The sequence below is a fragment of the Azospirillum largimobile genome (assembly GCF_977007025.2).
This window is the reverse complement of sequence record NZ_CDRMUA020000005.1, coordinates 57,258-169,958: the sequence shown is the minus strand read 5'-3', so window position 1 is coordinate 169,958 and position 112,701 is coordinate 57,258. Positions and strand designations below refer to the sequence as shown.

The following is a 112,701-nucleotide window of genomic DNA, read 5'->3' as shown; positions in this document are numbered from 1 at the left end:
TGAAGAACACCGTCTTGGCCTTCTCCACATCCAGGATCGGCATGCCGTAGATCGGCGATGTCGGATCAGTCTTGGCCGCGGGGTTGGTCACGTCGTTGGCGCCGATGACGAAGGCCACGTCGGCGGTGCCGAAGTCGCGGTTGATGTCCTCCAGCTCGAACACCTCGTCATAGGGCACGTTGGCCTCGGCCAGCAACACGTTCATGTGACCGGGCATGCGGCCCGCCACCGGGTGGATGGCGTACTTCACGTCCACGCCTTCATGCTTCAGCACGTCGGCCATTTCACGCAGGGCATGCTGCGCCTGCGCCACCGCCATGCCGTAGCCGGGGACGATGATGACCGACTGGGCGTTCTTCATGATGTAGGCGGCGTCCTCGGCCGAACCGGCCTTGACCGAGCCCTGCGGACCCTTGGCGGGACCGCCGGCAGCGGCACTCTCGCCGCCGAAGCCGCCGAGGATGACGTTGAAGATCGAGCGGTTCATGCCCTTGCACATGATATAGGACAGGATCGCGCCCGAGGAGCCCACCAGCGCACCGGTGATGATCAGCAGGTTGTTCTGCAGGGTGAAGCCGATGCCGCAGGCCGCCCAGCCGGAATAGCTGTTCAGCATCGAGATGACCACCGGCATGTCGGCGCCGCCGATCGGCAGGATCAGCAGGAAGCCGAGAGCCAGCGCCACCAGCACGATCAGCCACATCGCGGCGGTCGAGTTCGACTGCACCAGCCAGATGATGAGGATGACGGTCAGCACGCCCAGCGCCGCGTTCAGCGGGTGCTGCATCGGGAAGACCAGCGGCTTGCCGGTGACGAGACCCTGCAGCTTGGCGAAGGCGACCAGCGAACCGGTGAAGGTGATGGCGCCGATGGCGGTGCCGAGCGCCATTTCGACCAGCGAGCCCTTGGCGATGGCGCCGGCCACGCCGATGCCGTAGGCCTCCGGCGAGTAGAAGGCGGCGAGCGCCACGAAGACGGCGGCGAGGCCGACCAGCGAGTGGAAGGCGGCGACCAGCTGCGGCAGCGCCGTCATCTCGATTTTCTTGGCCACCACATAGCCGATGGCGCCGCCGATGGCGATGCCGAGCACGATCATCCAGTAGGACTGGACGATGGGCGAGGCCAGCGTGGTCAGGATGGCGATGGTCATGCCGACCATGCCGTAGATGTTGCCCTGGCGCGAGGTCTCCGGGCTGGAGAGCCCGCGCAACGCCATGACGAAGCAGATGGAGGCGACGAGATAGAGAAGGGCCGACAAGGTTTCCATGGTCTTACTTGCCCTTCTTCTTGAACATGGAGAGCATGCGCTGGGTCACGAGGAAGCCGCCGAAGATGTTGACGGACGCCAGGATGACGGCGAGGAAGCCCAGGACTTTCGAGAAGCCGAAACCGGCCGGTCCGGCGGCGATCAGCGCGCCGACGATGATGACCGAGGACACGGCGTTGGTGACGGCCATCAGCGGCGAGTGCAGGGCCGGGGTGACGCGCCAGACGACGTAGTAGCCGACGAAGCAGGCCAGCACGAGCACCGTCAGGCCGGTGACGAAGAAGTCGCCATGGCCGCCGGCGGCCTCCACGGCGGGCTGCGCCGAGTGTGCGACCTGGGCAGCCAGCTGGTCGGCCTGCTGGCTCAGCGCCGCGAGGTTTGCCTTGAGCTCGGCAATACGGGCGGACAGTTGGGTCTGGTCCATTGCGGTAAGTCTCCTCAGGCGCCCGGTCAGCCGGCGAAGGCGGGGTGGACGACGGCGCCGTCGCGGGTCAGCGCGATGGCCTTGACGATCTCGTCGTCCCAGTTGACGGCCACGCCCGTCTCCTTGCCGTGCAGCGAGGTCAGCAGCGCCAGCAGGTTCTTGGCGTAGAGCAGCGAGGCAGACTCGGCGATGCGGCTGGCGTAGTTGGCATGGCCGACGATCTTCACGCCGTTGGCCGTGGTCACCACCTCGCCCAGCTTGGCGCCCTCGACGTTGCCGCCCTGCTCCACCGCCAGATCGATGATGACCGAGCCCGGCTTCATCGACGCCACATGCTCCGCCGTCACCAGGATCGGCGCCTTGCGGCCGGGGATCAGCGCGGTGGTGATGACGAGGTCCTGCTTCTTGATGTGCTCGGCGACGAGTGCGGCCTGCTGGCGCTTGTAGTCGTCGGACATCTCCTTGGCGTAGCCGCCGGCGGTCTCCGCTTGGCGGAACTCCTCGTTCTCGACGGCGACGAAGCTGCCGCCCAGAGACTGGACCTGCTCCTTCACCGCCGGGCGCACGTCGGTCGCCGAGACGATGGCGCCGAGGCGCTTGGCGGTGGCGATGGCCTGCAGGCCGGCGACGCCAACGCCCATGATGAAGGCGCGCGCTGGCGGAACGGTGCCGGCGGCGGTCATCATCATCGGGAAGGCGCGGCCGTATTCCGAGGCGGCATCGACGACGGCCTTGTAGCCGGCGAGGTTGGCCTGGGAGGATAGCACGTCCATGACCTGGGCGCGGGTGATGCGCGGCATGAACTCCATGGCGAAGGCGTTCACGCCGGCATCGGCGTAGGCCTTCACATGGTCGCGGCTGTTGTAGGGGTTGAGGATGGCGAACAGCAGCGTGCCCCGGCGCATCAGCGCCAGCTCGTCCACGTCCCCTTCGGCGGCGATCAGCGGCCGCTGGACCTTCAGCACGATGTCGGCATCGGCCAGCGCGGACGCGGCATCGGCGGCGATGGCGGCCCCCGCCGCCTCATAGGCCGCGTCGGGAAGGCTGGAACCGAGACCGGCCCCGCTCTCCACCACCACGTCCAGTCCCAAACCCTTCAATTTCTTCACCGTTTCCGGTGAGGCGGCCACGCGAAGTTCGCCCGCACGTCGCTCCTTTGGAATGGCGACTTTCATTTGATAAGACTCCCCTGCCTCAGATACGCCGATCCCGGCATCCCCCATGGGTCATCGGCCCAGACGACGGGCATACATGCCGCATCCGTGTGACTTTGTGAAGCCGAACCCCTCGATGGTAATACCAGCCTATACAGTGCATCGCAACAAAGGGAATGGCTGCGTGAGCCTATCGTACGATTGTTTCAGATAATAAGACAAACCAGCCACGGGCTGTTCAAATCCGCGCGGCGGCACCGGGTATACGAAGGAACCAGCGCGACGTGATGACGCAGGCGCAGTCCCGCCCCGTCCGGCCGGGGCACATCGTCGGCTTGCCAATCCCCCCGCCCGCCGATATTGTCCCGCCCCTGTTCCAGAACACCCCCATCGTTTGAGGTTTTGCCATGTCCGACGTCGGCGGCATCGCGGCTGATCGCCTGAAGTCCTTCGTCGAGCGCATCGAGCGTCTCGAAGAGGAAAAGCGCGGCCTGCAGGAAGACATCAAGGAAGTCTACGCCGAGGCGAAGGGCACCGGTTTCGACACCAAGATCATCCGTCAGATCATCCGCCTGCGGAAGATGGACAAGGCCGACCGCCAGGAGCAGGAAGCCATCCTGGAGCTGTACAAGGAAGCGCTGGGGATGGTGGAGTAACCACCTGGGAGATGACGCTGGGCTATCGCATTTGGAGTTCTTTGGAGGGGAAAGCCCCTCTCCCCTTGTGGGAGAGGGGTTGGGGTGAGGGGTAGCAAATCCAATGTTCCCAACGGCCTACGGCCTCCGCACCCCTCATCCCAACCCTTCTCCCACAAGGGGAGAAGGGCATCCGACACGCAAAGTCGTTGCTCGAATCCCCATATGCGATCGCCCTGGGAGGTGACGGCCGTCAGTTGCAGCCGGCCATCATCAGCCCCAGCGTCTTTTCGTCCGCCTCGTCCGGCAGAACCTCGCCGACGATGTGGCCGTCGAACATCACGACGATGCGGTCGGCCAGGGCGCGGATCTCATCCAGTTCCACCGAGACCAGCAGGATGGCCTTGCCCTGGTCGCGCAGGGCCACCAGCCGGCGGTGGATGAACTCGATGGCGCCGATATCGACGCCGCGGGTCGGCTGCCCGACCAGAAGCAGGTCGGGATTCCGTTCGATCTCGCGCGCCAGCACGATCTTCTGCTGGTTGCCGCCGGAGAAATTGGCCGCCGCCAGCGTGCCGTCGCGCGGCCTGGTGTCGTAATCCTCCATCTGGCGGGCGCAGTTGGCGGCGATGGAGTCGCGGTCCAGCAGCACCCGCCCGTTCCAGGCCGGATCGTCCTGGAACCCCAGGATCGAACACTCCTCCGCCGAAAACCCGGTGACGAGTCCGACCTTCTGCCGGTCCTCCGGCACATGGCCGACACCGAGCCCGCGCAGCGCGCGGGCGTTGAAGCGGTTCGCATGGCCGGCCAGTTCCTCCCCCCGCAGCCGGATCGAGCCGCCGGCGATGGGCCGCATGCCGGCCAGCGCCTCCAGCAGTTCGGACTGGCCGTTGCCGGACACCCCGGCAATGCCGACGATCTCGCCCGCCCGCACCGACAGGCCGACGCCCTTCACCCGCTCCACGCCCGACGGATCGCGCACCCGCAACCCCTCGACCCGCAGCACCTCCGCCCCCGGCTTGGCCGGCGCCTTGTCGACGCGCAGCAGAACCTTGCGGCCGACCATCAGCTCGGCCAACTGCTCCCGGCTGGTGTCGCGGGTGGCGACGTTGGCGACCACCTGCCCGCGCCGCATCACCGTGACGTTGTCGGTCAGCTCCATGATCTCGCGGAGCTTGTGGGTGATGATGATCACCGTCTTGCCCTGCTGGCGCAACGCCCGCAGGATGCGGAACAGATGGTCGGCCTCCTGCGGGGTCAGCACGCCGGTGGGCTCGTCCAGGATCAGGATGTCGGCGCCGCGGTAGAGCGCCTTCAGGATCTCCACCCGCTGCTGGGCACCGACCGGCAGGTCGCCGACCGGGCTGTCGAGATCGACCTCCAGCCCATAGTCGCGGGCCAGCCGCGTCAGCTCTGCCCTGGCGCGGGCGAGGCCGCCCGACAGGGTCACCCCGCCTTCCGCCCCCAACAGGACATTCTCCAGCACGCTGAAGGGGTCGACCAGCATGAAGTGCTGGTGGACCATGCCGATGCCGGCAGCCAGCGCGTCGCGCGGCGTCCGGATGGCGGCAGGATTGCCGTTCACCCGGATCTCCCCGCCATCGGCGCGCAGATAGCCGTAGACGATGCTCATGATCGTCGACTTCCCGGCGCCGTTCTCGCCGATCACCCCATGGATGGTTCCGGCCGGCACGGACAGCGACACGTCGCGGTTGGCATGGTTGGTGCCGAACCACTTGTTGATCGCCACCGTTTCCAGAGCGATGCCGGAGCGGGCGGGCGGCGGGCTTTCCTGCATCATCGGCTGGACCGGTCCCAGAGATCGTATCAGGGCTTGTAGGGCTTGACCGCCAGCGAGCCCGCGATGATCTGCTTCTCGGCCTCCTCCAGCTTGGCTTCCATCTCCGGCGTGATCAGCTTGCGGTTATGCTCGTCCAACGCATAGCCGACGCCGTCCTCCTTCAGGCCGACGACGCGGTGTCCGGCCTTCCAGCTGCCGTCCTTCGCCGACTTCATGCAGTCATGGACGACGACGTCGACCCGCTTGACCATGGAGGTCAGCACCTTGCCGGGATGGACGTGGTTCTGGTTGCTGTCGACGCCGATGGCGAGCTTGCCGGCATCCGACGCCGCCTGCATCACGCCGAGGCCGGTGGCGCCCGCCGCGGCGAAGACCACGTCGGCGCCGCGCGCGAACTGGCTCTTGGCCAGCTCGGCACCGCGGCCGGGATCGTTCCAGGCAGCCGGCGTGGTGCCGGTCATGTTGACGAACACCTCGTCGCTGGCCGCGACATGCTTCACGCCCTGCTCGTAGCCGGTCAGGAAGTTGCGGATCAGCGGGATGTCCATGCCGCCGATGAAGCCGACCTTGCCGGTCTTCGACGCCAGCGCCGCCGCCATGCCGACCAGGAAGGATCCCTCCTCCTCCTTGAAGGTCACGGACTGGACGTTGGGTGCCTCCAGCTTGTCGTCGATCAGGCAGAACTTGGTGTTGGGCGACTCCTTCGCCACCTTCTCCACCGCCGCGGTCTGCGAGAAGCCGACGGCGACGATCACCGAGGCGCCGCGGCGGACCAGCGTGCGCATGGCCTGTTCGCGCTGCCCCTCGTTCGTGATCTCGAACTCGCGATAGGCGGTGCCGGTCTCCCTTTTGAAGCGCTCGGCGCCGTTGTAGGCGGCCTCGTTGAAGGACTTGTCGAACTTGCCGCCCTGGTCGAACACCACGGCCGGCGTGAAGTCCTGCGCCAGCGCCTGGGGGCCGACCGCCGTGATCGCCGTCATCGCCAGCATGGCGGCAAGGATACGCGTCTTCATGTCCCACCCACTCCGGAAAGCCGAAACTTGACCCAAAGGATAACCCCGCCATCATTCCGCACAACAGGGAAAGCGGACGACAGGGTGCAGCAAATCGCGGCGCCCCCGGTTGACGACGGGAACGGGGGCGTTTATCACCCCCGCCGATAGTCGTTGCGTCGAACCGGTGGCGCATTGCCGCAGCCGGCCGGCCATGGGAACGGCCACAGGAATTGGCGACAGGAATTGGCGAAGAATTCGGGGGCGACGCTCGGTGGATGAAGTCTGGGTGCTTTTGCAGGGAATCGTTCTCGGATTCGCCATCGCCGCACCCGTGGGGCCGATCGGTCTTCTGTGCATCCGCCGCACCCTGCAGCACGGCCCCCTGATGGGCTTCTTCACCGGATTCGGCGCCGCGGTGGCCGACACCATCTATGGCGCCATCGCCGCCTTCGGCGTGTCGGCGGCACTCAGCTTCCTGCGCGGGCACGAGACGGCCTTCCAGCTGATCGGCGGCATCTTCCTGCTGGTGGTGGCGATCCGCACCTTCCGCCAGCAGCCCGACGCGGAAGAGCGGGAGGCGGCCTCCGCCCCCGACACCAAATCCTGGTTCACCGGCTTCATGACCGGGCTGTCGCTGACCCTGACCAACCCGGCGACCATCATGGCCTTCATCGCCATCTTCGCCGGGTTCGGGTTGGGCGGCACGCTGGACCGGCTGGAGGCCTCGACCCTGGTGCTGGGCGTCTTCATCGGATCGTCGCTTTGGTGGATGACGCTGTCGATGGGCGTCGCCGCCGTCCGCCACCGCATCTCCGACCGCGGGCTGACCATGCTGAACCACTGCACCGGCGTGGCGCTCGGCGTTTTCGGCCTGTGGGCGCTGGGCATGGCCGCGACCGGCATCGTCGGCATGGCCTGGGCCTGATATTTGGGGGCCTGACCGTCAGCAGCCTGCGGTCGGCGTGGCGGAAGGGGCGTCCGGCGCCGCGGTTCCCTTGCGCAGCAGATGCAGGTGCTTGGTCAGCCGCCACAGATAGAGCCCGACCAGCACCACCAGCAGCCCGACGGTGAAATAGCCGATCAGCCGATGCGCGAAGGGCCAGGTGGACAGCATGTAGCCGGTCCAGGCCAGCAGCGCCGTCCAAAGGATCGAGCCGATCCCCGAGGCCAGCGAATAGTTCAGGATCGACATCCTGCATGCCCCGGCCGGGATCGAGATCAGGGTCCGCACCCCCGGCACCGGCTGCGAGAACAGCACGGCGATACCGCCGTGCTTGGCAAACCAGTCGGTGCTCTGCCGCACCTTCTTCGGGTTGATGGTCAGCCAGGGACCGTATTTCTTCAGGAAGGCCTCAAGCCGGTCGCGGCCCATCAGCCGGCTGGGCAGGAACCACACCAACTGCCCGGCCAGCGAGCCGAGCCCGCCGGCGATGGCGACCCCGACCAGCGTGAACTCTCCGGTCGCCGCCCCGATCCCGGCCAGCGGGATCACCGACTCGGCCGGCAGCGGCGGGAAGATCCGCGCGAGCGCCACCAGCAGGAAGATCCCGATATAGTGGAGGTGGTGCATGGTGTGCACCAGCCAGTCCGTCAATCCGCCATCCATTCCGTTCCGTCCTCCCCCACCGGTCGATATGACCCGCACCAGGAAAACGGCCGGCTGGGTCAGACGGTTCCCGCCCCCCTTACGCCGCCGTCGCCATCCCACCGCCGGAGCCGCTGTTTTCCTGATGGCAGCGCCGCAGCCGGAAGGCGGTCACCAGCGCCAGCATCCCGAACGCGATCAAATAGGCCGCCACACCCCAGGCGAGCGCCAGCAGACCCAGCGCCGGCAGCACCCACATGCTGAGGCCGAACAGGATCGACAGCACGCCGGCCACGCCCCAGGCCCATTTGCCGTGGGTGCGGTCCATGCGCCAGGCGCTCATCACCTCGGCGAAGCCGGTGATGACCGACCAGGCGGCGATCAGGAAGACCAGGGCGAACAGGCTGGCGGCCGGCCACAGCGCGGCGACGATGCCGGCGACCAGGCTGACGACGCCCTCCAGGATGAAGGGCAGCGAGCGTTCATGGTGGCGGGAGGCGCGGATGCCGGCCAGGATGGCGAAGACGCCGTCCAGCAGCAGATAGGCGGCGAAGGTCAGCGCCAGGGTCGCCACCGTCACGCCGGGCATCATCAACGCCAATATCCCAAGCAGGACGGCCGCCGCCCCGCGCAGCGCCAGCGCCCACCAGTTGCGCGCCAGCAGCATGTTCATGCTGTGCAGGCGGCTTGCGGGCTCAAGCGTCGCCCGCCGTGCCGGATCGTAGGACATGAAACGCCTCCTGCTGCCCGTCTTGCGAAATGACAACAGGAGGCGAAGGGTTTTGTTGCCGCGCTCGGCGGGGACGATATCGGCCCGCTCAGTTGCCGCGGCCGAAGTCCGATCCGCGCGCCGGCTCCTTGAAATAGAACATCTCGCGGTCGAAGGTGACATCGGTGCGCGGGTTCAGCAGGGCGACCTCGGTGGTCATGCCCTGGGCGTCCAGCACGCGCCACTTGCGCAGCTGGAAGGGGCGGTCCTCGAACACCAGGGTCAGGGTGCCCTTGCCGGGGTCCTTGGTCTCCAGCAGGCTGACCTCGATCACGCCGGGGGCCTGGAACACCTCGGTGACGGTCACGTCGCCCGACAGGCGGATGTTCTTGCGCAGGATGAAGTCGGCCAGCGTCGATCCGATCGGGGCGCTCGACTGCTGGCGCATCTCGCCGTCCCAATAGAAGACGAAGCTGCCGTCGGCGACGATGAAATCCTTCAGCGGCCGGTCGTACTCCAGCCGCATCCGTCCGGGCCGCCACAGATAGAAGGTGCCGGTCGCCTGCCGCCCGTTGGGCGCCACCTGCAGGAACTTCGACTGCAGGGTGGTGATGTCGTTCAGATACTCCTCCACCTTGGCGACGATGGCCTGGTCCTGCGCCGACAGCGACACGGGCGAGGCCGGCGCGGCGACGGCGGCGGACGGAGCGAGCACGGCCGGCAGCGGAGCCAGAAGGGCGGCGGACAGGAGAGCGCCAGGAAACAGAGAGCGGAAGAGGCGGCGAAGCACGATCTTCATCCTTGGTCGTAGTGGCCCGTATTGCTTGGCCGGGCAGTGTGGCGGACATAAGGCGTCCGCCCCTGGCTGCCAAGGATTACCGGTGCCGGCAGAGTGGCTGCTTCAAAGTGGCTGCTTCAAAGTGGCTGCTTCAAAGCGGCTGGCCCCGGATCATCCGGGGCAGGTCGCCGACCACGCCCATGGCGTGCTTCATGAAGAAGCGCTTGACCGGCGGCAGGCGGTTGATCGCCGCCATGCCCAGGTTGCGCGCCAGCTTCAACGGCGGGATGCTGTTGGAGAACAGGTGGACCAGCCCGTCGCACACCGCCGCCAGAAGCACGGTGTCGAAGCGGCGCCAGCGCTGGAAGCGGGCCAGCACCTCCGGCCCGCCGACGTCGAGGCCGAGGCGATAGGCGTCGACCACCACCTCAGCCAATGCCGCGACGTCGCGCATGCCCAGGTTCAGCCCCTGCCCGGCGATGGGGTGGATGGCGTGCGCCGCCTCCCCCACCAGGGCCAGCCGGTCGGCGACGAAGCGGTCGGCCAGCAGCACCGACAGCGGCCAGGCCTCGCGCTTGGTCAGCAGCGTGATCTCGCCCAGGTAACCGCCGGACCGCCGTTGCAGTTCGTCGATGAACTGGTCGTCGGGCAGAGCGAGGTAGGTGTCGACCAGCGAGGTCTTCTCGCTCCACACGATGGAACAGCGGTTGTCCGTCATCGGCAGGACGGCGAAGGGGCCGTTGGGCAGGAAATGCTCGACCGCGACGCCCTTGTTCGGCTCGGTGTGGCGGATGGTGCAGATGATGGCGCTCTGGTCGTAGGACCAGCGCCGCACCCTGATCCCGGCGCTCTCGCGCGCCAGCGACCGACGCCCGTCGGCGCCGACCAGCAGCCGGCCGCGCACCGTCCGCCCGTCGGCCAGCGTGACGGAAACACCGGACCGCGTGCGCTCCACCGCCGTCGCCTTGGCCGGCGCCAGATGGACCAGCCCCGGCAGCTCGGCCGCGCGGGTGAACAAGGCGCGGCGGATGTCCTTGTTGTCCAGGATCCAGCCGAAGGGCTGGTGCTTGCCCTCCATCGCCAGTTCGGTGTGGTCGTAATGGATGAACAGGGGCGAGAACTGGTCGGCGATGCGGATGTCCAGCATCGGACCGGCCTGATCGGCCATGTGGCGCCAGACCCCCGCCGCCTCCAGCACCATCTTCGAGGCATAGGAGATGGCGGTGGTGCGGATGTCGAAATCCCCGCCGCCCTTGCGTTCCGGGCTGTCCTGGTCGATGCAGACCACCGGCACGCCGGCGCTGGCCAGCGCCGCCGCCATGGTCAGCCCGGCCAGACCGCCGCCCAGCACCACGACCTCGGTGGTGATGTCGCCGCCGACACCTCCCTGGGGGGGGACGGTCGCGTTGCCCGATTCGGTGCCCGGTACGGCCATGATGCTCGCTGCCCTCTCGCCTTCTTGTGCCTGCGCTGCGGCCGGCCGGCCGGGCTTGAACCTTGCCGGCGCCACGCGCGGTGAAACAATTGTCGCACGGGGGCGTCCTGTCCAGTCTCCTGTCCCCGGCCGGCGGTCGCCATGCACCGGACAGATTGACGCTGAGCAATTTTTGAGCAGATGCCGCCCTTTTGAGCGCCCAATCAACAGGCATATTCCCATTGTTGCGGCGCATTTCAACCGGCACGATTCTTGTAATCGTTGCTTTTTGCGGTCGACGCGAACAGGCTTGGGCCATATCAGCGGAAGGACGGGACGGCTGTCGGGCCGGACTGGAACCGCAACTGGCGGCCACAGCCTTTATCCGCGGCCGGAACAACGCTTTAAGGGGAAGCCACATGAAACTGGTTATGGCCATCATCAAGCCGTTCAAGCTCGACGAAGTGCGCGAGGCGCTGACGTCGCTCGGGATCCAGGGCCTGACCGTCAGCGAGGTCAAGGGCTTCGGCCGCCAGAAGGGCCAGACGGAAATCTACCGCGGCGCCGAATATTCCGTGAGCTTCCTGCCCAAGGTGAAGGTCGAGGTCGCGGTGTCCGACGACCAGTACGAGCAGGTGGTCGAGGCGATCCAGAAGGCCGCCAACACCGGCCGCATCGGCGACGGCAAGATCTTCGTGCTGGAGATCGCCCAGGCCGTGCGCATCCGCACCGGCGAGACCAACTCCGAGGCGCTGTAAGGCTCCGGCCCCAAGCTGCCGGCCCCAAAGCTGCTGGCAATGACGGGCGCGCGTCTGCGCGCCTGTCCGCTTTCTCAGCCGGCAAAATTCTCAGCCGGAAAACGCATCCGCCGCCAGCCTCCGGACATAGTCCAGCTGGTCCGCCGGCCAGTCCGCCGTCAACGCGTCGAACCGCGTGCGGTCCGCGGCATAGAGCGCCCGAACCGCCTCCTCATAGCCCGGCCGGTCGCCGGCCAGTTCCAGCATGACGCGATAGGCGGCCTCCTGCGCACGGCGCACGCGGTCCTTCGCCTCGTTCCCCTTGCACGCCTCGTCCACCAGCTTGCGCAGCGCCACCGACGCCCCGCCCGGCTGGGCGTTCAGCCATTCCCAATGACGCGGCAGCAGCGTCACCTCCCGCGCGACTACCCCCAGCTTCGGCCGGCCCGGCCCCCTCGGCGGGGGAGCAAGACGCCACGCGACCTCCTCATCGCTTCCCCGCAGATCGAGGTCGACCGCCTTTCCGGTGGCATCGTCGAACACCAGCACCGGCGGTCCGTCCGGTTCCGCGTCCAATACCGCCCGCAACGCCCGTGCGACGCTCAGCGCATCTCCGGCGGAAAGGCGTCGCTCGCCCCGGAAGGCGGTGCAGAGGGTCTCGGCGGTGACGGACATGGATGGACTCCGGTTGTGAGAACGGTGTTTTACCCGGATGGAATATGGGAGTCACTATTATCCGGGTATAATGCTGGCACAGGAAAGGGAATGACTCCCCTGTGACCGTTCGGCCACCTGCCGCGCTCAGCCGCAATCAAGGGCTTTGGGCGCTTGTGCCCCCCGTGCCCCGCCGATAGGATCGGTCGCTCGTAAGGCGTGGCCGTCGCCCCTGGCCGGGGTGCGGCACCCGGGGTGGGAAGAGGGTTCCGGTCGTCATGGTCTCTGCCGATTTCAGCGTGAACAGCGGTGCCGTCTTCACCGAGGCGATCGGCAACGATCGGCTCGACCTGCTGACCGACTATCCCTTCACCCGGCTGGCCAACCTGCTGGCGCCGATCACCCCGCGCGCCAATGTCGCCCCCATCCTGCTGACGGTGGGCGAGCCGCAGCACACCCCGCCCGCCATCATCGAAGAGACGCTGCGCGCCAACGCCGCCGGCTGGAACAAGTATCCGCCGGTCGGCGGCACGCCGGAATTCCGCGCCGCCGCCGGCGACTGGCTGAACCGCCGCTACGATCTGCCGGCCGGGCTGCTGCATGCCGACAGCTCGATCCTGCCGCTGTCCGGCACGCGCGAGGCGCTGTTCATGCTGGCCCTGCTGGCGGTGCCGACTCGCAAGGCCGGGCGCCAGCCGGCGGTCCTGATGCCGAACCCGTTCTACGCTCCTTACGAAGGGGCGGCGGTGATGGCGGGGGCGGAGCCGGTGTTCCTGTCGGCCACGCGCGAGACCGGCTTCCTGCCCGACCTCGACGCGCTGACTCCGGAGTTGCTGGAACGCACCGCCCTCTTCTATCTCTGCACCCCCGCCAACCCGCAGGGCGCCGCGGCCTCGCCGGCCTATCTGGCCAAGGCCATCGGGCTGGCGCGGCAATACGGTTTCGTGCTGGCGGTCGACGAGTGCTATGCCGAGATCTGGCTGGACGCGCCGCCGGTCGGCGCCCTCCAGGTCGCAACCGCCCTGCCGCACGAGGACGGGAAGCCCTGGGCCAACCTGCTGGTCTTCCATTCCCTCTCCAAGCGGTCGAGCGCCGCCGGCCTGCGCTCCGGCTTCGTCGCCGGCGACCCGGCGCTGATCGGGCGCTTCTCCCGCCTGCGCAGCTACGGCTGTGCCGGCATGCCGCTGCCGATCCTGGCCGCCAGCACCGCGCTGTGGCGCGACGAGGCGCATGTCGAGGAGAATCGCGCCGCCTACCGCGCCAAGTTCGCGGCGGCGGAGGCGGAGCTTGGCGGGCGCTACGGCTATCACCGGCCGGCCGGCGGCTTCTTCCTGTGGCTGGAGGTCGGCGACGGCGAGGAGGCGGCCAAGCGGCTGTGGGCGGAGGGCGCCGTCCGCGTGCTGCCCGGCGCCTATCTGTCGCGCAGCAACCCCGGCGAGCCGAACCCCGGCGAGGCCTTCATCCGCGTGGCCCTGGTGCAGGACACCGACACCGTCGCCCAGGCCTGCGCCGCCATCGTCCGCATTCTCGGCTGACCGGTTCCGGCCAGTCCCTGCTCCGACCAGCCCGTCTTTTCGGTTTCTACAGCACGAGGTTTCCGCCCCATGGCCCGACCCGCCGGCCCCACCTCCGCGCGCCCCCGGCCCAGCCTGGGACGGACCGCCCCCAGCCCGCGCAAGGGGTCGCCCCGCGACGGCGGCAAGGAGTTGGGCGCCAAGGATCCGGGGAAGGACCGCCTGCGTGCCGGCCGCAGCCGGCAGGAAAAGCCGCCCTTCTTCTCCCCGGCCATGCGCGCCTTCGTCGTCGCCCGCGCGCGCGAGGCGATGGGCTTCGTGCTGGGGCTGTTCGGGCTGCTGCTGATGGTGCTGCTGGGCAGCTACGACCCGCGCGACGCTTCGCTGAACTCGGTTCCCGCCACGGCGGGGGACACCCACAACCTGTTCGGCCCCCCCGGCGCCTATGTCGCCGACCTTCTGATCCAGTCGCTGGGCTGGGCCGCCTTCGTCATCGCGCTGGTGCCGATGTTCTGGGGCTGGCGGCTCGGCGCCCAGCGCAAGCTGGGGAACCCGCTGTTCCGCACCGTGCTGGCCCTGTGGGGGGTGATCCTGGTGTCGATGGCGCTGGCCGGCCTGACCCACGCCTCCAGCGATCCGCTCGCCCCGCTGCCCGGTGGCAGCATCGGCCAGATCCTGCTGCGCGGCGTCGGCAACCTGTTCGGGGCCGAGCCGATGGTGGCGACCGTCGCCGCGGTCGGCGGCGGGCTGGTGCTGTTCCTGGCGGCCGGCCTGACGATCGGCGAATGGATCGCCAGCTTCCGCGCGCTTGGCCGCGGCACGGTGAACGGCGTTCATCTGATCCGCCACGGCGCCCGCAACAGCGTCGACGCGCTGCGCCGCCATGGCCGCAACGCGGCGCAGGCCGCGGTGCAGACCGCCTCTATCGCCGTGGACGACGCCTTGCGCGGCGATGAGGCTTCCAAGCGCAAAGGCCCCCGCTTCGACGATGCCGTGCGCGTCGATCCGCTTCCCCCCGCCGGCCTGGACGCCGGGCCGGTGCCGCTGCCGGCCACGCCGTCCGCCGCCGACAAGCCGCTGCGCCCGGTCCCCATCGTCACCCCACCGAAAACCACCGCGCCGGAGAGCAGGGGCGACAAGGCCGGCACCTTCCAGCACCGCCTGCCGCTGGGCGAGGAAGACGGGCCGCCGGGCTACGAGCTGCCGCCGCTCGACCTGCTGCAGGTGCCGCCCACCGGCATCCGCGGCGAACAGCTGGACGAGGCGGCGCTTCAGCGCAACGCCGGCCAGTTGGAAGGCGTGCTGGGCGATTTCGGCGTGCGCGGCGAGATCCAGAAGGTCCATCCTGGCCCGGTCGTCACCCTGTACGAGCTGGAACCGGCTCCCGGCACCAAATCGTCCCGCGTCATCGGCCTTGCCGACGACATCGCCCGTTCCATGAGCGCCGTGTCGGTGCGTGTCGCCGTGGTGCCCGGCCGCAACGTCATCGGCGTCGAGCTGCCGAACGCCAAGCGCGAGACCGTGCTGCTGCGCGAGTTGATGGCGGCGGAAGGCTTCGACAAGCATGGCGGCAAGCTGGCGCTGGCGCTCGGCAAGGACATCGGCGGCCAGCCGGTGGTCGCCGACCTCGCCCGCTTCCCCCACCTGCTGGTCGCCGGCACCACCGGCTCGGGCAAGTCGGTGGCGATCAACACGATGATCCTGTCGCTGCTCTACCGGCTGCCGCCGGAGCGTTGCCGCTTCATCATGATCGACCCCAAGATGCTGGAGCTGTCGGTCTATGAGGGCATCCCCCATCTGCTGACGCCCGTCGTCACCGACCCCAAGAAGGCGGTGGTCGCCCTGAAATGGACGGTGCGGGAGATGGAGGACCGCTACCGCAACATGTCCAAGCTGGGCGTGCGCAACATCGAGGGCTACAACGCCCGCCTGCGCGAGGCGCGCGAGGGCGGCGAGTCGCTGACCCGCCGCGTCCAGACCGGCTTCGACCCCGACACCGGCAAGCCGCTGTTCGAGGAACAGCCGCTCGACCTCACCGAACTGCCCTACATCGTGGTCATCGTCGACGAAATGGCCGACCTGATGCTGGTCGCCGGCAAGGACATCGAGGCGGCAATCCAGCGTCTGGCCCAGATGGCGCGCGCTGCCGGCATCCATCTCATCATGGCGACGCAGCGCCCGTCGGTGGACGTCATCACCGGCACCATCAAGGCCAATTTCCCGACCCGCATCAGCTTCCAGGTCACCAGCAAGATCGACAGCCGCACCATCCTGGGCGAACAGGGCGCCGAACAGCTGCTGGGCCAGGGCGACATGCTCTACATGGCCGGCGGCGGTCGCATCACCCGCGTCCACGGCCCCTTCGTCTCCGACCACGAGGTCGAGCAGATCGTCAGGTTCCTCAAGGCGCAGGGCGAGCCGAATTATGTCGACGCCATCCTGGAGGACGAGGAGGGCGAGGAGTCCTTCGATGACGGCAGCCTGCCCGGCACCGGCGGCGGGTCGGGCGACGACCTCTACGACAAGGCGGTGGCGGTGGTCTGCCGCGAGCGCAAGGCGTCGACCAGCTTCATCCAGCGCCAGCTGCGCATCGGCTACAACTCCGCCGCCCGCCTGATCGAGCGGATGGAGACCGAAGGGGTGGTCAGCAAGCCCAACCACTCCGGCAAACGCGAAGTGCTGGCGCGCAACATCGACGAATGAGTGTTTTTGGGCACCCCGTTGACAGCGGGCGGGTGCAACACCAATATCGGGGGTAGGCAGGCCGAGGACTGGTACTCCCCGGCCCGCCCGCCCGATCTTAGTGCATCAGAAGGTCAAGCAGCCGCTTGACGATCTCCAGCACCAGGATCAGGAGAGTGAGGAAGCGTTCCATCCTCAAGCCCTCCGTTCGTGCGGCGGCGATGGCGGCCCTTCCGCCATCGCGTCCGCCCGCGGACTATGGCGCAGGCGGGCACGTCCGCAAACGGGAAACTCACGCAGTCGTATTCTTTCCCCGATTGCGGTCAGCGCCGCAACGGCACCAGCGATCCCAGCAGGAACAGGGCGGCGGCGGCGACAACCACGCTTGGGCCACCCGGCAAATCCCAGTTCAGCGACGCCAGCAGTCCGGCGACCACCGCCAGGACGCCCAGGACCGATGCCAGCGCCGCCATGCCTTCCGGCGTGCGGGCGAAGCGGCGGGCGGCGGCTGCCGGGATGATCAGCAGCGAGGTGATCAGCAAGATGCCGACGATCTTCATGGCGATGGCGATCACCAGCGCGATCAGCAGCATGAAGGCCAACCGCAGTGCGTCGACCGGCATGCCCTCCACCCGCGCCAGATCCTCGTCCACCGTCACCGCCAGCAGCCGGCGCCACAGCAGCGCCAGCCCGGTCAGCGCCACCGCGCCGCCGCCATAGATCGCCATCAGGTCGCCGTCGGTCACCGACAGGATGTCGCCGAACAGATAGGCCATCAGGTCGACGCGCAGCGTCTCCAGGAAGGCCAAAGCCACCAGCCCCAGCGACAGCGAGCCATGCGACAGGATGCCCAGAAGCGTGTCCGCCGCAAGGTTGCGCCGCCGCTGCAAGGCCACCAGCGCCAGCGCCAGCGCCACGCAAACCGCCATCACGCCGACCATCGGGTTGACGCCCAGCAGGAAGCCCAGCGTCACGCCCAGCAGAGCCGAATGGGCCAGCGTGTCGCCGAAATAGGCCATGCGCCGCCACACCACGAAGGATCCCAGCGGCCCCGCCAGCAGGGCGATGCCGCCGCCGGCGATCAGGGCGCGGATCACGAAATCATCCATGGCAGCAGCCCCCGTCATGATCGGGCACGACCTTGCCGTCCTCGGCATGGGCGTGGTCGTGATGATGGACATAGACGGCGAGGTCGCCGGCATGGCCGCCGAACAGCGCATGATATTCCGGATGCCGGCTGACATCCTCCGGCCGTCCGGAACAGCAGACATGGCCGTTCAGGCACACCACCCGGTCGGTGCGCGCCATCACCGTGTGCAGGTCGTGGCTGACCAGCAGCACGCCGCAGCCGCGCCGCTGCCGCACCTGGGCGATGCGGTGGAACAGCTCCGCCTGCCCATGGACGTCCACCGCCTGGTCCGGCTCGTCCAGTACCAGCAGGTCCGGGTCGCCCAACAGGGCGCGGGCCAGCAGGACCCGCTGCATCTCGCCGCCGGAAATGGTCTGCACCGCCGAGTCGGCCAGCCGCGCCACCCCGGCCTCCTCCAGCGCCGCTTCCACCCGGTCGGCGGTCACCGGCCGCCAGAGCTTCAGGAACCGGCGCACGGTCAGCGGCAGCGTCTGATCCACCGACAGCTTCTGCGGCATGTAGCCGATGCGCAGGTTCGGGCGCCGCAGCACCCGTCCGCCGTCGGGCGCCACCAGCCCCAGCACGGCGCGCACCAACGTCGTCTTGCCGGCGCCGTTGGGGCCGATCAGCGTCACCACCTCCCCCGGCTGGACGGCGACGTTGACGCGGTCCAGTACGGTGCGGCGGCCGAAGCGGACGGTCAGATCCTCGGTCCAGGCGAGCGGGCCGGCGAAGAGCGCGGAGGTATCGCGGCTTGGGTGGGGTGTTGACATGTTATGTTATAACGTGACACCAAAGTGAACGTCGCTTCCCTATGCGCTGAAACCAGCAGCCTGTCCAGCAAGTCGAGAGGATCCCTCCCATGCGCCGATTCGCGCTGTTCACCACCCTGACCGCAGCCCTGACCGCAGCCGCCGCGTTGCCGGCCCATGCCGAGGTGCCGAAGGTGGTGGTGTCGATCAAGCCGATCCACTCCCTGGTCGCGTCGGTCATGCACGGGGTGGGCGAGCCGACGCTGCTGGTGCGCGGCGGCGCATCGCCGCACAGCTACACGATGAAGCCGTCCGACGCGAAGGCGCTGTCGGCCGCCGATCTGGTGGTCTGGGTCGGACCGGAGCTTGAGAGCTTCCTGGAAAAGCCGCTGAAGGCCAATGCGCCCAAGGCGACGCGGCTGACGCTGATGGACCTGAAGGGCCTGACCCTGCTGGAAACCCGCGAGGGCGGTGCCTGGGAGGCGCATGATCATGGCCACAAGGGAGGTCATGATCATAAACACGACCATAAGGGCCACGATCATGCCGAAGAGCACGAGGAACTGAACAGCCACATCTGGCTCGATCCCGCCAATGCCCGCGCCATCGTGACCGCTACGGCGGAGGCGCTTGCAACCAAGGACCCCGCCGGCGCCGAGACCTATCGCACCAACGCCGACCGCACGCTGCAGCAGCTCGACGCGCTGGACGCGGAGCTGAAGGCCGCGCTGGCGCCGATGAAGGACAAGCCCTTCGTCGTCTTCCATGACGCCTACCAGTATTTCGAGGCACGCTACGACCTGTCGGCGGTCGGCTCCATCACCGTCAGCCCGGACCGCCGCCCGTCCGCCAAGCGGCTGTCGGCGATCCGCGCCAAGATCGGCGGGCTGGGTGCGGCCTGCGTCTTCGCCGAACCGCAGTTCGAACCCGCGCTGGTCCAGACGGTGGTGGAGGGCACCAAGGCCAGGACCGGCGTGCTCGACCCCGAAGGTGCCGAATTGCCGGAGGGCGAGGCGCTCTACCCCACCCTGCTGCGCAACCTCGCCGCATCGCTGCGCGGTTGCCTTGGCGCTTAAGCCCAGGCCGGGCCTGTGCTAAACCGCTGAGAGGGCGGAAAAGTCCGACCGGAACGCTGAACAGGGGATGGGCGTCATGAAGATCGGTGTCGTCGGGTGCGCGGGGCGCATGGGGCAGATGCTGGTGCGCGAGATCGCGGCGACCGCGGGCTGCACGCTGGCCGGCGGAACCGAGCGGGTGGGCGGCCCGGCGCTGGGCAAGGACCTGGGCGTGCTGGCCGGGCTCGACCCGCTGGGCGTGACCGCCATCGACGACCCGGTCACCCTGTTCGCGGAGGCCGATGCGGTGATCGACTTCACCAGCCCGGAGTCGACGGAGCGTCACGCCGCCCTGGCCGCCCAGTCCGAAACCGTGCTGGTCGTCGGCACCACGGGCCTGAACCCGTCGCAGCAGGCGGCCATCGCCACCGCGGCCACCCACACGGCGATCATCCAGTCGCCGAACATGTCGCTGGGCGTCAACCTGCTGCTGGCGCTGGTGGAGCAGGTCGCCCACACGCTGGACGACGACTTCGACATCGACATCCTGGAGATGCACCACCGCCGCAAGGTGGACGCGCCGTCGGGCACCGCGCTGGGCCTCGGCCATGCCGCGGCGGCCGGGCGCGGGGTCAAGCTGGAGGATGTCTGGCAGAAGGTCCGCGACGGCCACACCGGCGCCCGTCCGCGCGGCGAGATCGGCTTCGCCACGCTGCGCGGCGGCGACGTGATCGGCGACCACACCGTGATCTTCGCCAGCGAGGGTGAGCGGATCGAGCTGACCCACAAGGCCTCCGGCCGCCAAATCTACGCCAGGGGCGCCGTCCGCGCCGCCCTGTGGGCGCAGGACAAGACGCCGGGCCTCTACAACATGCGGAACGTGCTGGGTCTCTGACCCTCCGCAGGGGGGCGGCTACACCCCCGCCCCTTCCCGCGTCAGCACCGCCAGGAAGGCGTCGACGACGCGCGGGTCGAAATGGCGGCCCGATTCGGCACGCAGCAGATCCAGCACCTCGGCGATGTCCCACGCCTTCTTGTAGGGGCGGCGGTGCAGCAACGCATCGAAGACGTCGGCGACGGCGACGATGCGGCCGGAGAGCGGAATGGCGTCGCCCGCCAGCCCATGCGGATAGCCGCTGCCGTCGAATTTCTCGTGGTGGCTCTCGGCGATCTCCGCCCCCATCGACAGGTAGCCGCGCCGGTCGCCGCCGCAGGCGTCGCGCAGGATGCTGCCGCCGATGGAGGCGTGGTCGCGCATGACGGCCATCTCCGCCTCGTCCAGCCGGCCGGGCTTGCGCAGGATGGCATCCGGGATGCCGACCTTGCCCACGTCGTGCAGCACGCTGGCCAGCCCGATGGTGTCGCAGAACCAGTCGTCCAGCTCTTGCGGAAAGTCGCCGCGGGCGTGCAGTTCGCGCGCGATCGCCGTGGCCCAGCGGCCCAGCCGCTTCACATGGTCGCCGGTGACCTCGTCCTTGTACTCCGCCAGCTTGCCGAGCGCATGGACGGTGGCGACCTGCGCCTCGTTCAGCCGCTCGTAGAGCCGCAGATTGTCCAACCCGACCGCCGCCTTGGTGCAAAGCAGTTCCAGCAGCGGCCGGTCGCCCTCCGCAAACGGCCCGCCGAGCAGGCAGAGAGCCAGCGGCGCCGAATCACGGCCGCGCAGGACGGCCACGCCGTGCCGCGCGCCCCATCGCACCTGCCCATCGCCCGGTGCGGCGGCCAGCGCGGCGGCGATGTCGGCCACGGCCTCCGCCGGCGGATCGGCCGGCAACCCGGCTTCGGCGAGGATCGTCACGCCTCCGTCCTCCCCGGCCCCGCACAGCAGGGCGGTGGTGGCGTTAGTCACCAGGGCGGACGCCCGTCCCACCAAACCGGCCAGGAACTGGGACCGCGACCTCAGGCCGGCCAGATGGACGGCCGCCTCCATCACCCGCTCCAATCCCTGCCGGCCGCGTTCGATGGCGGCGATATGCTGGTAGGAGCGCAGGGCCGCGACGGTGGCGGTGTAGAGCTTCTGCGCCGTCAGCTCGCTCTTGGCCTTGTAGTCGTTGATGTCATAGGCCGCGATCACCTGCCGCTCCGGCGCCTGCCCCGGCTGGCCGGTGCGCAGGATGATGCGGATTTGCCGGTTGCCCATCTCCTCGCGGATGTGGCGGACCAGCTTCAGCCCGGCATCGTCGGTCTCCATCACCACGTCCAGCAGGATGGCGGCAATCCCCGGATTCTCGGCCAGCAGCGACCGCGCCTGCCGCGCGGTGTAGGCGGACAGGAAGCGGACCGGCCGCTCCTCGAACGTCATTTCGCCGAGGACGACGCGGGTGATGGCATGGACCTCGTGGTCGTCGTCGACGATCAGGATCTGCCAGGGCGGGTTCTGCCGAACGCCGGCCGCATCGACGGTCTCGGCGGCGAACTCCAACACATCCCCGGCGGACTCCCGCCGGGCCTCTTCCGCCATTTCGCCCCTGTTGCAGCCGTCGGCCATCACCGCCCCCGCGGATCGATTCGCTTCCGCCGGCTCCTTGAAAGTTACCGGCGCGTGCATCCCCCTGGTTGTCGACAATTTTCAGTGAAGTTATCTTGCTTTGTCAATAAATCGCCGGGTGCGTGCGTGTGTCGCGCGTCGCATTTCCCCGGGCCGCGAGCGCGTCAGGCGGTCCGCTTCCAGGCGACGGTCAGCAGCCCGGCCCCCATCAGCAGCGACCCTCCGACCCGGTTGACCGTGCGCTGCACCGACGGCGTCCGCACCGCGCGCCGTGCCGCCGAGGCCAGCAGGGCGTAACCGGCGGCGTTCAGCGTCGCCAGCACCAGGAAGGTCGCCTCCATCACCACCATCTGCTCGGCCAGCGGCCGGCCGGGATCGAGGAACTGCGGCAGGAAGGCGACGAAAAAGACGATGCTCTTAGGATTCAGCGCGGTGACGGCATAGGTGTGCAGCATCATGCGCCAGGGGCGGACGGCCGAGTCGTCGGCCACCGTTTCGGCACCCCGGACCGGGGCCCGCCACAGCTTGATGCCCAGATAGACCAGATAGGCGGCGCCGGCCCATTTCAGCAGCGTGAACAGCGCCGCCGAGGTCGACAGCAGCACCCCCAGCCCCAGCATCGAGGCGGTCATCGCGGTGAAGTCGCCCAGCGCCACCCCCGCCACGGTCGCCATGGCCGACTTGCGCCCGTGGCCCAGCGCGTAGGAAACGACGATCAGCACCGTCGGACCGGGGATCATCAACATGACGGCGGATGCGGCGGCGAAGGCGAGCCAAAGGTCGGGGGACATCGAACGGGTCTCCGGTCAAGGCCAGGAATCCGTCCATCAATCCACAGTGCTACGGCCCGCGCAATGGGTCTCTGCGATCTCAGATCCGCCGCAGCGGACGCCTTGCACTCCACACCCCGGCCAGGAAGGGCAGCGCCAGCAGGACCTGCAAGGCCGCCCAGCCCAGCGCTTCCCAGTTTGGCAGGGTCCAATCGACCTCGTGCAGCGCCTCCATGAAGGGAAGCTGGCCGTAGATCAGCGATTCGAGCGGGACGAAGCCCTCGGCCACCACGGTCAGCAGGGCGCCCAGCAGCAGACCGAAGCCCAGCAGCGACTCCACCGGCATGCGGCGGACGGCGCCGAACAGGCCGCGCGGCTCGCCATCATCCACGGGGACCGCCGGGCGGAACAGGCTGGCGATGCCAAGCGCATCGCGCGTTTCCGTCCCCACCGGGCGGCGGGCGGCGCGGATCAGCCCCAATGCCGGCAGCGCCACCGCCGGGATCAGCAGATAGGGGTTGGGGAAGTCGCGATACCGGCCGTCATAGATGATGAGCAGCGACCAGACCAGCGCCGCGACGCCCAGCGCCACCGCGCTCCACCGCCCCACCCGCTCGGTGCGGGTCAAGGCCGGACGGGCGTGGCGCAGGCCGACCAGCGGCTCGCGCGCCAGACCGCCGCTTGCCAGCGCGCGGTGGGCGGTCAGCAGCACCGCCAGCACCAGGGCGGCGGCCAGCGCCAGCATGCCAACGGCCAAAGTGGTGTCCTGCCAGTAATGCTTGCCATGCGCCGCCACGAAGCCGGCGCGGACATAGAGGGTGGACAGCGCCTGGGCCAGCAGGATCAGCACCACCCAGCCGGTGCCCGGCACATGGCGGCGCAGCAGGGCCAGCCCGCCCAGCAGCACCAGCGCCAACCCGCTGGAGATCGCGAACAGACGCGGCCAGGCGACATTGCCGACCACCGGCCCGGCCAGCGAGAATTTCGGCGTGCGGTCGGCGTTGTAGAGGCCCCAATGGCCGCCGACGGTGCCCTCCAGCTTCGCCTTCCATTCCTGGTCGAAGGCCTCGATCACGTTGTAGTCGAAGCCCTCCTGCTCGGCCATGCGGACGAAGGCGTTGACGAATTTCGCCTTGTTGACCAGCCCCGGCACGGCGGCGCCGCGCGAGCGGCCTTCCGTTGGCCAGCCGGTCTCGCCGACCAGGATCGGCTTGCCGGGGAAGCGCTGGGCGATGGTGCGGTAGCTGTGGCGGATGCGCTCGGTCGCACCCTCCACACCGGCCGGCACGTCTTCCCAGTAGGGCAGCAGGTGGATGGTCAGGTAATCGACATGGTCCGCGATCTGCGGGTATTTCAGCCACCATTCCCAGACATCGGCATAGGACACCGGCTGCTTCACCGCCGCCTTGACCCGGTCGATGTAGCCGGTGACCTGCTCCGGCGTCAGTTCGCGCCGCAGCAGCACCTCGTTGCCGACGATGACGCGGGTGATGACGTCGGGATAGCGGTTGGCGAGGTCGATCAGCGAGGCGATCTCCGCCTCGTTCTTCTCGATCTTGGAGGACAGCCATGCCCCCATGGTGACCTGGATCCCGTGCCTGCGCGCCATCTCCGGCACCACCTGGAGCCCTTCCAGCGAGGTGTAGGTGCGGATGCCGGCCACCTGCGGCGCCAATGCCGCGAGGTCTTCCTCGATCTGGGCATTGGTCGGGAAGACCTGGGTCAGGGGGCTTTGGCCGTCGCGGAAGGGGGCGAAGGACACGCTGCGCAGCTTGCCCCCCGGCGGCGGATCGAGCGGCACCGGGCGGTTCGGCAGGGACCAGACGGCGAGATTCGCGAGGCCGGCGACGAGGATCGCGGCGAGGATGAGGATCAGGCGCATGGGCGGGATGTCTACACCAAAGGCTTGACGGTTTGAACGGGGACCGTCGCACCAACAGGCCGGACGGTGATTTTATTCACGGATGCGGACAGAAAATGGGCGCGCCCCCCAAAAGGAGGCGCGCCCAGTCGGTCAAGGATTGAGTGACGTGCCTTCGTCACGAATTGGTAAACGGACGGGAGGGGGAGTTTATTCCGCCGGGTGGTGTGATTTTGTGGGGACGTCAGACCCCCACCTATCCTCCCCCGCTGGGCGGGGGAGGGACTGCCGCCGCCTTTTCGAACAAGCGCTTAATCCCCTCCCCCGCCCAGCGGGGGAGGGTTAGGGTGGGGGACTAACGCGGCATAAAAGGCCCTTAATCTCACCGCTCGACGAACGCCTTCTCGATCACGAACCCGCCCGGCTCGCCGTTGGTGCCCATGACGAAGCCGCGCTTTTCCATCATCGCGGTGGTCTCGGCCAGCATCGCCGGGCTGCCGCAGATCATCACGCGGTCCTTCTCGGCGTCCAGTTCCGGCAGGCCAAGGTCGCTGTACAGCTTGCCGGTCTCCATCAGCGTGGTCAGGCGGCCCTGGTTGCGGAAGGGCTCGCGCGTCACGGTGGGGTAATACAGCAGCTTTTCCTTCACCTGCTCGCCGAAGAACTCGTTTTCCGGCAGGCTGTGGTGGATCAGGTCGTCATAGGCCAGCTCCGCCACGGTGCGGGTGCCGTGGGTCAGGATCACCCGGTCGAACTTCTCGTACATCTCCGGGTCCTTGATGATGCTGAGGAATGGCGCCAGGCCGGTGCCGGTGCTCAGCAGATACAGGTTCCGCCCGGGAAGCAGGTTGTCGGTGATCAGCGTGCCGGTCGCCTTGCGGTTCACCAGCAGCGTGTCGCCTTCCTTCAGGTGCTGCAGGCGCGAGGTCAGCGGGCCGTCCTGCACCTTGATGCTGAAGAACTCCAGCGTCTCCTCGTAATGCGCGCTGACGAGGCTGTAGGCGCGCAGCAGGGGCCGGCCTTCGACCTCCAGCCCGATCATGGTGAACTGCCCCGGCAGGAAGCGGAAGGACGGATCGCGCGTGGTGGTGAAGCTGAACAGCGTGTCGGTCCAGTGGTGAACGGTCAGCACGCGCTCTTTGATCAGATTGCTCATGGGGGCGTTCCAAAACCTGTCGAGGCAAAGCTCGGTTGGCGGTGTTCAAGCCGCACTGTTCAAACCATCATCCGGGACGCTGCATCAGGTGGCCGGTGCGCGATGACGCAAGCGGAGCTGCCGCGACGCAACGGCCGAAACCTATCAACAAACCCGGTCGAAGGCCACGGATTTATACCAGTCAAATGACGGGCTTTCCGGCAAACAACACAAACTGCGCCGTACAACATTGATCCCGGTCAATCGCCGTTTCATTCGGCACCCTATTCGGCGCTGGGCGGAGCGAACAGGTAGGGCGACAGGCCGCGCAGGTTCTCGTCCACGATAAGCCGATGATTCAGCGGCGGAAACGCCCGCTGCGAACAGTCCAAGCGCGGACAGAGCCGGCAGTTCACGCCGATCGGCGTCGCAGCACTGGTGTTGGACAGGTCGAACCCGTCCGCATAGGTGACCTGAGCCGCATGCTGGACATCGCAACCGAGAGCGACGGCGAATTGCTGCGGCGGGCTGCGGTGGCCGCCGCCGGCCTTCACCACCGTGCGCGCGATCGAGAAATAGGCGGTGCCGTCCGGCATCTCCGCCATCTGGCTGTGGATCTTGCCCGGCGTGCGGAAGGCGTCGTAGACGATCCAGCGCGGGCAGCCGCCGCCGAAGCGGGCGAAATGAAATCCGGCGCCGGAAAAGCGCTTGGACACGTTGCCGGCGCTGTCCACCCGCATGAAGAAGAAGGGCACGCCCTTGGCCCCCGAGCGGTGCAGGGTGGTCAGGCGATGGCAGACCTGCTCGAACGACGCGTCGAAGCGCCGCCGCAGGATCTCGATGTCGTAGCGGACCTGGGTCGCCGCCTCGTGGAAGCGGGCGTAGGGCATCAGCACCGCCGCGGCGAAATAGTTGGCCAGCCCGATGCGGGCCAGACGCCGCGCCTCGTCGCCCGACAGGTTGGCGGCGTCGACGATGCCGTTCAGCAGGTCGCGGTGGCGCAGCAGGGCGATCTGGCAGGCCAGTTGGAAGGTGCGGCCCGACGGCGCCAGCATTTCCGACAGCAGGATGCGCCGGCTGTGGCGGTCGAAACGGCGCACGGCATAGCCCATCACCTCCGACGGCAGCAGGCGGACGCGCACGCTGTGCTGGGTGTTCAGCCAGTCGACCAGCCCGCGATAGAGGTCGCCGCGTTCCAGCTTGCCGTCCTGCCACAGGCTTTCGGCCGCCGCCTCCAGGTCGGGGAAATGGTTGGAATGGGTCTGGAACAGGTCGCGCACCTCGTCCTGCGGGAAGCCGGCGCTCTGCACCAGATGCAGCTTCTCGCGGTCGGCTACCCGCTCCGCCAGCGCCTGCAGGTCGTCGCGCGCGCCGCGGAAGCCGCGATAGAGCGCCACCACCGCCTGCCCCAGCGTCGGCGCCACCGCCGCCAGTTCGCGGAAATCCTGGTTCTTGATGTCGGAGCCGTCGAACAGCGGATCGGCGAACACCTCGCGCAAGCCCGCCACCAGCCGGCTTTCCTCGTCCTCGGCGAAAGCCTGCAGATCGACGCCGAACTGGTGGCCCAGCTTCAGCAGCAGCGGCACCGTGACGGGGCGCTGGTTGTGCTCGATCAGGTTCAGATAGCTGGGGGAGATGCCCAGCTGCTCCGCCATCTGGGCCTGGGTCAGGCCGTGGTCGCGGCGCAGGCGGCGGACCTTCGGACCCAGCATCGCCTTCTTTTCCATGGTCGCCACGACAGGTCCTCCGGCTTTCTCTGACTTTACAAGATTTACGGATTTACAGGATTGTGAAAACGGCAGTTTACAAACGGACCTTTTTACAAACAAGGGCTTATTGCAACGCACTCGGGGGCGGTTTAACTCTTGATCCACGGCCGCGCTGTAAAGCGCAAGCGGCCCCGAAGACGGCAAGGTGCAGTCGATTACGGCGGGAGGAAACGCCGCTGCACATCAGCCGCAGGGACCGACAGAAGGCCCGCCCCGAGACCCCAGTTCCGCCCCGATCGACCGGGCGCACCGGACAACAAGGAACCTGACCCATGTCGCTCGATGAAAAGACCAAGGCCGCCATCCACGCCGCCCGTTACGAGGGCATCCGCCGCGACTACACCATGGACGACGTCAAGCGTCTGAGCGGCTCGGTCAAGATCGAGTACACGCTGGCCGAGCTGGGCGCGCGGCGCATGTGGGAACTGCTGAACACCGAGCCCTACATCAACACGCTGGGCGCGCTGACCGGCAACCAGGCGATGCAGGCGGTCAAGGCCGGCCTGAAGGCCATCTACCTGTCGGGCTGGCAGGTTGCCGGCGACGCCAACACGGCCGGCCAGATGTACCCGGACCAGAGCCTGTATCCGGTCAACTCGGTCCCGGCGGTGGTCGAGCGCATCAACAACGCCTTCAAGCGCGCCGACGAGATCCAGACCTCCGAGGGCAAGGGCGACACCTACTGGTTCGCGCCGATCATCGCGGACGCCGAGGCCGGCTTCGGCGGCCCGCTGAACGCCTTCGAGCTGATGAAGTCGATGATCAAGGCCGGTGCCGCCGGCGTGCACTGGGAAGACCAGCTGGCGTCGGAAAAGAAGTGCGGCCATCTCGGCGGCAAGGTTCTGATCCCGACGCAGCAGCACATCCGCACGCTGAACGCCGCCCGTCTGGCCGCCGACGTCTGCGGCACCTCGACCCTGGTGATCGCCCGCACCGACGCGGAGTCGGCGCAGCTCATCACCTCGGACATCGACGAGCGTGACCATCCCTTCATCGACTTCGACAGCGGCCGCACCACCGAAGGCTTCTTCCGCCTGAAGAAGGGCATGGGCGTCGATCACTGCATCGCCCGCGGCCTGTCCTACGCGCCGTATTCGGACCTGATGTGGTGGGAGACCTCCAAGCCGAACCTGGACGAGGCGCGCCGCTTCGCCGAGGCCGTGCACAAGCAGTTCCCGGGCAAGATGCTGGCCTACAACTGCTCGCCGTCCTTCAACTGGAAGGCCAACCTGGACGACGCCACCATCGCCAAGTACCAGCGCGAGCTGGGCGCCATGGGCTACAAGTTCCAGTTCGTCACGCTGGCCGGCTTCCACAGCCTGAACTACTCGGCCTTCACGCTCGCCAAGGGTTACGCCGAGCGCGGCATGGCCGCCTACTCCGAACTGCAGCAGGCCGAGTTCGCGGCCGAGAAGGACGGCTACACCGCCACCAAGCACCAGCGGGAAGTCGGCACCGGCTACTTCGACGCGGTCGCCACGGCGATCTCCGGCGGCACCTCCTCGACCACCGCGTACAAGGACTCCACCGAGGCTGACCAGTTCCATTGATCGCAGGTTCCGATCATCGGGATTGGTCCGTGATCCGGTGTGCGAGCCGGATCTTTTCGAACGGCTGATGCTTTGACTTGCCGACGGCCGGGGGCCTTCCCCCCGGCCGCTTTTTTGTGCCCGAACGGTTTTGAAGCCGTTCATTCGGGATAAGCCGTCGGCGAAGCCACGCCCCTATGGTATGGCAGACCTGCGCCGCATCAACCGGTGGTACGGCCCGGTTGGGCCGAAAGTCTTGAACGGGGCTGGAAAATACCGCCAAATCCCTTGGCGGAGCGCGGAACAGCAGGCCGGCAGCCTTGGGTGCGGCGCGGAATCCGTTGTTGACTTGGCACCGTATCGGGACCAATTAAGTCCGCATGCTGAAAACAAACCGATCCGGGACGTAAAGGTCCCACACGCCGGCACCCCGATCTCGGGCCACCGGCGGGCGGAACTGGCCGCCGCGCATCCCCTTGCGCGGCGATGACCGTTTCCCGACCGCCCCCCTGCTCCGGCAGGGCCCCGGCGGGTTCTCCCCTGGTCGACATGCCATCGGAGATGTCCGGCGTTCTTTGGTGAAACGATGAAAGGACAAGACAGTATGGATCAATCGCTCGCAGGAAAGTCCATCGCCATCCTCGTCTCCAACGGCTTTGAAGAAGCGGAGATGACCGAGCCGCAACGCGCCCTGATCAAGACCGGCGCGACGCTGCGTACCATCTCCACCGAGACGGGTCTGGTCAACGGCTGGCACGGCAAGTCCTGGGGCCATTACTTCCCGGTGGACAAGCATCTGAGCGAGGCGCTGGGCGCCGACTTCGACATGCTGCTGCTGCCGGGTGGTGAGCGCAGCGTGGCGAAGCTGCAGCAGTCGGCCCACACCCGCCGCATCGTCGGCCATTTCCTGGATGCCGGCAAGCCGATCGCCGCCATCGACCAGGGCATCCAGCTGCTCGCCATTCCCGGCAAGCTGCGCGGCCGTCTGCTGGCCGCCCCGGAAGCCTACCGCGCCGACCTGACCGCCGCCGGCGGCCGGATCAGCGACGAGGCTCTGGTCGTCGACGACATCACGGTCTCGGCGCTTGGCCAGGACCAGCTGAACGAGTTCGTCGAAGCGGTGGTGAAGCTGTTCACCGAGTTGGGTTCCGTTCGCAAGGCCGCCTGACCTCCATCCTCAGCCGGTCCCGAAACGGCCGCCGCACCAACCGGGTGCGGCGGCCGTTTCGTTTTGGCACCCTGAGCATCAGCGCCGTGATCATTTGCGTTCGCCTGCAATCTCCGACCAATTCGCTCACCTTCCGCGTTGATAATTTTAAACGTTCGGATTAGTAAGGTTGAGGGTCGAATAATTCCATCGGTTGAGGGTTTCTCTTGCCGATGCCTTGGCGGGGATGCAGGCAAAATGGCTAAAATTCGTGCATTCGGGCGCCTCACCATCCGCGCCAAGATCATCGTCGCCGTGCTGGGCACCGTGGTGATGGCTGGTGCCTTCGGCCTGTTCACGCTCAGCCGGCTGGAAATCCTAAACAATGCTGCGGAAACCATGCGCAGCCGCTCGCTGCCGGCGACCCAGTTGGCCGGTCAACTGACCTCCGCCGCGCAGAGTCATCGCATCGCCGAAGCCGCCTATGCGCTCGCCACCAACGAGATGCAGGTGAACCAGGCGGAAAAGGGCTGGGCCGACGCGGTGGCCGAGGTCACGGCCCGCCGGCAGGACGCCGGCACCCGCTTCACCGCCGGCGAAGGGGCGGCGCGGCTGGCAGCGTTCGACGAGGCCTGGACCGCCTATGCCGCCGCCGCCGACCGGGTGCGGGGCCAGGCCCGCGACGGCAACGCCCAATCCGCCGTCAGCGTCTTCAAGCGGCCCAGCGCCGTCGCCTTCGCCCGCGTGCAGGAGGCATTGGACGCGCTGGTCGACGGCACGATGGCCGATGCCGGTGCCGTCGCCGACCAGGGAGCGGAGGTCTACAACAACGCCCACGGCATGGTTCTGGGCGGGGTGACGCTCTGCACCCTGCTGGCGCTGGGCTTCGGCGTCGTGCTGGTGCGCGGCATCTCCCGCCCGATCCTCGACGTGGCGAGTTCGCTGGAACGGCTGGCCGCCCGCGACTTCTCCGCCAGTTTCGAGGATGGCCGCCACGACGAGATCGGCCGCATGGCGACCGCAGCCCGCGTCTTCCGCGACACCATGCTCGAAACCGAACGCCTCCAGCAGGAGCAGGAGCGGCTGAAGACCGTGGCCGCCGAGGAACGCCGCCGCGAACTGCGCACTCTCGCCGACGGCTTCGAGGCGACGGTGAAGCGGCTGGTCGAAGCGCTGTCGGCCTCCACCGCCGAAATGGCCGCCGCCTCCACCGCGATGGCGCAAGGTGCGGCCGAGACCGCGCGCCATTCCGACGCCGTGTCATCCGCCGCCGGCCGCGCCTCGGCCAATGTCGACAGCGTCGCCGCCGCCACCGCCGAGCTGTCGGCCAGCTTCGCCGGCATCGCCAGTCTGGTCGCCGATTCCGCCGGCATCGCCGCCGACGCCACCCGCGACGCCGAACGCAGCACCGCCGTGATGGGCAGCCTCGCCGAAGCGGCGGAGGAGATCGGCAAGGTCGTGGACATGATTTCCGGTATCGCCGGCCAGACCAACCTGCTGGCGCTGAACGCCACCATCGAAGCGGCCCGCGCCGGGGAGGCCGGCAAGGGCTTCGCCGTCGTCGCCAGCGAGGTCAAGCAGCTCGCCGGCCAGACCGCCAAGGCCACCGCCGAGATCCAGGCGCGCATCGCCGAGATCCAGACCGCGTCCGGCACCGCGGTCGACACCATCGGCGCCGTCACCCGCACCATCGCCCGCATCAACGAGATCGCCGCCGAGGTCGCCGCCGCGGTGGAGCAGCAGTCCGCCGCCGTTGGCGAGATCGCCGCCAACATCCAGGATGCCGCCGACGGCACCCGCACCGTCTCCGACAACATCGCCGCCGTCACCGCCGCCGCCGCATCCGCCGAACAGGCGAGCGGCGTGATGGTGCGCTCGGTGGATACGGTCACCGGCGATGCCGGACGGATGCGGCAGGAGGTGGACGGGTTCCTGGGGGCGCTGCGGGCGTCGTAAGAGTTAGACCCCCACCTATCCTCCCCCGCTGGGCGGGGGAGGGACTGCCGCCGCCTTTCCAAACAAGCACTTGTCCCCTCCCCTGCCCAGCGGGGGAGGGTCAGGGTGGGGGCAATCGAAGCCGACCCTCCATCCCCAAACTACGCCTGCTTGGCGTCGATGATCCCCCGACGCACCGCCCGCGTCTTCGTGAAGTGGTCCTGCAACTGCTCGCCCTCGCCCCAGCGGATGGAGCGCTGCAGCGCCGTCAAATCTTCCGTAAACCGCTGCAGGATCTCCAGAACCGCCTCGCGGTTGTTCAGGAAGATGTCGCGCCACATCACCGGATCGCTGGCGGCGATGCGGGTGAAGTCGCGGAAGCCGCCGGCGGAGAACTTGATGACCTCGGACTTGGTGTCCTCCTCCAGGTCGGACGCGGTGCCGACGATGGTGTAGGCGATCAAGTGCGGCAGGTGCGAGGTGATGGCCAGAACGCGGTCGTGGTGGCTGGCCTCCATGATCTCCACGGTGGAGCCGACGCGGCGCCACATCTCCGTCACCCGCGCCAGCGCATGGCGGTCGGCGCCGGTCGCCGGGGTCAGGATGCACCAGCGGCCCTGGAACAGCGTGGCGAAGCCGGCCTCGGGGCCGGAATGCTCGGTGCCCGCCACCGGATGGCCCGGGATCAGGTGGACGCCGTCGGGCAGATGCGGCCCGATGTCGCGCAGCGTCGCCTGCTTGACCGAACCCACGTCGGTGACGATGGTCCCGCGTTTAAGCAGCGGCCCGATGGCCTCGCCCACCGTGGCGAAGCTGCCGACCGGGGTCGCCAGAACCACCAGTTCCGCACCGGCCAGCGCCGCCGCCAGATCGGTGGTGGCCTCCGCCACGATGCCCAGTTCCAGCGCCTTGGCGCAGGCCTCCGGATTGCGGTCGGCGCAGACGACCTGCCGCGCGATCCCATACTCCGCCAGCGCCCGCGCCAGGGAGGAGCCGATCAGACCGATGCCGACGATGGCGACGCGGTCGAACAGGGGGGCGGTGTCGGTGGTGACCATGACGCGGGGTGTCCCGAAAGCGGATTGGAAGGCGGATTGAACGGGCGAGAAACCGTCCCGTTTAAACCACCTCGCATCCGTCGGACCAAGCGTTTCTTTGCGGCACGGCCGCTCAACCGTCGTTGCGCGTCATCTCCGCCCGCAGCGCTTCGGCCAGCCGCTGGAAGGTCTCCTTCCGGCCGGAGGTGCGGCGCCAGGCCAGCGCGATGCGGCGGCCGGGGCGGTCGCCGGCCAGCGGGCGCACCGCCAGATCCAGCCCGCGCAGGATGCCCGAATCGACAGCCATCTGCGGCAGCAGCGTCACCCCCAGCCCGTTCGCCACCATCTGCACCAGCGTGTGCAGGCTGGTGCCCTGGAAGGCGGTGTTGTGCGGCGTGCTGTCCAGCGCGCAGGCGGCCATGGCGTGGTCGCGCAGGCAGTGCCCGTCCTCCAGCAGCAGCAGATCCTCCGACGGAACCGCCACGGGCTGCGCCGGGTCGCTGCCGCTCAGCCGGTGGCCGGTGGGGCAGACGAAGGAGAAACGGTCCTCCGCGATGTCCTCCGTCTCCAGATCGCCCATCGGATAGGGCAAGGCCAGCAGGGCCGCGTCGAGCTTGCCGGCATTCAGCTGGCCGAGCAGGCGGGCCGTCTGATCCTCGCGCAGGTACAGGCGCAGGCGCGGGAAGGTTTCGCGCAGGGCCGGCATCACGCGGGGGATCAGGAAGGGGCCGATGGTCGGGATCACCCCCAGATGCAGGGCGCCCGACATCGGGTCGGCGGCGGACCGGGTGATGTCCACCAACTCCTCCGCCCCCTTCAGCAGTTGGCGGGCCCGTTCGGCGATCTCGCGGCCGAGCGGGGTCGGCAGAACCGAACGGCGCGTGCGCTCCACCAGCGTGGCGCCCAGCAGGTCTTCCAATTCCTGCAGGCCGGCGCTGAGCGTCGATTGGCTGACGAGGCAGGCCTCCGCCGCCTGCCCGAAATGGCAGCGGTCGACGACGGCGACGAGATAGCGGAGCTGGCGCAGGGTGGGGAGCGGCTTCATGCCGGGATATGTAATCGGATTTATCGATCAGTTCAATTGGTATTTTCTACTTCTCTTGATCACAGATTTCCCGTATTCCTCCTCGGGTCAACGGGACAACGGAACGACGCCTCGCCCCCGCCACCTGAAACAGCCCCCTTGTTCGACCCGGTGCGCCGCACTAAGTCGGGCATGTCACGGCCACCGGCCGGGGATCGAGGCGACAATCATTCATCGCACCCCATCGGAGAACACTAATGTCCTTGATCAACAGCGAGATTAAGCCCTTCAAGGCGACCGCGTACAAGAACGGCAAGTTCATCGACGTGACCGACGCCGACCTGAAGGGCAAGTGGTCGGTCGTGTTCTTCTATCCGGCCGACTTCACCTTCGTCTGCCCGACGGAGCTGGAAGATCTGGCCGACAACTACGCCGAATTCCAGAAGCTGGGCGTCGAGATCTACAGCGTCTCGACCGACACCCACTTCTGCCACAAGGCCTGGCACGACACCTCGCCGGCCATCGGCAAGATCGGCTACACCATGATCGGTGACCCGACGCTGGCCATCAGCCGCAACTTCGAGGTCCTGATCGAGGAAGTCGGCCTGGCCGACCGCGGCACCTTCGTCGTCGACCCGGACGGCAAGATCCAGATCGTCGAGATCACCGCTGGCGGCGTCGGCCGCGACGCCAAGGAGCTGCTGCGCAAGATCAAGGCCGTGCAGTACGTCGCCGCCCACCCGGGCGAGGTCTGCCCGGCCAAGTGGCAGGAAGGCGAGAAGACCCTCGCCCCGTCGCTCGACCTCGTCGGCAAGATCTAAGGGTCCTTCGGGAACCTTAAGGATCGGGGGCCGGTTCCGGCCGGCCCCCACACCGCCGCCACGGCGGGTGTTGATTGCAGTACCCTTGGACGGGCCGACAAGGCCGCAAGGCGGTTTCCACGGGCCGGCTGCCATAGCCCTCCCGTGACGGGTTTCGTCGTCGGTTTCCCCATCCCCGCGAAGGCGGGCACCCAGACGCCGCGCTTTTTGTCGCAGTCCTTTCAAAGTCTGGATCCCCGCCTGCGCGGGGAGGACGATGACGTTTCGAACTCTTCACTGTTTCAAAACCGGACCACTCGCCGGAACCGATACCGCCTGCCCGACTCGATCTCCCGATTCGGGCCTCCTTATTCTCCGCCCGGAACGCCGCCATAAAACGCAGGCGATCCGCCCCGGACACGAGACGTTGGGAAAGAGAGCCATGCTGGACGCCAATCTGAAGACGCAGTTGAAGGCCTATCTGGAGCGCATCACCCATCCGATCACGCTGGTCGCGTCGCTGGACGGCGGGGCGAAGTCGCAGGAGATGCTGGGCCTGCTGGAAGACATCGCCTCGCTGTCCGGCAAGATTACGCTGGACCGCAACGGCGCCGACGCCCGCCGCCCCTCCTTCGCGATCAACCGCGACGGCACCGACATCGGCGTCACCTTCGCCGGCCTTCCGATGGGCCACGAGTTCAACTCGCTGGTGCTGGCGCTGCTGCAGGTCGGCGGCCACCCGTCGAAGGAGTCCGAGGAGCTGCTGGAGCAGATCCGCAACCTCGACGGCGATTTCCGCTTCGAGACCTACTTCTCGCTGTCCTGCCAGAACTGCCCGGACGTGGTCCAGGCCCTGAACCTGATGAGCGCGCTGAACCCGCGGATCAAGCATGTCGCCATCGACGGCGCGCTGTTCCAGCAGGAGGTCGAGCAGCGTCGGGTGATGGCTGTCCCCACCGTCTTCCTGAACGGCGAGCCGTTCGCCCAGGGCCGCATGGACGTGGCGCAGATCGTCGCCAAGCTCGACACCGGCGCCGTCGCCCGCGCCGCCGAGAAGATCAAGGCCAAGGCTCCCTTCGAGGTGCTGGTGATCGGCGGCGGCCCGGCCGGCGCCGCGGCCGCCATCTACGCCGCCCGCAAGGGCATCCGCACCGGCGTGGCGGCCGAGCGGTTCGGCGGTCAGGTGCTCGACACCATGGCGATCGAGAACTTCATCTCCGTCTCCCACACCGAGGGGCCGAAGCTGGCCGCGGCGCTGGAGCAGCACGTCAAGGACTATGAGGTCGACGTGATGAACCTGCAGACCGCCACCGCCCTGGTGCCGGCCACGCAGGAAGGCGGCCTGATCGAGGTGAAGCTGGCCAGCGGCGCCTCGCTGAAGTCCCGCACGGTGGTGCTGTCGACCGGCGCCCGCTGGCGCTCGATGAATGTCCCGGGCGAGGCGGAATACCGCAATAAGGGTGTGGCCTATTGCCCGCACTGCGACGGCCCGCTGTTCAAGGGCAAGCGCGTGGCGGTGATCGGCGGCGGCAACTCCGGCGTCGAGGCGGCCATCGACCTCGCCGGCATCGTGTCGCACGTCACGCTGATCGAGTTCGACAGCCAGTTGCGCGCCGATGCGGTGCTGCAGCGCAAGCTGCACAGCCTGCCCAACGTCACCGTCATCGTCTCGGCCCAGACCACCGAGGTGCATGGCGACGGCAACAAGGTCGTCGGCCTGTCCTACAAGGACCGCAACAGCGGCGACCTGAAGCGGGTGGATCTGGAAGGCATCTTCGTGCAGATCGGCCTGGTGCCCAACACCGAATGGCTGAAGGGCACGCTGGCGCTGACCCCGCGCGGCGAGATCGAGGTGGACAACCGCGGCCAGACCTCGCTGCCCGGCGTGTTCGCCGCTGGCGACGTGACGACGGTTCCGTTCAAGCAGATCGTCATCGCCATGGGCGAAGGTGCCAAGGCCGCGCTGGCCGCCTTCGACCACCTGATCCGCACGGTGCCGGCCGAGGAAGCCGTGCGGGAGACCGTCGCGGCGGAGTGAGGAAACTCCCCTCTCTCCCCCGGGGAGAGGGTCAGGGTGAGGGGGCAGCACAGGCGCCAGCCTGTGCCAGGGGATTGCCAAGGGGCAGTATGCCCCTTGGCGGCGCGCAAAGCGCGCCGGCCCCCTCACCCTCCCCACCGCGTTGCGGCGGGTCCCCTCCCTCTCCCCGGGGGAGAGAGGGCGATTGCTCACCCCTTCTTCACCGCCGCCTTCTCCTTGTCCACCACGTCCAAAATCCGCTGCAGCGCCTCGGTGCTCAGGGCCGAGTCCATCGTCAGCCCATCCCCGAACTTCCGCAGCGCGCCGATGGCGCGGCGGCGGGCGATGAAGTCGTCGTCGCCCGGCTCGAACGGCTCGACCACCGGACCCTTGTAGTAGCCGCCGCGGAAGCCCCACTGGCGGCGCCCGTCGGCGCGCCATTCGCTGCCGTCGGACAGCACCATGCAGCGCCCCCCTTCGGTATAGCGCTCCACCGTTGCGGTGGATTGCGGAATGGACTGGCCGCTGCGGATCGTCACGCGGTCGCCGACGCGGAAGCTGGCGGCAGTGAACATGTTGTCTCCCCAAATGGCGCTCGCCCTCTCAACCGGGCCGGAGCACCGCAAAAATTCCGAAGGCGCTGTTTTCCACCAGTTGCCCCGGCAAATCCAGTCCTACAGCGCGAAACTCGCCACCACAGGCGCATGGTAGCTGACGGGCGACGGCTCGTCGGCATGATCGACCTCGTCGGTCAGATCCTCGTTGTGGATGGCGACCTCCTGCAGCCGTTCGGTCAGCCGGGGCGAGGTCATCAGATGGTCCAGCAGCACCGGCGTGCCGGCATGCAGGACGGTGTAGCGCCGCTCGTCCGGGATCGCCTGCTCCAGCGGCTCCAGCACGCGGTTCGCCAGCTCCGGGTTGCCGGTGAAGTCGGGGGCGGCGCGGATGATGCGGACGGCGGTCTGCTCCAGCTCGGCGTTGCAGTCGCCGGCCACCACGATCAGCGCGTCGGGATCGGCGTCGAACAGCCGGTCGACCGCCATGCGCGTTTCCAGCGCCTGCCCCGTCCGCTTGATCGAGGCGAGGTAAAAGCCCTCCGCCCAGCCGGACGCCGTCTTCCATGTCTGGGCATCGGCCTTCTGCCCCGGCACCGGGGCGGCGATTGGGGCGCGCAGATGCAGGTCGAAGACATGCAGGATGCGGCCGTCCGGCAACTCCACCTCGGCATGCAGCACCGGCCGGTCCCACCCGACCTCGATCTCCGTGTCCGCCACCGGGTCGGCGGTGGCGAGGCGCACGCGGGCCGGCGGCACAAGATGGTGGCGCAGCAGCCGCGTCGCCCTGATCGGCCAGCGGCTGACGATCACCGGGTTGTGGCGGTCGGCCGGCGACTCGGCGTCGCCCGCGGTGACGTGGTAATCGGCATAGCGCGTGCCCTCCAGAAGGCGGGTGAGCGCACGCAAGGTCCGCGGCTCGCTCTTCACCGGGTGCTGGGCATCGACCTCCTGCAGGCAGAGGATGTCGGCCTCCAGCCGCTCCAGCTGCGGGCGGAGCGTGGCGATCCGCGCCTCGAAGGGCGGCTCGTCGGCATCGTCGTCCAGGTTTTCCAGGTTGAAGGTGGCGATCCGGAACAGCGTGTCGGCCATGAAGGACTCCGCGGAGGAACAGCGGGTATCGACGGCGCGCCCGTGGACGAGAGCTGTGGACGGGAGCGCCGCCGGTCGAGCTTATCAGAACAGCTCGACGTCGCCTTCGATCCGCGTCTTGCGTAGATGTTCCATGTAGGACGACTCGTTGCGGGCGATGTCGTGCAGAGTCTCGTCGCCGATCAGCCGGCGCTGGCTACGCCCGCTGGTGGGGAAGAAGCGCACGCCGCGTGGGCTGGCGCCACCGACATCCCAGCTGACGGTGGGAATGCCTTCCGTCGCCAGATACTCCATCACGAATTCGACGTTGCGCTGGCCGATGTTGGCGGTGCGCAGCGTGGTCAGGTTCACGTTGGCGCCGCCGAACACCTTGGCGCGCAGCCGGTCGCGCCGGCCGGTGACGGCCAGCAGACGGTTGATCAGCTGTTCCATCGCCGTGGCGCCGTAGCGGGACGACAGCGACAGCGCGTCAGTGCCGGCATCGGGCAGCAGGAAATGGTTCATGCCGCCGATCTCCGCCACCGGATCGTACAGGCAGGCGGCGACGCAGGAGCCCAGCGTGGTGGTGATGACGACGTTCGGATCGTCGGTGACGACGCAGCCGCCAACGACGATGTTGACGACCTCCGCCCCCAGCCGCCGGTCGTGGTAACGGTTGGCGGCGACGTCCTGCCGTTCCAGCCTGCGGCGCAGGGCGCTGCGCGCGGTAGAGGTGCTGGAACTGGCTGTCATCATCGGGGCTGGCACTCCCGCTGCCGAATGGGGACGGATATGGTTCGGATGGATGGGCATTCAATCCGCCTGCGGACCAGTTTGTATCGGATCGACTTTGCCTTGCATTTTAACGGACGCGTCATAGTCCGACGTATGACCTATGTCAGTCAATAGGTTAAAACCCACCGCTCCAATAGCCCGCTCTGCAACGCACGGGCGTCCGCGGCCCAGGCACGAGCGTCGGGCGGGATGGCGGTCACCCGGCGGTCCAGCGCGGCGTCCATGGCCGCCCGGCGTCGGGCATCGGCGATGAACAGAACGAAGCCCAGCCGCTGGCCGCTTGTTGCCGTCAGCAGCCCGGCCAACCCCTTGACATAGGCCAGGGTCCCGGATTTGGCCCGGACGCCGGGCGGCAGCGACTTGCCGTCCTCCTCCCCCGGCAGCAGGTCCCACAGCGCCGGCCCGCCGGCCCGCAGCAGCCCCGCCATCTGCCGTGGCGTGGCGCGCGACCCGGTGCCCAGCCCCGAATGGTTGGCCAGCCGCAACCCGCCCCACCCGGCGCCGTCCAGCGGTTGCCGCGCCAGCAGCCCCTGCAGCAGCGCCGCGGAACGCCCGAGCGTCGCGACGGCCGGATCCAGCCGGCGCGCGGCGGCCAGCCCGATCACCTCCGCCGACAGGTTGTTGGAATGGCGCAGAAGGCCGCGGACCAGTTCCGCCAGCGGCAGGCTGTCCAGGGTCGCGATCGGGATCGTCCCGGCCGGTGCCGGCCCCGGCAGGGGCGGCGGCAGGGCGATGCCGGCATCGGCGGCCAACCGGCGGAACAGCGTGGCGGCGGCCAGCCCCGGCCGGGCCACCGGCACCCAGGCCGCCCCGGCCTCCCCCGCTGCCGGCGGCGTCATGCGCCAGCGGTCCGCCCCGTCCGGCAGCAGCGGAAAGCGGCCGCCCGCCGCCATCGGCAACACGGTGACGCTGTCCAGCGGCAGCCGTCCGGCGTCGGCGACGGTCAGCGCCTCCGGCCCGCCCCGGCCGCCGCGCCCCCAGCTCAGCAGGGCGCGGTTGTAGTTCAGCGACAGCGCCCCGACGCCCGTGTTGTAGGGAGCGGCCCAGGGCTGGCCGGAATCGATTTCCGCCAGTTCGGGCAGCAGCGGGGCGTCGTAGAGGAAGCGCCGTTCCACCCGGCGAAGCCCGGCCGCCCGCGCCTGGTCGAGCAGTTGCAGCAGCCCCTCCGTCGCCAGGGCCGGATCGCCGCCGCCCTGCAGGATCAGGTCGCCGCGCAGCACCCCATCAGAAGACGGTTCGTTGCCGAGCAGCCGGGTGGCGAATCGGTGGTCCGGTCCCAGCAGGGCCAGCGCCGCAGAGGCGGTCGGCAGTTTCGCCACCGAGGCCGGGATGAAGGGGGTGTCGGCCGCCCGCGCCTCCACCGCCCGGCCGCTGTCGGGGTCGAACAGGATATAGCCGACCGCAGTGCCTTCGGGTCCCCGACCCTCGAAATCAATGGTTGCAGCACAGGAAGGCCGCGCCACCGCGGGCAGAGAGAGGCAGCCGAGCAGGCCGAGGAACGGACGGCGACCCAGCGGCATCGCGAACGGGCGGCGCTTCGAATCGGGACGCTCGGAATCTGGAAGGACTGTCAAGGGTCGGGTCTTTCCGCTTCTGATGCAGGGTTTCATAAAGTATTTTGGGGAAAAATCGCCGGAAATCGCGAACAGGGACGTAGCCGGGCAGCAGTCCGACAGGGGCAGGCCGAAGGGGGACGGTATGGCGATGTCCAAGCGGCGCGAGGCGCGCTTCGAGGTGGTGGTCGAACAGGGCGGCAAACCCAACATCGACGGCGTCTTCGATGACGAGAAGTCGGCGACGGAGCGCGCGAACTTCCTGCTGCGCCTTGCCAAGTTCCCGGTGGTGCGGGTGGTGAAGGTCACCGGCACCGGCCGGGAAGAGACGATCTTCCAGAAATCCTCCTCCGGCGGCGCCAAGCTGACCACCATCTCTCCGATCGAAGAGGCCAGCATCTGCACGAGCGTGCTGCAGGTCTTTTCCTTCGACAGCCGGATGACCCTGCTGCGGCTGCTGCGCGGGTATTGGGACGACCAGGGCGTCATTCCGTCGGAACAGCTTCACCGCTACTATCCGTTGCGCTACTTCGAGCGGGAGGCGCTGCTGTTCAACCCGGCGGTCAGCCGGCTCGCCGCCATCCAGGCACCGATGCTGGGGCTGAAGCCGCATGAACGCTACGACCAGATCATCCGCCTGTTCGCCGGGCTGAAGGAACTCGCCCAGGCGTCCGACACGCTGGCCCCCTTCGATCAGGCGCTGATGCGCGGCGGGATATCCGGGCTGCTGCTGGCCGCCGTCGACCGCCCGGTGGAGGAACGCGACCGCATCGTCACCCACGCCTTCGGCACGCTGCTGGAACCGCAGCGCGAGTGGGGGGCCAAGCTGGCGGCCGTCCTGCACCTGCACCGGGAAGGCGACGGCGAGAACAGCCGGCTGGTGGACGAATTCACGGCGGAGATCGTCGACGGGCGGGAGCCGATCCGCGCGCTGATCGGCTACGCGCCCGACCTGGGCTCCGCCATCCTGGCGCTGCTGGCCACCCTGCGCGGCGATCTGGACGACCGCCTGCCGCATACCGAGCCCCTGCTGGCGCTGTCCGATGTGCTGGGGTCCGACGCGCCGGGCTCGGGCGCGGCGGGCTCGGGCGCGGCGGGAGGCGCCTTTCCCCGGACACGGGAGGCTCTGCTCAACCGCATCCGCGGCGGGCTGGACGGGCTGACGCCGCTGACCCGCACCGGCTTGTCCAGCGACGCCCGCGCCTTCGGCGCCATCGTCGACGGGATGATCGCCTTCGACGGCTTCATGGGCGGTCCGGCCATGGCGGAATCGCTGACCCGCCGCGGCAAGACGGTGTGGGCGGCCGGCGGCAGCGACCTGCCCTTCGAGGAAACGATGATGCGGCTGGCCGGACGCTTCAACACCGCGGCCGGGCGGCTGGGCTACCTGCTGGACCTCGGCACCAGCGCCTACGGCCACCGCAAGATCAGCACCGTCATCCAGCATGTCGCCGACGAGTTCGGCCGGGTGAAATCGGCCGCCGAGCTTGCCGCCCCCGGCGCCTCCCTTCAGGAGGTGCGCGAAGGGCTGGGCCGCCGCCTGCGTGCCGCCGGCATCCCGCGGGCCCTGGCCGACGGGCTGATCGCCAAGATCGCCGCCATTCCCGACGAGCAGCGGATGTCGGTGACCGGCAGCGGCATCCTGGCCGGATCGCGCATCGCGCCCCGGATACCGGAGGTGACGGTCGACCTGCAGGCGCCGCCCGCGCCGCGCCTGACGCTGAGCTTCCAGGGCCGGACGGTCGCCCTGCCCGATGCCGGCGGCGACGTCGTGATCGGCCGCGCCGCCGAATGCGGCATCGTGCTGGACCATGCCTCCGCCTCGCGCCGCCATGCGGTGGTGCGGCTGCGCGACGGCACCTTCACGCTGGAGGATCTCAGCCGCAACGGCACCCGCCTGGTGCGGCAGAACGGCGAACAGCGGCTGCTGAAGCTGGGCGACGTGGTGCCGCTGTCCGGCCGGGGGGAGATCGTCATCGGCTCCCTCGACCTCGGCGAACATCCGGCACGGATCGCCTGGGACGTGTCCGCCCGTTGAGGGATCAGTCGCCGGCGCAGGCCTCGGCCAGCCGGGCATCGGCGGCACGGCTGGCGGCACGGCCGGTGACGCGGTCGTCCAGCATCGCCACCGCCCACACGGCCAGACCGCCCAGTGCCAGCGCCGAACCGACCCAGCCGGTGGAGGTCCAGCCCCAGCCGGCGGCGATCGCCATGCCGCCCAGCCAGGGGCCGAGCGCGTTGGCGGCGTTGAAGGCGCTGTGGTTCAGCGCGGCGGCCAGCGTCTGCGCGTCCTCCGCCACATCCATCAGCCGGGCCTGCAGCGGGGTGCCGAGCCCGCCGCCGCAGCCGATCATGAACACCACGACCGACACCAGCCAGACATTGCCGGCGGCAAAGGGATAGAGCGCCAGCGAGCCGGCGCTCCACAGCAGGAGGAAGGCGACGGTCGGCATCAGGGCGCGGTCGGCGGCCCAGGCGCTGACCAGCGTGCCGACGGTCATGCCGGCGCCGAACACCGCCAGCACCACGGGCACCGCCGACGGCGAGACCTGCGTCACCTCCATCAGGGTCGAGGCGACATAGGTATAGACGGCGAACATGCCGCCGAAGCCGATGGCGCCGATGCCCAGCGTCAGCCAGACCTGCCGCCGCTTCAGCGCGCCCAGTTCACGCAACGGGCTGGCGTCCGGGTGCGGGCGGTCGTTGGGGGCGAAGATCCAGACCAGAAGCACGGTCAGCAGGGCCAGCAGCCCGACGACGCCGAAGCCCCAGCGCCAGCCCAGCGCCTGCCCGATCCAGTTCGCCATCGGCACGCCGACGATGGTCGCCACCGTCAGCCCCAGCATGGTCCGCGACACCGCCTGCGCCCGGCGCTGCGGCGGCACCAGCGACGCCGCGACCAGGGCGGCCACGCCGAAATAGGCGCCGTGCGGCAGGCCGCTCATGAAGCGGAAGACCAGCATCCAGCCATAGGAGGGCGAAAAGGCGCTGGCCACATTGGCGGCGGCGAAGACCGCCATCAGCCCGATCAGCAGGGTCCGGCGCGACAGCCGCGCCGCCAGCACCGCGATCACCGGCGCGCCCACCACCACGCCCAGCGCATAGGCGCTGATGACGTGCCCGGCGGTCGGCTCGTCGATGCCAAGCCCCCGGGCGAAATAGGGCAGCAGGCTCATCGTCGCGAATTCGGTCGTTCCGATGGCGAAACCGCCCATGGCGAGCGCCAGAAGCACCAGCCCGGGATGGGCCGGGGCCGCCTGTGCCTCGGCACGCATGTCGCCGTGATGGCCGGCAGAAGCCATGGTCGTTTCTCCGCTGTCGCCGCTTGATGAAGGAATTCTGGAACCCGGCGGTCGGGGGACGGAAAACGACCGGGACAGGGGCAGGATATTTGCCCCACCCATGCTGAGGCAATCCGCCGCAGGCCGCCAATTTCGCAGATGCGAGATGAGCGACGGACATGGCTCGGGGAGTGGGGGACAATCCCCTCTCCCCCGCTCACGCGCAAACTTCGTTTGCGCTGACGCGACAGGCGGACCTACGGTCCGCCAAAAGCGGGGAGAGGGTTAGGGTGAGGGGGATGCGTGGCGAGGATTCCCGCAAAGGCACGCGGTGCATCCCCCTCACCCTCCCCACGCCTGCGGCGCGGGTCCCCTCCCTCTCCCCGGGGGAGAGAGGGCATTCACGCGCCCCTCAAAAATCCTACAGCAGATCCTTGAACAGCGGCATTTCCGGCGCTTTCGGAGTCTTGCCCTGCTTGCGCGGGGCGGACTTCCGTTTCGGCTTGTCCTCGGCGTTGGCGGGCTGCTCCACCGGCAGTTCCGGCGCTGCCATCGGCATCGGCAGTTCGGCCGCCGGTTCCGGCGCCTCCTGCGGCGGAGCGGGCTCAGGCTCCGGCGCGGCGGCAATCTCCGGCGCCGCCTCCGCCATCGATTCCACAGGCGGCGCGGCCACCGGCGCCACTTCCGGGGCGACTTCGGACGCAACTTCCGGCGCGGCCTCCGCTTCCGGTTTCGCGGACTTCTTCCTGGACGGGCGGCGCGGCGCGATGCCGACACCTTCCTTGGCGCGCTGCTTGCCCATGTCGCGCGCCTGGGCTTCCGGCGCCTCGGGGTCGTCGGTCAGCCATTTGCGGCGCTTGATGACCTCGTTCACCCGGCCCTGGTTCACGCCCAGTTGGAAGGCGATCTCCTGCTGGGTCATGTTGGTGGTTTCGTGCAGATGCAGGATCTCGGCGGCCAGTTCCGACGTCATCTTGCGTCCGGTCAGGCGCCGCGCCGGGCGGATGGAGCGCTGGCTACGGTCGCGCGCCCTCAGGGATTCCAGGATCTCCAGGGCCGCCGTGTTGCCCGCCGCCTTCAGCGCGTCCTCGAATTCCTTCAGCGTCGCCATCAGCTTTCCTCCCCCTGTCGCCGGCCCCTGTCGCCGGCCGGTCCCCGCTGCAACCGGCAGGATCACAGATAGTTCGTCCCATGGCGACGGAAAAGCCGCAATGGACATCTAGACAAGCGTGGGCGGGACAAGCATCGGCTCAGGTGGGAAAGCGCAGGTCGATCCGCGTACCGGCGCCGTCGGCGGGGCCGTAGCTCAGCTGGCCGGAAAGCTGGGCGGCCAGGCTCTGGATGATCTTCCAGCCCAGGCTGGGCAGGCGCAATACGTCGACTCCCTCCGGCAAACCGACGCCGTCGTCGGTCACCCGCAGGTGCAGATGGCCGGGATGGTCCGGCACGGCATGCAGTTCGATGGCGACGATCCCGCCCTCCCGGCCGACGAAGGCGTGCTTCAGGGCGTTGGTCAACGCCTCCACGATCAGCAGGGCCAGGGCCAGCAGCCGTTCGGGCGACTGCGGCGCCGCTCCGACCGAGACACGGCAGGTGACGTCGGGCTTGCCGGCGGCCTCCAGCATATCCTGGCACAGCGCTTCGATGTGGCGGCCGAAATCGTCGCCGGACCGGGGATCGTGCAGGCGCCGGTGCACCCGCGCCATGGTGTCCAGCCGCCGCCCCGCCTCCTCCAGCGCCGCCATCGCCCCTTCCGGCGACCGGCCGACGGACCGTCTCTGCAGGTCGAGGACCGACGAGACGAACTGCATGTTGTTTGCTACGCGGTGCTGCAACTCGTGGAACATGGTGGTCTGCGCGGCCAGTAGGGACGCGGTGCGGCCGCGCTCCTCGTGCAGGCGGGCCAGCGTCACCTGCATGCCGTGGATCAGCGCGATGTCGACCGTGACGATTACCGCGTAGAAGGCCAGCGCCAGCCCGCTGGAGGCATTCAGCGTGAAGGTGTCGTAAGGCGGAATGAAGAAGTACCAGGCGGCCAGCCCGGAGAGCACCGCCGTCACCACCCCCGGCCCCAGCCCGACGACGAAGGTGGTCAGGATCACCGCCGGGAAGAAGGTGAGATAGGGAAAACCGGACGGAAGGATGCCGTCGACGGCCCAGCGCAGCAGCAGGGCGATGACAAAGGTCAGCAGCCCCGCGCCGTAGCGCAGGGCGGGACCGCGCCGCAGCAGCGAAAAGCGCGCCACCCGCTGCCAGACCGTCCGAACCGACCCCATCGACATCCCGTTCCAGCAAAACCCGGCACCAGCATATCACCGGCAGCCAGCGCTTGTAGGGGCACTCTGCCGATGACGCACGAAAATTCACGAGGTTCCAACCGTGACCAGTATGGGGTGAAGCGCAACCGCCGGCCTCGCCGCGGGGGAAGGGAATTGTCCAAAGCTGTTCACATATCCGCCACATCCGTTCAAGGACGCGGGGCACTTTGTTCAATCCGCTGAGCGATTGTCGGCCTTGCGCGGCGGCCGGGACCATGCCCCGCCCCGGCGCCCTTAAAATGAACAAGGCTGAAGGAGCCACGCCCCGTGAAGACCCGTCTGAACGCGCTCGCCATCGCGGCCACCCTGTCCGTCTCCGCTCTCGCCCTGTCCGGCACCGCCCAGGCCGGCGCCACCTTCGACGGCGTGAAGCAGAAGGGCTATGTCCAGTGCGGCGTCAATCTGGGCCTCTACGGCTTCTCGTCGCCGGACGACAAGGGCAAGTGGTCGGGGCTGGACGTCGACGTCTGCCGCGCCGTCGCCGCCGCCATGTTCGGCGATGCCGAAAAGGTTAAGTACACGCCGCTGTCGGCGCAGCAGCGCCTGCCGGCCCTGCAGTCCGGCGAGATCGACATCCTCGCCCGTAACACCACCCGCACCCTGACCCGCGACACCGCCAACGGCCTGAACTTCGCGCCGACCAACTACTATGACGGCCAGGGCTTCATGGTGTCGGCCAAGCTGGGTCTGAAGAGCGCCAAGCAGCTGAACGGCGCCACCGTCTGCGTCCTGCCCGGCACCACGACCGAGCAGAACGTCGCCGACTTCTTCCGCGCCAACAAGATGACCTTCAAGCCGGTCGTCATCGAGAAGAACGAGGAGCTGCACAAGGCCTTCTTCAGCGGCCGTTGCGACGCCCTGACCTCCGACGCCTCGCAGCTGGCCGCCATCCGCGCCGCCGAGACGCCGAACCCGGCCGACTACGTCATCCTGCCGGAGCTGATCTCCAAGGAGCCGCTGTCCCCGGCCATCCGCCAGGGCGACGAGGAATGGGCCAACCTGGTGACCTGGGCCTTCTACGCCATGGTCCAGGCCGAGGAAAAGGGCATCACGTCGGAGACCGTCGACGCCGCCATGACCTCCCCCGATCCGGACGTGAAGCGCCTGCTGGGCGTCACCGCCGGCAACGGCAAGGCCCTGGGCGTGGAAGAGAACTGGGCCTTCAACATCATCAAGCAGGTCGGCAACTACGCCCAGAGCTATGAGCGCAACGTCGGCGCCGGCTCCAAGCTGAAGATGCCGCGCGGCCAGAACGCCCTCTACACCGACGGCGGCATGATGTACGCCCCGCCGATGAAGTAAGGCGGAGTCCCCTCTCCCCCCCGCTCACGCGCAAACTTTGTTTGCGCTGACGCGACAGGCGGACCTCCGGTCCGCCGAAAGCGGGGAGAGGGTTAGGGTGAGGGGGATGCGCGGCAGGACCTTCGGGAAAGCCACGCAATGCATCCCCCTCACCCCGCCCCTCTCCCCAGGGGGGAGAGGGAGATCCCCCCGCACGGAGCATCACCATGACCAACCTGATCCAGGCGCTGAACTCCGCGCGCGTGCGGGGGTGGCTGTACCAGGGGCTGTTCCTGGCCGGCGCCCTCGCCGTCGCCTGGTACCTCGTCTCCAACACGCTGACCAATCTCGCCAACCGCGGCGTCGCCACCGGCTTCGGCTTCCTCGAGCGCGAGGCCGGATTCGAGATCGGCGAAAGCCTGATGAACTACGCCGCGTCGGACACCTATCTGCGCGCCCTGGTCGTCGGCCTGCTGAACACCCTGTCGGTGTCGGCCGCCGCCGTGGTGCTGGCGACCGTGCTGGGCGTGGCCATCGGCGTGGCGCGGCTGTCGTCGAACTGGATGGTCGGCCGCTTCGCCGCCGTCTTCGTCGAGACGGTGCGCAACGTTCCGCTGCTGCTGCAGCTGGTGGTCTGGTACACCATCATGAACCGGCTGCCGAGCCCGCGCGAGGCGCTGGAGGTGGTCCCCCACGTCTTCCTCAGCAACCGCGGCATGAAGTTCCCGGTGCTGGCCGAGCATCCCGGCCATGGCTGGGCCTTCCTGGCCCTGCTGGCGGGCATCGCCGCCGCGATCGCCATCGTCCGCTACGCCCGCCGCCACCGCGAGGCGACCGGCAAGCCCTTCCCCACCCTGCCGGCGGCCATCGCCGCGGTGGTGCTGCCGCCGGTCGCGGTGTTCGTCGCCACCGGTGCGCCGCTGGCCTTCGACGTGCCGGCGCTGGCCGGCTTCAACTTCGAGGGCGGCGGGTCGGTCACCCCGGAATTCACCGCGCTGCTGATCGGCCTGTCGGTCTACACCGCCGGCTTCATCGCCGAGATCGTGCGCTCCGGCATCCTCGCCGTGCCGCATGGCCAGACCGAGGCCGGGCTGGCGCTGGGCCTGTCGCCGGTGCAGATCCTGCGCCTCGTCATCCTGCCGCAGGCGCTGCGGGTGATCGTGCCGCCGCTGACCAGCCAATACCTGAACCTGACCAAGAACAGCTCGCTGGCCGTCGCCATCGGCTATCCCGATCTGGTCAGCGTCACCAACACCTCGGCCAACCAGACCGGCCAGGTGGTGGAGGCGGTGGCGATGATGATGGCGGTCTATCTCGTCATCAGCCTGTGCATCGCCGGCTTCATGAACTGGTACAACCGCCGAGTGGCCCTGGTGACGCGATGAGCAAGGAAGTCCCGACCAACACCACCGCCTGGGCCGCCTCTTATGAAGAGGAGCCGTCGCAGGCCTCCGTCCCGCCGCAGCCCAATGGCGTCACCGCGCTGAAGCCGCTGGGATGGGCGCCCGTCAACTGGGCGAAGGCCAACCTGTTCGACACGCCGCTGAACACGGGCCTGACCGTCCTCTGCCTCGCCATCCTGTGGTTCACCGTGCCGCCGATGGTGAACTGGCTGCTGCTGAACGCGGTGTGGAGCGGGTCGTCGGAAGCCTGCCGCGAGGCGGCCGGCGCCTGCTGGTCGATCATCGCGGTCAAGCACCGGCTGATCTTCTTCGGCACCTACCCCTACGAGGAGCAGTGGCGCCCGTTCCTGGCCTGCGGCCTGTTCGTGGCGATGCTGGGCGTCAGCGGCGTACGCGCCTTCTGGCGGCCCGGGCTTGCCGTCGCCTGGGCGCTGGTTCTGGTCGGCATGGGCGTGCTGATGTGGGGCGGCATCCTCGGCCTGACCTATGTCGCCAACGACCGCTGGGGTGGCCTGCCGATCACGCTGATGCTGTCGGTCTTCGCCATCGCCCTCGCCTTCCCGCTGTCGATTCTGCTGGCTCTCGGCCGCCAGTCCTCGCTGCCGGCCATCCGCACCTTCTGCATCGGCTTCATCGAGCTGATGCGCGGCGTGCCGCTGGTCAGCGTCCTGTTCATGGCGTCGGTGATGTTCCCGCTGTTCCTGCCGGAAGGCGTGACGGTGGACAAGCTGCTGCGCGCCCTTGCCGGCCTGACCCTGTTCACCGCGGCCTATCTGGCGGAAGCCGTGCGAGGCGGCCTGCAGGCGATCCCCAAGGGCCAGTACGAGGCCGCCGACGCGCTCGGCCTGTCCTACTGGCAGAAGACGCGGCTGATCATCCTGCCGCAGGCGCTACGCATCGTCATCCCGCCGATCGTCAACCAGTTCATCAGCTGCTTCAAGGACACCTCGCTGGTCACCATCGTCGGCCTGTACGACCTGCTGACCGCCGCCACCGTGGCGACGACCGACCCCGAATGGCGCCCCTACTTCGCCGAGGTCTATGTCTTCGCCGGCATGATCTTCTGGCTCTTCTGCTTCAGCATGTCCCGCTACAGCCAGTGGCTGGAGCGTCTGGCCAACCGCTACACCCGCCGCTGACCGGCCTTCTGGAGACACGTCATGACCGAGAACGCCATCATCGAACTCCGCAAGGTCGGCAAGTGGTACAACAGCTACCACGCGCTGCGCGACGTCAGCCTCAGCATCGGCAAGGGCGAGAAGGTCGTCGTCTGCGGCCCCTCGGGCTCGGGCAAGTCGACGATGATCCGCTGCATCAACCGGCTCGAGGCGCACCAGACCGGCCACATCGTCGTCGACGGCATCGAGCTGACCGACGACGTGAAGGCGGTGGAGAAGATCCGCCGCAAGGTCGGCATGGTGTTCCAGAACTTCAACCTGTTCCCGCACCTGACCGTGCTGCAGAACCTGACGCTGGCCCCGATCTGGGTCCGCGGCATGGCGAAGTCCGAGATCGAGGAAATCGCCATGATGTACCTGAAGCGGGTGCGCATCCCCGACCAGGCGCACAAGTTCCCCGGCCAGCTGTCCGGCGGCCAGCAGCAGCGCGTCGCCATCGCCCGCGCCCTGTGCATGCGCCCCGAGATCATGCTGTTCGACGAGCCGACCTCGGCGCTCGACCCCGAAATGGTCAAGGAGGTTCTGGACGTCATGACCGAGCTGGCGGGCGAGGGCATGACCATGGTCTGCGTCACCCACGAAATGGGCTTCGCCCGGCAGGTCGCGGACTCTATTGTCTTCATGGCCGAAGGCTCGATCATCGAGAGCGGGTCGCCGGCCGAATTCTTCGAGAACCCGAAAAGCGAGCGCACCCGCCAGTTCCTGGGCCAGATCCTGGAACATTGAGGCGGACCCACCGGCACGGTGGGGCGAGGAAAAGGCGGACGAGACGGCCATGCCGGCGACCATTGCCATCACCGACGACGACGCGGTGACGCGCGAGACGCTGAAGTCCTACCTGACGGACGAGGGCTTCGACGTCCTGCTGGCCCGAAGCGCGGAGGAGCTGAAGGAGCTGCTGACGACCGCCGCGGTGGACGTCGTGCTGCTCGACATCCGGCTGCCGCGCCAGGACGGTCTGACCCTGACCCGCGAGCTTCGCGCGGTGTCGGAGATCGGCATCATCCTGGTCAGCAGCCGGGCGGAGAAGCTAGACCGCATCATCGGGCTGGAGATGGGGGCGGACGATTACATCGCGAAGCCCTTCGAGCCGCGCGAGATCCTGGCCCGGGTGCGGAACCTGCTGCGCCGGCTGAAGGCGCCGGGCGACCAGCGCGACGACCGCAAGCGCAGCTTCGCCGGCTGGACCCTATGGCTGGACCGCATGCGCCTGACCGATCCGCAGGGGCAGCCGGTGCGGCTGACGGGGGCGGAGTTCGAACTGCTGTCGACCTTCGTCTGCAACCCCGGCCGTGTGATGAACCGCGACTATCTGCTGACCGCGACGACCCGGAGGAAGACGGACGCGACCGACCGCACCATCGATAGCCTGGTCCGCCGCCTGCGCCGCCTGATCGAGACCGACCCCGCCGACCCGCGGCTGATCGTGACCGTCCACGGCACGGGCTACCTGTTCGCCGGCGACGTCACGCAGGAGGGGTAACGCTCCCTCTCCCGCCCTGGTTCCCCTCTCCCCCCCGGGGAGAGGGTTAGGGTGAGGGGGCGCGCCGCGAGGATCCTCAAGGATCGCGCACTCCCCGGCCCCCACGGTATCCACCCCCTGCATCCCCCTCACCCCGACCCTCTCCCCGCTTTCGGCGGACCGGAGGTCCGCCTGTCGCGTCAGCGCAAACGAAGTTTGCGCGTGAGCGGGGGGAGAGGGAGAGAAGGGCCGGGAGAGGGCAAGAGTCTCACCGTACCCCGAGCAAACTCCCCCGTCGCAGCAGTCTCGCGGCGGCCACGCGCTCGGCAACCTGGGCCACGGGACATGCGAAAAAATTCGCACGGTCCCGTGGCCCTATTTTTATGCATTTCCCGAGGCAGCCAGCCTGTTTTGAAATCAAACCGCCATGGGTGGTTGTGCCTTATCTTACATCGCTCTCCACATGGAAAGTCATAGTCCGTCAGCTCGGCGAAAAAGTCGCTCGATCCTTTATTGCCGGATCCTCCGCTTGTCTCAAATGCAAACGAAAAGACACGAGCTGTTCACAATTAGACGCTAAATCGTTCAAAGGGCCCTGCGACGATGTCCGTGTAGCAATCCGTGAAACCATTCTGTGGCGGCGGGGGTTTGGGCATGAAGGCAGTCTCGACGAAAGCAGGCCGGGCGAAAGCGGGCGGCACCCTGGACGACACCGGCGCCCGTTACCGGTTCTGGACGCTGCGCCGTGCCATGGTGTCGGTGGTCGGCGTACTGGTGGCGGCGCTGATCGCCAGCCAGGCCTGGGTGTCGCAACGCTACACCGACTTCGCGCTCACCACCTTCAACAGCAGTGCGGCGGCGACCCTGCGGGTGCTGTCCAACGACCGCATCCGCAAGAACTACACGGAATGGCTGCAGGGCCACGCCAATGAATGGAGCCGCGATTCCTTCCTTGTCGACAGCATCAGCCAGAAGGACCCGGCCAAGACGACGCTGGCGCTGAAGAACATCAATTCCCGCCCGGTGGTGGTCGACCGCGAGGTCCGGCTGGTCTCGGTCGCGGTGTTCGATCCCGACATGAACCGCATCGCCGCTACCGGTGGAGAGCAGGACAGCGTCGCCACCGTCGCCCCGTTGTTCGAGACGCTGAAGACGCGCGACCTCGCCGACAAGCGCCGCCCGGCCAGCCTGCTGTGGCGCGACGGCCAGGGCCGGCCGCTCTACAGCATGATCGTCCCCATCGGCGGCTTCCGCGTCCTCGGCTTCCTGGAGGTGGTGACCGATCCGCTGCCGGCCCTGTCCAGCCTGGGTGCGGTGCTGGATGCCGACATCCGCTTCACCGACGCCAAGGGCGCCGTTCTGTTCGAATCCAAGGGCAGCGCGCCGTCGGACCATGCGCAGCTGTCCAGCACAACCGTGGCGCTCAGTGGCGACGGCGGGTTGCCCTGGGCGACTGCGGAGATCTCGCGTGACGTCGCCGAGTTCGTCGGCGCCACGGAGGAGTTGCGCAACGACGCCCTCAAGATGGTCGCCGCCTTCGCGCTGGCCGTCGCCATCGCAGCCGCCCTGCTTCTGCGCGTCGCCGTCTTCGCCAACCTGCGCAAGTTCGCCCGCGCCATGGAGCAGATCGCCGCCGGCGACCTCTCCATCGAGGTCCCCCGCACCGGCCGCGACGAGCTGGCGGTGATGGGAACGGCGCTGCGCGGCCTGCGCGGCAGCGTGGAGCAGGTGCTACTGATGAAGCGTATGGTCGACAGCAGCCCGGTGCCGACCGCGCTGCTGCGAACGGACGGTCAGGTAGGGTTCGTCAACCCGGCCGCCCGCGCCTTCTGCGAGGCGCACGGCATCGACCCGACCGGTCCCGACCTGCTGGCCCAGGGGCCGGACTTCACCGCCGACTGCACCGATCCGGCCCGCCCGCCGATCCCGCGCCGCACCCTGACCGTCGACGAGACCACGGTGGAGGCGCATGTCGATACCGTGTTCGACGACCAGGGCAATGTGCTGGGCAAGACGCTGTCCTGGACCGACGTGACGGAGCAGATGCGCTCCGCCGCCCTCGCCCGCCAGCTGATGGAAGACGTGCATCAGGTGGCGTCGGGCGTCGCCACCCAGTCGGGCCAGCTGCGCGAGCTGGCCGACGCGCTGCGCCGGGAGTCGGCCGGCACCATCGACAGCACGGTCAGCGCCGGCAGCTTCGTCGCCGAGAGCAACCGCAACGCCAGCACCTGCAACGACAGCGCGGAAGTGCTGATGGACACCATCGGCAGCGTCTCCAGCCTCGCGACCGAGGCGGCGGGGATGGTCGGCGCCACACTGGGCGAGCTGACCGCCGCCCGCGGCGTGGTCGGCCAGCTGGGCGAGAACACCGAGCAGATCCGCCGCATCGTCGACGTGATCACCGGCATCGCCCACCAGACCAAGCTGCTGGCGCTGAACGCCACCATCGAAGCGGCGGCGGCCGGCGCCGCGGGGCGCGGCTTCGCCGTGGTCGCGGCGGAGGTGAAGAAGCTGGCGGAGGAGACCGCCGACGCCACCGTGCAGATCGCCGGCTCGGTCAACGCCATCAACGGCAGCATCCAGAACACCGTCGGCACCTTCGCCCGCATCTCCGGCTCGGTCGAGCGCATCAACGAGGTGCAGGAGCTGATCGGCGAGGCGGTGGCGCGCCAGACCGACTCCTCCACCGACATCCGCAACCGGGTCGGCGTGATCGCCGGCAACACCGGCGAGGTGGCGGCGCTGATCGACGGGGTCAGCGCCCAGGCCGCGCGCACCGGCGACATCGCCGGCTCCCTGACCGTCACGGCGAACACGCTGGCCGAGGAAGCCGCGTCGCTGCATAGTCTGCTCGGCACGCTGCGCGCCCAGCAGGCGGCCTGACCCTGGCCCGCCCGGCGGCGGCGCCGGGACGGTTCGGGAGATGGATTTCGCGATGAGGCTGGTCGGAACCCTCCGGCGTTTCGCTGCCGGGATGCTGCTGGCATTGGGCGCGGTACTGCCGCCGGCACAGGCTCTCGCCGGCGACGGCGAAACGCTGGAGCGCATCCACGGCCGCGGCTTCCTGGTCTGTGGGCTGCGCAGCGGGGTCAGCGGGATTTCCTTCTCCGACCCGCAGGGGCATCTGGACGGCTTCCTGGTCGATGTCTGCCGCGTCTTCGCCGCGGCGACGCTCGGCAACGCCCAGGCGATCCGCGTCGTCCGCCTTCCGGAGAAGCCGCAGGAATTCCAGGCGGTGGAGAAGCATGACGTCGACATCGCGCTGACCACCACGACCTGGACCTTCAGCCGCGAGCTGTCGCACGACATCGAGTTCCTGATGCCGCTGCTGCATGATGGCCAGGGCTTCGCCATCCACGGCGACGGCACCGCGCCGCCGCTCGACCGGCTGGGGCCGCGCACGGTCTGCGTCAAGACCGCGACCACCACCGTCCGCAATCTGGACGACCATATCCGCAAGTCCGACCTGCCCTGGTCGATCCGCACCTTCCAGACGCTGGACGAGGCGCTGCAGGCCTTCCTCGCCCATGAATGCGACCTGCTGACCACCGACCGCACGGTGTTGGTCACCTCGCTGGCCGGCTACCGCAAGGCGGGGATGGCCATCCACATCTACCCGGACGTGATCTCGCGCGAGCCGCTGACCCCCTATGTCGCGCGGGGCGACCGCAATTGGTACGACATCGCCCGCTGGGTCCTCCACGCCATCGTGCTGGCCGACGCCAAGGGCGTCACCGCCGCCGACGTGCAGGCCGGCCGCATCCCCGACGACCCCGAACTGCACCGCATGCTGGGCCATGCCGGCACCGCCGCCCGCACGCTGGGCCTGCCCGACGACTGGGCCCTGCAGGTGCTGGCGCAGGTCGGGAATTACGGCGAGATCTTCGACCGCAACCTGGGCATCCCCTACGGCATGGACCGCGGGCAGAACAAGCCCTGGACCCAGGGCGGGCTGCTGTATGCGCCGCCGTTCCGGTGAAAAACCTCGACCCCCCCAAGATTCCCTCTCCCCCCCGGGGAGAGGGTTAGGGTGAGGGGGGAGCAAAGCGAGGATTCTCGGGATAGCCATGCGGTGCATCCCCCTCACCCCAACCCTCTCCCCAGGGGGGAGAGGGGGATTTTACCATCCCCCTACGCCGCCAGCGCCACGCCCAGATGCCGTTCCAGCAGCGCCGCATCGGTCCTTGCCTGTGCGGCCGGTCCGGCATGCACCACCCGGCCGCGGTCGAGGAAGACCACGCGGTCGGCGAACTCCAGCGCGCGGTCGACCTGCTGCTCCACCAGAACGATGGTCATGTCGAGCTTCGACAGCGCCGCCATCAGCGTGTCGCAGATGACCGGGGCCAGCCCCTCCAGCGGCTCGTCCAGCAAAAGCACCGTCGGCTTGCCGAGAAGCGCGCGGGCGACCGACAGCATCTGCTGCTCGCCGCCCGACAGCTCGCCGCCGCCGTTGCGGCGCCGTTCGCCCAGCCGCGGGAACAGCGTGTACGCCTCCTCCAGCGCCGAGCGCGGACGGCCCTTCAGCCCGGTGACGAGGTTCTCCTCCACCGTCAGCGACTTGAAGATGTCGCGCGTCTGCGGGACATAGCCCAGCCCCGCCGCCGCCCGCGCCGAACTGCTCAGCCCGCCGAGTTCCACGCCGTCCAGCCGGATGCCGCCGCCATGGCGGGTGGTCTGGCCGACCAGCGTCGCCAGCGTGGTCGTCTTGCCCACCCCGTTGCGGCCGAGCAGGGCCAGCCGCCCGCCGGCCGGCACGCTGAAGGAGATGCCATCGAGGATCAGCGTCTTGCCGTAGCCGGCGCGCAGATCCGCAACCTCCAAAGATCCTACCGGTTCAGTGGGCATTGGTCCGGCTCCCCAGATAGACCTCGCGCACGCGCGGGTCGGCGACGATCTCCTTGGCGGTGCCGCTGCACAGCAGCCGCCCCTGCGCCAGCACGACGATGGTTCTGGCGAAGCGGAAAACGAGATCCATGTCGTGCTCGATCATCAGCACCGCCAGATCCTTCGGCAACTGGTCGATGGCGTCGAGGATGCGCTGGCTTTCGGAATGGGGCACGCCGGCCGCCGGCTCGTCCAGGATCAGCACCTTCGGCTTCATGGCGAGCGCCAGCGCGATCTCCAGCAGCCGCTGCTGCCCGTAGGCGAGCGAGCCGACCGCAGTGTGCGCCACATGGGTCAGCCCCATGATGCCCAGCAGCTCCGCCACCTCGTCGGCCAGACCGGCCAATTTGGCGACGTTGGCGAACAGGCGGAAGGTGCGGCGGTCGCGCTGCAGCACCGCCAGTTCCAGATGCTCGCGCACCGTCATCGACTTGAACAGCCGCGCCACCTGGAAGCTGCGGATCAACCCCAGCCGCACCCGCTCCGCCGGCGGAAGCTTGGTCACGTCGCGTCCGTCCAGCCGGATGGTGCCGGCGCTGGGCGGGATCACCCCGGTGACGAGGTTGACGAAGGTGGTCTTCCCGGCGCCGTTCGGCCCGATCAGGGCGCAGCGGTCGCCCGCCTTCAGCGTCATGGAGATGTCGGACGCCACCTGGAGGCCGCCGAAATTCTTGCTCAACCCCTCGACGTCCAGCAGCGCCGTCATGCCCCGCCCTCCTTTCCGCGCCGCAGCCCGCCCAGCCGCTCCACCGCCGACACGATGCCGCCGGGCAGGAACAGGACGATGCCGATCAGGAACAGGCCGATGAAGGCCATCCAGTGATAGGGATCGTTGGCGGCCAGGATGTGGTGGACGCCCATGAAGGCGGCGGTGCCGATCACCGCGCCATAGAGGCGCCCGGTGCCGCCCAGCACCAGCATGACCAGCGCCTCCGCCGACCAGGAGAAGCCGGCGCTGTCCAGCCCGACGATGCCGCTGGTCACCGCGGTCAGGGCGCCGGCCACCCCGGCGAACATGCCGGCCACCGCATAGAGCACCACCAGATAGGCCTTGGGCGAACCGCCGATTGCGGAGACCCGCAACGGGTCCTCCTTTACCCCGCGGCAGGCCAGCCCGAAGGGCGAGCGCACGATCCGCCGCGCCACCACCAGCCCGACCACCAGAACCGCCAGCGCGAACAGGTAGGAGGTGTGGCCGAACATGTCGAAGCGGAACATTCCCAGCACCGGCGCCGGATCGATGCCCGACAGGCCGTCGCTGCCGCCGGTCCAGTCGCGCGCCTTGTTGGCGACCTCCTGCACGATCTGCCCGACCGCGATGGTCAGCATCAGCAGGGTCAGGCCGCGGGCATGCAGGATCAGGGCGCCGGTGACCAGCGCCAGCAGACCGCCGGCCAGCCCGCCGACCGCCAGCATCGCGAAGGGGTCGTTGTTCCAGTTGACCGCGACGATGCCGGCGGCATAGGCGCCGGTGCCGAACATCGCCGCCTGCCCCAGCGTGGCGATCCCGCCATAGCCGAGCACGAGGTCGAGCGACAGCACGAACAGCGCCGAGGCGGCGATGCGGGTCAGCAGCGCCAGATCGTCCGGCAGCAGCCAATAGGCGGCCAGCCCCACCGCCGCGATCAGCGGGATGCCGATCCAGTCGAGGTCGCGGCGCCTGCCGAGCGGGATGGATCGCGTCATGGTGCCGGCCTTGCCGTCTCGCTCGGCGACGCTCGTCATGCCGTCCTCCCTTTGAAGAAGCCGTGGGGCCAGCGGAACAGGATCAGGATCAGGGCGGCGTAGAAGAAGAACTCGCCGAAATTCGGGATCAGGTATTTGCCGGCGGTGTCGACGATGCCCAGCGCCAGCGCCGCCGCGGCCGAGCCGAAGATGCTGCCGGCACCGCCGACCGCCACCACCGCCAGGAACAGCACGATGTAGCGGATGGCGTAATAGGGCTCCAGCGGCAGCAGTTCGGCCCCCAGCACGCCGCCCAGCGCCGCCAGCCCGGTGCCGAGCGCGAAGGTCGCCAGATAGAGCCGCTCGGTCCGGATGCCCAGCGCCGCCGCCATGGCCGGATCATCCACCGCGGCGCGCAGCCGGATGCCGAAGTCCGTGCGTTCCAGCAGCCACCACAGCCCCAGCAGCGTCGCCGCCCCGGCGCCGATCACGAAGGCGCGGTGGGTCGGGATAGCCTTCGGCCCCAGCTCCACCGTGCCGGTCAGCAGTTCCGGCAACGGGATGCGCTTCAGCGTCGGGCCGAACAGATAGTTGATGCCGGCGACGATGACGAAGGTCAGGCCGATGGTCAGCAGCACCTGCGCCAGCTCGTTCGCCGAGCCGTAGATGCGGCGGTACAGCAGCCGTTCCAGCGGCAGCGTCGCCAGCACCGTCAGCGCCACGGCCACCACCAGCGCCACCCCATAGGGCAGCCCGGCGCCCTGCGCCGCATAGGACGCGACATAGCCGCCGACCATGGCGAAGGCGCCATGCGCCAGATTGACCACCCGCATCAGCCCCAACGTCACCGACAGGCCGACGGAGATGATGAAGAGGATCATGCCGTAGGCGACCCCGTCGACGGCGATCCCGAACATGGTTTCCATGATGTGCGTCCGTCTGCCCCTCTCCCTCTCCCCCCCGGGGAGAGGGTCGGGGTGAGGGGGATGCGTGGCGTGAAGTTGGTAGTGGAGCCGGACTGTCCGCTTGTTGTTAATCCACCCTGTGCATCCCCCTCACCCTGACCCTCTCCCCAGGGGGGAGAGGGGATTCTTTCTGGTTCGGGAGAGGGACAATCCCCCCTCACTTCGCCAACTTGTACCCATAGTCCGGCTGCTTCGGGAACGCCTCCTTCTCGACGTTCTCAAATTTGCCGTCGACCTTCTCGACAGTGCGCAGATAGATCGTCTGGGTTACGTGGCGGCTGTCGGGATCGATGGTCAGGGGTCCGCGCGGGCTTTCCCAGCTCATGCCCTTCACCGAGTCCACCGCCTTCGCGCCGTCGATCCTGCCGCCGCCGCCGTTCTTGATCATCTGGTAGATGACATGCACGCCGTCATAGGCGCCGACCGAACTGAAGGTGACGGTGTCGTAGGACCCGAACATCTCCTTGTGCTTGGCGACGAAGGCCTTGTTCTTCGCCGAATCATGCGCGCGGCTGTAGTTGAAGCTGGTGGTGATGCCCAGCGCGGCGTCGCCCAGGGCCGGCAGGTCCGGTTCCTGGGTCAGGTCGCCGGGACCGAAGAACTTGATGCCCGCCGCCTTCAGCCCAGTGTCGTTGAAGGCCTTGGCGAAGGCCAGCGTCGATGGCCCGGCGGGCAGGAAGGCATAGACCGCCTCCGCGCCCGAATCCTTGATGCGCTGCATGAAGGGGGCGAAGTCGTTGGACTTCATCGGCATGCGGATGGTGTCGACCACCGAGCCGCCATGCTTTTCGAAGGTGGTCTTGAAGGCGGTCTCGCCGTCGATGCCGGGGCCATAGTCGCTGACCGCCGACACCGCCTTCTTGATCCCCTGCTTGGCCATGTATTCGGCCAGGGGCACCGTGTTCTGCCACAGGGTGAAGGAGGTGCGGACATAGCGCGGCGACTTTTCCGTGATGGCGGAGGTCGCGGCGTTGAAGATCACGCAGGGAATGTTCGCCTCGTCGATCAGCGGGGCGACGGCCAGCGCATCGGGCGTGAAGAAATAGCCGGCGAGGAAGGAGACCTTTTCCTTGACGATCAGCTCCTGCGACAGCGCCTTGCTTTGTGCCGGGTTGGCTTGGTCGAGGTCCTTGTAGATGAACTCCACCGTGTCGTTGCCGACGGTCTTGCCATGTTCGGCCTGATAGATCTCGATCGCTTCCCGGAAGGTCTTGCCGACCACGCCGTAGGGTCCGGAGAAAGGCGCGACGACGCCGACCTTGATGGTGGCGGCCCCGGCCGAACCGGCCGTCAGCGCCAGACCGAACGCCGCACCCAGCAGCGCGTTGCGCAGAGTCCTCGTCATCGTCCCTCCCACATGTGACCATATGCCGGCGCCGGAACTCGCGGCCCCGATCGTTGACTGTTCCGCTCAGCGTACTGAGGGGCAACCGAACCGTCAAGTGCGATATTTGACATTAAGTGCGATAAACGCCCATAACGCGGTTTTCATCTAAGCTCTTGTTTTATATCGCAAAAGCAAAGTCATCAGAACCATTTCACCGCAATTCCCTCATGCTGCGACGCAATATGTGCGTTTACCGTACATATATGCCTATATTCGACCTTGACAGCCGAAATGCTCGACGGCCAATCTGTGCGTAAAGATGAATGTTCGTGCGATTTTCGCACATCCGGGAGGTCATATGGCCAAGATCACGCCCCTGCGCGAGGCGGTGGCGAGCCTCGTGCGCGACGGCGACACGGTCGCCCTGGAAGGATTCACCCACCTGATTCCCCATGCCGCCGGGCACGAGATCATCCGGCAGGGCCGGCGTGGCCTGATCCTGGTCCGCATGACGCCGGACCTGATCTACGACCAGATGATCGGCATGGGCTGTGCTGCCAAGCTGATCTTCTCCTGGGGCGGCAACCCCGGCGTCGGCTCGCTCCACCGCTTCCGCGACGCCGTCGAACAGGGCTGGCCGCACCGGCTGGAGATCGAGGAGCACAGCCACGCCGGCATGGCGAACGCCTATGTCGCCGGCGCCTCAAACCTGCCCTTCGCCCTACTGCGCGGCTACACCGGCTCCGACCTGCCGAAGGTCAACCCCAACATCCGCTTCGTCGAGTGCCCCTTCACGGGGGAGAAGCTGGCCGCCATCCCCTCCGTCCGTCCCGACGTGACGGTGATCCACGCCCAGAAGGCCGACCGCCGCGGCAACGTCCTGCTGTGGGGCATCCTCGGCGTCCAAAAGGAAGCCGTTCTGGCCGCCAAGCGTTCCATCATCACGGTGGAAGAGATCGTCGACGATCTGGAAGCGCCGCCGAACGCCTGCGTGCTGCCGAGCTGGGCGCTCTCCGCCGTCTGCCATGTCCCCGGCGGCGCCTATCCGTCCTACGCGCAGGGCTATTCGGAGCGCGACAACCGTTTCTACAAGGCCTGGGACCCAATCGCCCGCTCGCGCGAGGAGTTCCGCGCCTGGATGCAGCGCCATGTCCTGGACACCGACGATTTCGCCGGCTTCCGCCGCGTGCTGGCCGAAAGCATGAAGGAGGCCGCGTGATGAGCAGCCCTAAGACCATTGGCGAAACTCTCGACTTCACCGCGACCGAGATCATGACGGTGGCGGCCAGCCGGCTGCTGAAGGACGGCACCGTCTGCTTCGTCGGCATCGGCCTGCCCTCCACCGCCGCCAACCTCGCCCGGCTGACCCATGCGCCGGACGTGGTGCTGATCTATGAATCCGGCCCCATCGGCGCCAAGCCGACCGTGCTGCCGCTGTCGATAGGCGACGGCGACCTCGCGCTGACCGCCGACACCGTGGTCGGCACGCCGGAGATCTTCCGCTACTGGCTGCAGGGCGGACGGATCGACGTCGGCTTCCTCGGCGCGGCCCAGGTCGACCGCTTCGCCAACATCAACACCACCGTCATCGGCCCCTATGACGCGCCCAAGGTGCGGCTGCCCGGTGCCGGCGGCGCGCCGGAGATCGCCTCCCAGGCCAAGGAGGTGTTCATCGTGCTGAAGCAAAGCCCAAAGGCCTTCGTCGCCAAGCTGCCCTTCGTCACCTCGGCCGGCTATCTCGACGGCGGTGACGCGCGGGCCAAGGCCGGCATTCCCGGCGCCGGGCCGACAGCGGTCATCACCGACCTCGGCATCCTCACCCCCGATCCGGTGACGAAGGAACTGACCCTGACCAGCATCCATCCCGGCGTGACGGTGGAGCAGGTGAAGGCGGCCACCGGCTGGGACCTGAAGATCGCGCCCGACCTGAAGACCACCGAAATCCCGGACGCCGGCGCGCTGGCCGCACTGCGCGACCTCCAGGCCCGCACTGCGGCAGCCCATGGGCAAGTTGGCGGAGAAGGATAAGACCATGCGTGACGCCTATATCTGCGACGCCATCCGCACCCCCATCGGCCGCTATGCAGGATCCCTGTCGTCGGTGCGCGCCGATGATCTCGGCGCCGTGCCGATCCGCGCCCTGATGCAGCGCAACCCGTCGGTCGACTGGGCCGCGGTGGATGATGTGATCTATGGCTGCGCCAACCAGGCCGGCGAGGACAACCGCAACGTCGCCCGCATGGCCGCCCTGCTGGCAGGATTGCCCGAGGCGGTGCCGGGCACGACGATGAACCGGCTCTGCGGCTCCGGCCTCGACGCGCTCGCCACCGCGGCCCGCGCCATCAGGACGGGCGAGGCCGATCTGATGATCGCCGGCGGGGTGGAGAGCATGAGCCGCGCCCCCTTCGTCATGGGCAAGGCCGACGCCCCCTTCTCCCGCCAAGCCGAGATCTTCGACACCACCATCGGCTGGCGCTTCGTCAACCCGGCGATGAAAGCGGCCTACGGCACCGATTCGATGCCGGAGACGGCGGAGAACGTCGCCGACGACTGGAAGATCGCCCGCGCCGACCAAGACGCCTTCGCGCTCCGCAGCCAGGAGCGCGCCGCCCGCGCCATCGCCAACGGCAGCATGGCCCGCGAGATCGCCCCCGTCACCATCAAGACCCGCAAGGGCGAGACGGTGGTGACCACCGACGAGCATCCCCGCGCCACGACGCTGGAAGCGCTGTCGGCCCTGAAGCCGATCGTCCGCCCCGGCGGCACGATCACCGCCGGCAACGCGTCCGGCGTCAACGACGGCGCCGCCGCCCTGCTGGTGGCGTCGGAGGCCGCGGTGAAGCGCCATGGCCTGACCCCGCGCGCCCGCATCCTCGGCGGTGCGACCGCCGGCGTCCCGCCGCGCGTCATGGGCATCGGCCCGGTGCCCGCCACCCGCAAGCTGCTGGAACGGCTGGGCCGGACCATCGCCGACATCGACCTGATCGAGCTGAACGAGGCCTTCGCCGCCCAGGCTCTGGCCGTCCTGCGCGAGCTGGGCCTGCCCGACGATGCCGCGCATGTGAACCCCAACGGCGGCGGCATCGCGCTCGGCCATCCGCTCGGCATGAGCGGCGCCCGTCTGGCGACCACCGCGGTGTACCAGCTCGAGCAGTCCGGCGGCCGGACGGCGCTCTGCACCATGTGCATCGGCGTCGGCCAGGGCATCGCGGTGATGATCGAGCGGGTGTAATCCCGAAAGTTAGACCCCCACCTAACCTCCCCCACTGGGTGGGGGAGGGACTGCCGCCGCCCTCCCGAACAAGCGCTTGTCCCCTCCCCCGCCCAGCGGGGGAGGGTTAGGGTGGGGGTCTAGCTTCCCAAGAGGCGATAGGACCACACCCATGCCCTTCATCGAAGCCGCCGGCATCACCCAGCACTACGACCTGACCGGCCCGGCCGACGCGCCGGTGCTGCTGTTCGCCAACTCCATCGGCACCAGCCTTCACATCTGGGACGCCGTGGTGCCGCACCTGTCGGACCGCTACCGCATCCTGCGCTATGACATGCGCGGCCACGGCCTGACCCAGGTGACGCCGGTCAGCGACGATGCCGGTTACAGCATGGACCTGCTGGCCGACGACGCCGCTGGCCTGCTCGACGCGCTCGGCATCGCGCGTGCCCATGTCTGCGGCCTGTCCATCGGCGGCATGATGGCGCAGCGCCTCGCCGTCAAGGCACCCGGCCGCATCCAGGGCCTGATCCTGTGCGACACCGCCGGCGTGATCGGCCCGGCCTCGGTCTGGACCGACCGCATCGCCGCAATCCGCGCCCGCGGCATGGCCGCGATCTCCGACGGGGTGATGGCCCGCTGGTTCACGCAGGCCTTCCGCGACGGCCGGCCCGACCAGATCCGCGGCTACACCGCCATGGTCGCCCGCACCACGGAAGACGGCTATGTCGGCTGCGCCATGGCGATCCGCGACGCCGACCTGCGCACCGCCAACGCCGCCATCAAAGCCCCGACCCTGGTGATCTGCGGCGAGGACGATGTTGCCACCCCGCCCGACGCCGCCCGCGAACTGGCGGCCGGCATCCCCGGCGCGCGGTTCGAACTGCTGCCCGGCGCCGCCCATATCCCCGGTGTCGAGAAGCCGGCGGAACTGGCCGCCCTGATCGACGGCTTCCTGAGGGACCTGTGATGGCCGACCGTGAAATAATGGACAAGGATCTGTACGACCGCGGCATGGCGGTGCGCCGCTCGGTCCTGGGCGACGCCCATGTCGACCGCTCGCTGGAGCGCGCCACCGAGTTCGACGCCGATTTCCAGGAGTTCATCACCAAGACCGCCTGGGGCCAGATCTGGACTCGGCCGGGCCTGGACATCCGGACGCGCAGCATGCTGACCATCGGCATGCTGGCGGCACTGGGCAAGGACGGGGAGCTGAAGCTGCACATCCGCGCCACCCGCAACACCGGCGTGACCCGCGACGAGGTGAAGGAGATCCTGATGCAGGCCGCCGTCTATGCCGGCGTCCCCGCCGGAAACCACGCCATCGCGCTGGCCCGCGCCGTCTACGCGGAGATGGACGAGGAAGACGCCCAAAAGGGCTGAAAGGAAGGGGTGAGCCGCATGACCGCCGACCGCTATTCCGACCCGCTGCTCGACCCGCTCTTCACCAGCGACGCGGCGGCCGACGCCTTCTCGCCCACCGCAAGGCTGCAGGGCATGTTGGCGTTCGAGGCGGCGCTGGCGCGGGCCGAGGCGGCGGTCGGCGTCATCCCTTCCCGCGCTGTCCCGGCCATCGAGGCGGCGTGCAAGGCCGAGCTCTACGATCTGACCGCGCTGGGGGCGGAGGCGGCGCTGGCCGGCAACACCGCCATCCCGATGGTCAAGCACCTGACCCGTGCCGTGCAGGCAGCCGACGAGGAAGCGTCGCGCTACGTCCATTGGGGCGCCACCAGCCAGGACGCCATGGACAGCGGCCTGATGCTGCAGCTGCGCCGCTTACTCGACAGCCTCGACGCCGATCTGGCGGCTCTCGCCGACGGCCTCGCCGATCTCGGCGACCGCCACCGCGCCACGCCGATGGTCGCCCGCACCTGGCTGCAGCACGCCCTGCCGACGACATTCGGGCTGAAGGCCGCCGGCTGGCTCGACGCGCTGGGCCGCGACCGTCAGCGGATCGCCACGGCTAGAGGCCGCCTCGCCCTGCAATTCGGCGGCGCGGCCGGCACGCTGGCAGCATTGGGCGACGCCGGCCCGGCGGTGGCGGAGGCGTTGGCGAAGGAGTTGGACCTCCCCCTGCCCGCCCTGCCCTGGCACGCCAGCCGCGACCGCATCACCGAACTGGCATCATCCCTCGGCATCCTCGCCGGCACGCTGGGCACGCTCGGCCGCGACATCTCGCTGATGATGCAGATGGAGGTCGCCGAAGCCTTCGAGCCCGCCGGCCCCGGCCGCGGCGGCTCCTCCACCATGCCGCACAAGCGCAACCCGGTGTCCTGCGCCGTCCTGCTCTCCACCGCCATCCGCGCTCCCGCCCTGGTCGGCGGACTGCTGGCGGCCCAGGTGCAGGAACACGAACGCGGCCTCGGCGGCTGGCATGCCGAATGGCAGGCTTTGCCCGACCTCTGCCGCCTCGTCGCCGGCGCCGCCCGCCACGCCCGCGAGACCGTCGCCGGCCTGACCGTCGATGCGGAGCGCATGCGCGCCAACCTCGACCTCACCCGCGGCCTGATCCTGGCGGAGGCGGTGACCATGGCGCTGGGCGACCGCATGGGCCGCATGGCCGCCCATTCCCGCGTGGCCGACGCCAGCCGCCTCGCATCCTCCACCGGCCGCCCCCTACGCGACGTGCTGGCCGATGATACCGACGTGGTGGAGGCGCTGGGCGCCGACGCGCTCGACCGCCTGTTCGATCCGCTGCGCTACACCGGCGCAGCATCCCATTTCATCGACCGCGTGCTGGATACCCATAGGCAAGCAAAAGGTCGGCAAAGCTGACCGCTCCCAAGGAGGGACGACCGAGATGGACACAGCCGTTCAGGAGACCGAGGGCGATTTTGCCCCCCGTGATTGGGCACAACACCCGCCCTACCTGTCGCCACTCTACAAATCGACGGTACTGCGCTCGCCGTCCAAGCCGCTGATCCCGATGAAGCAGTGCCTGTCGGTCCGCAGCGGCCCGGTCTTCGGCCATGACAGCGTCGATCCGCTGGACAACGACCTGACGAAGAACGGCCGCGTCAACGGCGAGCCGATCGGCGAGCGCATCATCGTCACCGGCCGCGTGCTGGACGAGAGCGGCCGGCCGGTGCCGCACACGTTGCTGGAGATCTGGCAGGCCAACGCCTGCGGCCGCTACGTCCACCGCTGGGACCAGCATGACGCGCCGCTCGATCCCAACTTCTTCGGGGCCGGCCGCTGCATCACCGACGCGGAAGGCCGCTACCGCTTCACCACGATCAAGCCCGGCGCCTATCCCTGGGGCAACCACCACAATGCCTGGCGCCCGGCGCACATCCATTTCTCGCTGTTCGGGCCGTCCTTCCTGACCCGGCTGGTCACCCAGATGTATTTCCCGGGCGATCCGCTGCTGCCGCTCGACCCCATCTACAACGGGGTGCCGGAGGGCGCGCGCGATCTGCTGATCTCGCGCTTCTCCATCGATGTGACCGAGCCGGTGTGGGCGCTCGGCTATGAGTTCGACATCGTCCTGCGCGGACGCCAAGCCACGCCGATGGAGGGCTGACCGCCATGAGCCAGACGCTGAAACAGACGCCGTCGCAGACCGTCGGCCCCTATTTCGCCTATGCCTGGACGCCGGAACTCTACGGCCGCCGCCCGCTGGCGACCAACCGGCTGGCGACCCGCGACATGGCCGGCGAGCACATCCGCATCGAAGGCGTGGTCTATGACGGCGAAGGTGCGCCGATCCGCGATTGCGTGGTGGAGATCTGGCAGGCCGGCGCCGACGGCCGCCACGCTCCCGGTGCGGCCGGCTTCGGCCGCTGCGGCACCAACGACGAAGGCTATTATTTCTTCGACACGGTGAAGCCCGGCGCCTGCGATCCCGGCCACGCCCCGCACATCGCGGTGACGGTGTTCGCCCGCGGCATGCTGAGCCACGCCTTCACCCGCCTGCACTTCTCCGACGAGGCCGCGGCGAACGAGGCCGACCCGGTTTTGGCGAGCGTCCCGGCCGACCGCCGCGACACCCTGATCGCACGGCGCGCCGAGGTGCCGGGCGGGGTGGTCTACCGTTTCGATATCCGCGTGCAGGGCGAGGGGGAGACGGTGTTCTTCGACTGTTGAGGGTGGGGGTGTCGGCTTCGATTGCCCCCACCTAACCTCCCCCGCTCTCAGCGGACCTAAGGTCCGCCTGTCGCGTCAGCACAAAGCATAGCTTTGTGCGAGAGCTGGGCGGGGGAGGGACTGCCGCTACTTTCCCGATCAAGCACTTAATCCCCTCCCCCGCCCAGCGGGGGAGGGTTAGGGTGGGGGCATCGTCAGCCGACACACCACCCCACACTCACCCCTCGCGGATCGTCGCCACGAAGCGCTGCACCTCGGTGCGCAGCTGGGCCGACTGGTGCGACAGCGTGTCGGCGGCCGACCGCGCCTGGGCGGCCATGCTGCCGGTCTCGCTGGCGGCGCGGGTGACGCCGTCGATGTTGGTCGACACCTCGCGGGTGCCGGCGGCGGCCTGCTGGACGTTGCGGCTGATCTCGCGGGTCGCCGCCCCCTGCTCCTCCGCCGCGGCGGCGACGGCGGTGACCGTCTCGCTGATGCCGAGGATGGTGTGGCCGATGGCCTGGATGGCGCCGACGGCGCTGCCGCTGACCGACTGGATTTCGGCGATCTGGGCGGCGATCTCCTCCGTCGCCTTGGCGGTCTGGCTGGCGAGGTTCTTCACCTCCTGCGCCACGACGGCGAAGCCCTTGCCGGCCTCCCCCGCCCGCGCCGCCTCGATGGTGGCGTTCAGCGCCAGCAGGTTGGTCTGGCCGGCGATGGACTGGATCAGGTTCACCACGTCGCCGATCTTCTGCGCCGCCTGGGCTAGACCGGCGACGGTGCCGTTGGTCTTCTCGACCTCCCCCACCGCGTCGTTCGCCATGCGGGACGAGGCGGCGATGCGCTGGTTGATTTCCTCGATGGAGTGGGCCAGCTCCTCCGCGGCGGCGGCCACCGTCTGCACGTTGCTGCTGGCGACGTCGGCGGCGCTGGCGACGGCCGCGGCCTGGGCGTTGGTCTGCTCGGCGATGGCCGACAGCCCTTCGGAGTCGGTGCGGATCAGTTCGGCCTGCTGGGCCACGTTGGCGACCACGCCGCCGACCGTGCTCTCGAACCGGTCGGCCATCCGGGCCAGCTCCTGCTTGCGCTGTTCGGCGGCGCGCTGCTCGTCCAGGCGGCGCTGCTCCTCCATCTCGGCGACGCGGCCGGCGTTCTCCTTGAACAGCTGGAGCGCCTTGTTGATGGCGCCGATCTCGTCGGCGCGGTCGCGGTCGGTGACCTCCACGTCGCGCCGGCCAGCGGTCAGCGCCTGGATGGTGGCGATGATCCGGCGCAGCGGCTGGCCGACGACCATGCGGCTCGTCAGCCACAGCGCCAGCAGTAGCCCGGCGGTCAGCAGCACCGCACCCACGGCGATGAAGGCCCGCAGCTCCTGCTTCGGCACCTCGATCTTGTTGATCGGCAGGTTGACCAGGATCGACCAGGGCGTGCCGGTGCCGCCGATGACGACCGGCCGGAACAGCTGCTTGACGTCGGTCTTCAGGCTGGCCGACACCGAGAAATGGGAGAAGGGTTTGCCCTCGCGGATGGCGGGCATGGCGTCCTTCAGCCGCTCGTTGGTCTGCAGGATCGGCTTGCCCAGATGATCGGGGTTGCTGTAGGCGGCCCATGCCCCGCCGTTGGAGATCAGGAAGACCGATCCCGTCTCGAACGGCTTGACCGTCTTCAACTCGTTCCAGATGTCGTCGGTGGCGATGTCCACGCCGGCGACGCCGATGAACTTGCCGCCGTCCATGATCGGAACCACCAGCGACACCATCAGCACGTTCTTGCCGGCGACCGTGTAGCTGTAGGGCTCGACGATCACCTCCTTGCCGGTGCGCTTGGCCTGCTGGTAGTAGACGCCGTCCGGTCCGGGATCGTCATAGCCGACCAGCGATTCCAGCTGGACCTTGCCGCCGCCGCGGTTCCAATAAGGGATGAAGCGGCCGCTGGCGTCCGTGCCGGGGCCCTTGGCGAAGGCGGCGTCCTTGCCGTCCAGCGCGTTGGGCTCCATGCCGACCCAGACGCCGATCAGCCCGGTGTTGGCCTCCAGCAGGCTTTTCAGCCAGTCGTTCAGCTTGTCGCGGTCGACGATGCCGCTCCGCTTCAGGCTGAGCAGGGTGGTGCCCATCAGGCGGCTGACGTCCATGGCGTCGTTCAGCCGCCGCTCGACGGCCGCCGCATGGTACTTGCCCAATTCCTCCCCGACCTGGAAGGACAGCTCGTCGGTGTCCGCCCCGCTCTTGACGGAGATCACGACCGACCCGCCCCCCAGCCCGATGACCAGGACCAACCCGATCGCCAACACCAGCTTTGTCACCAACGGCAACTTCTTGAACATCGACTTTCCCCGCGACACATCCGAATGAAGGCACGACACCCCACGCCGACTGTCCCGCCGTTCGGTTAAATTCGCGTAAATTGCCGTCTAATATATTTGTTGGTCCGAAATACATTGAGAGTCGTTCGCATAAATAGAACAAAGACCAATAAACTCGCATCTTCAAACCACACTTTGGGACCAATGCCACAGTTTGTTCGAACGCGAACAACCTCTATCCGATAGACTCTCCGTTCCGTCGCCACAAAAGACGAAGGGGGCGGACCGGCTTCCCCGATCCACCCCCATTCATCCTCTTCGCCCCGTCACAAGGCGTGTACGCATTGCAGCGTTACTTCCGGGCGGCGACGATGGCGGCCTGGATCTCCTTCAGGACCTCCGCACCGCCGTCGGCGGCATACTTGTCGAAGGCGGGCTTGACCATCTCGCGCATGCGGTCCAGCTCGGCCGGGCTCAGCTCGTTGATCTGCATGCCCTTTTCCTTCAGGTAGGCCACGCTCTGGGCCGAGGCCTCGCGGCTGTCCTTGCGCTCGAACTCGCGCGAGGCGACGGCGGCCTCGTGAACGATCTTCTTCTCGTCCGCCGACAGGCCTTCGTACCAGCGCTTGCTGGCCAGCACGATCCACGGGCTGTAGACGTGGCGGGAAATGGTCAGGTACTTCTGCACCTCGTAGAACTTGGACGACTGGATGGTCGTGACCGGGTTCTCCTGGCCGTCGACCGTGCCGGTCTCCAGCGCGGTGAACAGCTCGGAGAAGGCCAGCGGCACCGCGTTGGCGCCGAAGCGGTTGAACATGTCGATGTAGACCGGGTTCTGCATCACGCGCAGCTTGATGCCGCCCATGTCTTCCAGCTTGGTGATCGGCCGCTTGCTGTTGGTCAGGTTGCGGAAGCCGTTCTCCCAATAGACCAGCCCGACCAGCCCCTTGTCGTTCAGCGCCTTCAGCAGCTTCTCGCCGAACGGGCCGTCCAGCACGGCGTCGGCTTCCTTCTCGTTGTTGAACAGGAAGGGCAGGTCGTAGACGCCGAAATCCTTGACGATGCCGACGAGCGTGGCGGTGGAGCCCACCATCATCTCCTGCGCACCGCCGATCAGGGCGTTCTGCATCTGGATGTCGTTGCCCAGGCTGGCGTCGCCGAAGCCCTTCATCTTGAACTTGCCGCCGCTGCGCTTGGACAGTTCCTCGGCGAAATACTTCACCGCGCGGCCCTGGTTGCTGCTTTCCGACAGGCCGTAGCCGAAGCGGATGATGCGGGTCTTCACCTCCTGGGCGGAGGCGCTGGTGACGGCGGCGACCGGAGCGAGCAGGGCGGCGGCGATGCCGGTGGCGAGAAGCAGTTTGCGGAACATGGTGTCGGTCTTCCTTCCTTGGGCGTTTCGTTGTGTTTGGTGTTCGGGCGTTTGGTGTTCGGGCGTCAGTGGAAGAAATGCAGCGGCGCGGTGACGATCTCCGGCACGGCGATCAGCAGGCCCAGCAGCACGATGTAGGTCAGCAGGAAGGGCCAGATGCCCTTGGTGGCGCTTTCCAGCGAGATGCGGGCGACGCCGCACACCACGTTCAGCACCGTGCAGACCGGCGGATGGATCAGGCCCAGCGTTCCGACCAGGACGAACATCACGCCGAAATAGGCGGGGTCGATGCCGGCCTTGATCGCCAGCGGGGTCAGCACCGGGCCCAGCACCAGGATGGTCGGCGTCAGGTCCATCACCGTGCCGACGGCCAGCAGCAGGCAGGCGATGGCCAGCATCAGCAGCTTCGGATTGTCCATCAGCGGGGCCAGCAGCTCCGTCATCTGCTGCGGCAGGTCGGCCAGCGTCACCATGTAGGACGACACCAGCGCCGCGGCGCACAGGAACATCACGGTGCTGGTGGTGCGCGCCGCCTGGACCAGCAGCGGGACCAGCTGCGCCAGCGTGACCTGACGGTAGACGAACAGCGCGACGAACAGCGAATAGACGGCGGCGACCACCGCGGCCTCGGTCGGCGTGAAGATGCCGCCGCGCAGGCCGCCGATGATGATGACCGGCAGGGCCAGCGCCCAGATGCCGTCCCCCAGCGCCTTCAGCCGCTCCCGCCCGCTCGCCTTCGGCTGCAGCTTCACCGTCATGTCGCGGACGACGAAGGTCCAGGCGCAGACCAGGCCGATGCCCATCAGCAGGCCGGGCACGATGCCGGCCATGAACAGCGCGCTGATCGAGGTGTTGGTGGTCACGCCGAAGATGATGAAGGGCATGCTGGGCGGGATGATCGGGGCGATGATGCCGCCGGATGCGATCAGGCCGGCCGAACGCGGCACCGGGTAGCCATGGTCGCGCATCATCGGGATCAGCAGCGTGGCGAGCGCCGCGGTGTCGGCGATGGCCGAGCCCGACAGGCTGGCCAGCATCACCGAGGCGCCGATGGTGACGTAGCCCAGCCCGCCCTTGATGTGGCCGACAAGGCTGACCGCGAGATTGATGATGCGCTGGGAAATGCCGCCCGCGTTCATCAGCTCGCCGGCCAGGATGAAGAAGGGCACCGCCATCAGCGGGTAGTTGTCGGCGCCGCTCAGCATGTTCTGGGCGACCAACTGGGCGTCGAAGAAGTCCAGGTGGACCATCAGCGCGACGCCGGTCAGCATCAGCGCGAAGGCGATGGGCATGCCGAGCAGCATCAAGCCGAACAGCGAGCCCAGGAAAATGGTGAGGGTCATGGCGGAAACTCCGTCCGCAGGAGGTCTTCTGGGCTCAGTGCTTGACGACGGCGGCGCTGCCGTGCGGGGCCGGGGGCGGCACGGCGGGGCCGTGCGATTCCGGATGGTCCATCATCGTGTCGGGATCGCCGGGGACGCGGGCGCCCGGCTGGTTGGTGACGATCCGCACCAAGTTCGCCAGCACGATCAGCGCCATGGCGATGGCCGGGAAGAAGCCCGCCGCGGCGTAGAAGGCCATGGGGAAGCGCAGGACGGTGGAGAAGGTCTCCATGCCGATCAGCAGCTGGATCCAGCTGCCCTGCACGAACAGCCACAGGGCGTAGAGCATCATCAGGTGCGCGATCACCGCGCAAGCCCGGCGGACCTTGGCCGGCAGGCGGCTCTGCACGATCTCCAGGCCCAGGTGCCGCTGGTGCCGCAACGCCACGGTGGCGCCCAGGAACACCAGCCACACGAACATCAGCCGCGCGATCTCCTCCGCCGCGACGATGCCGCTGTTGAAGATGTAGCGCAGGACGACGTTGCCGAAGACGAGACCGACCATGACCGCCAGCATCAGCGCCATGATCCATTCGGTGATCCGCTCCAGCAGATCCGCCACGCGTTTCATGCGGTCCTCCCAATATTCTCCCCGCCGGTCAGGCGGGCGTAGGCGTCGGCGACGATGGCGTCCGCCGGCAGCGTCACCTCATAGGACAGCACGGCCTCGTCGGCGGCAGGCATCTCAAGGTCGGCGAACTGGCTGTCGACCAGGGCGGTGGGCATGAAATGGGCCGTCCGCGCCCCCATGCGAGAGGCGATCAGCGCCTTGTCGCCGTGCAGATGCAGGAAGACGACCCGCTCGCAATCGCCGCGCAGCCGGTCGCGGTAGCGCCGCTTCAGCGCCGAACAGGCGACCACCAGCCCGCGCCCTTCGCGATGCGCATCGGCGATGAAGCCGGCCAGAGTGGCCAGCCAGCCGTCGCGGTCGTCGTCGGTCAGCGGGATGCCGGCCGACATCTTCGCGATGTTGGCGGGCGGATGGTGCGCATCGCCTTCGATGAAGGCATGGCCCAGCGCCGCGGCAAGGCTCTGGCCGACGCTGGACTTGCCGCAGCCGGCGACGCCCATCACCACGACGATCGGCGGTGCCGCGGACAGGCTGTCCGGCGGGCGGGGGCTGGCGGCGGGAGACGGCGCGATGGAGGGACCGTTCATGAGGCTCGTGTTCCCGATTCCCGGTGCAGGGCGGCATCCGCGTCCTCTCGGGTCACGGCGGCCACGCACTACAAAAACGTGTTAGCGCTATCATGTGCGGACCAAGGGTACATCCGCGGCCTTATGGCCCGAATGCACGGATGACGCCGACACGAGATGACGATACTGTTAGCGCTAACCTTGAGAGGCGTAAAGAGTTTTGTTTGAGTTGCGCACGAACAGGTTGACGCGGTGCTGCAGGTTGCAGCCGTGGCCTAGCGGTTGCAGGCGATGGGCATGCGGCTCTTGCCCGCCATGCTACACAACGGTAATCAGCAATCCCGCGCGGCGCTTCGTCGCGCCGGCCTCTCATCGGCCATTATCGGGCCATTATCGGAAGGACGGAGCCCTGTGACGACGCGTGGCGGTGATCGGCCTGCATCCCCGACGGTCAAGACGCGCAAGCCGCGCTCCTCGCGCACCGGGCGGGCGACGATGGCGGACGTGGCGGAGCGGGTCGGCGTCAGCGCCATCACCGTGTCCCGCGCCTTCAAGCGGCCGGAGCTGGTCGGGCCGGAGCTTCGCCAGCGCATCCTCGACACCGCCCAGTCAATGGGCTACGTGCCGAACCAGGCGGCCAGCGCGCTGGCGTCGGCGCGGTCGATGACGGTGGCCGTGCTGATCCCGTCGATGACCAACATGGTCTTCGTGGAGACGCTGGCCGGCATCCACGACATGCTGCTGCCGCGCGGCTACCGCGCCCTGATCGGCGTCACCCACTATTCCCCGGAGGAGGAGGAGCGGCTGATCCGCACCTACCTGCAGTTCCAGCCCGACGGCATCCTGCTGACCGGCACCGATCACACCGACGTCACCCGCACCTACCTGTCGGCGATGAGCAGCCCGACCGTCCACATGATGGAGCTGCTGGACGAACCCGAAAGCCTCAGCGTCGGCTGCTCGCAGGAGGAAGGCGGGCGACTGATGACCACCCATCTGCTGGAGCGCGGCTACCGCCGCATCGGCTTCGTCGCCGTGCAGCTGGACCCGCGCACGCTGTCCCGCCTGGACGGCTACCGCCATGCGCTGGAGGAAGCCGGGCTGTATGACGAGAAGCGGGTGTGGCGCCTGCCCGACCCGTCCTCCATCCATCTGGGCGCGGCGATGATCGACCGGCTGATGGCCGAGAACACCGACTGCGACGCCGTCTTCTTCTGCAACGACGATCTGGCGCAGGGCGCCCTGTTCCAATGCCAGCGCCGCGGCATCCGGGTGCCGGACCAGCTTGCCATCGCCGGCTTCAACGACCTGCCGGCATCCGCCTGGACCACCCCCACCCTGACCACCATCGCCACGCCCCGCTATGCCATCGGCCGGCATGCCGCCGCCATGCTGCTCGACCTGATGGACGGCAAGGAGCCGCCGCGGCGGCGCGTCGACCTGGGGCTGACCTTCATCGCGCGGGAGAGCACCTGAGCGAAGCTCGCCTAGGCTCTTCACAGCCCATAGGGCAATCGCATTTGGATTCCAGCAGCAGACGAAGCCCTTCTCCCCTTGCGGGAGAGGGGTTGGGGTGAGGGGGGCGCAAGCTTCCGCCTTCGGCGGAATACCCCTCATCCCAACCCTTCTCCCGCAAGGGGAGAAGGGCATCCGAAACGTAGCGTCGTCGCACGAATTCGATGCGCGATTGCTCTGCGCACCCGCCGCGGCGGGCGCCTTACGCCGCGCGCACCGTGGCGATGAAGGTCCCGACCTCCCGGCGCAGCCGTTCCGCCTCGGCGGCCAGTTCCTGCGAGGTGCCGCGGACGCGGCCGGCGGCGTCGCCGGTCTCGTGAACGGCACTGCTGACGCCGGCGATGTTGCTCGACACCTCCTCGGTGCCCTGGGCGGCCTGGGTGACGCTGCTGGCGATTTCCCGCGTGGCGGCGGCCTGCTCCTCGATGGCGGCGGCGATGGCGGTGGTGATCTCGCTCATGCGGCCGATGGTCCGGCCGATGCCGCCGATCGCCTTCTGGGCGCCGCCGGTCGTCTGCTGGATTTCCTGCACCTTGGCCTGGATCTCGTCCGTCGCCTTGGCGGTCTGGGTGGCCAGCGCCTTCACCTCGCTCGCCACGACGGCGAAGCCCTTGCCGGCCTCTCCCGCCCGCGCCGCCTCGATGGTGGCGTTCAGCGCCAGCAGGTTGGTCTGGGCGGCGATGCCGCTGATCAGTTCCACCACCGCGCCGATCTGTTCGGCGGCGGTCACCAGTTCGCGCATGGTGCGGTCGGCGCCGTCGGCGTCGGCCACCGCCTGGGTGGCGATGCGGGTGGAGTTCTCCACCTGCTGGCCGATCTCGGAGATGGAGGCCGACAGTTCCTCCGTCGCGGTGGCGACGGTCTGCACGTTGGCCGACGCCTGTTCCGAGGCGCTGGCGACCAGCAGCGAGCGCTCGCTCGCCTCCTGCGCGGTGGCGGTCAGCGCGGTGGCGGCGTCGCGCATCCCGGTGGCGGCATTGGCGACGGTGTCGACGATGCCCTTCACCGTGCTTTCGAAGGTGTCGGCCATCTGCATCATGGTCTCGCGGCGGTGTTCGGCGGCCTTGCGCTCGCTCTCCTCCTGCGCCTTGCGCATGTGCTCCATCTCCAGCGCATTGGTCTTGAAGACCTGGAGCGAGCGGGCGAGCGCGCCGATCTCGTCCCGGCGCTCGTCGTTGGTGACCGCCACGCCCAGGTCGCCCTGGGCCAGACGCCCCATCGCCCCGGTGATGGCGCCGAGCGGCCGGGTGATGGCGCGCGAGATCGCCCAGGCCAGCAGCAGGCCGGCCAGCACGGCGACCACGGTCACCGCCGTGCCGCGCGATTCGGCCGCGGCGACCTCGGCGGCGGCGGTGCGCTCCAGCTGCGCCAAGAATTCGGCGGAATTGGAGCGGATCAGGCCGATTTTGTCGCCGATCTCCTTGCCGGCCTTGCCCAGCGTCTGGCTGTTCAGAGATTTCAGATCGGCGCTCAGCACCGCGATGCGCTCGATTCCCGTGCGGTAGGCGGGCAGCTTGGCGACGGCCTCGGCCAGCTTGGCCTTGACCGGCCCCTCCTCCATCCCGCCGCGCAGCGCCTCCGCCTTCGCGGTCAGGTCGGTCAGGTCCTTGCGGATGCGCTCCAGATCCTCCGCCTTGGTTTCCGCCACGAAGCGGGCGACCAGCACGCGGACCAGCAGGAACTGTTCGCTGACCTCGGCGGCGCGCACGGTGCGGTCCAGGTTGCCGCCGTCCTTCTCCGCCTTGACGGTATCGCTCAGCGTGCGGCGGATGTCGGCGCCCAGCGTGTTCACCACCGACGCGACGATCTGGTCGCGCTCCGTCCGCGCGGCGACGAGACGGTCGAAGCCGCCGGTCAGCGTCTGGCGCAGCGTGGCGATCTCCTGCGCCGCCTGGAGGTCGGTCGAACGGGTCATCCGCGCGGTGGCGGCGTCCAGCTTCTGGCGAAACTTCTCCACGTCGCTGCGGAACCGGTCGGCCACCGCGGGGGAGCCGCTGGACACGAACTCCTCCGCCGAGCCCAGGGCGTCGGCCATGTTGGTGTCCGCCTCCGCCACCGTCATGGCGACGTGCGACTGCCCCGCATATTGGCGGAGCGCATCGTCGCTCGACCGCAAGCCCGTCCAGGACACCGCCCCCAGCCCGACCAGAAGCGCCAGCGTGACGCCGAAGCCGGTGTAGATCTTGGTCGCCGTCCGCAGGTTGGCGAAGGTTCCGGCTCTGGCGGGCTGGCTCTGGCTGGTGGCGTTCATGATGGTGACCCCGGCGTCCACTGGCGATGGAGCGGTCTTTGGTTAGGCCGCTGATTGGTCAGTCACGTTACAAGAACAATGCCAAAGGACCATTAACGGCCGGGTCGCTTTTCTACCCTACGAAAATGCCATTGGTTGTCTACGCCTCCGTCGGCAGACTTTCGCAATTTGCCAAAACTCCTGATAATGCTTTGCAATTTGCCAATTTCCGCAGCTCTCAACTGCCAAGTCCTAGCCATTAGTTATAGAACTGTCCTCCATTCACCTCAATCACCTGCCCGGTGATGTAGCCGGCAAGCCGTTGGGAGGCGAGGAACAGGTAGGCGCCGACACAATCCTGCGCTGTACCCAGCCGCTTCAGCGGTATGCGCGCCGCGGTCTGCGTCAATTTGTCCGGGGTCGAGTAGCGCTGGTGGAAATCGGTGTCGATGGTGCCGGGGGACACGGCGTTCACGCGGATGCCGTGCGGCGCCAGTTCCGTCGCCAGCGAGCGGGCGAGGCTGGCCTGGAAGGCCTTGGCGGCGCTGTAGAGCGACGACCCCGCGCTGCCCCCGGTCCGGCCGGAGATGGAGCCGGTGTTGACAATGGCCCCCTTCGACGCGACCAGCGCCGGCAGCGCCGTCCGGCTGGCGATGACGGCGGAGGCGGCGTTCAGGTCGAACTGCTGCTGCAGGAAGTCGTCGTCGATGTCGCCCAGCGCCACCCGGCCCAGCATGGTGCCGGCATTGTTGATCAGCACGTCCAGCCCGCCGAGCCGGTCCACCGCGCTTTCCACCACCCGGCGGACCTCCGCCTTGTCGGCGAAGTCGCCGGCCAGCGGGACCACCCCGGCACCCATCGCCGCAGCCGCGGCCTCTAGCGCCGCCGCGTCGCGGCCATGGATGACGACACGGGCGCCGAACTGGGCGAACGCCGCCGCCACCGCGGCGCCGATGCCGCGGCTGCTGCCGGTCACCAGAACCCGCTTGCCGCGGAACTCCTGCGCCAGCAGGTCGGCGGGCCAATCGGCAAAATCGGTCGTGGTCATCAACGCGTGCTCCCCTGATGGCAGGCCGCCCCAGCGTATGCCCAGGCATATGTTCGGAATCGAAAGGCGGTCTGATTGTTTGTGTTCCAATCCGATCATAGGGGGCGGCGCTTCCCCCCGTCAATCCAGGTCCGGACGGCAAGGGCACGATTGTTGTTTCCAGGCGAATAGTGTTGTCGGAACTGCTGGATTTATCCGGCGGGGGCAGACGGTTAACTCTGTGTTCACGGCCGACGCTCCCCGGCGCCGACCGGACGTCAACCTCCAGCCCCGCCCCGCGCCCGGTGACGAATCCCCCGTCGCCGGGCGCATCCCCCGGCAGGGCAGTCTTCGAATAAGGACATCATCATGTTCACGCAGAAGTTCGCGACCGCCGCCGTTGCCGCCACCCTGTCGCTGTCGGCCCTGACCTTTGCCGCCGGCAGCGCCAATGCCGCTCAGGATGCCGGCTTCGACAGCCTGCTGGCCTCCACCTCCGCCGCCGTCGTGCAGGCCGATGCCCTGACCGCCGAGCGCACCGAGCGCGACGCCGCCCGCACCGCCCTGTCGGTCGCCCGCTCGCTCGCCGCCCAGGGCGACACCAAGGGTGCCAGCGCCTACCTGAACTTCGCCCGCGCCAAGCTCGGCCTCGCCGGCACGGCTCAGGACAGCGTCGTCGGCCTGTCCGCCTCGGGTGACTCCACCATCCGCACCGATGCCGTCCGCGGCAACGCCATCGCCTCGCACAGCTCCTACCGGTAACCTTTTACCGGTAACGCGTGCCCAAGCCTGCAGCACCCGTTCCTGATCCTGCCGCGGACGTCCGCCGACCGACATGAGCGGCGGCGCCGCGCGGCGAACGGGACCACCTCCCGCCTTCCCGCCGTTTTGCGAGAATCCTGTCGTAGACCGCCTGCCTTCGGGCTATGTAGGCGGGATGAACACCGAGCCAGACCACACCGGCCAAGATCACGCCGGCCAAGATTTCGAGATTTTCCTGGTGGCCGCCCCCGGCCTGGAATCCGTGCTGTGCGCGGAGGCCGCCGACCGCGGCTTCGCGAACCCCACCGCGGTGAAGGGCGGCGTGACGGTCACCGGCGGCTGGCCGGAGGTCTGGCGGGCGAACATGGAACTGCGCGGCGCCACCCGCGTGCTGGCGCGCATCGCCTCCTTCCGCGCCTTCCATCTGGCGCAGCTGGACAAGCGGGCGCGCCGCGTTCCCTGGGCGCAAATCCTGCGCGCCGACGTGCCGGTGCGGGTCGAGGCCTCCTGCAAGGGCTCGCGCATCTACCATGCCGGCGCCGCCGCCCAGCGCATCGAACGCGCCATCGCCGAGGAACTGGGCGCCCCCATCGTCAAGGCCGCGCCCAAGAAGACCGGGAAGTCCGCCGATAGGGACGCGCCGGAGGAGGAGGACACCCGCGCCGTCCAGAGCGCCGTCCAGATCAAGGCGCGCATCGACGACGACCTCTGCACCATCAGCGTCGACAGCTCCGGCGAATCCCTGCATAAGCGCGGCCACAAGGAAGCGGTCAACAAGGCGCCGATGCGCGAAACGCTGGCCGCCCTGTTCCTGCGCCAGTGCGGCTATGACGGGCGCGAGCCGGTTCCCGTGGTGGATCCCATGTGCGGCTCCGGCACCTTCGTCATCGAGGCCGCCGAGATCGCCGCCGGCCTGAAGCCCGGCCGCTCCCGTTCTTTCGCCTTCGAGCAGCTTGCCAACTTCGACCCTGCCGTCTGGGAAAGCCTGCGCGCCGGCGGCACGGCCACCGCGCCCGCCGTCCGCTTTTACGGCAGCGACCGCGATGCCGGCGCCGTCACCATGAGCCGGGCCAACGCCGAACGCGCCGGCGTCTCCGCCTGGACCGAGTTCGCCCACCATGCCATCAGCGACCTGACCCCGCCGGAGGGTCCGCCCGGCCTCGTCATCGTCAATCCGCCCTACGGCGCCCGCATCGGCGAGGGCAAGTCCCTGATCCCGCTCTACCACGCCATGGGGCAGACGCTGAAGACGCGCTTTGCCGGCTGGCGGGTGGGCATCGTCACCAACGAAGCCGCCCTGGCAAAGGCGACGGAACTGCCCTTCAAGGAGGGCGGCGTGTCGGTGTCGAACGGCGGCATCCGGGTCACGCTGTACCAGACCGATCCCCTGCCCTGACCGCTCACCCGCCGGTCACCGCCGACACCCGAAGGCGCAACGGCTTGTCCGGCCGCAGCGACACCTGCATGACCGGCCGCGGCGGCGTCGTGCCTGAGGGGACCGAGAAGGCGAAGCGTTGCAGCATCATCGCTGCCATCACCGTCATCTCGGTCATCGCCAGATGCAGCCCCAGGCACACGCGCGGACCGGCCCCGAAGGGCAGATAGGCCCCGCGCGGGATCGGCGGTGAACCCGGCAATGAACCGGGCGCGAAACGCTCCGGCCGAAAGGCGAGCGGATCGGGGAACCAGCGCGGATCGTGCTGAATTGCCTGCACCGGCAGCAGGAACAGGGTGCGGGCCGGAAATTGCCAGCCGCCCAGCGTGATCGGCCGGGTTGAGCGGCGGGTGCTGAGCACCGGAGCCGCCGGAAAGAGGCGCATGGTCTCCTGAATCGTCTGCGTCAGGTACGGCAGCTCCGCCAGCCGTTCGGCCGTCGGCTCCTGACCCGTCAGCACGCGGCGCACCTCGTCCCGCGCCGTGGTCTGCGCCGAGGGGTTCGCGGCCATGCACCACGCCCACCAGATCAGCGTGGCCGCCGTGGTTTCGTGACCGGCCAAGAAGATCGTCATGCACTCATCCCGCACACCGTCCAGGCGCACGCGGTCCGAGCGCCACTCCGCCCCGTCCCCCCGATGCGCGTGCAGCAGGCGGGTCAGCAGATCGTCGGGCCAGCCTTCGGGCGGCAATTCCAGCCGCGCCTGCACATGGCGGTCGATCAGGCTGCGGAGCGCGGCCAAGCCACGCCGCTTGGACCTTTTCCAGGGCACCCAGTCCGGCCAGCTCGCCGGCCAGTACAGTTCGGCATTGGCGGCGCGAAGGACGGTGTGCACCGCCTCCTCCGCCACGCGGGCGTCCCCGCTGATCGGGTGCGAGAACAGCATCCGGACGATCACGTCCATGGCAAGGGCGGTGAGATCGCTCCCGATCCCGCGAAGCTCGCCCTCCTCCCCGTCGCCGGAAGACCAGCGGGAGAGCAGCCGGCCGGTCGCCTCGACGATGGCGGGAACGAAGCCTTGTACCGCCCTGTGCTGGAAAGCCGGCTGCAGGGCCTGACGCCGGGCGCGCCACTCCTCCCCTTCCGCGACGAAGAGGCTGCGGCCTTGCAGGCGCCTGAACACGCCGATGCCGCGCTCCCAGCGGATCAGCGCGTCATGGTGGGCGACCAGAAGCTCGCGGGCGAGGTCCGGATGGCCGACGATGACCTGATGCTCCGGCCAGATGCGCAGGTGCACCAGATCGCCATACTCGCGATGCCACGCGTCGAGCGCGGCGGGCAGGTCGCGGCGCATGCGCGCCAGATGGCTCCAGCCGGTCAGGCGGGACGGCGGACCGGGCGGCCAGCCTCCAGCGGACGGGGTTTCGGGCAGTTGCGATGCCGGCACGGGGGACGGCGCATCCCCGTGGAACGGGCAGGTCGAGGACGATGATGTGGTCATGGCCGCCAGTGTCCACACAGGCGAGCCACCCGTATTGAACGCAACCGACATCGACGCCGCAGAGTTCCTGCGGCTATGATCCCGCCATGCTTTCGCTGTCGCCCTCACCAGCGCCGCCGACTGTCCCCTGCCCCGATCCGCTGGCGCGCTCCCCCCGTGTTTGCGCAGGCTCGGACCGCGCGCGGCTGTATCTTGCGCCACTGTCGCTGCAGGGGGCGGCGACGGCGATCGTCTGCCGGGATACCCGCGGGATCGGATTGGACGACCGGCAGCGGCTGTCGCATTTCCCCGCTTCGCCGCTGCTCTGCCTGTCCTGGTTCCGGGGCATGGAATCGGGCATCGTCGAACGCGCGGCCGGCAGCCCACGCTGGCGTCCGTTCGGAACGGCAACCGTGCTGTCCGGCAGCCAGTCGCACCCGTTCGCCAGCTGGTCGCCGACGACCGGCCGCGCCGGAATGCTGTGCTTCCCGGCCGACGTGGCGCGCACCCTGTTCGGCATTGATCCGGCCATGGTGCACGACCGCTTCGTCGACGCACGCGGGGTACTGGACGCCGGCTGGCACCCGCTGCTGGACGCGCTGCTCGACGCCGACAGCGACGCGGCCACCCTTTCGGCGTTGGAATGCCATCTGGCCGAGCGCTGGCGAACGATTCAGGAGGGACGTTCGCCGGTCCCCGCGCTGCGCCGCTTCGGCCGTCATTGGGTGGAGCGGCTTGCGTGGCAGGCGCACCAGTGGCGGCGCACCCACGGCTCCCGTCAGGTCGAACGCCGCATCATGGCGCACAGCGGCCGGTCCCTGCGGCACTGGCAGACCCTGGTCCGAACCGAAGGCGTCTTCTTCACCGCCCGCGAACGCCACGAGGCCGGCCAGCCGCTGGACTGGGCCGCCCTGGCCCAGGAGGAGGGCTTCGCCGACCAAGCCCACATGTGCCGCGCCACCAAGCGCATCACCGGCTTTTCACCGACGGATTTCGCCCGGCGGTATGCGGAGGACGAGGCGTTCTGGCTTTACCGGGTGTGGGTGTGAGGGGGGCCTATAGAAACGCAATAAAAAAGCCCCGCAAATCTGCGAGGCTATGGCATTCCGAAGTAAAACAGGCCGAAGTGGCGTCCCCGACGGGAGTCGAACCCGTGTCGCCGCCGTGAAAGGGCGGTGTCCTAGGCCTCTAGACGACGGGGACGTTGTACCTTCAAGCCCGCGCTCAATAACGCATCCAGCGCGTGGATGGCGTCCCCTAGGGGAGTCGAACCCCTGTTACCGCCGTGAGAGGGCGGTGTCCTAGGCCTCTAGACGAAGGGGACGTCTGGTCCCGATGTGTGTAGCGGCGGTGGAGGCTGCCACCGGCCGCTCGACCCAACCTTGGAAGGTTGGCGTCCCCTAGGGGAGTCGAACCCCTGTTACCGCCGTGAGAGGGCGGTGTCCTAGGCCTCTAGACGAAGGGGACGTCATCGGCGTGGGCGGGTTTCTAACCAAGCCCGCCCCGCCGATCAAGCCTTTTCTTGCAGGCTGCGCAAAATACCCAGCAAACCGTCCACCGCCGCCGCCGGCGTGTCGAACGCCGTCACGAAGCGCGCAGTGCCGTCGTCCCAGCGGTAGAAGCCGTAACCGGCCGCCTCCAGCGCCTCGGCATAGGCCGTGGGCAGGCGGACGAACAGCTCGTTGGCCTCCACCGGATGAGCCAGTTCGACGCCGGGAAACGCCGTCAGGCCGGCGGCCAGGCGGTCGGCCATGGCGTTGGCATGGGCGGCGAGGGTCAGCCACAGGCCGTCGGCCAGCCAGGCGTCGAGCTGCGCCGACAGGAAGCGCATCTTCGACACCAGATGGCCGCCGCGCTTGCGGCCGAAGCCGAAATCCTCGGCCATCGCCGGGTTGAAGAACACCACCGCCTCGGCGGCGAGGCAGCCGCCCTTGGTGCCGCCCAGCGTCAGCACGTCGACCCCGGCCCGCCACGTCACGTCGGCCGGCGCGCAGCCCAGCCGGGCGATGGCGTTGGCAAAGCGGGCGCCGTCCATATGCACGGCCATGCCGTTGGAATGGGCGGTCTCGACCAGCGCCTCGACCTCTGCCGGGGTATAGACGGTGCCGGCCTCCGTCGCCTGGGTCAGGCTGAGGGCGGCGGGCTGGACGCGGTGGACGACGCCGACGCCCGCCTTGGCGATGTGGCGGGACACCGCGTCGGGCGTCAGCTTGCCATGCTCGCCGGCCAGCGGGACCAGCTTGGCGCCCCCGGTGAAGAACTCTGGCGCGCCGCACTCGTCGATGGTGATGTGCGCCTCGTCATGGCACAGCACCGCGCCATAGGGCGGCACCAGCGCCGACAGGGCCAGCGAATTGGCCGCGGTTCCGGTGGCGACCGGGAAGACCGCGACCTCGGTCTCGAAGATCGCGCACAGCCGCTCCGTCACCCGCGCGGTCCAGGGATCGTTGCCGTAGGGGGCGGCGGTGCCGCAGGAAGCGGCGGCCAGCGCCGTCATCACCTGCGGGGCGGCACCGGCGACGTTGTCGCTGCGGAAGTCATGCATGATCGGGAACCCCGTTCTTCAAGGAGCCGCCCTGCTGGAAACGGGGCCGGCGGTGATGGTGGCGGTGACGGCGCCGGTGCGCGGGTCCATCATGTACAGGCGGTCCGGCCCCTGCGGCAGGCTCACCTTGAACAGGACGCGGTTGCCGACGACCACGACCTCGCCGATGCGGGAACCGGCCGGGACGTCCAGCGTCACGTCGACGGCGGTCTCTGCCGGAGCGGGGGCGATGGCGGTCAGGGAGGCGCGGTTGGGGTCCGACATCCGCTTGTACAGCTCCACCCCCAAAAAGGTGAAGCCGGCGACGATCAGAACGCCCATGATGACGATGAGTGCCTTGAGGATCTGCACGGTTTGGGGTCCACTCCCGGACGATTGAAACAGGACGCGACACGCACGCCCGATGGCCGCCAAAACACCCGCCGAAATGCCTGACGACATGTCGGACGACTTCTTCGATCCGGAGGACGGCGGTTCGCCCGCCGGAACCGCCGGGCCGCTGGCCTATACGATTCCCGACGAGGCGGCCGGCCAACGGCTGGACAAGGCGCTGGCCGCCGGTCTGCCGGACCTGTCGCGGTCGCGCGTCCAGGCCCTGCTGGAACAGGGCTGCGTGCGCGGCGACGGGCGGACGATAACGGACCCATCCCTTAGGGTCAAACCCGGCCAGACTTTCCAGGTCGAGGTGCCGGGGGCGGAGACCGCCGAACCGGTGCCGCAGGACATCCCGATCGACGTGGTCTACGAGGATGCCGACGTCCTGGTGATCGACAAGCCGGCCGGCCTCGTCGTGCATCCCGCCGCCGGCAACCCGGACGGCACGCTGGTCAACGCCCTGCTCGCCCATTGCGGCGACAGCCTGTCCGGCATCGGCGGGGTGAAGCGGCCGGGCATCGTCCACCGGCTGGACAAGGACACCAGCGGCCTGATGGTGGTCGCCAAGAACGACCGCGCCCACCATGGCCTGTCGGAGCAATTCTCCGACCGCACGCTGAGCCGCACCTATCTGGCGCTGGTCTGGGGCGTGCCCAACCCGACGCAGGGCCGGATCGAGGGCAACATCGGCCGCAGCAGCGCCGACCGCAAGAAGATGGCCGTGGTGACCGGCGGCGGAAAACACGCCGCCACCAAGTACCGCGTGCTGAAGAGCTTCGGCATGGCGGCCTCGCTGGTCGAATGCGTGCTGGAGACCGGGCGCACCCACCAGATCCGCGTCCACCTGACCCACATCGGCCATCCGCTGGTCGGCGACCCGCTCTATGGCCGCGGGCGGTCGGGGCGGCCGGGAGGCAAATTCGCCTCGCTGCTGCCGGAACCGGTGCGGAGTAGTTTTGTTGGGTTTCCGCGACAGGCGCTGCATGCCGCGGCCCTGACCTTCCGTCATCCGGTCAGTGGCGAGATCGTGAGCTTCCGCTCTCCAATCCCGGCGGATATTCATGAACTAATTGTCACCTTGGAGACGGTTTAAAACGGTACACCGGGAAATCTTTCTTGGTTAGACTCCCGGTCAATGGCGAGGTTCCGCCGCCCGCTCATTGAGAGGGGCCTATGGAACCCGCGCTGAAGAACGGCAGTGTGCGCATGAATTCATGTCTGCGCCCACCGGCCGTCATAAAGGGGGTTTTAGAACTATGGCGACGGCGTCCAACCTTCCGGCGATCGGGTCCGAGAGCAATCTGTCCCGCTATCTCCAGGAAATCCGCAAGTTCCCGATGCTGGAGCCGCAGCGGGAATACATGCTGGCCAAGCGGTGGCAGCAGCATGAGGATTCCGGCGCCGCCCACCAGCTCGTCACCAGCCACCTGCGGCTGGTCGCCAAGATCGCGATGGGCTACCGCGGCTACGGCCTGCCTCTGTCGGAACTGATCTCCGAAGGCAATGTCGGCATGATGCAGGCGGTCAAGCGCTTCGATCCCGACCGCGGCTTCCGGCTGGCGACCTACGCCATGTGGTGGATTCGCGCGGCGATCCAGGAATACATCCTGCACAGCTGGTCGCTGGTGAAGATGGGCACGACGGCGGCCCAGAAGAAGCTGTTCTTCAACCTGCGCCGGCTGAAGGGCCAGATGCAGGCGATCGAGGAAGGCGACCTGTCGCCCGAACAGGTCCACGCCATCGCCACCAAGCTGGACGTGCCGGAACAGGACGTCGTCAACATGAACCGGCGCCTCGCCAGCCCCGACCATTCGCTGAACGCGCCGCTGCGGGCGGAGAGCGAGGGCGAATGGCAGGATTTCCTGGTCGACGAGACCGCCAGCCAGGAAATCACGCTGGCCGACCGCGAGGAACTGGGCAAGCGCCGCAAGCTGCTGGCCAATGCCATGACCGCGCTGAACGACCGCGAGCGCGACATCCTGACCGAACGCCGCCTGCGCGAGGCGCCGACGACGCTGGAGGATCTGTCGCAGAAATACGGCATCAGCCGCGAACGCGTCCGCCAGATCGAGGTCCGCGCCTTCGAAAAGCTGCAGAAGGCGATCAAGGCCGCCGCGGTGGAACAGAAGATGGAGACGGAGGCGTAAGGCGCCTCCCTTCCCTCACGCCTTGACGTAGACCCAGGCCTCCGCCCCCGACGTCAGCCGGACCATGACGCGCCTGTAATCCGAGACTTCGTAGGAATCAGCAGCCTCCAATTCCTCCGCGGTGATCTCGAACAGGGTGCCGGCGACCTCGTCCGCCGGGTCGCCGCTCTCGCTGACCACGGGGTGGAAGCGCTTGCCGCTGGTGCGGATCACCTCCGGGTCGGTGATCTCCAGCATGTCGCTGCGGTATCCCGGCATGGAGTCCGCCCGCCCGGCCAACAGCCGGCCGAAGGACGCCATCTGCACGTTCTCCTGCTGCAAGGTGCCGTAAGAAAACAGAAGGACCGTGTCCTCAGCCATCGCCATCCCTCCGTGCCTCTGCCCCGACGCGCAGCAGGTTGCCGTCCGGGTCGATGTGGGCGAACTCGCGCAGGCCATAGGGCGTGTCGGTCACCGCGGTCAGGCGTCCACGAACGCCAGCCGCCTGCCACGCCGCATGAAGCGCGTCGGCGTCGCTGACATAGAGATAGCAGGCGACGACCGAGCGTTCCGGATCGAGGTCCGGAACCAGTGCCAGATGCAGGCTCACGCCATCCCGATCGAGAAACCCATAGACGGGAGCCGCCGAGGCATCGTCATAAGCGGTAACGGCGAAGCCAAGACGCTGATAGTGGGCGAGCGCCGCACCCACGTCCCGGACCGGCAAAATGGGTGCTACGCGCTCGAACCGAACGGTCATCGCAGCCTCACACCAGGATGGAGCCTTCCAGATACAGCACCGCCTGCCCGCCGATCTTCACGCGGTCGCCGGCCAGTTCGCACAGCAGGTCGCCGCCGCGGGCCGAGACCTGACGCGCCGTCAGCACGGTCTTGCCCAGCCGCTCCGCCCAATAGGGGGTCAGCATGCAGTGGGTGGAGCCGGTGACCGGATCCTCCGGGATGCCCTGGGCCGGTGCGAACAGGCGCGACACGAAGTCGACGCCGCCGTCCCCCGGCGCGGTGACGCAGACCGCGAACAGGTCGAGCTTCGACAACAGCGCCATGTCCGGCGCCAGCGCCCGCACCGCGTCGGCCGTCTCGTACACCACCAGATAGTCGCGCCCGCTCAGGATCTCGACCGGAGCCGGACAGCCCAGCGCCGCCAGCAGGTTGGGGTCGGGGCGTTCCGCCGGGCTGGCGGGACGGTTGGGGAAGTCCAGCGTGTAGCGGTCGCCGTCGCGGGTGACCGTCAGCGTGCCGGCCTGCCGGGTGGCGAAGTCCATGCGCTCGCGGCCGGGCTCCAGGATGGTGGAGATGACGAAGGCGGTCGCCAGCGTGGCGTGGCCGCACAGATCGACCTCCACCGCCGGGGTGAACCAGCGCAGTTCGTAATCATCCCCGCTGCGGATGAAGAAGGCGGTTTCCGCCAGATTGTTCTCCGCCGCGATGGCCAGCATCTGCGCGTCGGGCAGCCAGGACTCCAGCGGCACGACCGCCGCCGGGTTGCCGGCGAAGACGCGGTCGGTGAAGGCATCGACCTGATAGATGGGCAGGCGCATGGCTTTCCCGGTCATGGCGAGCGTTCCTTACGTCTTGGGGGAGAGGCGAGTCAGCCCGCCTGAACCAGCGCGGCGAAGCGGGAGAGGTCGACGTTGCCGCCGGTGACGACGATGCCGACGCGCTTGCCGCGCACATCCAGCTTGCCGGACAGCACCGCGGCGGCGGCGAGGCAGCCGGTCGGCTCCACCAGCATCTTCATCCGGCTGGCGAAGAAACGCATGGCATCGACCAGCTGGTCGTCGGTGACCGTGTCGATGTCGTCGACCAGCCGCTGCATCACCGGGAAGGTCAATTGGCCGACCGCACGGCTCTGGGCGCCGTCGGCGATGGTCTTCGGCGGTTCGATGCGGACGATGCCGCCGCTGCGCAGGCTCTGCTGGGCGTCGTTGCCGGCCTCCGGCTCGATGCCGATCACGCGGCAGCCGGAGTTCAGCGTCTTCGCCGCCACCGCGCAGCCGGCCAGCAGCCCGCCGCCGCTGGTCGGCACCACCAGCAGGTCCAGCGGCGCGCCGCCACTCGCCAGAACCTCCTCGATCAGTTCCTTGGCGACGGTGCCCTGGCCGGCCATCACATGCGGGTGGTCGAAGGGCGGGATGTAGGTGCCGCCCCGCTCTTCCAGCACGCGGGCGACGGCGGCGTCGGGCGGCTCGGCATAACGGTCGTACAGCACCACCTCGGCGCCATAGCCGCGGGTCGCCGCCAGCTTGGCCGCCGGGGCGTCCATCGGCATGACGATGGTGGCCTTCACCCGCAGCATCGACGCCGCCAGCGCGATTGCCTGGGCGTGGTTGCCGGACGAATAGGCGACGACGCCGACCGCGCGCTGCAGCGGCGTGAAGCGGGCGATGGCGTTGTAGGCGCCGCGGATTTTGAAGGCGCCGGTGCGCTGGAAATTCTCGCACTTGAACAGCAGCTCGCCGCCGGTCAGCGTGTCGGCGGTGCGGCTGGTCAGCACCGGCGTGCGGTGGGCGACGCCGGCGATCCGCTCCGCCGCAGCCGCCACGTCGGCGTAGGAGATGGCGAGGCCCGTGGTGTCGGCCACGCTGTTGCTCATGATGTCGGGCATGGCGGCGATGCTCCCCCCTTGTCTTATTCCAAGGTCTTATTCCAGATCGGTGAACAGGAAGGCCTGCTCGTGCCGCTTCAGCCCGGCCTGCTCGTAGAAGCTGATGGCCTTGGGCGCCGACAGCAGCAGGCACATGGTGCCCGGCCCCATCGCGTCGCGGGTGCGGCGCATCAGCTCCTTGCCGATGCCGCGCCCCTGCAGGGCGCGGTCCACGGCAAGATCGGACAGGTAGCAGCAATAGACGAAGTCGGTGATCGACCGGGCGACGCCAACCAGCCGTCCGTCGGCCCTTGCGGTGACGATCAGGCCGGCATTGCGCAGCATCGCCTCCACCCGCGGGCGGTCGCCCACGGGCCGGCGTTCGGCCAGCCCGGAGCGTTCCAGAACGTCGATGAAATCGTCCGCAGTCAGGTCCGGTTCGACCGCGTAGTCGATCCGGATGGCGTCGCCGTGAATGGATTCATTGGCCATCGTCTCATCCCCGCCAGAACGGCTTCGACACCTCCTGCTCCACCTCGGACCGGCTGACGCCGATGTCCTTCAGCAGATGGTCGTCGAGGCCCATCAATGCATGGCGTTGTTTGCGCCGTTCCAACGCGGAAAACAACACGTCGAGCAACCGCCAGAGGGGGCGCGAGGCGACACGGGTGACGCGGTCGGCGGCCGGGACGGCGCCCGGGGCTGCCGTGAAAGTGCCGGAACTGCGGGTCACGTCGGTATGGCGCATCGGATCCTCCATAATCTGGCGCACATTGCTCGAACAATCGAGACAATCAGGATTATGGAGACGTAATCGGCGGGGTCAAACGGAACATTGTCACCATTACATTTCCGATGTCGGATGTATCTTTTCGGCCACAGGAGGGAATCGGACTCCCACCGGGCCGAAGAAACCCTTGAGATACGAAGGATTTCATCGGCCCGTCCGGGATTGGTTCGCGTCTGCGGATGGTCTGCATGACAAGCCACAGGCAACCAGCGGGATTGTCATGGTGGCATTGTCGCGATCATCGGGCCTCCGAACCGGCGCCTACCGCCGCCGAACCATCCCGACGGCGATGGCGAGCGCCACGGCGATCAGCCCGTCCGCGACGGCGAAGGTCGTCCGGGTTCCGGCCGCGACGGCGTCCGGCGCCGCGGTGGCCACCTCCGCCCCCACCCCCGCCCCCACTCCCAACGTGAACACCGCACCCATCGCCGAGGCGCCGGTGATCAGCCCCAGGTTGCGCGAGAGATTGAGCAGCCCCGACACCACGCCGCGCCGGTCCTTCTCCACATCCGCCATCACCGCCGTGTTGTTGGCGGTCTGGAACAGCGCATAGCCGGCGGTGACTACGGCGATCGGTACACCATACCCGGCCACGCCGAGCGTCGCCGGCAGCAGCGCCAACAGGACGCAGCCGGCCGCCACCGCACTCAGTCCCAGGATCGTCATCCTCTCCGCGCCGAACCGGTCGACCAGCCGGCCGGCCGGCACGCCGGTCAGCGCCGCCACCAGCGGTCCCGCCGACATGACGATCCCCACCGCCGCCGCTCCCAGCCCCAAGGCGCGGGCGAGGTGGAACGGCCCCACCACCAGCGTCGCCATCAGCACGGTCGCCACCAGCATGCTCATCGACAGACGGCCGCACAGCGCCCGGTCGCGCAGCATGCCGATCCGCAGCAGCGGCGACGCCGTCCGTGCCTCCACCACCCTCTCCACCGCCAGGAACAGCCCCACCCCACCGGCCGCCGCCAGCAACAGCACGGAGTCGAGCCAGCCGCGCCCGCCGGTCATCGCCAGCGCATAGGCCGCGAGCGTCAGCGCGAGGATCAGCGTGCCGGCGATGTCGAATGTCCCCTGCCCGCGTCCCGTCTCCACCCGGTCGGCCGGCAGGTGCCGCCTCACCAGCAGGAAGGCCGCCACACCCGGCGGCACGGTGACGAGGAAGATCGCCGGCCAGCCGAACCCCGCGATCAGCACGCCGCCCAGCGAAGGGCCGAGCGCGGTGCCGAGCGCCGACATGGTTCCCATCAGCCCCATCGCCCGGCCGATCCGCGCCTTGGGCACCGTGTCGCCGACGAAGGCGGTGGCGAGCGCCATCATCACCGCCGCCCCCAGCCCCTGCACCGCCCTTGCGGCGACCAGCATCCACAGGCCGGATGCCGCACCGGCCACGACGGACGCCGCCGTGAACAGCGCAATCCCCACCAGCAGCAGGCGCCGCCGCCCAACCATGTCCCCCAGCCGCCCCACCCCGACGATCAGCGTGGTGATCGACAGCAGATAGGCCAGCACCACCCACTGCACCTCGCGGAACGGCACCTCGAACGCCAGCGCCAGCGCCGGCAGGCCGACATTGGCGATGCTGGTGCCGAGCGAGGACAACAGCGTCGCCAGCGCCAGACCGGCCAGCCCCCAGCGGATCGTCCCGCCTGTTGCGGCGACCTCATCTCCCTGTGCAAGCGCTTGTCTCATGACACCCTCCTTCATCCAGGACAGGCGCCAAGGCTAGGACGCGGGGTGACATGGCGGAACGCGCAGCATCCGCATTGTATTCGTGCATCCGACGCCATATCCCGGCAGCGGCGATCGGGGCGAGTCGTGATACGATCCGGCGCATGACCGCACCCGACCTGAACATGCTGATCACCCTGGACGCCCTGCTGGCGGAGGGCAGCGTCGCCGGTGCCGCGCGGCGGCTGCGGCTCAGCCCGTCGGCGATGAGCCGGGCGCTGGCGCGGCTGCGCGCGGCGACCGGAGACCCGCTGCTGGTCAGGGCCGGGCGCGGCCTCGTCCCCACGCCCCGCGCGCTCGACCTGCGCGACCGCGTGCGCCAACTGGTGCAGGAGGCGGAGGCGGCTCTGCGCCCAGCCGAGAACCTCGACCTGGGGCAACTCTCCCGGACCTTCACCCTGCGGACCAGCGACGGCTTCGTGGAGAGCTACGGCGCCGCCCTGCTCACCCGCGTCGCGCGCGAGGCTCCCAGCGTCCGCATCCGCTTCCTGTCGAAGCCGGACAAGGACAGCGGCCCCTTGCGCGACGGCTCGGTCGATCTGGAAACCGGGGTCGTCGTCAAGGACAGCGGACCGGAGTTGCGCGCCCAGGCGCTGTTCCACGACCGATTCATCGGCGTCGTCCGCCCCGGCCATCCGCTGACCACGGGCGAGATCACCGCCGCCCGCTATGCCGCCGGCCGGCATGTGCTGGTGTCCCGGCGCGGCGACGACCGTGGGCTTGTGGACGAGGCGCTGGACCGGCTGGGCCTGCAGCGCACCGTGGTCGCGACGGTCGGCGGCTTCGCCGCGGCGCTGGCGCTGGTGCGCGGCACCGACCTGATCGTCAGCGTTCCCGAACGGCACACAGCGGGCCTGCGCGCCGGGCTCCACAGCTTCGCCCTGCCCTTTCCCGCCCCGGAGGTCACCGTCTCCCTACTGTGGCACCCGCGGCTGGACGCCGACGCGGCCCATCGCTGGCTGCGCGGCTGCGTGCGCAAGGTCTGCGCCACGCCGTCTGGTCGGCAAGACCGGGAGTGATATGACCCGCCGCGCCATTGCGCAGGGTCCCACCAGCGCCCTATCCTGATATATCACTTCGACTCACATCGGGAGAACGCCATGCAGCCGCCCTACCTTGCCGCCGAGCAGCGCTACGAGGGCATGAGCTATCGCCGTACCGGCCGCAGCGGGCTCGACCTGCCGGCCATTTCGCTGGGGCTGTGGCAGAATTTCGGCGGCACCGACGTGTTCGCGACCGGGCGCGCCGTGCTGCGCCGGGCCTTCGACCGCGGCGTCACCCATTTCGACCTCGCCAACAACTACGGCCCGCCGCCGGGCTCGGCGGAGGAGAATTTCGGCCGCATCCTCGCCACCGATTTCCGCCCCTACCGCGACCAGATGGTGATCTCGACCAAGGCCGGTTACGAGATGTGGCCCGGCCCCTACGGCAACTGGGGTTCCCGCAAGTATCTGGTCTCCAGCCTGGACCAGAGCCTGAAGCGGATGGGCCTCGACTATGTCGATATCTTCTATTCGCACCGCGTCGATCCCCGCACCCCGCTGGAGGAGACGATGGGCGCGCTGGACCACATCGTCCGCCAGGGCAAGGCGCTGTATGTCGGCATCTCCTCCTACTCGCCGGAGATGACGCGGCGGGCAGCCGGGATCCTGAAGGAACTGGGCACCCCCTGCCTGATCCACCAGCCCTCCTACTCCATGCTGAACCGCTGGGTTGAAGGCGGCTTGCTGGAGACGCTGGAGGATCTCGGCATGGGCTGCATCGCCTTCTCGCCGATGGCCCAGGGCATGCTGACCAACAAGTATCTCGGCGGGCAGCCGTCAGACGCCCGCGCCGCCAAGGGCGGCACCCTGCGGGCGCATTTCCTGTCGCCGGAGAATCTGGAGCGCATCCGGGCGCTGGACGCCATCGCCCAGCGGCGCGGCCAGACGCTGGCGCAGATGGCCGTCGCCTGGGTGCTGCGCGACCCGCGCGTGACCTCCGCCCTGATCGGCGCCCGCAACGTGGAGCAGCTCGACAACTCGCTCGACGCGCTGAACAACCTGTCCTTCTCGCCGGAGGAACTGGCGGAGATCGACACCCACGCCGTCGCCGACGCCGGCATCAATTTGTGGAGCGCCTCCTCCGCCGCGGAGGCCGGTTGAGCGACTCCCAATCCCCTCTCCCCCTGGGGAGAGGGTTAGGGTGAGGGGGACGCAAGACGAGGATCTTCAAGCATCGCGCCCCCCGATCCCCACCAACTCCACGCTATGCATCCCCCTCACCCCGACCCTCTCCCCGGGGGGGGGAGAGGGGGGATCCTCCAACCTAGAACCTCACTCGGCCGCGTCGGTGGCGCGGTAGCGCTCCAGCCAGTGGGCGTAGGGCGCCGGCAGCACCCAGGACGGACGGTCCTCGCCCAGTTCCTTGGCGGCGCGGTAGGGGTAGTGCGGGTCGGCCAGATGGGCGCGGCCGACCATCACCAGATCCAGCTGCCCGTCGGCGACGGTGCGGTTGGCGACCTTCGGCGCGTCGATGCCCCAGGCCGCCGCCACCGGCAGCTCCGCCTCTCGCCGCACCCGTTGGGCGACCGGCGCCAGGAACGGCGATCCCCAGGGGATGTTGGCGTCGGGGGTGGAGAAGCCGACGCTGACGTTGAGCAGGTCAAGGCCGCCGGCACGGAAGTTGCGGACAAGTTCGATCGACTCCGCCAGCGTCTCCTCGTCGCGCCCGTCATACTCGATCATGCCGAAGCGCGCGGTCAGCGGCAGGTTCTCCGGCCATACCTCGCGCACCGCCGCCAGCGTCTCCAGCAGGAAGAGGCTGCGCCCGGCAAGATCGCCGCCGTAGCGGTCGGTGCGCGTGTTGGCGTGCAGCGAGAAGAAGCTCTGGCCGAGATAGCCGTGGGCGAAATGCAGCTCCAGCCATTTGAAGCCGGCATCGCGGGCGCGCACCGCGGCGGCCACGAAGTCGGCGCGGACGCGGGCGATGTCGTCCAGCGTCATTGCCTTCGGCACCTTCGGCAGATTGGCACCGAAGGGCAGGGCCGACGGAGAGATGGTGTCCCAGCCGCGCGGATCGCCGTCGGCGATGTGGTCGTCGCCCTCCCACGGGCGGTTGGCGCTGGCCTTGCGTCCGGCATGGCCGATCTGGATGCCGGGAACGGCGCCGGCCGCGGCGATGGAGGCAGCGATGCGCGCCATGCCCTCGGCCTGGGTGTCGTTCCACAGGCCGGTGCAGCCCGGCGTGATGCGGCCTTCCGGCGACACCGCCGTCGCCTCGACGATCACCAGACCGGCGCCGCCGCGGGCGAGGCCGGGATAATGGACGAGATGCCAGTCGTTGATGACGCCGTCGACGGCGCTGTACTGGCACATCGGCGGAACCGCGATGCGGTTGCGCAGGGTGACGTCCTTCAGCGTGAAGGGCGTGAACAGGGCGGACATGCGAATTCCCGTCTCGATCAAATCGATGGCGGCAGGGATTGGGCCTTGGCCCCTCCCCTGCCGCCGGTCCGGGTGATTTATGTCCCGCCCAGGCTTCAGCCAACCCGCCCGGCCGCCAAACGCCCCAATATTGCCGCATGGCTGCGGATACCGTTACGCAGGCATTTCAGTTCGAACTTCTCGTTCGGCGAATGGATGCGGTCGTCGTCCAGCCCGAAGCCGACCAGGATGGTGTCGAGCCCCAGATACTCGCGGAACCAGCCGACGATGGGGATCGAGCCGCCGCCGCCGATCAGCACGCCGTCGCGCTCCGTCGCCTCCTTCAGCCCGCCGCGCACCGCCTGCATCCACGGCGTGTCGGTCGGCACCTCGATGCCGGGCGAGGAGCTGAAGCGGCGGAAGCTGACCGTGCAGTCGGCCGGCAACCGTTCCTCGAAGAAGCGCTGGACCGATGCCTCGATCGCCGCCGGATCCTGGCCGGGCACCAGACGGCAGCTGAGCTTGCAGGACGCCTTGGCCGGGATGACCGTCTTCGATCCCTCGCCGGTGTAGCCGCCCCAGATGCCGTTGATGTCGCAGGTCGGCCGGGTCCAGATGCGTTCCAGCAGGGTCCGCCCCGCCTCGCCATGGCTGCGGGTCAGGCCGAGCGCGCCCAGGAACTGCGCCTCGTCCAGCGGCAGGCCGCGGATCTGGGCCAGCAGGTCGTCGGGCAGCTCGCGCACGCCGTCATAGAAGCCGTCGAAGCGCACCCGCCCGTCGGCATCGTGGATCTGGCCCAGGATGCCGCTCAGCACATTCAGCGGGTTTGGCACGGCGCCGCCGAACAGGCCGGAATGCAGGTCGTGGCTGGGACCCGTGACGGTGGCCTCCAGATAGAGCAGGCCGCGCAGCCGCGTGGTGATCGCCGGGGTGTCGACATCCCAGGCGTTGGTGTCGGTGACGAGGCAGAAGTCGGCCTGCAGCTCATCCGCATGCTCCTTCAGGAAGCGCGGCAGCGACGGGCTGCCCGTCTCCTCCTCGCCCTCCAGCAGTACGGTGGCGCGGATGGGGATGGAACCGTGGACGGCGTGCCAGGCCTCGAAGGCTTCCATGAAGGTCATGGTCTGGCCCTTGTCGTCGGCGGCCCCACGCGCGACGACGCGGCGTCCCCGCTCGGCCTCGACGATCACCGGCTCGAAGGGCGGGCTGTTCCACAGCTCGACCGGATCGGCGGGCTGGACGTCGTAATGGCCGTAATAGAGCACATGGGGCGTCTCCGCCCCCGGCCCCGGATGATGGGCGACCAGGATGGGATGGCCGGGAGTGTCGTGCAGGGTGACGGTGAAGCCCATCGCCGCCAGCCTGTCGGCACACCATTGGGCGGCACGGCGGACATCGCCGGCATAGGCGGGGTCGGTGCTGACCGAGGGAATGCGCAGAAGCTCGCAAAGCCGGCCGACCGACTCCTCGAAGGACTCGTCCACCTTGCGCAGCACGGCATCGACAGGAAGCATGATGGCCTCTTCTTGAACGTGGGATCCACCTCTCCCCCCGGGGAGAGGGTCGGGGTGAGGGGGATGCACATGCTGGATTATGTGGGGATCGGGGAGTGCGCAATGCTTGAAAATCCCCGCAGCGCCTCCCCCTCACCCTAACCCTCTCCCCGGGGGGAGAGGGGATTCCTATCCCCCCAGGCCCGCCAGCAGCTTGCCGAGAACCGGCTGCCCCACCACGGCGCCGAGCGCGAAGCCGGCGATCAGCCCGATCACCAGCCCGACGATGCCGGCCCCCATCCCGCCGCGGCCGGACTGCGCGCGCTCCGCCTGACGGGCGCCGTTGCCCCCGCTGCCCGACGGCTCGTCCGCCTCGTCGATAGAGGAGGCGCGCCGCGCGCTGTAGGAGGTGTCGGTCGCCTCGTGCCATGACTGGATGCGCTCCAGCGCCGGCTTCAGCTGGGCGTCGTCGGGCGTCTTGCCGCGGCCGTGGATGATCTCCCAGGCCAGGGCAACGAAACGGGCGGTGGTCCGCCCCTCCGGCGTGAAGATCGCCGCCGGCATGCGGCGGTAGGTGGCCTTCACCACGTCCACGTCATAGGGGAAGGCCGTGCGGAACATCAGCTCGGGGAACTCGTTGCGCAGCTGGGTCAGCGACTCGCGTCCCACCTCGTCGTTGGTGATCGACAGCATCAGGATGCCGGCCAGCGACAGGTTGGGGTTCAGCCCGTTCTGGATGTGCTCCACCACCTGCAGGGTGCGGCGCAGCCCGTCCAGCGCATAGCGGCCGGGGAACACCGGCACCACCAGCCGGTCCGACGCCGCCAGCGCGCCGGCTGCCAGATGGCCGAGAGCCGGCGGGCAGTCGATGACGACGTAATCCGGCGGGTTGCGCGAGAAATGCAGCGCCTTGCGCAGGCCGCGCTGCGACCCGCCGCGGCTGTCCAGCGCATGTTCCAGCGAATAGAGCTTGCGCGCGCCGACGATCATCGACAGCCCGTCGAAGGCGGTCGGGGTGATGGCATCCTCGACGAAGGTCTCCTGCCGCAGCAGGTCGTTGATGCCGACCTTCGCCTTGTCGCGCAGCAGGAAGTTGCTGGTGGCGCTGCTCTGCGGGTCGAAATCGATCAGGACGACGCTCTTGCCCAGCGCGGCCAGCGTCAGGGCGAGGTTGACCGAGGTGGTCGTTTTGCCGACGCCGCCCTTCTGGTTGTAGACCGACAGGATGGTCGGCTGCCGTGCCTGCGGCGTGTCGAAGACGTCTTCGTGGCTGGTCATGTCTGTTCCGCTTCGCCGTTCTTCGGCAATCCCCGCCTCCCGCACCGGATGGCCCGGCCCGGAAGCGAGGGCGCACTATAAGCGCCGCGGCGCCGCAAGTCTTCCCGCACGTTAGGGTATTCCCCAGGCGCCCCCAAGGCGCCTCCACGGCCTTCACAGGACCGTCACTTGCAGGGCCTCATCATTTCGACTATCGTCGAATAATGGAAATGAAAGCAGCCACCAGCGCCTTCGCCGCTCTCGCCCAGGAAACCCGACTGGCCGTGTTCCGCCTGCTGATCACGGTGGGGCCGAACGGGCTGACGGCCGGCGATCTCGCCCAGCAGGTGGGGGTCCCCGCCTCCACCCTGTCCCACCATCTGGCGACGCTGGAACGCGCCGGCCTGCTCCGCTCCCGGCGGGTGCAGCGTCAGATCTTCTACGCGTCCGACTATGAGGGCACCCGCCGGCTGATCGCCTTCCTGATGGAGGACTGCTGCCAGGGCCGCCCGGAACTCTGCTCCACCGACCTGACCCAGGCGGTTTCGTGCGGTCCCGGCGGATGCGACCACGACGCCTGACACCCCGCCCCCAACCGCCGCGCATCTCCACAGCCCGGAAAGGCGACCCCGCGATGACCGACCGCGTCTACAACGTCCTGTTCCTGTGCACCCACAACAGCGCCCGCAGCGTCATGGCGGAATGCCTGCTGAACCGCGAGGGCAAGGGCCGCTTCCGCGGCTTCAGCGCCGGCAGCCAGCCGTCCGGGCGCATCAACCCCTATGTCCGCGACCTGCTGGAACGGCTGGGCTTCCCGACCGCGGAGTTGCGCTCCAAGACCTGGGACGAGTTCGCCGCCCCCGACGCCCCGCACATGGATTTCGTCTTCACCGTCTGCGACAACGCGGCGGGCGAGGTCTGCCCAGTGTGGCCCGGCCAGCCGATGACCGCCCATTGGGGCTTCCCCGACCCGTCCGGCGCCCAGGGCACCGATGCGGAGAAGGCCGCCTTCACCGCCACGGTGTTCGGGCAGATCCAGCGCCGCATCCAGGCCTTCGTCAGCCTGCCCATCGCCTCGCTCGACCGTCTGGCGCTGAAGCGCAAGCTGGACGACATGGGGCAGGCGTCCGCCGCCGCGGAGGCCGCGCGATGACGCCCGTGACCATCTACCACAACCCAGCCTGCGGCACCTCGCGCAACACGCTGGCGCTGATCCGCAACAGCGGCGTCGAGCCGACGGTGATCGAGTATCTGAAGACGCCGCCGACGCGTGACGAGCTGGCCGACCTGATCCGCCGCATGGGCGTGCCGGTGCGCGCCGTGCTGCGCGAGAAGGGCACGCCCTTTGCCGAGCTCGGGCTCGGCGACCCGTCGTTGAGCGACGACCAACTGCTCGACGCCATGATGGCCCACCCGATCCTGATCAACCGGCCGATCGTGGTGACGCCGCTCGGCGTGCGGCTGTGCCGCCCGTCCGAAGCGGTTCTCGACATCCTCCCCGATGCCCAGCGCGGCGCCTTCGCCAAGGAAGACGGCGAGCAGGTCGTCGACGCCGCCGGACAGCGCATCGGCAAAGCCTCCTGACGGACAACCGATCATGACCACCGACATCCACGCCGCCCCGGCGGCCCGCCCCGCCATGGGGCTTTTCGAGCGCTATCTCAGCGTCTGGGTCGCGCTCTGCATCGTCGCCGGCATCGCGCTCGGCCATCTGGTGCCCGGCGTCTTCCAGGCCATCGCCGCGGCTGAGGTCGCCAAGGTCAACCTGCCGGTTGCGGTGCTGATCTGGCTGATGATCGTGCCGATGCTGCTGAAGATCGACCTCGGCGCGCTGGGGCGGGTCAGCGAGCATTGGCGCGGCGTCGGCGTGACGCTGTTCATCAACTGGGCGGTCAAGCCCTTCTCGATGGCTCTGCTGGGCACGCTGTTCATCGGCAACCTGTTCGCCCCGCTGCTGCCGCAGGACCAGATTTCCTCCTATATCGCCGGCCTGATCCTGCTGGCCGCCGCCCCCTGCACCGCCATGGTCTTCGTCTGGTCGAACCTGTGCGAGGGCGAGCCGCACTACACGCTGAGCCAGGTGGCGCTGAACGACATCATCATGGTCTTCGCCTTCGCGCCGCTGGTCGGCCTGCTTCTGGGCGTCGCGTCGATCACCGTGCCGTGGGACACGCTGCTGCTGTCGGTGCTGCTCTACATCGTCATCCCCGTGGTGGCCGCCCAGCTGTGGCGCCGCAGCCTGCTGGCGACCGGCGGCGAGGCCGCTCTGAAGCGTACCCTGGACCTCATCCAGCCGGTCTCGCTGGTGGCGCTGCTGACCACGCTGGTGCTGCTGTTCGGCTTCCAGGGGGAGCAGATCCTGGCGCAGCCGCTGGTCATCGTCCTGCTGGCGGTGCCGATCCTGATCCAGGTCTATTTCAACGCCGGCCTCGCCTATTGGCTGTCGCGTCGGTTCGGGGTGGCATGGTGCGTGGCGGCACCGGCGGCGCTGATCGGCGCCTCCAACTTCTTCGAGCTGGCGGTCGCCGCCGCCATCAGCCTGTTCGGCCTCGGCTCCGGCGCCGCGCTCGCCACCGTGGTCGGCGTGCTGGTCGAGGTGCCGGTGATGCTGTCTGTGGTGAAGATCGTCAAGGCGACCAAGCCCTGGTACGAGGGACGCACCCATGCATGATGTCCATCACGGCGAACACGATTCCTTCCCCAGCCTGGACGAGCCCTATCTCGACACGCCGGACCTCGACAGGCTGACGCCGGCGCGGCCGTCGACCCACCCGCCGCGCATCCTGCTGCTCTACGGTTCGCTGCGGGAGCGGTCCTACAGCCGCTTCCTGGCCGAGGAATCGGCCCGCCTGCTCCGCCGCATGGGGGCCGAAACCCGCATCTTCGACCCCCACGGCCTGCCGCTGCCCGACAGCGTGCCGGCCGACCATCCCAAGGTGGCGGAGCTGCGCGCCCTGTCGCAATGGTCGGAAGGCCAGGTGTGGGTCAGCCCGGAACGCCACGGCACCATCACCGGCATCTTGAAATGCCAGATCGACTGGCTGCCGCTGGAAAGCGGCGGCGTCCGGCCGACGCAGGGGCGGACGCTGGCGGTGATGCAGGTGTCCGGCGGCTCGCAGTCCTTCAACGCGGTCAACGCCATGCGCGTGCTGGGGCGCTGGATGCGGATGGTGACCATCCCCAACCAGTCCTCCGTCGCCAAGGCCTATCAGGAGTTCGACGAGGCCGGGCGGATGAAGCCCTCTCCCTATTACGACCGCGTGGTGGACGTGATGGAGGAGCTGGTCAAGTTCACCCTGCTGGTGCGCGACCGCAGCGACTATCTGACCAGCCGCTACAGCGAACGCCGCGAGGCCGGACTGAAGGAGGCGAGCGAGGCGCAGGCCCTCGCCGCTGCCGCCATGAGCGGGCAGAGGTCCAGCGGGGGAAAGGCCGACTGATGCCAGGGCAAGGGTCCCGGCCCGCCGCCGCCGGGACCCTTGCCGCATTCCTGCACAACCGTTGCGCAAAGTTTCGGGTCGATCCGCAGAGCCGGTCAGGTCCACATGGTGACAAACAATCCCATGGGAGGACAATAGGATGACCACCGAACTTCAGCACCTGATCGGCGGCAAGCTGGTTTCCGGAAAGTCGGGGCGGTTCGCCGACGTCTACTCCCCGATGACCGGCGAGGTGCGCGCCCGCGTGCCGCTGGCGAGCGTGGAAGAGATGCGCGCCGCGGTGGAGAACGCCAAGGAGGCGCAGCGCGGCTGGGCCGCCACCAACCCGCAGCGCCGCGCCCGCGTGCTGATGCGCTTCCTCGACCTCGTCCAGCGCGATTACGACGAACTGGCGCTGCTGCTGTCGCTGGAGCATGGCAAAACCATCGTCGACGCCAAGGGCGACATCCAGCGCGGTCTTGAGGTGGTGGAGTTCGCCTGCGGCATCCCGCACCTGCTGAAGGGCGAGTTCACCGACGGCGCCGGCCCCGGCATCGACATCTATTCGATGCGCCAGCCGCTGGGCGTGGTCGCCGGCATCACGCCGTTCAACTTCCCGGCCATGATCCCGATGTGGAAGTTCGCCCCGGCCATCGCCTGCGGCAACGCCTTCATCCTGAAGCCGTCGGAGCGTACGCCGGGCGTGCCGGTCAAGCTGGCCGAGCTGATGCTGGAGGCCGGCCTGCCGGCGGGCATCCTGAACGTCGTCCACGGCGACAAGGTGGCGGTGGACGCCATCCTCGACGACCGCGACATCAAGGCGGTGGGCTTCGTCGGCTCCACCCCGATCGCCGAATACATCTACAACCGCGGCTGTGCCAACGGTAAGCGCGTCCAGTGCTTCGGCGGCGCCAAGAACCACGCGCTGGTGATGCCGGACGCCGACCTCGACCAGGCGACCGACGCGCTGATCGGCGCCGGCTATGGCGCGGCGGGCGAGCGCTGCATGGCGATCTCCGTCGTCGTGCCGGTCGGCAAGAAGACCGCTGACGCCCTGATGGAGCGGCTGATCCCGCGGGTGGAAGGCCTGAAGGTCGGCCCCTCCACCGACAGCAGCGCCGATTTCGGCCCGCTTGTGACGCGCGAACATCTGGAGCGCGTGAAGTCCTACGTCGATATCGGCGTCAAGGAAGGCGCGAAGCTGGCGGTCGACGGCCGCGAGTTCAGCATGCAGGGCTACGAGAACGGCTTCTACATGGGCGGCTGCCTGTTCGACGAGGTCAAGCCGGACATGCGCATCTACAAGGAGGAGATCTTCGGCCCGGTGCTCTCCGTCGTCCGCGCCGACTCCTACGAAGAGGCGCTGGCCCTGCCGAACGATCACGAGTACGGCAACGGCGTCGCCATCTTCACCCGCGACGGCGACGCCGCCCGCGACTTCGCATCCCGTGTCGATGTCGGCATGGTCGGCATCAACGTTCCGATCCCGGTTCCGCTGGCCTACTACACCTTCGGCGGCTGGAAGCGTTCGGGCTTCGGCGATCTGAACCAGCACGGCCCCGATGCGGTGCGCTTCTACACCAAGACCAAGACCGTCACCTCCCGCTGGCCCTCGGGCGTCAAGGAAGGCGCCAGCTTCGTCATTCCGACCATGGAGTGATGGGTTAACATATCCCCCCACCCCCGGGCGCGAGCTTCGCTCGCGCCCGGGGGTGGGGGTGATTTGGAGGAAGGTGACGCATGTCCTTTGAACTGACCGAAGACCAGGTCGCCATCCGCGACATGGCGCTGTCCTTCGCCCGCGACGAATTGGCGCCGAATGCCGTCGAGTGGGACCAGAAGAAGCATTTCCCCGTCGACACGCTGCGCGCCGCCGGCGAACTCGGCATGGGCGGCATCTATGTGTCGGAGGACCATGGCGGCTCGGCCTTGAGCCGCTTCGACGCCGTGGTGATCTTCGAGGCGCTGAGCCAAGGCTGCCCGACCATCGCCTCCTACATCTCCATCCACAACATGGTGGCGGGGATGGTGGATAATTTCGGCAATGACGAGCAGAAGGCCCATTGGCTGCCGAAGCTCTGCACCATGGAATGGCTCGCCAGCTATTGCCTGACCGAGGCCAATGCCGGTTCCGACGCCGCGGCCTTGCGCACCAGGGCGGTGCGCGACGGCGACAGCTACGTCCTGAACGGCGCCAAGCAGTTCATTTCCGGCGCCGGCAGCTCCGACCTTTACCTCGTCATGGCCCGCACCGGCGAGGACGGCCCCGGCGGCATCAGCGCCTTCCTGGTCCCCAAGGACACCCCCGGCCTCTCCTTCGGCGCCAACGAGCACAAGATGGGCTGGAACGCCCAGCCGACCCGCGCCGTCATCCTGGAGGACGCCCGTGTCCCCGCATCATCCCTGCTGGGGCAGGAAGGGATGGGCTTCAAGTTCGCCATGAAGGGGCTGGACGGCGGCCGCATCAACATCGCCGCCTGCTCCATCGGCGGCGCCCAGGCCGCGCTCGACAAGGCGCTGACCTATATGAGCGAGCGCAAGGCCTTCGGCCAGTCGCTCGACCGCTTCCAGGCGCTGCAGTTCCGCATCGCCGACATGGCGACGGAGTTGGAGGCCGCCCGCACCTTCGTCCACCGCGCCGCCTCGGCGCTGGACGCCAAGAGCAAGGACGCGACCCGCCTCTGCGCCATGGCGAAGCGCTTCGCCACCGACACCGGCTTCGAGGTGGCGAACAACGCCCTGCAGCTGTTCGGCGGCTACGGCTATCTGGCCGATTACGGCGTGGAGAAGATCGTCCGCGACCTGCGGGTGCATCAAATCCTGGAAGGCACCAACGAGATCATGCGCCTGATCGTCTCGCGCAGCGAGATCGGGCGGATGGCCTGACCAACACGACACGACACCCAATCCCCTCTCCCCCCTGGGGAGAGGGTTAGGGTGAGGGGGTCGCGCGGCGTGGATCTTCAAGAACCGCGCACCTTCCATTCCTCACCAAATCCAGCATGTGCATCCCCCTCACCCCGACCCTCTCCCCGGGGGGGAGAGGGGGAAGCACCCAAAAAACCAAACCAACGGGAGACGCGACGATGGCGGTGATCGGTTTCATCGGATTGGGCAACATGGGCGGCCCGATGGCCGCGAACCTCGTGAAGGCGGGGCATCAGGTGGTGGGGTTCGACCTGTCCACCGCCGCGATCGACGCGGCCAAGGCGGCGGGCGTCACCATCGGCGAGTCCCCTGCGGCCATCGCCGCCGCGTCGGAGGTGGTCGTCACCATGCTGCCGGGCGGCAAGCATGTGCTGGGCGTCTATGACGGCGACAAGGGCATCGTCGCGGTGGTGAAGCCGGGCACGCTGCTGATCGACTGCTCCACCATCGACGTGGACTCCGCCCGCAAGGCCCATGCGCTGGCCGCCGCCAAGGGCGCGGCCTCGCTCGACGCGCCGGTGTCGGGCGGCGTCGGCGGTGCGGCGGCCGGCACGCTGACCTTCATGGCCGGCGGCGAGGCGGAAGCCTTCGAACGCGCCCGCCCGATCCTGGAGGCGATGGGCAAGAAGATCGTCCATTGCGGCGGCGCCGGTGCCGGTCAGGCGGCGAAGATCTGCAACAACATGATCCTCGGCATCTCGATGATCGGCGTCTGCGAGGCCTTCGTCCTGGCGGAGAAGCTGGGGCTGTCGCATCAGGCGCTGTTCGACGTGTCGTCGACCTCGTCAGGCCAGTGCTGGTCGCTGACCAGTTATTGCCCGGTCCCCGGCCCGGTCCCCACCAGCCCGGCCAACCGCGATTACCAGCCCGGTTTCGCGGCGGCGCTGATGCTGAAGGACCTGAAGCTGGCCCAGGAAGCGGCGCAGAGCGCCGGCGCCCCCACCCCGCTGGGTGCGGCGGCGGCGCAGCTCTACGCCATGATGAACGCGCAAGGCGAAGGCGGCACCGACTTCTCCGGCATCATCCGCATGCTGCGCGGCGAAGGCTGAGCCACACCCAGAAAATCAAATGGCCGGTGGGGGCAGGAACAGCGCCTGCTCCCGCCGGACCAGATCGGCGATGTAGTCCGCGGTCATGGCGATGCGGGCCAGCGACCGCAGATCCTCATGCACGATCAGCCAGAAAGACCGGGTGATCGTCAGCTCCTCCGGCAGGACCGGCACCAGATCGGGCTCTCCGCCGGCGATGAAGGCCGGCAGCATGCACAGCCCGGCGCCGGCCTGCGTCGCCTTCAGCTGGGCGACCAGGCTGCTGCTCTTGATGCGCGGCGCCACCTCCCCGATCGTCTCGACATAGTCCAGTTCGGGCGCGAAGATCAGGTCGTCGATATAGCCGATGAAGGAATGGCCGCGCAGGTCGGCGCGGCTGCGGATCGGTGGCCGTGCCTCCAGATAGGCGGCGGTGCCGTACAGCCCCAGCCGGTAATCGGTCAGCTTGCGGGCATAGAGCCGCCCTTCCTGCGGGCGCGACAGGCTGATGGCGATGTCGGCCTCGCGCTTCGACAGGCTAAAGACGCGCGGCATGGCGACCAGCTGCACCTCCAGCTCCGGATGGAGTTCGCACAAAGCGCCGATACGCGGCGCCAGGAAACAGCTGCCGAACCCGTCCGGCGCCCCGATGCGCACCGCCCCGGCAAGCGCCAGATCGCCGTCCGCCACCATGCCCTGGGCGAGGAAGGCCGCGCTCTCCATCACCTCGGCGGTCTGTTTCAGCCGCTCGCCCTGCGGGGTCAGCGTGAAGCCGCTGGGACGCCGCTCGAACAGGGTGACGCGCAGCGCATCCTCCAGCGCCGAAATGCGGCGGCTGACCGTGGTGTGGTCGGCACGCAGGCGCTGGGCCGCCGTGGTCAGTGTGCCGGCGCGGGCCACCGCCAGGAAGAATCGCAGGTCGTTCCAGTTGAAATCGGCCATATCCGCCGGCGCCGCCGTCCGTTCTCGCTGGTGAAGCTGGGGCCGAACTGTCCCATCAACCCGCCCACCTGACAAGAGCGCCAAGCCGTCCCTGCGACAACGCCGCACCCGGCGCGAGTGGGTGCACCGAAAGAGCATGCCCCGAAGGGGTACCGCATCTTCCGGCTACCGCCCCCATTTCGCGTGGACGAAGCTACCGCCTGTTGCGTTTATCTGTTGAGGGATGCGGCGTTCCTGACGACTGCGAAGAACGAAAGGACGGGCGATGCCGGGCGAGGGCCGGACGGGGAACTGGAGCGAGGCGGCGATGGAAGCGGCTGCGGCGGCGATGCTCGCCGTCCTTGTCGCGGCTGCGGCGCTGCCGGCTGCCGCGGAACCGCTGCTGTCCGCGCCGGAGGCTGAGGCCCCCCTGCCCTCCCCCGCTCCGCAGCCCCCCGTGCCGGTGGCGGTTCAGGCGCCGGCAAAGCCCCAGACCGGCGCCTTCGACTGCTGGCTTCTGGACCCTAACCGGCTGGAGCAGGCAGCCGACCAGGGCCTGTGCGGCGATGCCTTCGCCCGCGCGCCGGAGATCGCCGCCCTGCCCGACGCCCCTCCCCTACCCGCATTGACGCCGCCACGAAAGCCGAAGGTCCCGGAGCGGCGGATCCGTGCATCCAACCGCGGCTCCAGCCACAGCGAAACCCATGCGATGGAAGCATCGCCCGCGCGGGCTTCCCGAACCAGCGGCGGCGGCAGCGGCAATGGCGACTTCTTCAGCAACTTCCAGCGCGATTTCCGGGCGCTGACCGACCTACTGGGCGGCGGATCGTCGCCACGCCGGGGCGATGGCGGTGGTGCGCCCGGTTCCCACATGTCCAACCGGAACTGAGCCAACCTTACGACGCGCCGCCCGGTTCCGTGCCGACATCCTCCGCCTCTACATCGATGGTGACGCCGGTTCGCCCCGGCCGGCCGTGGTCATGCTCCGGGTCGATGCCGTGGTCGCGCCGCAGTTCGTCGCGAACCTCCGCCATGCGGGCGCGCAACCGGGCATACTCGGCCAGAAGCTGGCGGCGCCTGTCGTTCGGCGTCACGTCCTTCGGCGGGCGCAGCGAGCGCTTGAAGTCGATCAACTGGCGGCGGGTCACGTCGGGACGGATCAGCCCCTGTGCCTTCGCCCGCTCCAGCTCGTCCGGGGTCATGGTGACGATCTGGTAGGCGACGCTCTCCGCACCCGGCAGCACGTCCAGCGACAGCCGCCCGGTGTCCACCGCCTCCGCCACCGCGCGGAAGCGAAAGGCGGTCTCGACCGAAAACGGCATGTCGCTTTCGATCATCGCCTCGAAGTCGCCATGCGGCAGGATTTCCTTGGCACGGTTCAGATACCGGCCGATCGACAGGAATTCCTTGCGGCTGCGGTTCCAGTGATAGCGGATTTCCTGGGCGAATTCCTGCCGGGTGTGGCAGGGCACGATGGCGTCGCTGATGTCCGATGCCCGCCGGTCGGCCTTGGATGGCGCCACGGCCGCGGTGGTCCGAGAGGGCACGGTGGGCGCCTGGGCGGGCGACGCGGGCTGGGCAGCCGGCTGGGGAGCGGCCTTGCCCTGTTCCGCCACCTTCTTCATGAAGGATTTCACGTTGGCCATGGTCAGATCCCCAACTCGTGCCGGATGAAGTACCAGGCGCCCAGGCATTCGTCGGCGCCGTTCACCGCGCCGACATCGACGATGGAGCAGCCGATGTCGTCGACGCGGTGCATGTCCTCGATGTCCGGCACCTCGTGCGGGACCAGCCGGCCGACCCGGCCAAGCTCCAGCTTCGCTTCCCGCAGGCTGACCGACCGGCGCTTGACCCGGTTCAGCAGGAAGGCGGCGGGGCGGCCATAATCGCGCAGGAACTCCATCCAGGGGATGACGCTCATCTTGTCGAAACGTCCGACCCCGGTCGGCACCAGAACGAGGTCGGCGCGGCGCAGCAGGATCTTGGTCGCTTCGGGATAGAGTTCCACCGACGGCGGCGTGTCGATGAAGATCACGTCGTAGCGAGTAGGGTCGATCTGGGAAAGCGCCGCGTCGATCTCCTCCAGCGTGCCTTCATAATGGTCGATGGCGGCGACGTCGTGCGGGCGGCGCAGTTCATGCCACTGGCCCAGGGTGCGCTGCGGATCGAAATCCAGCGTCGCGACGCGCATGCCGTCCTTGGCGGCCGCCACCGCGGTGTTCTTGCAGCTGGTGGTCTTTCCGGTTCCGCCCTTGGGCGCGCTGTAAACCACCCAGCGGGCAGGCTTCTGCGCAGCCATCTGTACCGGCTCAGCGGCATTCCGGTCGGCCTGCTTGCCGGTTGATTTACCTGCCGGTTTGCCTGAAGATTTCCGTGTGGCGACGGCGGTCGGATCGGCCATCTGTTCCCCCTGCATCGCGTGCCCGTCTTCTGGATGGCCTTCTTATTAGCGGATCGGCAGTCGGGTCGAAAGGGCAAAGGCGGGACCTGAACCATTGAAATAGAGAGTTTCTGTACCGGAAAGTCGTTACTGGTAACGCTTTCCGCAGCAGTTCCGTTACCGGTAACGCTTCCGGCGCGACATACGCACCCTCCCTCATTGCGGCAACGAAACATTCCGTCACCACTTTCGGCATTTCCGCCTTGGCCTCACGTCGCTAAAATGTTTCGCATTCCAAGAAACCGGACAGGGTATCGCCTTCCCGCGAGCATCGGGGGCTTGGGCTGGGGAGTGGATCGGTGATGCGGGGATCGGGTGTGAAGGACGGATCGGTGGGACAGGCTGTGGACGCCCGAAAGGGACGCGTCGTAACCGGATTGAGGCAAGCCTTGTGCCGCACCACCGCATTGGCGGGGGCGGCGCGTCTGGCGGTCATCACCGCCGTGGCCGCTCTCAGCCTGCCGGCCCTGCCCGCCTTCGCCAACCCCGAAGGCGGCGTGGTCACCGACGGCAGCGCCACCATCCAGTCCACAGGGCCCGGCCGGCTCGACATCATCCAATCCACCTCGAAGGCGGTGATCGACTGGCAACGCTTCGGCATCAGGGAGGGCGAGCACACCAACTTCCGGCAGCCCGACGCCAGCTCCATCACGCTGAACCGCGTCACCGGCCCCGACCCCTCCGCCATCATGGGGCGGCTGACCGCCAACGGGCAGGTCTGGCTCGTCAACCCGAACGGCATCCTGTTCGGCCCGAACGCCAACGTCGATGTCGGCGGGCTGGTCGCCACCACCCACGACATCCGCAACGAAGACTTCATGGCCGGCCGCCACAGCTTCGAGGGGCGGGCCGGCTCCACCGCGATGGTGGAGAATGAGGGCACCATCACGGTGGCACAGGCCGGGCTGGCGGCGCTGGTCGCCCCCGGCGTCGCCAACCGCGGCACCATCCAGGCCCGCATGGGCGAGGTGACGCTGTCCTCCGGCCGCCGCTTCGTCGTCGACCTCTTCGGCGACCAGAAGATCAACATCGCGGTGGATGCCAAAACCGACGCGCGGCCCGTCGGCGCCGACGGCAAGCCGGCGGACTCCCTCGTCAGCAACAGCGGCAAGATCTTCGCCGACGGCGGGCGGGTGCAGATGACGGCATCGGCCGCCAAGGGGCTGGTCGACCGCGTCGTCAACATGTCCGGCACCGTCCAGGCCCGGCGGGTGGAGCAGCAGGGCGGCGACATCGTCCTGCTGGGCGACGGCGGCGATGTGGAGGTGTCCGGCACGCTCGACGCCAGCGGCAGCGGTGCCGGCCAGACCGGCGGCTCCGTCACCGTGTCGGGCAACCGCACGGCGTTGGCAGCATCGGCGCGCATCACAGCCTCCGGCGCCGCCGGGGGAGGGGAGGTGCTGATCGGCGGTGACGTGCAGGGCGGCAAGGCATCCGCCGCCACGCTGGCCGGCTACGACATCCGCCCGGCGCGCAAGCCGGTGCCGCCGTCGACCGAAACGGTGGTGGCGCAAGGGGCAAGCATCGCCGCCGACGCCGCCGGGAACGGCAAGGGCGGCAAGGTCGTGGTGTGGGCCGACGGCAGTACCCGCTTCGACGGCGCCGTCTCCGCCCGCGGCGGTGCGGCCGGCGGCAACGGCGGCTTCGTCGAGACGTCCGGCAAGCTGTCGCTGCAGGTCCGCGGCCCGGTCGATGCCGGGGCGACGGCAGGGAAGGGCGGGTCCTGGCTGCTCGACCCCACCGACATCACGGTATCTTCGTCCGGCGGGACCATCAGCGCTGGTACGATCGAAGCGTCGCTGAATACCGGCACCGCTGTCACGCTGCAGACCGACAGTGCCGTCAATGGAAACGGTGACATCACCATCGACGAAGCGATCCTGAAGTCGTTCGGCGGGGACGCTTCGCTGACGTTGAATGCCTACCGGAACATTATCGTCAACGAAGATATCGGGTCGGACGCCGGGGCGCTTACCCTCATCCTGAACGCCGGATATACCGGAAACCCGGACAAGTCCGAAGGTGCTGTTCAGATCGGCAAAGAAGGCGGGGACGTTTCGATCACCACCCGGGGCGGCGCATTTCTGATCGGAGGCGGTATCGTTCCGTTCCCCCATCCGGCAACAGGACTGTCGATCGCCGGCTACGCATCAGGCGTCACTCTCCTCAACGCCACGGTCGATACCGGCGCCGGCTCCATCACCATCAATGGGAAAGGTGGGCGCTATGACGGCGGCGGAAACCACGGCATCGCACTGCGCAACAGCCAGCTGCTGACCAGCAGCGGGGCCATCACGCTTACCGGCGCAGGTGGAACCAGTTCCTGCTCAGAACCGGGATGCGATCCCGACCTTTACACCGGAGACAACCTTGGTGTCCTGCTCGACGGGGCGACCGTGCACAGCCTGAGCGGGATCGTCACGGTAACGGGCGCCGCCGGACACAACGATCAGGAATGCTACTATGGCTGTTCTTCGGGAAACTCCTTCGGCGTTCGGCTGAGGGATTCGACGCTTGAGAGCGACAATGGCGCAATCATCGTCTCTGGTTCAGGAGGAACCGACCGCGACGAGTTTGGCTCCGGTAACGAGGCCATCCTGGTCGAGGCGTCCTCTCGATTGATCGGGCTGGGCAGCACGTCGATCACCCTGACAAGCGGCGGTGGGTGGAACGACGACATCGTGCTGAACGCATCGACCGTGTCAACCCAATCGGGAGCCATCCATGTCGACGCGGCGCGTGACCTGAAAGTGTCGAACCTGGCCCTGACCGGCGGCGGCGCGACGACGCTCAAGGCCGGGAACAGCGTCTCGCTGATGTCCACCACCATCCGTTCCTCCGGAACTCCGGTGGTCGTAAACAGCGGCGCGGACTCCGACGGTTCGATCCTGATTGCCGGCAGCACGATCCACACCCGTGGCGGCGCCATCACCTTGGGCGGCGGGAACGATCCCAGGAGTTTGCCGGCGACAGGCAACGACGAGAGTGCCGTCGGCGTCACCATCGACTCGAGCGAGTTGCATTCCGATGGGGGCACGATCGCCATCACCGGGCAGGGATCGCACTATGGCGACGACGGCCATGGCGTGGCCATCACCGGGCAAAGCAGGATCGACTCCGGCACCGGGAAGATCGCCATTCGTGGCAAGGCCGTGCCCTATTACGGCTGGGGTGCCGGCGTAATGATCGCCTCCGATGCCACCGGTAGGCCGATCCTCCAATCCGCCTCCACGGCCGCCGACGCCATTCT

General features: G+C 68.5%; 100 protein-coding genes and 3 tRNA genes (2 of these 103 running past the window's edge). 46 read left to right on the top strand and 57 right to left on the bottom strand.

Annotated features, from left to right (window positions below; all coding sequences use genetic code 11):
• The 3 genes in view from ACWPKK_RS25480 to ACWPKK_RS25470 are tightly spaced (at most 26 nt apart) and all read right to left on the bottom strand, a layout consistent with a single transcriptional unit that may run on beyond the window.
• Nucleotides 1-1,267 carry the 5' portion of an NAD(P)(+) transhydrogenase (Re/Si-specific) subunit beta gene (locus ACWPKK_RS25480; protein WP_452009984.1) on the bottom strand. The gene continues 128 nt to the left of window position 1, outside the view, so only the first 1,267 of its 1,395 coding nucleotides appear in the window; it begins with the start codon at nt 1,265-1,267; its stop codon lies off the left edge, out of view.
• Between the two features lie 4 nt (nt 1,268-1,271).
• Nucleotides 1,272-1,691, bottom strand: a complete 420-nt coding sequence (locus tag ACWPKK_RS25475; RefSeq protein WP_310115160.1) for a proton-translocating transhydrogenase family protein — start codon at nt 1,689-1,691, stop codon at nt 1,272-1,274.
• A gap of 26 nt (nt 1,692-1,717) precedes the next feature.
• On the bottom strand, nt 1,718-2,866 hold the full coding sequence (locus tag ACWPKK_RS25470; RefSeq protein WP_452009982.1) for a Re/Si-specific NAD(P)(+) transhydrogenase subunit alpha: 1,149 nt from the start codon (nt 2,864-2,866) through the stop codon (nt 1,718-1,720).
• A gap of 386 nt (nt 2,867-3,252) precedes the next feature.
• On the opposite strand from ACWPKK_RS25470, the gene ACWPKK_RS25465 reads away from it, so the two are divergent.
• Nucleotides 3,253-3,501: a DUF2312 domain-containing protein gene (locus ACWPKK_RS25465; protein WP_012973951.1), complete on the top strand. Its 249-nt coding sequence runs from the start codon at nt 3,253-3,255 to the stop codon at nt 3,499-3,501.
• Between the two features lie 232 nt (nt 3,502-3,733).
• On the opposite strand, the gene ACWPKK_RS25460 is transcribed toward ACWPKK_RS25465, so the two are convergent.
• Nucleotides 3,734-5,281 (bottom strand): ABC transporter ATP-binding protein, encoded by a 1,548-nt coding sequence (locus ACWPKK_RS25460; RefSeq protein WP_452009979.1) that lies wholly within the window; start codon nt 5,279-5,281, stop codon nt 3,734-3,736.
• A 26-nt stretch (nt 5,282-5,307) separates the two neighbouring features.
• Nucleotides 5,308-6,294 carry a BMP family lipoprotein gene (locus ACWPKK_RS25455; RefSeq protein WP_452009976.1) on the bottom strand — a complete coding sequence of 329 codons (987 nt, stop codon included), beginning with the start codon at nt 6,292-6,294 and terminating at the stop codon, nt 5,308-5,310.
• Nucleotides 6,295-6,562: 268 nt separating this feature from the next.
• Here ACWPKK_RS25455 and ACWPKK_RS25450 point away from each other — a divergent pair, with 268 nt between their 5' ends.
• Entirely contained in the window at nt 6,563-7,201 is a 639-nt protein-coding gene (locus ACWPKK_RS25450) for a LysE family translocator (RefSeq protein WP_310115156.1), read from the top strand.
• Between the two features lie 18 nt (nt 7,202-7,219).
• Here ACWPKK_RS25450 and ACWPKK_RS25445 read toward each other — a convergent pair whose 3' ends face one another.
• The 4 genes from ACWPKK_RS25445 to ACWPKK_RS25430 form a co-directional block, all read right to left on the bottom strand.
• Nucleotides 7,220-7,882 carry a DedA family protein gene (locus ACWPKK_RS25445; protein WP_324865081.1) on the bottom strand — a complete coding sequence of 221 codons (663 nt, stop codon included), beginning with the start codon at nt 7,880-7,882 and terminating at the stop codon, nt 7,220-7,222.
• A gap of 79 nt (nt 7,883-7,961) precedes the next feature.
• Nucleotides 7,962-8,591 carry an HdeD family acid-resistance protein gene (locus ACWPKK_RS25440; RefSeq protein WP_452009972.1) on the bottom strand — a complete coding sequence of 210 codons (630 nt, stop codon included), beginning with the start codon at nt 8,589-8,591 and terminating at the stop codon, nt 7,962-7,964.
• 88 nt (nt 8,592-8,679) lie between these two features.
• Nucleotides 8,680-9,369, bottom strand: coding sequence for a LolA family protein (locus ACWPKK_RS25435; RefSeq protein WP_452009970.1), 690 nt, complete (start codon nt 9,367-9,369; stop codon nt 8,680-8,682).
• A gap of 130 nt (nt 9,370-9,499) precedes the next feature.
• On the bottom strand, nt 9,500-10,783 hold the full coding sequence (locus ACWPKK_RS25430; RefSeq protein WP_452009968.1) for a UbiH/UbiF/VisC/COQ6 family ubiquinone biosynthesis hydroxylase: 1,284 nt from the start codon (nt 10,781-10,783) through the stop codon (nt 9,500-9,502).
• 398 nt (nt 10,784-11,181) lie between these two features.
• Between ACWPKK_RS25430 and glnK the strand changes: the two genes are divergently transcribed.
• Nucleotides 11,182-11,520 carry a P-II family nitrogen regulator gene (glnK, locus tag ACWPKK_RS25425; RefSeq protein WP_014189833.1) on the top strand — a complete coding sequence of 113 codons (339 nt, stop codon included), beginning with the start codon at nt 11,182-11,184 and terminating at the stop codon, nt 11,518-11,520.
• Nucleotides 11,521-11,610: 90 nt separating this feature from the next.
• On the opposite strand, the gene ACWPKK_RS25420 is transcribed toward glnK, so the two are convergent.
• On the bottom strand, nt 11,611-12,174 hold the full coding sequence (locus ACWPKK_RS25420) for a DUF2239 family protein (protein WP_452009965.1): 564 nt from the start codon (nt 12,172-12,174) through the stop codon (nt 11,611-11,613).
• A 257-nt stretch (nt 12,175-12,431) separates the two neighbouring features.
• On the opposite strand from ACWPKK_RS25420, the gene ACWPKK_RS25415 reads away from it, so the two are divergent.
• Nucleotides 12,432-13,688, top strand: coding sequence for an aminotransferase class I/II-fold pyridoxal phosphate-dependent enzyme (locus ACWPKK_RS25415; protein WP_452009963.1), 1,257 nt, complete (start codon nt 12,432-12,434; stop codon nt 13,686-13,688).
• 69 nt (nt 13,689-13,757) lie between these two features.
• Complete coding sequence (locus tag ACWPKK_RS25410) at nt 13,758-16,370, top strand: DNA translocase FtsK (RefSeq protein ID WP_452009960.1); 2,613 nt, start codon at nt 13,758-13,760, stop codon at nt 16,368-16,370.
• A gap of 302 nt (nt 16,371-16,672) precedes the next feature.
• On the opposite strand, the gene znuB is transcribed toward ACWPKK_RS25410, so the two are convergent.
• Together znuB and znuC are read right to left on the bottom strand one after the other, a co-directional pair.
• Nucleotides 16,673-17,458 (bottom strand): zinc ABC transporter permease subunit ZnuB, encoded by a 786-nt coding sequence (znuB, locus tag ACWPKK_RS25405; RefSeq protein ID WP_324865064.1) that lies wholly within the window; start codon nt 17,456-17,458, stop codon nt 16,673-16,675.
• The gene (gene znuC, locus ACWPKK_RS25400) at nt 17,451-18,251 is read right to left on the bottom strand and encodes a zinc ABC transporter ATP-binding protein ZnuC (RefSeq protein WP_452009957.1); all 801 of its coding nucleotides are present in this window, start codon (nt 18,249-18,251) and stop codon (nt 17,451-17,453) included. Before znuC ends, znuB begins: the two co-directional genes overlap by 8 nt.
• An 89-nt stretch (nt 18,252-18,340) precedes the next feature.
• Between znuC and znuA the strand changes: the two genes are divergently transcribed.
• Complete coding sequence (gene znuA, locus ACWPKK_RS25395; RefSeq protein ID WP_452009955.1) at nt 18,341-19,306, top strand: zinc ABC transporter substrate-binding protein ZnuA; 966 nt, start codon at nt 18,341-18,343, stop codon at nt 19,304-19,306.
• A gap of 76 nt (nt 19,307-19,382) precedes the next feature.
• Nucleotides 19,383-20,180: a 4-hydroxy-tetrahydrodipicolinate reductase gene (dapB, locus tag ACWPKK_RS25390; RefSeq protein WP_452009953.1), complete on the top strand. Its 798-nt coding sequence runs from the start codon at nt 19,383-19,385 to the stop codon at nt 20,178-20,180.
• 18 nt (nt 20,181-20,198) lie between these two features.
• Here the strand turns inward: dapB and ACWPKK_RS25385 are convergent, their stop codons facing one another.
• From ACWPKK_RS25385 to ACWPKK_RS25365, 5 genes are all read right to left on the bottom strand, one after another.
• Nucleotides 20,199-21,773, bottom strand: coding sequence for an HD domain-containing phosphohydrolase (locus ACWPKK_RS25385; protein WP_452009951.1), 1,575 nt, complete (start codon nt 21,771-21,773; stop codon nt 20,199-20,201).
• A gap of 164 nt (nt 21,774-21,937) precedes the next feature.
• Nucleotides 21,938-22,564: a LysE family translocator gene (locus tag ACWPKK_RS25380; RefSeq protein ID WP_452009949.1), complete on the bottom strand. Its 627-nt coding sequence runs from the start codon at nt 22,562-22,564 to the stop codon at nt 21,938-21,940.
• A gap of 79 nt (nt 22,565-22,643) precedes the next feature.
• Complete coding sequence (locus tag ACWPKK_RS25375; RefSeq protein ID WP_452009947.1) at nt 22,644-24,425, bottom strand: glycoside hydrolase family 17 protein; 1,782 nt, start codon at nt 24,423-24,425, stop codon at nt 22,644-22,646.
• A 361-nt stretch (nt 24,426-24,786) separates the two neighbouring features.
• On the bottom strand, nt 24,787-25,560 hold the full coding sequence (locus ACWPKK_RS25370; protein WP_109443955.1) for a ferredoxin--NADP reductase: 774 nt from the start codon (nt 25,558-25,560) through the stop codon (nt 24,787-24,789).
• A 263-nt stretch (nt 25,561-25,823) separates the two neighbouring features.
• Nucleotides 25,824-27,266 carry a helix-turn-helix domain-containing protein gene (locus ACWPKK_RS25365; RefSeq protein ID WP_452010757.1) on the bottom strand — a complete coding sequence of 481 codons (1,443 nt, stop codon included), beginning with the start codon at nt 27,264-27,266 and terminating at the stop codon, nt 25,824-25,826.
• Between the two features lie 314 nt (nt 27,267-27,580).
• Here ACWPKK_RS25365 and aceA point away from each other — a divergent pair, with 314 nt between their 5' ends.
• From aceA to ACWPKK_RS25350, 3 genes are all read left to right on the top strand, one after another.
• The gene (gene aceA / locus ACWPKK_RS25360) at nt 27,581-28,858 is read left to right on the top strand and encodes an isocitrate lyase (protein WP_194912519.1); all 1,278 of its coding nucleotides are present in this window, start codon (nt 27,581-27,583) and stop codon (nt 28,856-28,858) included.
• 583 nt (nt 28,859-29,441) lie between these two features.
• The gene (locus tag ACWPKK_RS25355; RefSeq protein WP_042697580.1) at nt 29,442-30,005 is read left to right on the top strand and encodes a DJ-1/PfpI family protein; all 564 of its coding nucleotides are present in this window, start codon (nt 29,442-29,444) and stop codon (nt 30,003-30,005) included.
• 237 nt (nt 30,006-30,242) lie between these two features.
• A complete protein-coding gene (locus ACWPKK_RS25350; RefSeq protein WP_452009944.1) occupies nt 30,243-31,940 on the top strand; it encodes a methyl-accepting chemotaxis protein in 1,698 nt (565 codons plus the stop codon).
• Nucleotides 31,941-32,080: 140 nt separating this feature from the next.
• Here the strand turns inward: ACWPKK_RS25350 and ACWPKK_RS25345 are convergent, their stop codons facing one another.
• The gene (locus ACWPKK_RS25345; RefSeq protein ID WP_452009942.1) at nt 32,081-32,977 is read right to left on the bottom strand and encodes a prephenate/arogenate dehydrogenase family protein; all 897 of its coding nucleotides are present in this window, start codon (nt 32,975-32,977) and stop codon (nt 32,081-32,083) included.
• A 112-nt stretch (nt 32,978-33,089) separates the two neighbouring features.
• Complete coding sequence (locus ACWPKK_RS25340) at nt 33,090-34,001, bottom strand: hydrogen peroxide-inducible genes activator (RefSeq protein ID WP_452009940.1); 912 nt, start codon at nt 33,999-34,001, stop codon at nt 33,090-33,092.
• 236 nt (nt 34,002-34,237) lie between these two features.
• On the opposite strand from ACWPKK_RS25340, the gene ahpC reads away from it, so the two are divergent.
• Nucleotides 34,238-34,801, top strand: a complete 564-nt coding sequence (gene ahpC / locus ACWPKK_RS25335; RefSeq protein ID WP_012977724.1) for an alkyl hydroperoxide reductase subunit C — start codon at nt 34,238-34,240, stop codon at nt 34,799-34,801.
• A gap of 421 nt (nt 34,802-35,222) precedes the next feature.
• Complete coding sequence (gene ahpF, locus ACWPKK_RS25330; protein WP_452009937.1) at nt 35,223-36,818, top strand: alkyl hydroperoxide reductase subunit F; 1,596 nt, start codon at nt 35,223-35,225, stop codon at nt 36,816-36,818.
• Between the two features lie 188 nt (nt 36,819-37,006).
• Here ahpF and ACWPKK_RS25325 read toward each other — a convergent pair whose 3' ends face one another.
• The 4 genes from ACWPKK_RS25325 to ACWPKK_RS25310 form a co-directional block, all read right to left on the bottom strand.
• Nucleotides 37,007-37,372: a hypothetical protein gene (locus ACWPKK_RS25325; protein WP_452009934.1), complete on the bottom strand. Its 366-nt coding sequence runs from the start codon at nt 37,370-37,372 to the stop codon at nt 37,007-37,009.
• 99 nt (nt 37,373-37,471) lie between these two features.
• A complete protein-coding gene (locus ACWPKK_RS25320) occupies nt 37,472-38,443 on the bottom strand; it encodes an endonuclease/exonuclease/phosphatase family protein (protein ID WP_452009932.1) in 972 nt (323 codons plus the stop codon).
• A gap of 84 nt (nt 38,444-38,527) precedes the next feature.
• Entirely contained in the window at nt 38,528-39,178 is a 651-nt protein-coding gene (locus tag ACWPKK_RS25315) for a chemotaxis protein (RefSeq protein WP_324865028.1), read from the bottom strand.
• Nucleotides 39,179-39,324: 146 nt separating this feature from the next.
• Entirely contained in the window at nt 39,325-40,791 is a 1,467-nt protein-coding gene (locus ACWPKK_RS25310) for a D-alanyl-D-alanine carboxypeptidase/D-alanyl-D-alanine-endopeptidase (protein WP_452009929.1), read from the bottom strand.
• A gap of 124 nt (nt 40,792-40,915) precedes the next feature.
• On the opposite strand from ACWPKK_RS25310, the gene ACWPKK_RS25305 reads away from it, so the two are divergent.
• Nucleotides 40,916-42,808 carry an FHA domain-containing protein gene (locus tag ACWPKK_RS25305; RefSeq protein ID WP_452009927.1) on the top strand — a complete coding sequence of 631 codons (1,893 nt, stop codon included), beginning with the start codon at nt 40,916-40,918 and terminating at the stop codon, nt 42,806-42,808.
• Nucleotides 42,809-42,812: 4 nt separating this feature from the next.
• Here the strand turns inward: ACWPKK_RS25305 and ACWPKK_RS25300 are convergent, their stop codons facing one another.
• From ACWPKK_RS25300 to ACWPKK_RS25290, 3 genes are all read right to left on the bottom strand, one after another.
• Nucleotides 42,813-44,072, bottom strand: coding sequence for an MFS transporter (locus ACWPKK_RS25300; protein ID WP_452009925.1), 1,260 nt, complete (start codon nt 44,070-44,072; stop codon nt 42,813-42,815).
• 400 nt (nt 44,073-44,472) lie between these two features.
• Nucleotides 44,473-45,162, bottom strand: a complete 690-nt coding sequence (locus tag ACWPKK_RS25295; RefSeq protein WP_452009922.1) for a hypothetical protein — start codon at nt 45,160-45,162, stop codon at nt 44,473-44,475.
• A gap of 139 nt (nt 45,163-45,301) precedes the next feature.
• On the bottom strand, nt 45,302-46,327 hold the full coding sequence (locus ACWPKK_RS25290) for a sensor histidine kinase (protein WP_452009920.1): 1,026 nt from the start codon (nt 46,325-46,327) through the stop codon (nt 45,302-45,304).
• Nucleotides 46,328-46,636: 309 nt separating this feature from the next.
• Here ACWPKK_RS25290 and ACWPKK_RS25285 point away from each other — a divergent pair, with 309 nt between their 5' ends.
• From ACWPKK_RS25285 to ACWPKK_RS25255, 7 genes are all read left to right on the top strand, one after another.
• A complete protein-coding gene (locus ACWPKK_RS25285) occupies nt 46,637-47,671 on the top strand; it encodes an amino acid ABC transporter substrate-binding protein (RefSeq protein WP_324865016.1) in 1,035 nt (344 codons plus the stop codon).
• A 206-nt stretch (nt 47,672-47,877) separates the two neighbouring features.
• A complete protein-coding gene (locus ACWPKK_RS25280) occupies nt 47,878-49,035 on the top strand; it encodes an amino acid ABC transporter permease (protein WP_452009918.1) in 1,158 nt (385 codons plus the stop codon).
• The gene (locus ACWPKK_RS25275) at nt 49,032-50,192 is read left to right on the top strand and encodes an amino acid ABC transporter permease (RefSeq protein WP_452009915.1); all 1,161 of its coding nucleotides are present in this window, start codon (nt 49,032-49,034) and stop codon (nt 50,190-50,192) included. The genes ACWPKK_RS25280 and ACWPKK_RS25275 overlap by 4 nt, the downstream gene beginning before the upstream one ends.
• A 21-nt stretch (nt 50,193-50,213) precedes the next feature.
• Nucleotides 50,214-50,957 carry an amino acid ABC transporter ATP-binding protein gene (locus tag ACWPKK_RS25270; protein ID WP_282186992.1) on the top strand — a complete coding sequence of 248 codons (744 nt, stop codon included), beginning with the start codon at nt 50,214-50,216 and terminating at the stop codon, nt 50,955-50,957.
• Between the two features lie 49 nt (nt 50,958-51,006).
• Entirely contained in the window at nt 51,007-51,714 is a 708-nt protein-coding gene (locus ACWPKK_RS25265; protein WP_452009913.1) for a response regulator, read from the top strand.
• A gap of 633 nt (nt 51,715-52,347) precedes the next feature.
• Nucleotides 52,348-54,576: a methyl-accepting chemotaxis protein gene (locus ACWPKK_RS25260; protein ID WP_452009911.1), complete on the top strand. Its 2,229-nt coding sequence runs from the start codon at nt 52,348-52,350 to the stop codon at nt 54,574-54,576.
• Nucleotides 54,577-54,616: 40 nt separating this feature from the next.
• Nucleotides 54,617-55,672 carry an amino acid ABC transporter substrate-binding protein gene (locus ACWPKK_RS25255; protein ID WP_452009908.1) on the top strand — a complete coding sequence of 352 codons (1,056 nt, stop codon included), beginning with the start codon at nt 54,617-54,619 and terminating at the stop codon, nt 55,670-55,672.
• Nucleotides 55,673-55,824: 152 nt separating this feature from the next.
• Here ACWPKK_RS25255 and ACWPKK_RS25250 read toward each other — a convergent pair whose 3' ends face one another.
• The 5 genes from ACWPKK_RS25250 to ACWPKK_RS25230 all read right to left on the bottom strand — a co-directional run bounded on the left by ACWPKK_RS25250 (nt 55,825) and on the right by ACWPKK_RS25230 (nt 60,552).
• Nucleotides 55,825-56,538 carry an ABC transporter ATP-binding protein gene (locus ACWPKK_RS25250; protein WP_452009906.1) on the bottom strand — a complete coding sequence of 238 codons (714 nt, stop codon included), beginning with the start codon at nt 56,536-56,538 and terminating at the stop codon, nt 55,825-55,827.
• Nucleotides 56,528-57,283, bottom strand: a complete 756-nt coding sequence (locus ACWPKK_RS25245; protein ID WP_452009903.1) for an ABC transporter ATP-binding protein — start codon at nt 57,281-57,283, stop codon at nt 56,528-56,530. Before ACWPKK_RS25245 ends, ACWPKK_RS25250 begins: the two co-directional genes overlap by 11 nt.
• Nucleotides 57,280-58,302 (bottom strand): branched-chain amino acid ABC transporter permease, encoded by a 1,023-nt coding sequence (locus tag ACWPKK_RS25240; RefSeq protein WP_452009901.1) that lies wholly within the window; start codon nt 58,300-58,302, stop codon nt 57,280-57,282. The genes ACWPKK_RS25245 and ACWPKK_RS25240 overlap by 4 nt, the downstream gene beginning before the upstream one ends.
• A complete protein-coding gene (locus tag ACWPKK_RS25235; protein ID WP_452009898.1) occupies nt 58,299-59,168 on the bottom strand; it encodes a branched-chain amino acid ABC transporter permease in 870 nt (289 codons plus the stop codon). The genes ACWPKK_RS25240 and ACWPKK_RS25235 overlap by 4 nt, the downstream gene beginning before the upstream one ends.
• Nucleotides 59,169-59,364: 196 nt before the next feature.
• The gene (locus tag ACWPKK_RS25230) at nt 59,365-60,552 is read right to left on the bottom strand and encodes an ABC transporter substrate-binding protein (RefSeq protein WP_452009895.1); all 1,188 of its coding nucleotides are present in this window, start codon (nt 60,550-60,552) and stop codon (nt 59,365-59,367) included.
• Nucleotides 60,553-60,892: 340 nt separating this feature from the next.
• On the opposite strand from ACWPKK_RS25230, the gene ACWPKK_RS25225 reads away from it, so the two are divergent.
• From ACWPKK_RS25225 to pcaG, 8 genes are all read left to right on the top strand, one after another.
• Nucleotides 60,893-61,753, top strand: a complete 861-nt coding sequence (locus ACWPKK_RS25225; protein ID WP_452009893.1) for a CoA transferase subunit A — start codon at nt 60,893-60,895, stop codon at nt 61,751-61,753.
• The gene (locus ACWPKK_RS25220) at nt 61,753-62,562 is read left to right on the top strand and encodes a CoA-transferase subunit beta (protein ID WP_452009890.1); all 810 of its coding nucleotides are present in this window, start codon (nt 61,753-61,755) and stop codon (nt 62,560-62,562) included. Before ACWPKK_RS25225 ends, ACWPKK_RS25220 begins: the two co-directional genes overlap by 1 nt.
• A gap of 4 nt (nt 62,563-62,566) precedes the next feature.
• Entirely contained in the window at nt 62,567-63,766 is a 1,200-nt protein-coding gene (pcaF, locus tag ACWPKK_RS25215) for a 3-oxoadipyl-CoA thiolase (protein WP_452009888.1), read from the top strand.
• A gap of 151 nt (nt 63,767-63,917) precedes the next feature.
• Complete coding sequence (gene pcaD, locus ACWPKK_RS25210; RefSeq protein ID WP_452009885.1) at nt 63,918-64,715, top strand: 3-oxoadipate enol-lactonase; 798 nt, start codon at nt 63,918-63,920, stop codon at nt 64,713-64,715.
• A complete protein-coding gene (pcaC, locus tag ACWPKK_RS25205) occupies nt 64,715-65,128 on the top strand; it encodes a 4-carboxymuconolactone decarboxylase (protein ID WP_452009882.1) in 414 nt (137 codons plus the stop codon). The genes pcaD and pcaC overlap by 1 nt, the downstream gene beginning before the upstream one ends.
• Before the next feature lie 18 nt (nt 65,129-65,146).
• Entirely contained in the window at nt 65,147-66,520 is a 1,374-nt protein-coding gene (locus ACWPKK_RS25200; protein WP_452009879.1) for a 3-carboxy-cis,cis-muconate cycloisomerase, read from the top strand.
• A gap of 25 nt (nt 66,521-66,545) precedes the next feature.
• Complete coding sequence (gene pcaH / locus ACWPKK_RS25195) at nt 66,546-67,268, top strand: protocatechuate 3,4-dioxygenase subunit beta (RefSeq protein WP_452009876.1); 723 nt, start codon at nt 66,546-66,548, stop codon at nt 67,266-67,268.
• Nucleotides 67,269-67,273: 5 nt separating this feature from the next.
• Nucleotides 67,274-67,831 (top strand): protocatechuate 3,4-dioxygenase subunit alpha, encoded by a 558-nt coding sequence (gene pcaG, locus ACWPKK_RS25190; RefSeq protein ID WP_452009873.1) that lies wholly within the window; start codon nt 67,274-67,276, stop codon nt 67,829-67,831.
• 217 nt (nt 67,832-68,048) lie between these two features.
• On the opposite strand, the gene ACWPKK_RS25185 is transcribed toward pcaG, so the two are convergent.
• The 5 genes from ACWPKK_RS25185 to ACWPKK_RS25165 form a co-directional block, all read right to left on the bottom strand.
• Entirely contained in the window at nt 68,049-70,133 is a 2,085-nt protein-coding gene (locus ACWPKK_RS25185) for a methyl-accepting chemotaxis protein (protein WP_452009871.1), read from the bottom strand.
• Nucleotides 70,134-70,464: 331 nt separating this feature from the next.
• Nucleotides 70,465-71,484 carry a TRAP transporter substrate-binding protein gene (locus ACWPKK_RS25180; RefSeq protein WP_452009868.1) on the bottom strand — a complete coding sequence of 340 codons (1,020 nt, stop codon included), beginning with the start codon at nt 71,482-71,484 and terminating at the stop codon, nt 70,465-70,467.
• Nucleotides 71,485-71,549: 65 nt separating this feature from the next.
• Nucleotides 71,550-72,827: a TRAP transporter large permease gene (locus ACWPKK_RS25175; RefSeq protein WP_310115106.1), complete on the bottom strand. Its 1,278-nt coding sequence runs from the start codon at nt 72,825-72,827 to the stop codon at nt 71,550-71,552.
• A 34-nt stretch (nt 72,828-72,861) separates the two neighbouring features.
• On the bottom strand, nt 72,862-73,437 hold the full coding sequence (locus ACWPKK_RS25170; RefSeq protein ID WP_452009865.1) for a TRAP transporter small permease: 576 nt from the start codon (nt 73,435-73,437) through the stop codon (nt 72,862-72,864).
• Nucleotides 73,434-74,024, bottom strand: coding sequence for a gluconokinase (locus ACWPKK_RS25165; RefSeq protein WP_452009863.1), 591 nt, complete (start codon nt 74,022-74,024; stop codon nt 73,434-73,436). The genes ACWPKK_RS25170 and ACWPKK_RS25165 overlap by 4 nt, the downstream gene beginning before the upstream one ends.
• 390 nt (nt 74,025-74,414) lie before the next feature.
• Between ACWPKK_RS25165 and gntR the strand changes: the two genes are divergently transcribed.
• Nucleotides 74,415-75,479 (top strand): HTH-type transcriptional regulator GntR, encoded by a 1,065-nt coding sequence (gntR, locus tag ACWPKK_RS25160; protein ID WP_452009861.1) that lies wholly within the window; start codon nt 74,415-74,417, stop codon nt 75,477-75,479.
• 241 nt (nt 75,480-75,720) lie between these two features.
• On the opposite strand, the gene ACWPKK_RS25155 is transcribed toward gntR, so the two are convergent.
• Nucleotides 75,721-77,769, bottom strand: a complete 2,049-nt coding sequence (locus ACWPKK_RS25155) for a methyl-accepting chemotaxis protein (RefSeq protein ID WP_452009860.1) — start codon at nt 77,767-77,769, stop codon at nt 75,721-75,723.
• Nucleotides 77,770-78,007: 238 nt separating this feature from the next.
• A complete protein-coding gene (locus ACWPKK_RS25150) occupies nt 78,008-78,796 on the bottom strand; it encodes an SDR family NAD(P)-dependent oxidoreductase (protein ID WP_452009857.1) in 789 nt (262 codons plus the stop codon).
• Nucleotides 78,797-79,144: 348 nt separating this feature from the next.
• Between ACWPKK_RS25150 and ACWPKK_RS25145 the strand changes: the two genes are divergently transcribed.
• Both ACWPKK_RS25145 and ACWPKK_RS25140 read left to right on the top strand, forming a co-directional pair.
• Nucleotides 79,145-79,537, top strand: coding sequence for a hypothetical protein (locus tag ACWPKK_RS25145; RefSeq protein ID WP_452009856.1), 393 nt, complete (start codon nt 79,145-79,147; stop codon nt 79,535-79,537).
• Between the two features lie 175 nt (nt 79,538-79,712).
• Nucleotides 79,713-80,933, top strand: a complete 1,221-nt coding sequence (locus ACWPKK_RS25140; RefSeq protein WP_452009853.1) for a THUMP domain-containing class I SAM-dependent RNA methyltransferase — start codon at nt 79,713-79,715, stop codon at nt 80,931-80,933.
• A gap of 4 nt (nt 80,934-80,937) precedes the next feature.
• Here the strand turns inward: ACWPKK_RS25140 and ACWPKK_RS25135 are convergent, their stop codons facing one another.
• On the bottom strand, nt 80,938-82,413 hold the full coding sequence (locus tag ACWPKK_RS25135; protein ID WP_452009850.1) for a cytochrome P450: 1,476 nt from the start codon (nt 82,411-82,413) through the stop codon (nt 80,938-80,940).
• 86 nt (nt 82,414-82,499) lie between these two features.
• Here ACWPKK_RS25135 and ACWPKK_RS25130 point away from each other — a divergent pair, with 86 nt between their 5' ends.
• Entirely contained in the window at nt 82,500-83,441 is a 942-nt protein-coding gene (locus ACWPKK_RS25130; protein WP_452009848.1) for a hypothetical protein, read from the top strand.
• 78 nt (nt 83,442-83,519) lie between these two features.
• On the opposite strand, the gene ACWPKK_RS25125 is transcribed toward ACWPKK_RS25130, so the two are convergent.
• The 5 genes from ACWPKK_RS25125 to ACWPKK_RS25105 form a co-directional block, all read right to left on the bottom strand.
• Nucleotides 83,520-83,595, bottom strand: a tRNA-Glu gene (locus ACWPKK_RS25125).
• A gap of 45 nt (nt 83,596-83,640) precedes the next feature.
• A tRNA-Glu gene (locus ACWPKK_RS25120) sits at nt 83,641-83,716 on the bottom strand.
• Between the two features lie 67 nt (nt 83,717-83,783).
• Nucleotides 83,784-83,859: transfer RNA gene (locus ACWPKK_RS25115), tRNA-Glu, on the bottom strand.
• A 43-nt stretch (nt 83,860-83,902) separates the two neighbouring features.
• Nucleotides 83,903-84,937, bottom strand: coding sequence for a threonine aldolase family protein (locus tag ACWPKK_RS25110; protein ID WP_452009846.1), 1,035 nt, complete (start codon nt 84,935-84,937; stop codon nt 83,903-83,905).
• Between the two features lie 18 nt (nt 84,938-84,955).
• Nucleotides 84,956-85,288, bottom strand: coding sequence for a hypothetical protein (locus ACWPKK_RS25105; RefSeq protein WP_452009844.1), 333 nt, complete (start codon nt 85,286-85,288; stop codon nt 84,956-84,958).
• 76 nt (nt 85,289-85,364) lie between these two features.
• On the opposite strand from ACWPKK_RS25105, the gene ACWPKK_RS25100 reads away from it, so the two are divergent.
• Complete coding sequence (locus ACWPKK_RS25100) at nt 85,365-86,405, top strand: RluA family pseudouridine synthase (protein ID WP_452009842.1); 1,041 nt, start codon at nt 85,365-85,367, stop codon at nt 86,403-86,405.
• A gap of 163 nt (nt 86,406-86,568) precedes the next feature.
• The gene (gene rpoH / locus ACWPKK_RS25095) at nt 86,569-87,459 is read left to right on the top strand and encodes an RNA polymerase sigma factor RpoH (protein WP_194912457.1); all 891 of its coding nucleotides are present in this window, start codon (nt 86,569-86,571) and stop codon (nt 87,457-87,459) included.
• A 15-nt stretch (nt 87,460-87,474) separates the two neighbouring features.
• On the opposite strand, the gene ACWPKK_RS25090 is transcribed toward rpoH, so the two are convergent.
• From ACWPKK_RS25090 to ACWPKK_RS25060, 7 genes are all read right to left on the bottom strand, one after another.
• On the bottom strand, nt 87,475-87,819 hold the full coding sequence (locus ACWPKK_RS25090; protein ID WP_452009839.1) for a gamma-glutamylcyclotransferase family protein: 345 nt from the start codon (nt 87,817-87,819) through the stop codon (nt 87,475-87,477).
• The gene (locus ACWPKK_RS25085; protein ID WP_452009836.1) at nt 87,812-88,198 is read right to left on the bottom strand and encodes a bleomycin resistance protein; all 387 of its coding nucleotides are present in this window, start codon (nt 88,196-88,198) and stop codon (nt 87,812-87,814) included. Before ACWPKK_RS25085 ends, ACWPKK_RS25090 begins: the two co-directional genes overlap by 8 nt.
• A gap of 7 nt (nt 88,199-88,205) precedes the next feature.
• Nucleotides 88,206-89,012 carry a PhzF family phenazine biosynthesis protein gene (locus ACWPKK_RS25080; RefSeq protein WP_452009834.1) on the bottom strand — a complete coding sequence of 269 codons (807 nt, stop codon included), beginning with the start codon at nt 89,010-89,012 and terminating at the stop codon, nt 88,206-88,208.
• Between the two features lie 35 nt (nt 89,013-89,047).
• On the bottom strand, nt 89,048-90,064 hold the full coding sequence (locus tag ACWPKK_RS25075) for a threo-3-hydroxy-L-aspartate ammonia-lyase (protein ID WP_452009831.1): 1,017 nt from the start codon (nt 90,062-90,064) through the stop codon (nt 89,048-89,050).
• 36 nt (nt 90,065-90,100) lie between these two features.
• Nucleotides 90,101-90,535, bottom strand: a complete 435-nt coding sequence (locus ACWPKK_RS25070) for a GNAT family N-acetyltransferase (RefSeq protein WP_452009829.1) — start codon at nt 90,533-90,535, stop codon at nt 90,101-90,103.
• A 4-nt stretch (nt 90,536-90,539) separates the two neighbouring features.
• Entirely contained in the window at nt 90,540-90,791 is a 252-nt protein-coding gene (locus ACWPKK_RS25065; RefSeq protein WP_452009826.1) for a DUF1127 domain-containing protein, read from the bottom strand.
• A gap of 303 nt (nt 90,792-91,094) precedes the next feature.
• Nucleotides 91,095-92,522, bottom strand: coding sequence for an MFS transporter (locus ACWPKK_RS25060; RefSeq protein WP_452009824.1), 1,428 nt, complete (start codon nt 92,520-92,522; stop codon nt 91,095-91,097).
• Nucleotides 92,523-92,665: 143 nt separating this feature from the next.
• Here ACWPKK_RS25060 and ACWPKK_RS25055 point away from each other — a divergent pair, with 143 nt between their 5' ends.
• The gene (locus ACWPKK_RS25055) at nt 92,666-93,580 is read left to right on the top strand and encodes a LysR family transcriptional regulator (protein WP_452009821.1); all 915 of its coding nucleotides are present in this window, start codon (nt 92,666-92,668) and stop codon (nt 93,578-93,580) included.
• A gap of 81 nt (nt 93,581-93,661) precedes the next feature.
• Nucleotides 93,662-94,705: an L-glyceraldehyde 3-phosphate reductase gene (mgrA, locus tag ACWPKK_RS25050; protein ID WP_452009819.1), complete on the top strand. Its 1,044-nt coding sequence runs from the start codon at nt 93,662-93,664 to the stop codon at nt 94,703-94,705.
• A 171-nt stretch (nt 94,706-94,876) separates the two neighbouring features.
• Here mgrA and ACWPKK_RS25045 read toward each other — a convergent pair whose 3' ends face one another.
• From ACWPKK_RS25045 to ACWPKK_RS25035, 3 genes are all read right to left on the bottom strand, one after another.
• Nucleotides 94,877-95,986: an NADH:flavin oxidoreductase/NADH oxidase gene (locus ACWPKK_RS25045; RefSeq protein ID WP_452009816.1), complete on the bottom strand. Its 1,110-nt coding sequence runs from the start codon at nt 95,984-95,986 to the stop codon at nt 94,877-94,879.
• A 95-nt stretch (nt 95,987-96,081) separates the two neighbouring features.
• Nucleotides 96,082-97,479, bottom strand: a complete 1,398-nt coding sequence (locus ACWPKK_RS25040) for a M20/M25/M40 family metallo-hydrolase (RefSeq protein ID WP_452009813.1) — start codon at nt 97,477-97,479, stop codon at nt 96,082-96,084.
• A gap of 168 nt (nt 97,480-97,647) precedes the next feature.
• Nucleotides 97,648-98,736, bottom strand: coding sequence for a ParA family protein (locus ACWPKK_RS25035; RefSeq protein WP_452009811.1), 1,089 nt, complete (start codon nt 98,734-98,736; stop codon nt 97,648-97,650).
• A gap of 203 nt (nt 98,737-98,939) precedes the next feature.
• On the opposite strand from ACWPKK_RS25035, the gene ACWPKK_RS25030 reads away from it, so the two are divergent.
• From ACWPKK_RS25030 to mmsB, 8 genes are all read left to right on the top strand, one after another.
• Complete coding sequence (locus tag ACWPKK_RS25030) at nt 98,940-99,296, top strand: ArsR/SmtB family transcription factor (RefSeq protein ID WP_452009809.1); 357 nt, start codon at nt 98,940-98,942, stop codon at nt 99,294-99,296.
• A gap of 53 nt (nt 99,297-99,349) precedes the next feature.
• Nucleotides 99,350-99,868: an arsenate reductase ArsC gene (locus tag ACWPKK_RS25025; protein ID WP_452009806.1), complete on the top strand. Its 519-nt coding sequence runs from the start codon at nt 99,350-99,352 to the stop codon at nt 99,866-99,868.
• A complete protein-coding gene (arsC, locus tag ACWPKK_RS25020) occupies nt 99,865-100,299 on the top strand; it encodes an arsenate reductase (glutaredoxin) (RefSeq protein ID WP_452009804.1) in 435 nt (144 codons plus the stop codon). The genes ACWPKK_RS25025 and arsC overlap by 4 nt, the downstream gene beginning before the upstream one ends.
• 55 nt (nt 100,300-100,354) lie before the next feature.
• Complete coding sequence (gene arsB / locus ACWPKK_RS25015; protein ID WP_452010755.1) at nt 100,355-101,386, top strand: ACR3 family arsenite efflux transporter; 1,032 nt, start codon at nt 100,355-100,357, stop codon at nt 101,384-101,386.
• Nucleotides 101,379-102,155, top strand: a complete 777-nt coding sequence (gene arsH, locus ACWPKK_RS25010) for an arsenical resistance protein ArsH (protein WP_452009801.1) — start codon at nt 101,379-101,381, stop codon at nt 102,153-102,155. The genes arsB and arsH overlap by 8 nt, the downstream gene beginning before the upstream one ends.
• A gap of 139 nt (nt 102,156-102,294) precedes the next feature.
• Nucleotides 102,295-103,794, top strand: a complete 1,500-nt coding sequence (locus ACWPKK_RS25005) for a CoA-acylating methylmalonate-semialdehyde dehydrogenase (protein WP_452009798.1) — start codon at nt 102,295-102,297, stop codon at nt 103,792-103,794.
• A gap of 80 nt (nt 103,795-103,874) precedes the next feature.
• Nucleotides 103,875-105,020 (top strand): isobutyryl-CoA dehydrogenase, encoded by a 1,146-nt coding sequence (locus tag ACWPKK_RS25000; protein WP_452009795.1) that lies wholly within the window; start codon nt 103,875-103,877, stop codon nt 105,018-105,020.
• A gap of 200 nt (nt 105,021-105,220) precedes the next feature.
• Entirely contained in the window at nt 105,221-106,111 is an 891-nt protein-coding gene (gene mmsB / locus ACWPKK_RS24995; protein ID WP_452009793.1) for a 3-hydroxyisobutyrate dehydrogenase, read from the top strand.
• A 15-nt stretch (nt 106,112-106,126) separates the two neighbouring features.
• Here the strand turns inward: mmsB and ACWPKK_RS24990 are convergent, their stop codons facing one another.
• The gene (locus ACWPKK_RS24990; protein WP_452009790.1) at nt 106,127-107,032 is read right to left on the bottom strand and encodes a LysR family transcriptional regulator; all 906 of its coding nucleotides are present in this window, start codon (nt 107,030-107,032) and stop codon (nt 106,127-106,129) included.
• Nucleotides 107,033-107,297: 265 nt separating this feature from the next.
• Between ACWPKK_RS24990 and ACWPKK_RS24985 the strand changes: the two genes are divergently transcribed.
• Nucleotides 107,298-107,900, top strand: a complete 603-nt coding sequence (locus tag ACWPKK_RS24985; RefSeq protein ID WP_452009788.1) for a hypothetical protein — start codon at nt 107,298-107,300, stop codon at nt 107,898-107,900.
• A 7-nt stretch (nt 107,901-107,907) separates the two neighbouring features.
• On the opposite strand, the gene ACWPKK_RS24980 is transcribed toward ACWPKK_RS24985, so the two are convergent.
• Nucleotides 107,908-108,657: a DUF3102 domain-containing protein gene (locus tag ACWPKK_RS24980; RefSeq protein WP_452009785.1), complete on the bottom strand. Its 750-nt coding sequence runs from the start codon at nt 108,655-108,657 to the stop codon at nt 107,908-107,910.
• Between the two features lie 2 nt (nt 108,658-108,659).
• Complete coding sequence (locus tag ACWPKK_RS24975; RefSeq protein WP_452009783.1) at nt 108,660-109,310, bottom strand: ParA family protein; 651 nt, start codon at nt 109,308-109,310, stop codon at nt 108,660-108,662.
• Nucleotides 109,311-109,840: 530 nt separating this feature from the next.
• On the opposite strand from ACWPKK_RS24975, the gene ACWPKK_RS24970 reads away from it, so the two are divergent.
• On the top strand, nt 109,841-112,701 hold the 5' portion of the coding sequence (locus ACWPKK_RS24970; RefSeq protein WP_452009781.1) for a two-partner secretion domain-containing protein. It continues 2,533 nt past the right edge of the window; 2,861 of the gene's 5,394 nt are visible here — the first part of the coding sequence; the start codon lies at nt 109,841-109,843; its stop codon lies off the right edge, out of view.

Coding starts and splice junctions, on each gene's coding strand:
- ACWPKK_RS25475 (WP_310115160.1), bottom strand. CDS start 1,691: ATGGACCAGACCCAACTGTCCGCCCGTATTGCCGAGCTCAAGGCAAAC.
- ACWPKK_RS25470 (WP_452009982.1), bottom strand. CDS start 2,866: ATGAAAGTCGCCATTCCAAAGGAGCGACGTGCGGGCGAACTTCGCGTG.
- ACWPKK_RS25465 (WP_012973951.1), top strand. CDS start 3,253: ATGTCCGACGTCGGCGGCATCGCGGCTGATCGCCTGAAGTCCTTCGTC.
- ACWPKK_RS25460 (WP_452009979.1), bottom strand. CDS start 5,281: ATGATGCAGGAAAGCCCGCCGCCCGCCCGCTCCGGCATCGCTCTGGAA.
- ACWPKK_RS25455 (WP_452009976.1), bottom strand. CDS start 6,294: ATGAAGACGCGTATCCTTGCCGCCATGCTGGCGATGACGGCGATCACG.
- ACWPKK_RS25445 (WP_324865081.1), bottom strand. CDS start 7,882: ATGGATGGCGGATTGACGGACTGGCTGGTGCACACCATGCACCACCTC.
- ACWPKK_RS25440 (WP_452009972.1), bottom strand. CDS start 8,591: ATGTCCTACGATCCGGCACGGCGGGCGACGCTTGAGCCCGCAAGCCGC.
- ACWPKK_RS25435 (WP_452009970.1), bottom strand. CDS start 9,369: ATGAAGATCGTGCTTCGCCGCCTCTTCCGCTCTCTGTTTCCTGGCGCT.
- ACWPKK_RS25430 (WP_452009968.1), bottom strand. CDS start 10,783: ATGGCCGTACCGGGCACCGAATCGGGCAACGCGACCGTCCCCCCCCAG.
- glnK (WP_014189833.1), top strand. CDS start 11,182: ATGAAACTGGTTATGGCCATCATCAAGCCGTTCAAGCTCGACGAAGTG.
- ACWPKK_RS25420 (WP_452009965.1), bottom strand. CDS start 12,174: ATGTCCGTCACCGCCGAGACCCTCTGCACCGCCTTCCGGGGCGAGCGA.
- ACWPKK_RS25415 (WP_452009963.1), top strand. CDS start 12,432: ATGGTCTCTGCCGATTTCAGCGTGAACAGCGGTGCCGTCTTCACCGAG.
- ACWPKK_RS25410 (WP_452009960.1), top strand. CDS start 13,758: ATGGCCCGACCCGCCGGCCCCACCTCCGCGCGCCCCCGGCCCAGCCTG.
- znuB (WP_324865064.1), bottom strand. CDS start 17,458: ATGGATGATTTCGTGATCCGCGCCCTGATCGCCGGCGGCGGCATCGCC.
- znuC (WP_452009957.1), bottom strand. CDS start 18,251: ATGTCAACACCCCACCCAAGCCGCGATACCTCCGCGCTCTTCGCCGGC.
- znuA (WP_452009955.1), top strand. CDS start 18,341: ATGCGCCGATTCGCGCTGTTCACCACCCTGACCGCAGCCCTGACCGCA.
- dapB (WP_452009953.1), top strand. CDS start 19,383: ATGAAGATCGGTGTCGTCGGGTGCGCGGGGCGCATGGGGCAGATGCTG.
- ACWPKK_RS25385 (WP_452009951.1), bottom strand. CDS start 21,773: ATGGCCGACGGCTGCAACAGGGGCGAAATGGCGGAAGAGGCCCGGCGG.
- ACWPKK_RS25380 (WP_452009949.1), bottom strand. CDS start 22,564: ATGTCCCCCGACCTTTGGCTCGCCTTCGCCGCCGCATCCGCCGTCATG.
- ACWPKK_RS25375 (WP_452009947.1), bottom strand. CDS start 24,425: ATGCGCCTGATCCTCATCCTCGCCGCGATCCTCGTCGCCGGCCTCGCG.
- ACWPKK_RS25370 (WP_109443955.1), bottom strand. CDS start 25,560: ATGAGCAATCTGATCAAAGAGCGCGTGCTGACCGTTCACCACTGGACC.
- ACWPKK_RS25365 (WP_452010757.1), bottom strand. CDS start 27,266: ATGGAAAAGAAGGCGATGCTGGGTCCGAAGGTCCGCCGCCTGCGCCGC.
- aceA (WP_194912519.1), top strand. CDS start 27,581: ATGTCGCTCGATGAAAAGACCAAGGCCGCCATCCACGCCGCCCGTTAC.
- ACWPKK_RS25355 (WP_042697580.1), top strand. CDS start 29,442: ATGGATCAATCGCTCGCAGGAAAGTCCATCGCCATCCTCGTCTCCAAC.
- ACWPKK_RS25350 (WP_452009944.1), top strand. CDS start 30,243: ATGGCTAAAATTCGTGCATTCGGGCGCCTCACCATCCGCGCCAAGATC.
- ACWPKK_RS25345 (WP_452009942.1), bottom strand. CDS start 32,977: ATGGTCACCACCGACACCGCCCCCCTGTTCGACCGCGTCGCCATCGTC.
- ACWPKK_RS25340 (WP_452009940.1), bottom strand. CDS start 34,001: ATGAAGCCGCTCCCCACCCTGCGCCAGCTCCGCTATCTCGTCGCCGTC.
- ahpC (WP_012977724.1), top strand. CDS start 34,238: ATGTCCTTGATCAACAGCGAGATTAAGCCCTTCAAGGCGACCGCGTAC.
- ahpF (WP_452009937.1), top strand. CDS start 35,223: ATGCTGGACGCCAATCTGAAGACGCAGTTGAAGGCCTATCTGGAGCGC.
- ACWPKK_RS25325 (WP_452009934.1), bottom strand. CDS start 37,372: ATGTTCACTGCCGCCAGCTTCCGCGTCGGCGACCGCGTGACGATCCGC.
- ACWPKK_RS25320 (WP_452009932.1), bottom strand. CDS start 38,443: ATGGCCGACACGCTGTTCCGGATCGCCACCTTCAACCTGGAAAACCTG.
- ACWPKK_RS25315 (WP_324865028.1), bottom strand. CDS start 39,178: ATGATGACAGCCAGTTCCAGCACCTCTACCGCGCGCAGCGCCCTGCGC.
- ACWPKK_RS25305 (WP_452009927.1), top strand. CDS start 40,916: ATGGCGATGTCCAAGCGGCGCGAGGCGCGCTTCGAGGTGGTGGTCGAA.
- ACWPKK_RS25300 (WP_452009925.1), bottom strand. CDS start 44,072: ATGGCTTCTGCCGGCCATCACGGCGACATGCGTGCCGAGGCACAGGCG.
- ACWPKK_RS25295 (WP_452009922.1), bottom strand. CDS start 45,162: ATGGCGACGCTGAAGGAATTCGAGGACGCGCTGAAGGCGGCGGGCAAC.
- ACWPKK_RS25290 (WP_452009920.1), bottom strand. CDS start 46,327: ATGGGGTCGGTTCGGACGGTCTGGCAGCGGGTGGCGCGCTTTTCGCTG.
- ACWPKK_RS25280 (WP_452009918.1), top strand. CDS start 47,878: ATGACCAACCTGATCCAGGCGCTGAACTCCGCGCGCGTGCGGGGGTGG.
- ACWPKK_RS25275 (WP_452009915.1), top strand. CDS start 49,032: ATGAGCAAGGAAGTCCCGACCAACACCACCGCCTGGGCCGCCTCTTAT.
- ACWPKK_RS25270 (WP_282186992.1), top strand. CDS start 50,214: ATGACCGAGAACGCCATCATCGAACTCCGCAAGGTCGGCAAGTGGTAC.
- ACWPKK_RS25265 (WP_452009913.1), top strand. CDS start 51,007: ATGCCGGCGACCATTGCCATCACCGACGACGACGCGGTGACGCGCGAG.
- ACWPKK_RS25260 (WP_452009911.1), top strand. CDS start 52,348: ATGAAGGCAGTCTCGACGAAAGCAGGCCGGGCGAAAGCGGGCGGCACC.
- ACWPKK_RS25255 (WP_452009908.1), top strand. CDS start 54,617: ATGGATTTCGCGATGAGGCTGGTCGGAACCCTCCGGCGTTTCGCTGCC.
- ACWPKK_RS25250 (WP_452009906.1), bottom strand. CDS start 56,538: ATGCCCACTGAACCGGTAGGATCTTTGGAGGTTGCGGATCTGCGCGCC.
- ACWPKK_RS25245 (WP_452009903.1), bottom strand. CDS start 57,283: ATGACGGCGCTGCTGGACGTCGAGGGGTTGAGCAAGAATTTCGGCGGC.
- ACWPKK_RS25240 (WP_452009901.1), bottom strand. CDS start 58,302: ATGACGAGCGTCGCCGAGCGAGACGGCAAGGCCGGCACCATGACGCGA.
- ACWPKK_RS25235 (WP_452009898.1), bottom strand. CDS start 59,168: ATGGAAACCATGTTCGGGATCGCCGTCGACGGGGTCGCCTACGGCATG.
- ACWPKK_RS25230 (WP_452009895.1), bottom strand. CDS start 60,552: ATGACGAGGACTCTGCGCAACGCGCTGCTGGGTGCGGCGTTCGGTCTG.
- ACWPKK_RS25225 (WP_452009893.1), top strand. CDS start 60,893: ATGGCCAAGATCACGCCCCTGCGCGAGGCGGTGGCGAGCCTCGTGCGC.
- ACWPKK_RS25220 (WP_452009890.1), top strand. CDS start 61,753: ATGAGCAGCCCTAAGACCATTGGCGAAACTCTCGACTTCACCGCGACC.
- pcaF (WP_452009888.1), top strand. CDS start 62,567: ATGCGTGACGCCTATATCTGCGACGCCATCCGCACCCCCATCGGCCGC.
- pcaD (WP_452009885.1), top strand. CDS start 63,918: ATGCCCTTCATCGAAGCCGCCGGCATCACCCAGCACTACGACCTGACC.
- pcaC (WP_452009882.1), top strand. CDS start 64,715: ATGGCCGACCGTGAAATAATGGACAAGGATCTGTACGACCGCGGCATG.
- ACWPKK_RS25200 (WP_452009879.1), top strand. CDS start 65,147: ATGACCGCCGACCGCTATTCCGACCCGCTGCTCGACCCGCTCTTCACC.
- pcaH (WP_452009876.1), top strand. CDS start 66,546: ATGGACACAGCCGTTCAGGAGACCGAGGGCGATTTTGCCCCCCGTGAT.
- pcaG (WP_452009873.1), top strand. CDS start 67,274: ATGAGCCAGACGCTGAAACAGACGCCGTCGCAGACCGTCGGCCCCTAT.
- ACWPKK_RS25185 (WP_452009871.1), bottom strand. CDS start 70,133: ATGTTCAAGAAGTTGCCGTTGGTGACAAAGCTGGTGTTGGCGATCGGG.
- ACWPKK_RS25180 (WP_452009868.1), bottom strand. CDS start 71,484: ATGTTCCGCAAACTGCTTCTCGCCACCGGCATCGCCGCCGCCCTGCTC.
- ACWPKK_RS25175 (WP_310115106.1), bottom strand. CDS start 72,827: ATGACCCTCACCATTTTCCTGGGCTCGCTGTTCGGCTTGATGCTGCTC.
- ACWPKK_RS25170 (WP_452009865.1), bottom strand. CDS start 73,437: ATGAAACGCGTGGCGGATCTGCTGGAGCGGATCACCGAATGGATCATG.
- ACWPKK_RS25165 (WP_452009863.1), bottom strand. CDS start 74,024: ATGAACGGTCCCTCCATCGCGCCGTCTCCCGCCGCCAGCCCCCGCCCG.
- ACWPKK_RS25155 (WP_452009860.1), bottom strand. CDS start 77,769: ATGAACGCCACCAGCCAGAGCCAGCCCGCCAGAGCCGGAACCTTCGCC.
- ACWPKK_RS25150 (WP_452009857.1), bottom strand. CDS start 78,796: ATGACCACGACCGATTTTGCCGATTGGCCCGCCGACCTGCTGGCGCAG.
- ACWPKK_RS25145 (WP_452009856.1), top strand. CDS start 79,145: ATGTTCACGCAGAAGTTCGCGACCGCCGCCGTTGCCGCCACCCTGTCG.
- ACWPKK_RS25140 (WP_452009853.1), top strand. CDS start 79,713: ATGAACACCGAGCCAGACCACACCGGCCAAGATCACGCCGGCCAAGAT.
- ACWPKK_RS25135 (WP_452009850.1), bottom strand. CDS start 82,413: ATGACCACATCATCGTCCTCGACCTGCCCGTTCCACGGGGATGCGCCG.
- ACWPKK_RS25130 (WP_452009848.1), top strand. CDS start 82,500: ATGCTTTCGCTGTCGCCCTCACCAGCGCCGCCGACTGTCCCCTGCCCC.
- ACWPKK_RS25110 (WP_452009846.1), bottom strand. CDS start 84,937: ATGCATGACTTCCGCAGCGACAACGTCGCCGGTGCCGCCCCGCAGGTG.
- ACWPKK_RS25100 (WP_452009842.1), top strand. CDS start 85,365: ATGCCTGACGACATGTCGGACGACTTCTTCGATCCGGAGGACGGCGGT.
- rpoH (WP_194912457.1), top strand. CDS start 86,569: ATGGCGACGGCGTCCAACCTTCCGGCGATCGGGTCCGAGAGCAATCTG.
- ACWPKK_RS25090 (WP_452009839.1), bottom strand. CDS start 87,819: ATGGCTGAGGACACGGTCCTTCTGTTTTCTTACGGCACCTTGCAGCAG.
- ACWPKK_RS25085 (WP_452009836.1), bottom strand. CDS start 88,198: ATGACCGTTCGGTTCGAGCGCGTAGCACCCATTTTGCCGGTCCGGGAC.
- ACWPKK_RS25080 (WP_452009834.1), bottom strand. CDS start 89,012: ATGACCGGGAAAGCCATGCGCCTGCCCATCTATCAGGTCGATGCCTTC.
- ACWPKK_RS25075 (WP_452009831.1), bottom strand. CDS start 90,064: ATGCCCGACATCATGAGCAACAGCGTGGCCGACACCACGGGCCTCGCC.
- ACWPKK_RS25070 (WP_452009829.1), bottom strand. CDS start 90,535: ATGGCCAATGAATCCATTCACGGCGACGCCATCCGGATCGACTACGCG.
- ACWPKK_RS25065 (WP_452009826.1), bottom strand. CDS start 90,791: ATGCGCCATACCGACGTGACCCGCAGTTCCGGCACTTTCACGGCAGCC.
- ACWPKK_RS25060 (WP_452009824.1), bottom strand. CDS start 92,522: ATGAGACAAGCGCTTGCACAGGGAGATGAGGTCGCCGCAACAGGCGGG.
- ACWPKK_RS25055 (WP_452009821.1), top strand. CDS start 92,666: ATGACCGCACCCGACCTGAACATGCTGATCACCCTGGACGCCCTGCTG.
- mgrA (WP_452009819.1), top strand. CDS start 93,662: ATGCAGCCGCCCTACCTTGCCGCCGAGCAGCGCTACGAGGGCATGAGC.
- ACWPKK_RS25045 (WP_452009816.1), bottom strand. CDS start 95,986: ATGTCCGCCCTGTTCACGCCCTTCACGCTGAAGGACGTCACCCTGCGC.
- ACWPKK_RS25040 (WP_452009813.1), bottom strand. CDS start 97,479: ATGCTTCCTGTCGATGCCGTGCTGCGCAAGGTGGACGAGTCCTTCGAG.
- ACWPKK_RS25035 (WP_452009811.1), bottom strand. CDS start 98,736: ATGACCAGCCACGAAGACGTCTTCGACACGCCGCAGGCACGGCAGCCG.
- ACWPKK_RS25030 (WP_452009809.1), top strand. CDS start 98,940: ATGGAAATGAAAGCAGCCACCAGCGCCTTCGCCGCTCTCGCCCAGGAA.
- ACWPKK_RS25025 (WP_452009806.1), top strand. CDS start 99,350: ATGACCGACCGCGTCTACAACGTCCTGTTCCTGTGCACCCACAACAGC.
- arsC (WP_452009804.1), top strand. CDS start 99,865: ATGACGCCCGTGACCATCTACCACAACCCAGCCTGCGGCACCTCGCGC.
- arsB (WP_452010755.1), top strand. CDS start 100,355: ATGGGGCTTTTCGAGCGCTATCTCAGCGTCTGGGTCGCGCTCTGCATC.
- arsH (WP_452009801.1), top strand. CDS start 101,379: ATGCATGATGTCCATCACGGCGAACACGATTCCTTCCCCAGCCTGGAC.
- ACWPKK_RS25005 (WP_452009798.1), top strand. CDS start 102,295: ATGACCACCGAACTTCAGCACCTGATCGGCGGCAAGCTGGTTTCCGGA.
- ACWPKK_RS25000 (WP_452009795.1), top strand. CDS start 103,875: ATGTCCTTTGAACTGACCGAAGACCAGGTCGCCATCCGCGACATGGCG.
- mmsB (WP_452009793.1), top strand. CDS start 105,221: ATGGCGGTGATCGGTTTCATCGGATTGGGCAACATGGGCGGCCCGATG.
- ACWPKK_RS24990 (WP_452009790.1), bottom strand. CDS start 107,032: ATGGCCGATTTCAACTGGAACGACCTGCGATTCTTCCTGGCGGTGGCC.
- ACWPKK_RS24985 (WP_452009788.1), top strand. CDS start 107,298: ATGCCGGGCGAGGGCCGGACGGGGAACTGGAGCGAGGCGGCGATGGAA.
- ACWPKK_RS24980 (WP_452009785.1), bottom strand. CDS start 108,657: ATGGCCAACGTGAAATCCTTCATGAAGAAGGTGGCGGAACAGGGCAAG.
- ACWPKK_RS24975 (WP_452009783.1), bottom strand. CDS start 109,310: ATGGCTGCGCAGAAGCCTGCCCGCTGGGTGGTTTACAGCGCGCCCAAG.